103 protein-coding genes, 1 tRNA gene, 2 pseudogenes and 1 riboswitch (1 of these 107 running past the window's edge) are annotated in these 115,343 nt (G+C 60.7%); of the genes and pseudogenes, 41 read left to right on the top strand and 65 right to left on the bottom strand.

The genetic code is table 11. The features are described 5' to 3' along the window. Together FGE05_RS26310 and FGE05_RS26315 are read right to left on the bottom strand one after the other, a co-directional pair. Window positions 1-405, bottom strand: a 405-nt coding sequence (locus FGE05_RS26310; protein WP_139649557.1) for a POTRA domain-containing protein, incomplete at its 3' end; no start/stop codon positions are given. Between the two features lie 439 nt (window positions 406-844). Beyond that, window positions 845-3,358 carry a glycoside hydrolase gene (locus tag FGE05_RS26315; protein ID WP_257225723.1) on the bottom strand — a complete coding sequence of 838 codons (2,514 nt, stop codon included), beginning with the start codon at window positions 3,356-3,358 and terminating at the stop codon, window positions 845-847. Window positions 3,359-3,549: 191 nt separating this feature from the next. Between FGE05_RS26315 and FGE05_RS26320 the strand changes: the two genes are divergently transcribed. Then, entirely contained in the window at window positions 3,550-3,825 is a 276-nt protein-coding gene (locus FGE05_RS26320) for a hypothetical protein (RefSeq protein WP_139649559.1), read from the top strand. A gap of 235 nt (window positions 3,826-4,060) precedes the next feature. Here the strand turns inward: FGE05_RS26320 and FGE05_RS26325 are convergent, their stop codons facing one another. Then, window positions 4,061-5,407, bottom strand: a complete 1,347-nt coding sequence (locus FGE05_RS26325; protein WP_139649561.1) for a DEAD/DEAH box helicase — start codon at window positions 5,405-5,407, stop codon at window positions 4,061-4,063. Window positions 5,408-5,599: 192 nt separating this feature from the next. Here FGE05_RS26325 and FGE05_RS26330 point away from each other — a divergent pair, with 192 nt between their 5' ends. Further along, complete coding sequence (locus FGE05_RS26330; RefSeq protein ID WP_139649563.1) at window positions 5,600-6,898, top strand: mechanosensitive ion channel family protein; 1,299 nt, start codon at window positions 5,600-5,602, stop codon at window positions 6,896-6,898. 393 nt (window positions 6,899-7,291) lie between these two features. Here the strand turns inward: FGE05_RS26330 and FGE05_RS26335 are convergent, their stop codons facing one another. Further along, entirely contained in the window at window positions 7,292-7,936 is a 645-nt protein-coding gene (locus tag FGE05_RS26335; RefSeq protein WP_139649565.1) for a hydrolase, read from the bottom strand. 157 nt (window positions 7,937-8,093) lie between these two features. On the opposite strand from FGE05_RS26335, the gene FGE05_RS26340 reads away from it, so the two are divergent. Beyond that, the gene (locus FGE05_RS26340) at window positions 8,094-9,011 is read left to right on the top strand and encodes a LysR family transcriptional regulator (protein ID WP_139649567.1); all 918 of its coding nucleotides are present in this window, start codon (window positions 8,094-8,096) and stop codon (window positions 9,009-9,011) included. On the opposite strand, the gene FGE05_RS26345 is transcribed toward FGE05_RS26340, so the two are convergent. The 4 genes from FGE05_RS26345 to FGE05_RS26360 form a co-directional block, all read right to left on the bottom strand. Next, entirely contained in the window at window positions 8,974-9,837 is an 864-nt protein-coding gene (locus FGE05_RS26345) for a carboxylate/amino acid/amine transporter (RefSeq protein WP_139649568.1), read from the bottom strand. The two genes, FGE05_RS26340 and FGE05_RS26345, sit on opposite strands and share 38 nt — an antisense overlap. Before the next feature lie 76 nt (window positions 9,838-9,913). Continuing rightward, window positions 9,914-11,782 (bottom strand): ATP-binding protein, encoded by a 1,869-nt coding sequence (locus tag FGE05_RS26350; protein WP_139649570.1) that lies wholly within the window; start codon window positions 11,780-11,782, stop codon window positions 9,914-9,916. Window positions 11,783-11,989: 207 nt separating this feature from the next. After that, window positions 11,990-12,589 carry an FMN-dependent NADH-azoreductase gene (locus FGE05_RS26355; RefSeq protein WP_139649572.1) on the bottom strand — a complete coding sequence of 200 codons (600 nt, stop codon included), beginning with the start codon at window positions 12,587-12,589 and terminating at the stop codon, window positions 11,990-11,992. 140 nt (window positions 12,590-12,729) lie between these two features. Beyond that, entirely contained in the window at window positions 12,730-13,044 is a 315-nt protein-coding gene (locus FGE05_RS26360; protein ID WP_139649574.1) for a 3-phosphoglycerate kinase, read from the bottom strand. 50 nt (window positions 13,045-13,094) lie between these two features. On the opposite strand from FGE05_RS26360, the gene FGE05_RS26365 reads away from it, so the two are divergent. From FGE05_RS26365 to FGE05_RS26380, 4 genes are all read left to right on the top strand, one after another. Further along, window positions 13,095-14,018 carry a LysR family transcriptional regulator gene (locus FGE05_RS26365; protein WP_041020171.1) on the top strand — a complete coding sequence of 308 codons (924 nt, stop codon included), beginning with the start codon at window positions 13,095-13,097 and terminating at the stop codon, window positions 14,016-14,018. A 13-nt stretch (window positions 14,019-14,031) separates the two neighbouring features. Then, the gene (locus FGE05_RS26370) at window positions 14,032-14,835 is read left to right on the top strand and encodes an alpha/beta fold hydrolase (RefSeq protein ID WP_139649576.1); all 804 of its coding nucleotides are present in this window, start codon (window positions 14,032-14,034) and stop codon (window positions 14,833-14,835) included. A 4-nt stretch (window positions 14,836-14,839) separates the two neighbouring features. Beyond that, window positions 14,840-15,394: a peptidylprolyl isomerase gene (locus FGE05_RS26375; RefSeq protein ID WP_041020173.1), complete on the top strand. Its 555-nt coding sequence runs from the start codon at window positions 14,840-14,842 to the stop codon at window positions 15,392-15,394. A gap of 86 nt (window positions 15,395-15,480) precedes the next feature. Further along, complete coding sequence (locus FGE05_RS26380; protein WP_139649578.1) at window positions 15,481-17,313, top strand: ABC transporter ATP-binding protein; 1,833 nt, start codon at window positions 15,481-15,483, stop codon at window positions 17,311-17,313. Window positions 17,314-17,383: 70 nt separating this feature from the next. On the opposite strand, the gene FGE05_RS26385 is transcribed toward FGE05_RS26380, so the two are convergent. Further along, a complete protein-coding gene (locus FGE05_RS26385; protein WP_139649580.1) occupies window positions 17,384-18,508 on the bottom strand; it encodes a GNAT family N-acetyltransferase in 1,125 nt (374 codons plus the stop codon). A 282-nt stretch (window positions 18,509-18,790) separates the two neighbouring features. Here FGE05_RS26385 and FGE05_RS26390 point away from each other — a divergent pair, with 282 nt between their 5' ends. Continuing rightward, window positions 18,791-20,107: a putative porin gene (locus FGE05_RS26390; protein WP_041020176.1), complete on the top strand. Its 1,317-nt coding sequence runs from the start codon at window positions 18,791-18,793 to the stop codon at window positions 20,105-20,107. A 139-nt stretch (window positions 20,108-20,246) separates the two neighbouring features. Here the strand turns inward: FGE05_RS26390 and FGE05_RS26395 are convergent, their stop codons facing one another. The 5 genes from FGE05_RS26395 to aceK all read right to left on the bottom strand — a co-directional run bounded on the left by FGE05_RS26395 (window position 20,247) and on the right by aceK (window position 28,496). Continuing rightward, complete coding sequence (locus tag FGE05_RS26395; RefSeq protein ID WP_024780432.1) at window positions 20,247-20,483, bottom strand: anti-sigma factor; 237 nt, start codon at window positions 20,481-20,483, stop codon at window positions 20,247-20,249. Beyond that, window positions 20,477-21,088: an RNA polymerase sigma factor gene (locus tag FGE05_RS26400; protein ID WP_139649582.1), complete on the bottom strand. Its 612-nt coding sequence runs from the start codon at window positions 21,086-21,088 to the stop codon at window positions 20,477-20,479. Before FGE05_RS26400 ends, FGE05_RS26395 begins: the two co-directional genes overlap by 7 nt. Before the next feature lie 77 nt (window positions 21,089-21,165). Then, complete coding sequence (locus FGE05_RS26405; RefSeq protein ID WP_139649584.1) at window positions 21,166-22,287, bottom strand: beta-ketoacyl-ACP synthase III; 1,122 nt, start codon at window positions 22,285-22,287, stop codon at window positions 21,166-21,168. A gap of 364 nt (window positions 22,288-22,651) precedes the next feature. After that, complete coding sequence (hrpA, locus tag FGE05_RS26410) at window positions 22,652-26,563, bottom strand: ATP-dependent RNA helicase HrpA (RefSeq protein ID WP_139649586.1); 3,912 nt, start codon at window positions 26,561-26,563, stop codon at window positions 22,652-22,654. A 211-nt stretch (window positions 26,564-26,774) separates the two neighbouring features. Beyond that, window positions 26,775-28,496: a bifunctional isocitrate dehydrogenase kinase/phosphatase gene (aceK, locus tag FGE05_RS26420; RefSeq protein ID WP_139649589.1), complete on the bottom strand. Its 1,722-nt coding sequence runs from the start codon at window positions 28,494-28,496 to the stop codon at window positions 26,775-26,777. 128 nt (window positions 28,497-28,624) lie between these two features. Here aceK and FGE05_RS26425 point away from each other — a divergent pair, with 128 nt between their 5' ends. Then, window positions 28,625-29,533 carry a DMT family transporter gene (locus FGE05_RS26425; protein ID WP_139649591.1) on the top strand — a complete coding sequence of 303 codons (909 nt, stop codon included), beginning with the start codon at window positions 28,625-28,627 and terminating at the stop codon, window positions 29,531-29,533. A 119-nt stretch (window positions 29,534-29,652) separates the two neighbouring features. Here the strand turns inward: FGE05_RS26425 and FGE05_RS26430 are convergent, their stop codons facing one another. From FGE05_RS26430 to cysK, 3 genes are all read right to left on the bottom strand, one after another. After that, on the bottom strand, window positions 29,653-30,516 hold the full coding sequence (locus FGE05_RS26430; protein ID WP_139649593.1) for a DMT family transporter: 864 nt from the start codon (window positions 30,514-30,516) through the stop codon (window positions 29,653-29,655). Between the two features lie 340 nt (window positions 30,517-30,856). Next, window positions 30,857-31,795: an aspartyl/asparaginyl beta-hydroxylase domain-containing protein gene (locus FGE05_RS26435; RefSeq protein ID WP_139649595.1), complete on the bottom strand. Its 939-nt coding sequence runs from the start codon at window positions 31,793-31,795 to the stop codon at window positions 30,857-30,859. Between the two features lie 249 nt (window positions 31,796-32,044). Further along, window positions 32,045-33,019: a cysteine synthase A gene (gene cysK / locus FGE05_RS26440; RefSeq protein WP_139649597.1), complete on the bottom strand. Its 975-nt coding sequence runs from the start codon at window positions 33,017-33,019 to the stop codon at window positions 32,045-32,047. 131 nt (window positions 33,020-33,150) lie between these two features. On the opposite strand from cysK, the gene FGE05_RS26445 reads away from it, so the two are divergent. The 3 genes from FGE05_RS26445 (at window position 33,151) to FGE05_RS26455 (ending at window position 36,561) form a co-directional block, all read left to right on the top strand. Next, on the top strand, window positions 33,151-34,227 hold the full coding sequence (locus tag FGE05_RS26445) for a DUF748 domain-containing protein (protein WP_139649599.1): 1,077 nt from the start codon (window positions 33,151-33,153) through the stop codon (window positions 34,225-34,227). 275 nt (window positions 34,228-34,502) lie between these two features. After that, complete coding sequence (locus FGE05_RS26450) at window positions 34,503-35,348, top strand: MoxR family ATPase (RefSeq protein WP_003184225.1); 846 nt, start codon at window positions 34,503-34,505, stop codon at window positions 35,346-35,348. Between the two features lie 34 nt (window positions 35,349-35,382). Continuing rightward, window positions 35,383-36,561 carry a VWA domain-containing protein gene (locus FGE05_RS26455; RefSeq protein ID WP_003198888.1) on the top strand — a complete coding sequence of 393 codons (1,179 nt, stop codon included), beginning with the start codon at window positions 35,383-35,385 and terminating at the stop codon, window positions 36,559-36,561. 105 nt (window positions 36,562-36,666) lie between these two features. Here FGE05_RS26455 and FGE05_RS26460 read toward each other — a convergent pair whose 3' ends face one another. The 8 genes from FGE05_RS26460 to ltrA all read right to left on the bottom strand — a co-directional run bounded on the left by FGE05_RS26460 (window position 36,667) and on the right by ltrA (window position 44,365). Continuing rightward, entirely contained in the window at window positions 36,667-37,587 is a 921-nt protein-coding gene (locus FGE05_RS26460) for a biotin-dependent carboxyltransferase family protein (protein WP_139649601.1), read from the bottom strand. Next, on the bottom strand, window positions 37,584-38,288 hold the full coding sequence (gene pxpB / locus FGE05_RS26465; RefSeq protein ID WP_139649602.1) for a 5-oxoprolinase subunit PxpB: 705 nt from the start codon (window positions 38,286-38,288) through the stop codon (window positions 37,584-37,586). The genes FGE05_RS26460 and pxpB overlap by 4 nt, the downstream gene beginning before the upstream one ends. Next, on the bottom strand, window positions 38,285-39,037 hold the full coding sequence (locus tag FGE05_RS26470; protein ID WP_139649604.1) for a 5-oxoprolinase subunit PxpA: 753 nt from the start codon (window positions 39,035-39,037) through the stop codon (window positions 38,285-38,287). The genes pxpB and FGE05_RS26470 overlap by 4 nt, the downstream gene beginning before the upstream one ends. Before the next feature lie 63 nt (window positions 39,038-39,100). Further along, window positions 39,101-40,387, bottom strand: coding sequence for an MFS transporter (locus FGE05_RS26475; protein ID WP_139649606.1), 1,287 nt, complete (start codon window positions 40,385-40,387; stop codon window positions 39,101-39,103). A 320-nt stretch (window positions 40,388-40,707) separates the two neighbouring features. Further along, entirely contained in the window at window positions 40,708-41,250 is a 543-nt protein-coding gene (locus FGE05_RS26480; protein WP_041020191.1) for a DUF2937 family protein, read from the bottom strand. A 12-nt stretch (window positions 41,251-41,262) separates the two neighbouring features. Then, the gene (locus FGE05_RS26485) at window positions 41,263-42,039 is read right to left on the bottom strand and encodes a class II glutamine amidotransferase (protein WP_139649608.1); all 777 of its coding nucleotides are present in this window, start codon (window positions 42,037-42,039) and stop codon (window positions 41,263-41,265) included. A gap of 32 nt (window positions 42,040-42,071) precedes the next feature. Next, on the bottom strand, window positions 42,072-42,572 hold the full coding sequence (locus FGE05_RS26490; RefSeq protein WP_041020193.1) for a hypothetical protein: 501 nt from the start codon (window positions 42,570-42,572) through the stop codon (window positions 42,072-42,074). 95 nt (window positions 42,573-42,667) lie between these two features. Continuing rightward, window positions 42,668-44,365 (bottom strand): group II intron reverse transcriptase/maturase, encoded by a 1,698-nt coding sequence (gene ltrA, locus FGE05_RS26495; protein ID WP_139649610.1) that lies wholly within the window; start codon window positions 44,363-44,365, stop codon window positions 42,668-42,670. 1,143 nt (window positions 44,366-45,508) lie between these two features. Here ltrA and FGE05_RS26500 point away from each other — a divergent pair. Both FGE05_RS26500 and FGE05_RS26505 read left to right on the top strand, forming a co-directional pair. Then, window positions 45,509-47,563, top strand: a complete 2,055-nt coding sequence (locus tag FGE05_RS26500; protein WP_139649611.1) for a S9 family peptidase — start codon at window positions 45,509-45,511, stop codon at window positions 47,561-47,563. A gap of 201 nt (window positions 47,564-47,764) precedes the next feature. Then, window positions 47,765-48,238: a cyclic nucleotide-binding domain-containing protein gene (locus tag FGE05_RS26505; protein ID WP_041020195.1), complete on the top strand. Its 474-nt coding sequence runs from the start codon at window positions 47,765-47,767 to the stop codon at window positions 48,236-48,238. 123 nt (window positions 48,239-48,361) lie between these two features. Here FGE05_RS26505 and FGE05_RS26510 read toward each other — a convergent pair whose 3' ends face one another. Beyond that, window positions 48,362-48,649, bottom strand: coding sequence for a hypothetical protein (locus FGE05_RS26510; protein WP_139649613.1), 288 nt, complete (start codon window positions 48,647-48,649; stop codon window positions 48,362-48,364). A 75-nt stretch (window positions 48,650-48,724) separates the two neighbouring features. Here FGE05_RS26510 and FGE05_RS26515 point away from each other — a divergent pair, with 75 nt between their 5' ends. The 4 genes from FGE05_RS26515 to FGE05_RS26530 all read left to right on the top strand — a co-directional run bounded on the left by FGE05_RS26515 (window position 48,725) and on the right by FGE05_RS26530 (window position 50,945). Continuing rightward, window positions 48,725-49,411 carry a spermidine synthase gene (locus tag FGE05_RS26515; protein WP_139649615.1) on the top strand — a complete coding sequence of 229 codons (687 nt, stop codon included), beginning with the start codon at window positions 48,725-48,727 and terminating at the stop codon, window positions 49,409-49,411. A gap of 48 nt (window positions 49,412-49,459) precedes the next feature. Next, window positions 49,460-49,834 carry a YajD family HNH nuclease gene (locus tag FGE05_RS26520; RefSeq protein WP_003184246.1) on the top strand — a complete coding sequence of 125 codons (375 nt, stop codon included), beginning with the start codon at window positions 49,460-49,462 and terminating at the stop codon, window positions 49,832-49,834. Between the two features lie 185 nt (window positions 49,835-50,019). Next, window positions 50,020-50,490 carry an RNA methyltransferase gene (locus FGE05_RS26525; RefSeq protein WP_003198862.1) on the top strand — a complete coding sequence of 157 codons (471 nt, stop codon included), beginning with the start codon at window positions 50,020-50,022 and terminating at the stop codon, window positions 50,488-50,490. Window positions 50,491-50,567: 77 nt separating this feature from the next. Beyond that, window positions 50,568-50,945 (top strand): DUF2892 domain-containing protein, encoded by a 378-nt coding sequence (locus tag FGE05_RS26530; protein WP_139649617.1) that lies wholly within the window; start codon window positions 50,568-50,570, stop codon window positions 50,943-50,945. Between the two features lie 322 nt (window positions 50,946-51,267). On the opposite strand, the gene FGE05_RS26535 is transcribed toward FGE05_RS26530, so the two are convergent. The 8 genes from FGE05_RS26535 to FGE05_RS26570 all read right to left on the bottom strand — a co-directional run bounded on the left by FGE05_RS26535 (window position 51,268) and on the right by FGE05_RS26570 (window position 59,704). Then, window positions 51,268-52,500 carry a hypothetical protein gene (locus tag FGE05_RS26535; RefSeq protein WP_139649619.1) on the bottom strand — a complete coding sequence of 411 codons (1,233 nt, stop codon included), beginning with the start codon at window positions 52,498-52,500 and terminating at the stop codon, window positions 51,268-51,270. A gap of 32 nt (window positions 52,501-52,532) precedes the next feature. Continuing rightward, window positions 52,533-52,982, bottom strand: coding sequence for a YcgN family cysteine cluster protein (locus tag FGE05_RS26540; protein WP_024780408.1), 450 nt, complete (start codon window positions 52,980-52,982; stop codon window positions 52,533-52,535). A gap of 209 nt (window positions 52,983-53,191) precedes the next feature. Next, window positions 53,192-54,124, bottom strand: coding sequence for a D-2-hydroxyacid dehydrogenase (locus FGE05_RS26545; RefSeq protein WP_139649620.1), 933 nt, complete (start codon window positions 54,122-54,124; stop codon window positions 53,192-53,194). A gap of 125 nt (window positions 54,125-54,249) precedes the next feature. Further along, a complete protein-coding gene (locus FGE05_RS26550; protein WP_024780406.1) occupies window positions 54,250-54,543 on the bottom strand; it encodes a YcgL domain-containing protein in 294 nt (97 codons plus the stop codon). Further along, window positions 54,540-55,673: a ribonuclease D gene (gene rnd / locus FGE05_RS26555; protein ID WP_139649622.1), complete on the bottom strand. Its 1,134-nt coding sequence runs from the start codon at window positions 55,671-55,673 to the stop codon at window positions 54,540-54,542. The genes FGE05_RS26550 and rnd overlap by 4 nt, the downstream gene beginning before the upstream one ends. Before the next feature lie 121 nt (window positions 55,674-55,794). After that, window positions 55,795-56,436 (bottom strand): class I SAM-dependent methyltransferase, encoded by a 642-nt coding sequence (locus FGE05_RS26560; protein ID WP_139649625.1) that lies wholly within the window; start codon window positions 56,434-56,436, stop codon window positions 55,795-55,797. A gap of 69 nt (window positions 56,437-56,505) precedes the next feature. Further along, window positions 56,506-58,155 (bottom strand): phosphoethanolamine transferase, encoded by a 1,650-nt coding sequence (locus FGE05_RS26565; protein ID WP_139649627.1) that lies wholly within the window; start codon window positions 58,153-58,155, stop codon window positions 56,506-56,508. A 166-nt stretch (window positions 58,156-58,321) separates the two neighbouring features. Further along, the gene (locus FGE05_RS26570) at window positions 58,322-59,704 is read right to left on the bottom strand and encodes a glutamine synthetase family protein (protein ID WP_139649629.1); all 1,383 of its coding nucleotides are present in this window, start codon (window positions 59,702-59,704) and stop codon (window positions 58,322-58,324) included. 518 nt (window positions 59,705-60,222) lie between these two features. On the opposite strand from FGE05_RS26570, the pseudogene FGE05_RS26575 reads away from it, so the two are divergent. Next, a pseudogene (locus tag FGE05_RS26575) lies at window positions 60,223-60,495 on the top strand (LysR family transcriptional regulator); the annotation flags it as partial. Window positions 60,496-60,552: 57 nt separating this feature from the next. Here the strand turns inward: FGE05_RS26575 and FGE05_RS26580 are convergent. Beyond that, entirely contained in the window at window positions 60,553-60,915 is a 363-nt protein-coding gene (locus tag FGE05_RS26580; RefSeq protein WP_139649631.1) for a 5-carboxymethyl-2-hydroxymuconate Delta-isomerase, read from the bottom strand. Between the two features lie 304 nt (window positions 60,916-61,219). Continuing rightward, window positions 61,220-62,146 (bottom strand): LysR family transcriptional regulator, encoded by a 927-nt coding sequence (locus FGE05_RS26585; protein ID WP_139649633.1) that lies wholly within the window; start codon window positions 62,144-62,146, stop codon window positions 61,220-61,222. Between the two features lie 166 nt (window positions 62,147-62,312). On the opposite strand from FGE05_RS26585, the gene FGE05_RS26590 reads away from it, so the two are divergent. Both FGE05_RS26590 and FGE05_RS26595 read left to right on the top strand, forming a co-directional pair. After that, complete coding sequence (locus FGE05_RS26590) at window positions 62,313-62,504, top strand: DUF1508 domain-containing protein (RefSeq protein ID WP_041023896.1); 192 nt, start codon at window positions 62,313-62,315, stop codon at window positions 62,502-62,504. Window positions 62,505-62,603: 99 nt separating this feature from the next. Next, entirely contained in the window at window positions 62,604-62,972 is a 369-nt protein-coding gene (locus FGE05_RS26595; RefSeq protein WP_041023897.1) for a cupin domain-containing protein, read from the top strand. 32 nt (window positions 62,973-63,004) lie between these two features. Here the strand turns inward: FGE05_RS26595 and FGE05_RS26600 are convergent, their stop codons facing one another. After that, window positions 63,005-64,483, bottom strand: coding sequence for an amidase (locus FGE05_RS26600; RefSeq protein ID WP_139649635.1), 1,479 nt, complete (start codon window positions 64,481-64,483; stop codon window positions 63,005-63,007). A 120-nt stretch (window positions 64,484-64,603) separates the two neighbouring features. Here FGE05_RS26600 and FGE05_RS26605 point away from each other — a divergent pair, with 120 nt between their 5' ends. Next, on the top strand, window positions 64,604-65,209 hold the full coding sequence (locus FGE05_RS26605) for a TetR/AcrR family transcriptional regulator (protein WP_175386743.1): 606 nt from the start codon (window positions 64,604-64,606) through the stop codon (window positions 65,207-65,209). Here the strand turns inward: FGE05_RS26605 and FGE05_RS26610 are convergent. The 9 genes and pseudogenes from FGE05_RS26610 to FGE05_RS30170 form a co-directional block, all read right to left on the bottom strand. Continuing rightward, a complete protein-coding gene (locus FGE05_RS26610) occupies window positions 65,188-65,958 on the bottom strand; it encodes a phytanoyl-CoA dioxygenase family protein (RefSeq protein WP_139649639.1) in 771 nt (256 codons plus the stop codon). The two genes, FGE05_RS26605 and FGE05_RS26610, sit on opposite strands and share 22 nt — an antisense overlap. A 13-nt stretch (window positions 65,959-65,971) precedes the next feature. Then, entirely contained in the window at window positions 65,972-66,760 is a 789-nt protein-coding gene (locus tag FGE05_RS30520; protein ID WP_373682524.1) for a methyl-accepting chemotaxis protein, read from the bottom strand. A 69-nt stretch (window positions 66,761-66,829) separates the two neighbouring features. After that, window positions 66,830-67,606, bottom strand: a pseudogene (locus FGE05_RS30525) (MCP four helix bundle domain-containing protein); the annotation flags it as partial. A 119-nt stretch (window positions 67,607-67,725) separates the two neighbouring features. Next, a complete protein-coding gene (locus FGE05_RS26620) occupies window positions 67,726-69,348 on the bottom strand; it encodes a hypothetical protein (RefSeq protein WP_139649642.1) in 1,623 nt (540 codons plus the stop codon). An 85-nt stretch (window positions 69,349-69,433) separates the two neighbouring features. Next, the gene (locus FGE05_RS26625; protein ID WP_139649645.1) at window positions 69,434-71,059 is read right to left on the bottom strand and encodes a hypothetical protein; all 1,626 of its coding nucleotides are present in this window, start codon (window positions 71,057-71,059) and stop codon (window positions 69,434-69,436) included. A gap of 17 nt (window positions 71,060-71,076) precedes the next feature. After that, a complete protein-coding gene (locus FGE05_RS26630; RefSeq protein WP_139649647.1) occupies window positions 71,077-72,720 on the bottom strand; it encodes a hypothetical protein in 1,644 nt (547 codons plus the stop codon). Window positions 72,721-72,734: 14 nt separating this feature from the next. Next, on the bottom strand, window positions 72,735-74,828 hold the full coding sequence (locus FGE05_RS26635) for a hypothetical protein (protein ID WP_139649649.1): 2,094 nt from the start codon (window positions 74,826-74,828) through the stop codon (window positions 72,735-72,737). Window positions 74,829-74,855: 27 nt separating this feature from the next. Further along, window positions 74,856-75,776, bottom strand: a complete 921-nt coding sequence (locus tag FGE05_RS26640) for an Ig-like domain-containing protein (RefSeq protein ID WP_139649651.1) — start codon at window positions 75,774-75,776, stop codon at window positions 74,856-74,858. 71 nt (window positions 75,777-75,847) lie between these two features. Next, on the bottom strand, window positions 75,848-78,337 hold the full coding sequence (locus FGE05_RS30170; protein WP_257225725.1) for a hypothetical protein: 2,490 nt from the start codon (window positions 78,335-78,337) through the stop codon (window positions 75,848-75,850). A 297-nt stretch (window positions 78,338-78,634) separates the two neighbouring features. Between FGE05_RS30170 and FGE05_RS26650 the strand changes: the two genes are divergently transcribed. Both FGE05_RS26650 and FGE05_RS26655 read left to right on the top strand, forming a co-directional pair. Further along, window positions 78,635-79,075, top strand: coding sequence for a hypothetical protein (locus FGE05_RS26650; RefSeq protein ID WP_139649653.1), 441 nt, complete (start codon window positions 78,635-78,637; stop codon window positions 79,073-79,075). A 30-nt stretch (window positions 79,076-79,105) separates the two neighbouring features. Further along, a complete protein-coding gene (locus FGE05_RS26655) occupies window positions 79,106-82,036 on the top strand; it encodes a DUF4132 domain-containing protein (protein WP_139649655.1) in 2,931 nt (976 codons plus the stop codon). A 118-nt stretch (window positions 82,037-82,154) separates the two neighbouring features. Here FGE05_RS26655 and FGE05_RS26660 read toward each other — a convergent pair whose 3' ends face one another. The 7 genes from FGE05_RS26660 to dapA all read right to left on the bottom strand — a co-directional run bounded on the left by FGE05_RS26660 (window position 82,155) and on the right by dapA (window position 86,991). Next, entirely contained in the window at window positions 82,155-82,664 is a 510-nt protein-coding gene (locus FGE05_RS26660) for a type II toxin-antitoxin system YhaV family toxin (RefSeq protein WP_139649657.1), read from the bottom strand. Window positions 82,665-82,666: 2 nt separating this feature from the next. Continuing rightward, window positions 82,667-82,867 carry a hypothetical protein gene (locus FGE05_RS26665; RefSeq protein ID WP_139649659.1) on the bottom strand — a complete coding sequence of 67 codons (201 nt, stop codon included), beginning with the start codon at window positions 82,865-82,867 and terminating at the stop codon, window positions 82,667-82,669. 434 nt (window positions 82,868-83,301) lie between these two features. Continuing rightward, window positions 83,302-83,391 (bottom strand) — tRNA-Ser (locus FGE05_RS26670). Window positions 83,392-83,474: 83 nt separating this feature from the next. Continuing rightward, window positions 83,475-84,188 (bottom strand): phosphoribosylaminoimidazolesuccinocarboxamide synthase, encoded by a 714-nt coding sequence (gene purC / locus FGE05_RS26675; protein ID WP_016963914.1) that lies wholly within the window; start codon window positions 84,186-84,188, stop codon window positions 83,475-83,477. Window positions 84,189-84,216: 28 nt separating this feature from the next. After that, on the bottom strand, window positions 84,217-84,975 hold the full coding sequence (locus FGE05_RS26680; protein WP_139649661.1) for an MBL fold metallo-hydrolase: 759 nt from the start codon (window positions 84,973-84,975) through the stop codon (window positions 84,217-84,219). Between the two features lie 4 nt (window positions 84,976-84,979). Next, window positions 84,980-86,095, bottom strand: coding sequence for an outer membrane protein assembly factor BamC (gene bamC / locus FGE05_RS26685; RefSeq protein ID WP_139649663.1), 1,116 nt, complete (start codon window positions 86,093-86,095; stop codon window positions 84,980-84,982). A gap of 17 nt (window positions 86,096-86,112) precedes the next feature. Further along, complete coding sequence (dapA, locus tag FGE05_RS26690; protein ID WP_139649665.1) at window positions 86,113-86,991, bottom strand: 4-hydroxy-tetrahydrodipicolinate synthase; 879 nt, start codon at window positions 86,989-86,991, stop codon at window positions 86,113-86,115. 316 nt (window positions 86,992-87,307) lie between these two features. On the opposite strand from dapA, the gene FGE05_RS26695 reads away from it, so the two are divergent. Both FGE05_RS26695 and FGE05_RS26700 read left to right on the top strand, forming a co-directional pair. After that, on the top strand, window positions 87,308-87,868 hold the full coding sequence (locus FGE05_RS26695; RefSeq protein ID WP_041020812.1) for a glycine cleavage system protein R: 561 nt from the start codon (window positions 87,308-87,310) through the stop codon (window positions 87,866-87,868). Between the two features lie 10 nt (window positions 87,869-87,878). Next, entirely contained in the window at window positions 87,879-88,352 is a 474-nt protein-coding gene (locus FGE05_RS26700) for a peroxiredoxin (protein WP_139649667.1), read from the top strand. 119 nt (window positions 88,353-88,471) lie between these two features. On the opposite strand, the gene FGE05_RS26705 is transcribed toward FGE05_RS26700, so the two are convergent. Beyond that, window positions 88,472-89,542 carry an AI-2E family transporter gene (locus FGE05_RS26705; RefSeq protein WP_139649669.1) on the bottom strand — a complete coding sequence of 357 codons (1,071 nt, stop codon included), beginning with the start codon at window positions 89,540-89,542 and terminating at the stop codon, window positions 88,472-88,474. Window positions 89,543-89,572: 30 nt separating this feature from the next. Beyond that, complete coding sequence (locus FGE05_RS26710; RefSeq protein WP_139649671.1) at window positions 89,573-89,812, bottom strand: sulfurtransferase TusA family protein; 240 nt, start codon at window positions 89,810-89,812, stop codon at window positions 89,573-89,575. Window positions 89,813-89,910: 98 nt separating this feature from the next. Here FGE05_RS26710 and FGE05_RS26715 point away from each other — a divergent pair, with 98 nt between their 5' ends. Beyond that, complete coding sequence (locus tag FGE05_RS26715; protein ID WP_139649673.1) at window positions 89,911-91,344, top strand: M48 family metalloprotease; 1,434 nt, start codon at window positions 89,911-89,913, stop codon at window positions 91,342-91,344. Window positions 91,345-91,557: 213 nt separating this feature from the next. Here the strand turns inward: FGE05_RS26715 and FGE05_RS26725 are convergent, their stop codons facing one another. From FGE05_RS26725 to rpoE, 4 genes are all read right to left on the bottom strand, one after another. After that, entirely contained in the window at window positions 91,558-92,988 is a 1,431-nt protein-coding gene (locus FGE05_RS26725; RefSeq protein WP_139649674.1) for a DegQ family serine endoprotease, read from the bottom strand. 208 nt (window positions 92,989-93,196) lie between these two features. Continuing rightward, window positions 93,197-94,141: a MucB/RseB C-terminal domain-containing protein gene (locus tag FGE05_RS26730; RefSeq protein ID WP_139649676.1), complete on the bottom strand. Its 945-nt coding sequence runs from the start codon at window positions 94,139-94,141 to the stop codon at window positions 93,197-93,199. 9 nt (window positions 94,142-94,150) lie between these two features. Further along, window positions 94,151-94,738, bottom strand: coding sequence for a sigma-E factor negative regulatory protein (locus FGE05_RS26735; protein WP_139649678.1), 588 nt, complete (start codon window positions 94,736-94,738; stop codon window positions 94,151-94,153). A 31-nt stretch (window positions 94,739-94,769) separates the two neighbouring features. Beyond that, on the bottom strand, window positions 94,770-95,351 hold the full coding sequence (rpoE, locus tag FGE05_RS26740) for an RNA polymerase sigma factor RpoE (protein WP_003172477.1): 582 nt from the start codon (window positions 95,349-95,351) through the stop codon (window positions 94,770-94,772). 560 nt (window positions 95,352-95,911) lie between these two features. Here rpoE and nadB point away from each other — a divergent pair. Beyond that, window positions 95,912-97,528, top strand: coding sequence for an L-aspartate oxidase (nadB, locus tag FGE05_RS26745; protein ID WP_139649680.1), 1,617 nt, complete (start codon window positions 95,912-95,914; stop codon window positions 97,526-97,528). Here nadB and FGE05_RS26750 read toward each other — a convergent pair. Both FGE05_RS26750 and FGE05_RS26755 read right to left on the bottom strand, forming a co-directional pair. Further along, window positions 97,497-97,949 (bottom strand): protein YgfX, encoded by a 453-nt coding sequence (locus tag FGE05_RS26750; protein WP_139649682.1) that lies wholly within the window; start codon window positions 97,947-97,949, stop codon window positions 97,497-97,499. The two genes, nadB and FGE05_RS26750, sit on opposite strands and share 32 nt — an antisense overlap. Beyond that, complete coding sequence (locus FGE05_RS26755) at window positions 97,933-98,187, bottom strand: succinate dehydrogenase assembly factor 2 (protein ID WP_003184348.1); 255 nt, start codon at window positions 98,185-98,187, stop codon at window positions 97,933-97,935. The genes FGE05_RS26750 and FGE05_RS26755 overlap by 17 nt, the downstream gene beginning before the upstream one ends. Before the next feature lie 149 nt (window positions 98,188-98,336). On the opposite strand from FGE05_RS26755, the gene FGE05_RS26760 reads away from it, so the two are divergent. After that, window positions 98,337-99,278 (top strand): folate-binding protein YgfZ, encoded by a 942-nt coding sequence (locus FGE05_RS26760; RefSeq protein WP_139649684.1) that lies wholly within the window; start codon window positions 98,337-98,339, stop codon window positions 99,276-99,278. 34 nt (window positions 99,279-99,312) lie between these two features. Further along, window positions 99,313-100,134, top strand: coding sequence for an HDOD domain-containing protein (locus FGE05_RS26765; protein ID WP_139649686.1), 822 nt, complete (start codon window positions 99,313-99,315; stop codon window positions 100,132-100,134). Between the two features lie 174 nt (window positions 100,135-100,308). Here the strand turns inward: FGE05_RS26765 and FGE05_RS26770 are convergent, their stop codons facing one another. Together FGE05_RS26770 and FGE05_RS26775 are read right to left on the bottom strand one after the other, a co-directional pair. After that, window positions 100,309-101,700, bottom strand: coding sequence for a sensor histidine kinase (locus FGE05_RS26770; protein ID WP_139649688.1), 1,392 nt, complete (start codon window positions 101,698-101,700; stop codon window positions 100,309-100,311). Continuing rightward, on the bottom strand, window positions 101,693-102,364 hold the full coding sequence (locus FGE05_RS26775) for a response regulator (RefSeq protein WP_139649690.1): 672 nt from the start codon (window positions 102,362-102,364) through the stop codon (window positions 101,693-101,695). Before FGE05_RS26775 ends, FGE05_RS26770 begins: the two co-directional genes overlap by 8 nt. A 441-nt stretch (window positions 102,365-102,805) precedes the next feature. Here FGE05_RS26775 and FGE05_RS26780 point away from each other — a divergent pair, with 441 nt between their 5' ends. From FGE05_RS26780 to FGE05_RS26795, 4 genes are read left to right on the top strand one after another with little or no spacing between them, the layout of a single operon-like run. Then, window positions 102,806-103,783, top strand: coding sequence for a tripartite tricarboxylate transporter substrate binding protein (locus FGE05_RS26780; protein WP_041020824.1), 978 nt, complete (start codon window positions 102,806-102,808; stop codon window positions 103,781-103,783). 55 nt (window positions 103,784-103,838) lie between these two features. Continuing rightward, window positions 103,839-104,300, top strand: coding sequence for a tripartite tricarboxylate transporter TctB family protein (locus FGE05_RS26785; RefSeq protein ID WP_024781296.1), 462 nt, complete (start codon window positions 103,839-103,841; stop codon window positions 104,298-104,300). Between the two features lies 1 nt (window position 104,301). Continuing rightward, window positions 104,302-105,816 (top strand): tripartite tricarboxylate transporter permease, encoded by a 1,515-nt coding sequence (locus tag FGE05_RS26790; RefSeq protein ID WP_139649692.1) that lies wholly within the window; start codon window positions 104,302-104,304, stop codon window positions 105,814-105,816. Next, window positions 105,809-106,846: an AbrB family transcriptional regulator gene (locus tag FGE05_RS26795; RefSeq protein WP_139649694.1), complete on the top strand. Its 1,038-nt coding sequence runs from the start codon at window positions 105,809-105,811 to the stop codon at window positions 106,844-106,846. Before FGE05_RS26790 ends, FGE05_RS26795 begins: the two co-directional genes overlap by 8 nt. Window positions 106,847-106,960: 114 nt before the next feature. Here FGE05_RS26795 and ung read toward each other — a convergent pair whose 3' ends face one another. Next, the gene (gene ung / locus FGE05_RS26800; protein ID WP_175386948.1) at window positions 106,961-107,656 is read right to left on the bottom strand and encodes a uracil-DNA glycosylase; all 696 of its coding nucleotides are present in this window, start codon (window positions 107,654-107,656) and stop codon (window positions 106,961-106,963) included. A gap of 127 nt (window positions 107,657-107,783) precedes the next feature. Between ung and FGE05_RS26805 the strand changes: the two genes are divergently transcribed. Then, window positions 107,784-108,896, top strand: a complete 1,113-nt coding sequence (locus FGE05_RS26805; protein WP_139649698.1) for an enoyl-CoA hydratase/isomerase family protein — start codon at window positions 107,784-107,786, stop codon at window positions 108,894-108,896. A 167-nt stretch (window positions 108,897-109,063) separates the two neighbouring features. Here the strand turns inward: FGE05_RS26805 and FGE05_RS26810 are convergent, their stop codons facing one another. After that, on the bottom strand, window positions 109,064-109,447 hold the full coding sequence (locus tag FGE05_RS26810) for a hypothetical protein (protein ID WP_139649699.1): 384 nt from the start codon (window positions 109,445-109,447) through the stop codon (window positions 109,064-109,066). A 303-nt stretch (window positions 109,448-109,750) separates the two neighbouring features. Beyond that, window positions 109,751-109,852: riboswitch (guanidine-I (ykkC/yxkD leader) on the top strand. Window positions 109,853-109,912: 60 nt separating this feature from the next. On the opposite strand from FGE05_RS26810, the gene FGE05_RS26820 reads away from it, so the two are divergent. From FGE05_RS26820 to uca, 6 genes are all read left to right on the top strand, one after another. Beyond that, complete coding sequence (locus tag FGE05_RS26820) at window positions 109,913-110,980, top strand: putative urea ABC transporter substrate-binding protein (RefSeq protein WP_139649701.1); 1,068 nt, start codon at window positions 109,913-109,915, stop codon at window positions 110,978-110,980. Between the two features lie 15 nt (window positions 110,981-110,995). Continuing rightward, window positions 110,996-111,811, top strand: coding sequence for an ABC transporter permease (locus FGE05_RS26825; RefSeq protein WP_139649703.1), 816 nt, complete (start codon window positions 110,996-110,998; stop codon window positions 111,809-111,811). Beyond that, window positions 111,808-112,596 (top strand): ABC transporter ATP-binding protein, encoded by a 789-nt coding sequence (locus tag FGE05_RS26830; RefSeq protein ID WP_041021089.1) that lies wholly within the window; start codon window positions 111,808-111,810, stop codon window positions 112,594-112,596. The genes FGE05_RS26825 and FGE05_RS26830 overlap by 4 nt, the downstream gene beginning before the upstream one ends. Before the next feature lie 14 nt (window positions 112,597-112,610). After that, complete coding sequence (locus tag FGE05_RS26835; protein WP_139649705.1) at window positions 112,611-113,336, top strand: urea amidolyase associated protein UAAP1; 726 nt, start codon at window positions 112,611-112,613, stop codon at window positions 113,334-113,336. Between the two features lie 11 nt (window positions 113,337-113,347). Further along, on the top strand, window positions 113,348-113,989 hold the full coding sequence (locus FGE05_RS26840) for an urea amidolyase associated protein UAAP2 (RefSeq protein ID WP_139649707.1): 642 nt from the start codon (window positions 113,348-113,350) through the stop codon (window positions 113,987-113,989). 301 nt (window positions 113,990-114,290) lie between these two features. After that, window positions 114,291-115,343, top strand: partial view of an urea carboxylase gene (gene uca, locus FGE05_RS26850; RefSeq protein WP_139649711.1) — the beginning only. It continues 2,589 nt past the right edge of the window; the window shows 1,053 of its 3,642 coding nt (coding positions 1-1,053); the start codon lies at window positions 114,291-114,293; the stop codon falls past the right edge of the window.

A 115,343-nucleotide genomic window follows, 5' to 3' on the forward strand; every position in this document is an offset into this window, starting at 1 on the left:
CTGCGGCAAGTAGGCACGGCTGGTGACCAGGCCTTTCTCGATGTAGTGGTCGGTGATGACCTTGAGCAGTTCATTGAGCTGGGGCACGCCCAGGCATTGGCCGATGTAGGGCTTGAGCAGCCGCTCGCGTTCACGGGCCGAAAGGCTGTCGGCGCCCTTGAGCTCGATGGTCTTGATGGGGAAGCAACGGGTATCGGCCGGCGCGGTCGGCTGGGTCGGTTTCGCCTCCTGGCCGGGCAAGTCCTTGAGCTCTTCCAGACGCCGGCGCTGCTCTTCGAGCAAACGGTTCTGGCGCTCGCGGATCAGGTCGGTTTCACCGGGGGTGGGGGCGGCGTGAGCCAGAGTGAGCGGAGACAGGCACAGCAAAGCCAGGCACAACCTCGCCCAAAGGGCGGGTGAGAACATGTTCGATCCCTCGATATAAGCGACATCAAAATAGTGGCGCGATACTAGTTAGCCATCATATTGACGTCAATTAAATATTCGAGTTTTTAGGCTACTGGCTGGAACCATTGATCTGAAATCAGATGCCTCCTATTCAGTGGCCAATAGTCCCGACCGGACAGACACCGTGGCCACTGTCCCCATAAAAAACCGGACCCAGTGTCTAATACCAGTCAGTTAAGGATCAAACGGCGCAAAACCTGTGGGAGCAAAGCTTGCTCGCGATAACGACAGCCCCGTCAACATTGCTGCTGACTGACTTACCGCAATCGCGAGCAAGCTTTGCTCCCACAGGTTTGTGGCTTAACTGAGTGGCATTAGACCCAGCGTCCGGTTTTTTTCGAAGCGCGCGGTGCCCGCTTCAGCAGGCGGGGTTATCCGTGCTTGCGCGCTTCACCGCTCAAGGTGTTTGTCTGCTACTTGCCTCCTTCTCAATAGCCTCCCTATTCCGGGGACCGAAAGAGTATTTCAAGGCCCGTTCCTTCATCGTCCGCGGGTCCGGCAAGCCTACGGTCTCCGGGTTCGCAAAGCCGGTTTGTTTATTACCGAGCATAGGATTGATGGCATCGAACAGAAAACTGAAACCTTGTTTCAGTGAACTCTGGGCAATGCCGTGGCACCCCATGCAGCCGCCCATGGTCAGGCTTTGGGTACTGTGGTCATAATCCGGCACATTGATGTTCGGTTGGTTGCGGGCATTGGTCAGGGTGTTGTCATTCCGAATCGGGAATACGTTGCTGCCACGAAACAGCTGGATCCCCGGCTGGCTGCTTTCGACCATGATATTGGCCAGGTAGTAATCCGGGTCGGTTTGAGTGCTCGACGGGATGGCTTGCACACCTTTAAGCCGATAGTGCTTCCAGACCGAATTGTTGAACTCACTGCTGCCGTCCATGAGCTGTCTGACCCGGTTGTTCACCGCTTCAACTTCGGAATAAATGGTCGGCGGTTGCACTACACGGATCGGGCCGGCCTGTCCTTCGGGAATCCCGTTGCTGTTGGAGTAGACGCCAGGATTCTTCGAAGTGGCGACGAGACCCGCGTTCGGCAAAGAAACCGTATAGGTTTTGTTGCCGTCAGAGAAAGTGGCGGTCGGAGGATTGTTTGTAGTATCGAGACCGGGGTAGGCAATCTCGTTGTAGTTGGCGATGTAATAAAGGCCGCTCGGTGACTTGCCATCGGACAAGGTCAGGGCATCCTCGTGCTCGAACGTGGCGAATATGAAAGTCGGGTAGTTGGGCGTCTTGTGGATGATATGCAGGGCGACCAGCGCGTAGTCTTCATTGTGCGCCACCGGCGCATCGTCCTTGCCCTGATAGGTCACCACCGTCGCCGTGTGGTAGCGAGCGCGATTCTGTACCGGAATGTCTGCCAGTTTGCGCCATGCCGCCTTGACCTCCAGCGCGCCGTCGGGCAGCACAATATGGCCCGGAAAATCGCTCAAGGTTCGCGCATACTCGTAAACGACGGGGTTGGCCTTGGCCTCGAACAGGATCTGGCTGTCGTTCGAAGGGGCATAGTCGCTTCCTGTCTTCGCCGCATTCGGCGGGTTGACCGGGAAAAATATCGCGTTCTGCCCTATCTGGGTCGCCTCGTCCAGATTGTTGTAATGGGCATAGGTGGCGCCTGCCGCCAAGGGTGCTCCGTTGGGGAACTGGATGTAGCTGTATTGCGGAGCGGAACCAAATGGACGTATAGGACCGCCTGCAGAATTCTTTTGCTCCTTTGCCGCCGGAAACAGCTCGGTACGGTGAGCGAAGGTTTGCCACAACAAGGGGTTGGGGGATTGTGAGGCCTTGCCCGAATCGGCAAAGCTGCTGTCGGGATTGCCGACGCCACGGTTAGCCGGCAACGGAGTCTTGGCCGTATTGTTCAGGGCGAAAAAGCTCCGCCAGGCGAAGGTTGCATAGTCGGTATGGCTGAGCCCCGTCGCCAGGTCCGCAGGCAGCTGCGGGTTGTCCGTCGTCAGATCGCCCGTGGTAATGGCATAGGAAACACCCAGTCCCGGCGCGCCCGTCAAATCCCCGAGCGTCTTGGAAAAATAGGGACTCCAGTTGACCCCGTCGGTTGAAGCGAACGTATTAGTGCCACTGCTGATAAAAATGCGGTTGCCGATCATTGTTGCGCGGCTCAACAGAAGCTCATTGGCTATACCCGACAGCGTTTGCTCATCGCCCCAATGAGCACTGCGGTCGTAGGCACGTACGGCCAAATGGCCAATATCATAAGAGTAGTAGAGCAACAGCTCACCGTTATAAACCACCGGCACTATGCTCAGGATCCTGTAAGCGTTTTCCTTGAATCCGAGACTTGGCTGGCTCCACTGAAGACCGTCGTCCGAAGTCACGTAATAAACAGTGCTGTCGTCCTCCTCGCAGTAGAAGACAAACAATTGCCCGTTGTACACCACAGGACTGTTATAGGCGGCATCACTGGAGGCTGTGATAGGACTGACGTTGGACCAGTTCATGCCATCTTCCGAGCTGATGCTATTTACTTGAGCTTGGCCGGTAAAGGTCAGTATCAGCTTTTGCTTGAACACCGTTACTGAAACATTACCCAAGAGGTTGGGTACGGGGATGGTCTGTGGAGAAGACCAATTATTTCCTTCCACCGAAGTGGAAAAATAGATATGAGCGGTATCACTGTCACTGACCCAGAACATATACAGCTTGCCTTTGAACGACTGCACTGCGGGTGTAAACAACCCAACCGAAGTGGCTGGCACACTGCTGGTCGCAGACGGCTTTCCATTGATAGCATCAGGACTGTCGAATACATCCACTTCGATCCCCACACCTCGTTGCGGCGTGGCAATGATTACGCTTTCCGCATAAGTCGATGAGACCACGAACACGCTGCACAGGCACAACAACAGCCGACTGAATACCGCTCTAAGCGCCATAGCTTTCATTCCTTTGAATAATCCTTTTCCAAGGAGCGGCCCAGCGTTGCAGGCGCAACGCTAACGGTCGTTTTTTCCATGGTAGACGAGTGTTTAATAACGGCCAGGCTCATTCTGAAAAGAAGTGCGGTCAGTGAACTTTCCACCCGACATCGGCCTCAACCCCTTACCTGCCCAACAAGGAATACGAGGCCCACACCATGAAAAACCTCCTGAAATTCACCCTTGCTACCACGCTCATCTGCGCCTTGCCCGTCTGGGCCACCTGTACGCCCGAAGAAGCCACCGCCAAGCGTGAACAGCTCGCTCAGGAAGTGAGCAAGCTCACCCAACAGAACCCGGCCAAGGCCAAGGAAATGAATGATGAGCTGCAGGCCATGGATCTGGAAACCGCCAGCAAGGACGTGCCGGACAAGTGCCAGTTGATTGATAAGCGCCTGGAGGAATTGAAGGATGCGGGGAAGAAGGCAGGTTGATTGCTTGGCGAATACGCATAAAAAACCGGACCCAAGGTTCTAATGCCGATCAGTTACGCCACAAACCTGTGGGAGCAAAGCTTGCTCGCGCTTGCGGTAAGTCAGTCAGCAACAACGTTGACTGATCTGTCGCTATCGCGAGCAAGCTTTGCTCCCACAGGGGTTGTGCCATTTGATCCTTAACTGACTGGCATTAACCCAAGGTCCGGTTCTTTTATGCAGCCTTACGGCCGATTCACTCAGCCGCTGGCGCTTGCGGCTTGCGACGCTTGAGCGGGGCCATGCCGTCCTTGCTGACCAGCGCCGGAGCGTCGGTCTTCGGGCGGTTGGCGGTCTTGCGCTTGGTCGGGGCCTTGGCGGCGGTTTTCTTCTTGTCGCCCTTGGCGTCGACCTTTTTCTTCTTCACGCCCACGGCCTTGCCCGAGGCCTTGACCTTTTTCGGTCCGCCGTAGGTGCCTTTGACTTCCTTGATGGTGCGGCGCTCGAAGCTCTGCTTGAGGTAGCGCTCGATGCTCGACATCAGGTTCCAGTCGCCGTGGCAGATCAGCGAGATCGCCAGGCCATCGTTGCCGGCGCGACCGGTACGGCCGATGCGGTGCACGTATTCGTCGCCGCTGCGAGGCATGTCGAAGTTGATGACCATGTCCAGGCCATCCACGTCCAGGCCGCGCGCGGCGACGTCGGTGGCCACGAGGATCTTCACACCGCCCTGCTTGAGGCGATCGATCGCCAGCTTGCGGTCCTTCTGGTCCTTCTCGCCGTGCAGCACGAACGCCTTGTATTCCTGCGCCACCAGGCGACCATAGATGCGGTCAGCCATGGCGCGGGTGTTGGTGAACACGATGGCTTTTTCGTAGGTTTCGTTGGCCAGCAACCAGTTCACGATCTGTTCTTTGTGCTGGTTGTGATCCGCGGTGATGATCTGCTGGCGGGTGGTGGAGTTCAGTTGGCTGACCGCGTTGAGCTGCAAGTGCTCTGGGTTGTTCAGCACCTTGGCGACCATTTCCCGCAGGCCCGAACCGCCGGTGGTGGCGGAGAACAGCATGGTCTGCTGGCGGTTGGCGCATTCGTCCACCAGGCGCTGCACGTCTTCGGCAAAGCCCATGTCGAGCATGCGGTCGGCTTCGTCCAGCACCAGCACTTCGACTTCCTTCAGATCGAGGTTGCCGGCGTTCAGTTGTTCGATCATCCGCCCCGGCGTACCGATCAGGATGTCCGGCACCTTGCGCAGCATGGCGGCCTGGACCTTGAAATCTTCGCCGCCGGTGATCAGGCCGGACTTGATGAAGGTAAATTGCGAGAAACGCTCCACTTCCTTCAAGGTCTGCTGGGCCAGTTCACGGGTTGGCAGCAGGATCAGGGTCTTGATGCTGACACGGACCTTGGCCGGGCCGATCAGGCGGTTGAGGATCGGCAACACGAATGCGGCGGTCTTGCCGCTGCCGGTCTGCGCCGTCACCCGCAGGTCACGCCCCTGGAGCGCGAGCGGAATGGCCGCTGCCTGCACCGGCGTTGGCTCGACAAATTTAAGCTCGGCCACGGCTTTGAGCAGGCGTTCGTGCAGGGCGAATTCGGAAAACACGGGTGCTACCTCGAAGAAATGCAAAAAAACAGCTGCATAGGGTAACGGTTTCGAGCGCGAAGGCCGAGTTTCTTTATGCAAACGGCGACAATCAGTGGCTTTTTTCACGGCCGACTCGCCATCAACAGTCACTTCGGCAGGCTTAAATGCTCTAATCCCTCGTCGAATTCCAATAGAAGACCCGTTTCGCCCATGGACATCAAACAGCTCTGGTTCAACATCCAAGACCTCTGGGGAGCCCTCGACCAGCACCCGCTCCTGCATACCGGCCTCGCCCTGATGTTGCTGCTGACCATTGCCCTGGTGCTCGGACGCGTGGCACGTTACCTGATCCTGCACGGCGCCAAGCTGCTCGGTCGCCAGCCGGCCCTGCATTGGGTCAGCGACCTGCGCCACAACAAGGTCTTCCATCGCCTGGCACAGATGACGCCCTCGCTGCTCATCCAGTTCGGCCTGCCCCTGGTACCCGGGCTCAGCAAGACCAGCCTGGTGTTCCTCGGCAATGTCGCCACGGCCTTCACCGTTCTGTTCCTGATGCTGACCCTCAGCGCCCTGCTCAACGCCCTGCTGGATGTCTACGCCCGCACCGAACACGCCCGGACCCGCTCGATCAAGGGGTACGTGCAACTGACAAAAATGGTGCTGTACGTATTCAGCGCAATCATCATCGTCGCGACTCTGATCGACCGTTCGCCGTTATTGCTGCTGTCAGGCCTGGGTGCGATGTCGGCGGTGATCCTGTTGGTGTACAAGGACACCCTGTTGTCGTTCGTCGCCAGCGTGCAATTGACCAGCAACGATATGCTGCGAGTCGGCGACTGGATCGAAATGCCCCAGGTCGGCGCCGACGGTGATGTGGTGGACATCACGCTGCACACGGTCAAGGTGCAGAACTTCGACAAGACCATCGTCTCGATCCCGACCTGGCGGCTGATGTCCGAGTCGTTCAAGAACTGGCGCGGCATGCAGCAATCCGGCGGACGACGGATCAAGCGCAGCCTGTTCATCGACGCCAGCGGCGTGCGCTTCCTGCATGACGAGGAAGAACAGCGCCTGACCCATGTTCGTCTGCTGACCGACTACATCAGCCGCAAGCAAGCCGAGCTCAAGGCCTGGAACGAAGCCCAGGGCAACGTTGCGGCGATGTCGGCCAACCGTCGCCGGATGACCAACCTGGGCACCTTCCGGGCCTATGCCCTCGCTTACTTGAAGAGCCACCCCGAAATCCAGCCGAACATGACCTGCATGGTCCGCCAGATGCAAACCACGGCCCAGGGCATCCCGCTGGAAATCTACTGCTTTACCCGCACCACCGCATGGGCCGACTACGAACGCATCCAAGGGGATATTTTCGACTATTTGCTGGCGGTGATGCCGGAGTTCGGCTTGAACCTGTATCAGCAGCCGAGTGGCATGGATTTGCGTTCAGGGTTGCTGCCGGCGGTGTTGGGCGCAAGTCATATTCCGGAGGAGCAGAAGCAGGTGATCTGAATTCACCACCGATCCTTGTGGGAGCCTAGCTTGCTCGCGATGGCGGTGGGTCAGTCAACATCCACTTTGAATATGACGCCGTCATCGCGAGCAAGCTCGGCTCCCACAGGTCACGTGTCATATCCAAAAGTCATGAACACCACAAACCCATGTGGGAGCGCGCCTGCTCGCGAATGCAGTGGGTCAGTCAACATCCATTTTGAATGTGCCGCCGTCATCGCGAGCAAGCTCGGCTTCCACAGGTCACGTGTCATAGCCAAAAGTCATGAACACCACAAACCCATGTGGGAGCGAGCCTGCTCGCGATTGGCAATACCAGTCGACATCGATGTCGTCTGATTGATTGCTATCGCGAGCAGGCTCGCTCCCACAGGGGTTGTAGCTATCTGCTGGTTACTTGACCTGACGCTGCGGAGCCTTGTGCACCATGGTGTAGGCGTAGTCCACGCCCATGCCATAAGCGCCGCTGTGTTCCAGTACCAGCCCCATCACCGCTTCGTAAGTCTCTTTGTGTGCCCAGTCACGTTGGAATTCCAGCAGCACTTGTTGCCAGGTCACCGGCACCGCACCGGCTTGAATCATCCGCTGCACCGACATGTCGTGCGCTTCTTTGCTGGTGCCGCCCGAGGCGTCGGTGACGATGTAGACCTCGTAGCCTTCAGCCAGTGCTTCAAGTGCCGGGAAGGTCAGGCAGACCTCGGTCCACAGCGCCGCGATGATCAGTTTCTTGCGGCCGGTGGCTTTCACCGCGTCAACCAGCGCCTTGTCTTCCCAGGAGTTCATCGAAGTACGCTCGATAGGCTTCTGATCCGGGTGGACTGCCAACAACTCAGGCCAGATGTAGCCGCTGAAGCTTTCGGTTTCGACCGAGGTGTAGATCGTCGGTACGTTGAAGATCTTCGCTGCCTTGGCCAGGCCGACGGTGTTGTTCTTCAAGGTTTGACGGTCGATCGACTGTACGCCGAAGGCCATTTGTGGCTGGTGGTCGATCAGGATCAGGGCGGAGTTGGTTGGGTTCAGCAGTTCGCGGATAGACATGGTGTGTTCCTTTTTAATGTCGAAATTTCAATCGGTTAGGGTTTGTCGACGTTTGCTTCAGCGGTGATGTCGTCGGCATGGGTGTACTTTAGGGGCTAGCCAAAAAAGGGACAATTACCTAAAATCGAGAATCATTGATTCTAAAAAAGGAACAATCATGGATCGCATCGAATGCATGCGCGCGTTCGTCGTCACCGTGGGCGAGAACGGCTTCGCGGCAGCCGCCCGGGCCATGGACGTGCCGAGGTCGAAGGTCAGCAAGCAGATTCAAGCGCTGGAAGAAGCCATCGGTGTGCAACTGCTGCAACGCACCACGCGCAGCCTGCATCTCACCGAAGCGGGCGCCGAGTATTTCGAAGCGGCTCGGGAGGTCCTGGCGGCCCTGGATGAGGCCGAGCAGCGGGCACGGGATGGGATCGGTGAGTTACGCGGGGTGTTGCGGGTCAACGCGCCGATGTCGTTCGGCTTGCGACGGCTGGGCAAGCTGATACCGCTGTTCCATGAGCGGCATCCGAACATCGAGCTGCAAGTGGTACTCAGCGACCAGCAGGTCGATCCGGTGCGCGGCGGTTTCGACGTGACCATCCGCATCGCCAGCATGCCCGACTCGACCATGATCGCCCGGCAACTGGCGCCGGCGCCGCGCATCATGGTTGCCGCCCCGGCTTATCTCAGCCGTGCGGGCGTCCCGCAGACGCCCCAGGACCTGCGCACCCACCAGTGCCTCAACTACGGCTACCTGCAAAGTGGCGTGAGCCTGCAATTGAGCAATGGCAAGGAGACGCAACGGGTCAATGTCACCGGCCCCTTGCACGTCAACAACGGCGACTTGCTGGCGCAGGCCGCCGAGGCCGGCATGGGCATTGCGCTGTTGCCCGATTTCATTGTGGAAGACGCTCTGGCGGCCGGGCGGCTGGTGCCGGTGCTGTGCGAATGGCAAGCGCCGGCGATCAGCATCAACGCGGTGTATTCGTCAGCCCGGCGCCTGCCACAGAAAACCCGGGCCTTCATCGACTTCCTGGTCGAACAACTGGCGACTAGACAGGCTGCGGCTTGCGCAGGCTCAACCGACTGATCCACACCGCAAGCAGAATGACACCGCCGCCCAGGAACAACCGGCCCAATGCCTCGTGCTGGTTCCAGATCAGCAGGTTCAACAACAGCCCTACAGGCACGTGCAGATTGTTCATCACCGCCAAGGTTCCGCCCTGGACCAGGCAGGCGCCCTTGTTCCACCAGTACAGCCCCAGTGCAGTGGAGACGAGGCCAAGAAACACCAACACGCCCCATTGCAACGGCGCTTCAGGCCAGAAATTGGCCTTGCCGAACAGTAGAAACGCCGGCAACGCCACCGCCAGCGCACCGAGGTAGAAGTAGCCGAAACGCCGGTAGTGCGGCAGGTCGCTCGGGTGGCGGGCCACCAGATGCTTGTACAACACCTGCCCGGCCGCGTAGGTGAAGTTGGCCAGTTGCAGCAGCAAGAAGCCCATGAAGAAATCCGGATTGATCCGGTCATAGCGAATCACCGCCGCTCCGGCCACGGCCACCAGTGCAGCGACCAGTGCCCAAGGATTGAAACGACGGTTCAACGCGTCTTCGATCAAGGTGACGTGCAGCGGCGTGAGGATGGTGAAAAGCAGCACCTCGGGCACCGTCAACACCCGGAAACTCAGGTACAGGCAGACGTAAGTCACGCCGAACTGCAAGGCGCCAATCAACAGCATGCCGCGCATGAACGACGCTTCAACCTGGCGCCATCGGGTCAGTGGAATGAATACCAACCCGGCCAGCAGCACCCGGACCAGCACCGCGAAATAACTGTCCACGTGCCCGGCCAGGTATTCGCCGATCAGGCTGAAGGAAAATGCCTGGATCAATGTCACAAAAAGTAGATAGCCCATACGCCCCTCGTTTCGGAAGGCGGCGAAGATAGCGGTTTTTGCCGGATCAGTGAAAGGCGTTCACCCCAAACCCACTTCAACAGGACACTTCATCCACCGCCGGCGTGCGAACCTGGCGTTGCTGCCGATCATTGGCTGCACGCTGAAACACGCGGGTCACGGCCTGGAAATTTGCCGGCTTGGTTAGAATGTCATCGGCACCGGCGGCCCTGAAACGTTCGACCTCATAGGAAAAAACACTCGCGGTAAAAGCAACGATGTAACAAGCATCGCCCTGGGGCAGCGCACGGATCTTGCGGATCGCTTCCACCCCATCCATCACAGGCATGTTGATGTCCATGAGAATGACCTCTGGCATCGACGTCGCACAGCGACTGACCGCCTCCAGGCCATCGGAGGCAAGATCAGAGACATATCCCAGCGCTTCCAGCATCGCCATGGCCACTTTCTGATTCACTGGATGGTTCTCTACCAGCAGGATATCGAGCGGGTAACGCGTGGCGAAATATGAGTCGAAATCCACTGCAGCATGCTCGTCATCCAAGGGGATTTCCGAGCCTCGAAAAGGCTCCATAGGGAGCGAGAAAGAGAACGTCGAACCGACACCCGATTGGCTGGTAAAAGATAAAGTCCCCTGCTGGGCTTCGACCAGTTTCTTGCAGATTGAAAGACCGAGGCCACTCCCGGTAAAACGTTGACTGACGGTGCCTTTAAGCTGAACGAAGGGCTCGAACAGACTGCCTTGCCGCTCTTCGGGGATGCCTATGCCGGTATCGTGTATGGAAAAGTCGAGCCAGACTCCAGCGTCGTGTCCACTCGTCGTGACCGTGAGCGATACTTTTCCGCTTTCGGTGAACTTGATCGCGTTGCCCAGCAAATTGATCAATACCTGACGCAGACAATCGAGATCGGTTTTAACCCAATGAGGTACGCTCGCAGAAACCTGCGTCTCGATGACGATCGGCTTGTCCTTGATGCTCTGCTGGATGATTTCAACGCTGGATGAAACCAGGCTCCGCAATTCAAATACACGAGGTTTCAACTCAAGTTTACCCGCCTCGATTTTTGCCAGATCGAGCACGTTGTCGATCAGCGAAAGCAAGCTTCGTCCGCTGGTTTGAATCGTTTTCAGGAGGCTGTTCTGCTCGACAGTCAGGGATGAACGTGCCAGCAACTCGGTTGCACCGATAACACCGTACATGGGGGTACGGATCTCATGGCTCATGGTGGCGAGAAATCTGGTTTTTGAACGGTCCGCTTCCTCGGCGGCATTCTTTGCCTCATTCAATATCCGTTCGTTCGTTTGCAACTGCTGGAGATGCGCACGGGTGCGGAAAAGGCTGAAGGCGAGAAAAACCAGAATGGCAAGAATGATATGGTGCAGCGAATCCTGATTGAGTTGGTGGTAGTAATCCGCCAACGTCATCTCCGCCCCCGCCACATAAACCGTACCGTCCTTCGACTTCATCGGAACGAAGACCGCACGAAAGTCCCCCCAATGATCCGAGTAGTCGATCCAGGTGGGCTCGCTGCGCTCGAAGCTGTCGAGTAACGCCTGGCTGGCATCGGGATAAGGGTCGAAGAAACGCACGAAGTTCTTTTCCTCGATTTCTTTCTTCGATGCGCTGGAACTGATCAGATACGCCTTTCCATCGCGCTTGATCACGCTGTAGACAAAGGCGGTGCCCATTGACTCATTGAAACTGGAAAGCCGCTGAATGGCGTCCCAGTCTTGCGCCGGCGATTTGGATTGTTTGTCGATCAGGTTGTCATGATAGCCGTCACCGAGGATGGCCGAAGCGCCCAGCGCAGCATGCAGCAGTTTGCTATTGATATTGTCGGTCAGGATCCCCTGGGTCTCGACATAGAGGTAATAGATATAGCCACTGACCCCTAAGATGTAGGCCAGAAGTAACGCCCATGTTTTGCGCCTGAGTCTGAACATCGTCCACAGCCTCCATTCTGTCCGCCCAGCATAGAGTGAAGACTGGTTAAAAACCATTCTCAAAAAAAAGCCCGATCTCGCCAATGCGTTCAATCGGGCTACTGCACTCAGGAGCAATAAGTGCAAAGGGAGGTTCGATGCGCGAAACGGTTTGAAGGGAATCGCCAGGCCACTAGACCACCCGACGATTACCCGAGGATTAACAAGTCAGGCGACTTGGGACAGTTTGGCGTTGGCCTGATTCAAGCCCTTCTCCTGGAAGTCACCGCCCAGGTTCATGCCTTCGGCATGGATGAAGGTCACGTCGTGGATACCGATGAAGGCCATGACCTGGCGCAGGTAGGGTTCCTGGTGATCGGAGCTGCCACCGGCGTGGATGCCGCCGCGAGCGGTCAGGACGAAAGCCCGCTTGCCGGTCAGCAGACCCTGGGGACCGGTGGGGGTGTACTTGAAAGTCACCCCGGCACGCAGCACGTGGTCGAGCCAGGCTTTCAAAGTACTGGGGATGGCAAAGTTGTACATCGGCGCGGCCATCACCAGTACATCGGCGGCCAACAGCTCATCGGTCAGTTGGTTGGAGCGCTCCAGCGAAGCGTTCTCGATGTCGTTGCGCTGCTCGGCGGGCTTCATCCAGCCACCCAACAGGTTGGCGTCCAGATGAGGCACGGCATTGACGGCGAGGTCGCGGACATTGATTTCATCGGCCGGGTGAGCGGCTTTCCACTGCTTGATGAAAGTCTGGGTCAGTTGACGGGAAACCGAGTCTTGCTGGCGGGCACTGCTTTCAATGATCAGAACGCGGGACATGGGATGTAGGCTCCATCTGAATGTGTTGTCAGTCGATGGAGCAGAGATTAATAGGGACTATATCGATGAAAAAGCGCAAATATTTGCTGCAAAGCATCGATAAATTCGTTTATAAGCTGAACAGACGTCCCAGGTTCAGCTTACTTTGGCTTACAGGTCAGCTCGATGCGCAGCTTGATGATGTTGCGGTTGAACTTGGCGGTGGCGTTCTTGAACTTGCCGGCGGCCACCTCGATCTTGCGGGTACGAGGGGCTTCCGGACCGTTGCGAAACACCACGGTGCAGGCCGCGTCGGTGCTGCCGTAGTTGTTGACCTGGATGGAGCCGATGTCGGCGTCAGTGTCGTAGGCGGTGTAGTCGATGCTCAGGCCGTCGAGGTGTTTTTCCACATCGATCGGGTACGCGAACGCAGTCAGCGGCAACAGGGCCAGCACTGCACAACAGATTTTCTTCATTCGGCTGTCTCCACCAAGGGACCGCCAGCTTAGGACAAGAGGAGCTCAATATGAAAGCGCCCCGCGTGACCCTTGATCAATGGCGAACGTTGCAGGCCGTGGTGGACCACGGTGGTTTCGCCCAGGCCGCCGACGTGTTGCACCGCTCCCAATCGTCGGTGAGCTATACCGTGGCCCGCATGCAGGATCAGCTCGGCGTACCCTTGCTGCGCATCGATGGACGCAAAGCGGTGCTGACCGAGGCCGGCGGCGTGCTGTTGCGGCGCTCCCGGCAACTGGTGAAACAGGCCAGCCAATTGGAAGACCTGGCCCATCACATGGAACAAGGCTGGGAAGCGGAAGTACGCCTGGTGGTCGACGCCGCCTACCCCAGTGCCCGCCTCGTCCGGGCCCTGACGGCGTTCATGCCGCAAAGCCGCGGCTGCCGGGTACGCCTGCGTGAGGAAGTGCTGTCAGGCGTGGAAGAGGTGTTGCTCGAAGGCGTCGCTGACCTGGCCATCGTTGGCTTCAGCATCCCCGGCTACCTCGGGGCGGAGCTGAGCGACGTGGAGTTCGTCGCGGTGGCCCATCCCGAACACGCGTTGCATCGACTCAATCGCGAGCTGACGTTCCAGGACCTGGAAAGCCAGTTGCAAGTGGTGATCCGTGATTCCGGTCGCCAGCAACCCCGGGACGTGGGCTGGCTCGGTGCCGAGCAACGCTGGACGGTCGGCAGCCTCGCTACCGCCGCGACCTTCGTCGGCAGCGGCCTGGGCTTCGCCTGGCTGCCCCGGCACATGATCGAGCGGGAACTGCGGGAAGGCACGCTCAAGCGGCTACCCTTGGATCAGGGCGGCAGCCGCAACCCGAGTTTCTACCTGTATTCGAACAAGGAAAAACCCCTGGGCCCGGCCACGCAGATCCTCATCGAACTGCTGCGCACCTTCGATACCGCGCCGCTGGATGCGCCGTTCGCCGCCCCTGAACAAGCCTGACAAGGAGTTCGCCATGGCCTATTTCGCACACGAAGACTGCAATCTGCACTACGAGGAATACGGCCACGGCGCCCCCCTGCTGCTGGTCCATGGGCTGGGCTCCAGCACCCTGGATTGGGAAAAACAGATCCCGGTGTTGTCCGCCCATTACCGCCTGATCGTGGTGGATGTGCGCGGCCACGGACGCTCCGATAAACCCCGCGGTCCCTACAGCATTGAAGGTTTCAGCGCCGACCTGATTGCCCTGATCGAACACCTGCGCCTGGGCCCGGTGCACCTGGTGGGCTGGTCCATGGGCGGCATGATCGCCTTTCAGTTGGCGGTGGATGAGCCCGGGCGGGTCAAGAGCCTGTGCATCGTCAACAGCGCGCCGCAAGTCAAGATCCGCACCCTGGACGACTGCTGGCAGTGGTTCAAGCGCTGGAGCCTGATGCGTATCCTTAGCCTGGAGACCATCGGCAAGGCTCTGGGGGCCAAGCTGTTTCCCAAACCTGAACAGGCGGATTTACGCTTTGAAATGGCCCGGCGCTGGGCAAAAAACGACAAACATGCTTATCTCGCCAGCTTCGATGCCGTCGTGGGCTGGGGTGTCCAGGAACGACTTTCGCAGGTGGCCTGTCCAACCCTCGTCATCTGCGCCGACCACGACTACACGCCGGTGGCAGTGAAAGAAGCCTATGTAAAACTGCTGCCCGATGCACGGCTGGTGGTCTTCACCGATTCAAGGCACGCTACCCCGCTGGACCAACCTGAACGCTTCAATCAAACCCTGCTCGACTTTTTGACTGCAGTCGATTCCACCACCCAGGATCAATGACCCCATGCTGAAAAAAATCGCCCTCGCCGCCGGCTCCGTTCTGTTCGCCGCCAACCTGATGGCCGCGCCAGCGCCCCACGTGCTGCTGGACACCACCAACGGCCAGATCGAAATCGAACTGGACCCGGTCAAGGCCCCCATCAGTACCAAGAACTTCCTCGAGTACGTGGACAGCGGTTTCTACAACAACACGATTTTCCACCGCGTGATCCCGGGCTTCATGGCCCAGGGCGGCGGCTTCACCCAGCAGATGCAACAAAAAGACACCAAGGCGCCGATCAAGAACGAAGCCAGCAACGGCCTGCACAACGTTCGCGGCACCTTGTCGATGGCCCGCACTTCCGATCCGAACTCGGCCACCAGCCAGTTCTTCATCAACGTGGCTGACAACGCATTCCTCGACCCGGGCCGTGACGCCGGTTACGCCGTGTTCGCCAAAGTGGTCAAAGGCATGGACGTGGTGGACATCATCGTCAACTCCCAGACCACCACCAAACAAGGCATGCAAAATGTGCCGATCGACCCTGTGATCATCAAGTCGGCCAAGCGCATCGACTAACTGACGGTACAGGGCAAGCCTGAGCGGCGACGGCGATCCCGCGCCGCTCACAGCAAAAAAGGAGAGCCCCGCCCGGGCTGTTTACCATGGTTTATCGCCGTTTCGAAAAGCTGATCGACATCTTCCGCGACGCACCGAGCTCGGCCCCACCGAACCGCGTCCTGCCCTTCTACACGTATTACCTGAGACAAGTCTGGCCGAGCTTCGCTGTGCTGTTGGTGGTGGGCCTGATCGGCGCACTGATCGAGGTGGCGCTATTCAGCTACCTGAGTCGCATCATCGACCTGGCCCAAGGCACGCCCAACGTCGACTTCTTCAAGGTCCATGGCCTGGAACTGGCGTGGATGGCCGTGGTGGCACTGATCCTGCGGCCCATTTTCGTGGCCTTGCATGACCTGCTGGTGCACCAGACCCTGAGCCCCGGCATGACCAGCCTGATCCGCTGGCAGAACCACAGCTATGTGCTCAAGCAGAGCCTGAATTTTTTCCAGAACGACTTCGCCGGGCGCATTGCCCAGCGCATCATGCAGACCGGCAACTCCCTGCGGGATTCGGCGGTGCAGGCCGTGGACGCATTGTGGCACGTGCTGATCTATGCCATCAGCTCGCTGGTGCTGTTCGCCGAAGCCGACTGGCGCCTGATGATTCCCCTGCTGCTGTGGATCGCCGCCTACATCGGCTCGCTCTATTACTTCGTGCCACGAGTCAAAGAGCGCTCGGTGGTGTCGTCCGATGCCCGCTCCAAGCTCATGGGCCGGATCGTCGACGGCTACACCAACATCACCACGCTGAAGCTGTTCGCCCACACTAATTTCGAACAGCAATACGCTCGCGAAGCCATCCAGGAGCAGACCGAAAAAGCCCAGCTGGCCGGCCGCGTGGTGACCAGCATGGATGTGGTCATCACCAGCATGAACGGGCTGTTGATCGTCGGCACCACCGGCCTGGCGCTATGGTTGTGGACCCAGTCGCTGATCAGCGTCGGTGCCATTGCCCTGGCGACCGGACTGGTGATCCGTATCGTCAACATGTCCGGCTGGATCATGTGGGTGGTCAACGGCATCTTCGAAAACATCGGCATGGTCCAGGACGGCCTACAGACCATCGCCCAACCGGTCAGCGTCACCGACCGCGAGCACGCCAGGCCATTGGCCGTGGGCCGGGGTGAAGTGCGCTTCGAGCATGTGGATTTCCACTATGGCAAGAAGAGCGGTGTGATCGGCGACCTGAACCTGGTGATCAAGCCCGGGGAAAAGATCGGTCTTATCGGCCCGTCCGGCGCGGGAAAATCCACCCTGGTCAACCTGCTGCTGCGTCTTTATGACGTCGAGGGCGGGCGGATCCTCATCGACGGCCAGGACATCGCCGAGGTGAGCCAGGAGAGCCTGCGCGAACGGATCGGCATGATCACCCAGGACACCTCGCTGCTGCACCGCTCGATTCGCGACAACCTGCTTTACGGCAAGCCCGACGCCACCGACGCACAGCTCTGGGAAGCCGTGCGCAAGGCTCGTGCCGATGAGTTCATCCCGCTGCTGTCGGACGCCCAGGGCCGCACCGGCTTCGACGCCCATGTGGGGGAACGCGGCGTGAAACTCTCCGGCGGCCAGCGCCAGCGCATCGCCATTGCCCGGGTGCTGCTCAAGGATGCACCGATCCTGATCATGGACGAAGCGACGTCAGCACTCGACTCGGAAGTGGAAGCGGCGATCCAGGAAAGCCTCGAGACGCTGATGCAAGGCAAGACCGTGATCGCCATCGCCCACCGCCTCTCGACCATCGCCCGGATGGACCGGCTGGTGGTGCTGGAAAACGGCCGCATCGCCGAAACCGGCAGCCACGCCGAACTGCTGGCCCATGGCGGATTGTATGCGCGGTTGTGGCAGCATCAGACGGGCGGGTTTGTGGGGATTGACTGAAACCTGACTCAACCACCTGTGGCGAGGGAGCTTACTCCCTCGCCACAGGTGGGGGTATCAGCCAGAAACCTCAGCACTGCCGATACGGCAACGCCGTCCTCGCCTCCTCGGCATACGCCAACACCCCCTCGTGTTCCCGGTTGAGGAAATCCGCCACCGCCGCTTTCAACCCGGGATGGCGCAAGTAATGCCATGACCGGGTAATCACCGGTTCGAAACCGCGAATCAATTTGTGCTCGCCCTGGGCGCCGGCATCGAATCGCTGCAAGCCTTGGGCAATCGCGTAATCCATGCCTTGGTAGAAACAGGTTTCAAAGTGCAGGCGGTCGAATTCCGCCAGGCAGCCCCAGTAACGCCCGTAGAAACTGTCGCCCCCTACCAGACTGAACGCCATCGCCACCGGCCGCGATCCTTGCTTGGCCAGCACCACGCGAATGGCCTCGGGCATGCGTTCGGCCAGCAGGCTGAAAAATGTCCGGGTCAGGTACGGTGCCTGTCGACGCACCGCGTAGGTGTTGGCGTAGCAGGCGTAGACAAAATCCCACTGGGCCTCGTCCAGTTGATGCCCCTCGAACCATTCGAAATCGATGCCCAGCCCCGCCACCTGTTCGCGCTCCTTGCGCATCTGCTTGCGCTTGCGGGAACTGAGTGCGTCGAGAAAATCCTGGAAGTCCCGATAGTCGCGATTGTGCCAGTGGTACTGGCAGCCGACCCGCTGCAGCCAGCCCTCTTGCCCGGCCAGCGCCGTGTCGGTGAAGGAATCCGTGAAGTTGATGTGGGCACTGGAAAGCCCCTCGATTTCCAGGTAGCCCGGCAAACTCTTGAGCAACTCGAAACCGTCTTCGAGCGTTGCCGCCAGTAGACGCGGCCCGCTGACAGGACTGAACGGCACAGCGGTCAGCAGCTTCGGGTAATAGTCGATGCCGGCACGCTCGCAAGCGTCCGCCCAGCCATGATCGAACACGTATTCGCCGTAGGAATGCCACTTGCGATAACTGGGCAATGCGGCGATCAGCCGGTCACCGTCCGTATGCAACAAATGCTCGGGCTGCCATCCGGAGTGCGGGCCGACACTGCCACTGTCCTCCAACGCGCTGAGGAAGGCGTGGCGCAGAAACGGCTGGCTCTGCGGTACCAGGGCATCCCAGGTGTGTGGCGCTATTTCAGACAGTCTGTGCAGGCGCTGCAACGACATCGATTTTTCTCCACTTCGCGATTCAGAGCCTCGCAAGTATCGCTTATCGCCGTGAGTTCCACACCCCGCGACGTCGACAAGGCACGCTCAGAAAAGTTCAGAACGACACCGAAACGTCACCGATGCGCCATCACATTGCCACTGCCCTGTCATAAACCATCGCGATACTGGCGCCTGTTTTTAGAGCGCCGGGTTCTAACAGCCCGGTCACCGTTTCCGTCCTTCAACGGTCGGTTGTGTCTTGGATGATCCGTCATCCTCTCTCATCCTTCGGAGATTGATATGCGTCTTGCTTCCACAAAAACTGCGGCGGCCCTGTGCGGCGGTCTGTTGCTGGCCATGAGTGTACCGGCCAGCGCCGCAGTCGACGCCAAACTGCTCGACATGCTCAAGGCCAACGGTTCGATTACCACCGCGCAGTACACCGAACTGCAAGCCGAACTGGCCCGGGATCAAAAGGAGCAACAAATCGCTCGCCAGGCTCAGCAGGAGACCAACGAACAGATCGCCGCGACCGCGAAGAAGACCAACGAGCTGAGCTCCTTCGACCAGAAACTGGCTTGGGCCGCCAAGACCCAGTTCAAAGGTGACGTGCGCTTCCGTCAGGAAACCGTGAAGAACGACGGCGTCTCGAACACCGGTGACCAGGATCGCCAACGTATCCGTGTTCGCCTGGGTGCCTACAGCGAAATCAACCCGCAAGTGGACACCGGCATCCGCATCGCCACCGGCAGCGACAACGATTCGCGCTCCACCAACCAGAGCCTGGACAACAACTTCACCAAGAAAGACCTGTGGCTGGACCAGGGCTACGTCGACTACCACCCGGACGCCATCAAGAACCTGCACCTCGTTGGCGGCAAGATGCCACAACAGTGGGTGAGCATGGGCGACATCATCTGGGATAGCGACATCAGCCCGGAAGGTCTGTCGGCCTCCTATAAATACCCGTTGGGCGCCAGCACCGAGTTGTTCGGCAGCGCCGGCCACTACACCCTCAAAGACAACGTGGACGGCGAAGGCAAACAATTCCGTCACGACCTGCGCCTGTACGCAGGCCAGTTGGGCGCTCGCTTCGCGATCACTGACAACCTGAAAATGACCCTGGGTGGCAGTATCTACGCCTACGATAACGACAACGACATCAACAACACCTGCTCGGCCAACAACTGCCGCCTGGCCATCAACGGCAACAGCGCGAACGAGCAATTCAAGCTGTACGAAGGTTTTGGCCAGCTCGACATCGGCGGCCTGCCAATGCCACTGTCGCTGTACGGCCAAGTGGTCAACAACAAGGACGCCAGCAACGATCAGGACATGGGCTGGCTGGTGGGTGCCAAGACCAAAGTCTTCGGCTTCGGCCTGGACTACAACTATCGCGACGTACAGCGTAACGCCGTGGTCGGTGCCTTCACCGACTCCGACTTCGCCAACGGCTTCACCGGTTCGCGTGGCAGCAAGCTGAAAGCGAGCTACGAACTGGACAAGAACTTCTCGCTCGGCGCGACGTACTTCATGGCCGATTCCGACTACACCAACGCCACGCTGAAGGACTCGAAGATCAACACCCTGCAACTGGATGCTGAAGCGAAGTTCTGATCACTGCTCTACAGCTCGGGCAAGGAAGCCCGACGCGCATCTTACAGCCTGACGTTGCTGCATCGGTCCCATCATCCGTCCGATTCAGCAACGCCAGGCTTTTTTCGTTCAGCCGCCCCCTGTGGTGGTGACTCAAGGTTCAGCGCGAATGCCGGCGGCGCTCGGCGGCGAGTTTTTCGGCGAGGTGATCCAGGTCGGGGACGGGCGGCTCGGGGAGCTTTCTGAGGGTGGCCTGCATCAGCTTCATCTGGCGAATGAAACGTCGGCAGTTGGGACAGAACATCAGGTGATGACGCACCATCAGGCGTTCGCGAAAGCTCAATTGACCGTCGAGATAATCGCTGGAGCGTGCCACTTGTTCCTTGCAGGTCAGCATTCGCCGGTCTCCTCGAAATGTTCCACGGTCGCGAAGACCTTCAGCCGGGCACGATGCAACAGCACACGTACGTTAGAGAGCGAGATCCCCAGAAGATTACAAATTTCTTCCAGCTCCAGCCCCTGGCGTTCGCGCAAGTTCAGCACGCTGCCTTGCAGTTCCGACAGGCTGAGCAGCGTGTGCTCGAGGCAATCGCGCAATTCGCTCTCCGTCAGCAGCGCTTCCGGCGTGTCCTGGTGCCAGGCGAACGGCGCCAGCAACCAGTGGCCATCGGCGGCGAAGCGATCATCGCCGAGCGTGCCATGGGGCGATGGCAGGTCGTCGAGCAGCACCTCGCGACGGTTCTGCTTGTAGCGCCCCTTGGCAGCGTTGGCTGTGATGGTCAGCAACCAGGTCTTGAGGCTGGAGCGGCCCTGGAAACCACTGAGGTTGCGCACCACGGACAGCCAGGCGTCCTGCACCACTTCGTCGGCATGGCGACTGCCAACGATGGCATAGGCGACCGCGCGCATCGGGCTCTGGTAGGTGCTGACCAGTTCCTTGTAGGCGCGCTGCTCCCCCGCCAGCAAGCGTTGGAGCAGTTGGGTGTCGTTGGTGGTAGTCATTCAAGCTCTCATATGCCTGACACTATTGTGGCGAGGGGAATTATCCCCTCGCCACAATAAATCCGCTAACAACTGGATCAATGTTTGCGCAGGATCACGCTACCAATCGAATACCCCGCCCCAAACGAACTGAGTACCGCCACCGAGCCGCTGGGCAAGTCATCCTGGTTCAGGTGGAACGCAATCACCGAACCCGCCGAGCTGGTGTTGGCATAGCGGTCGAGGATCACCGGGGCTTCCTCTTCAGTGGCTTCGCGTCCTAGCAGCTTGCGCACGATCAGGTGGTTCATGCTCAGGTTGGCCTGGTGCAGCCAGAAGCGCTTCACTTGCTCGACGTTCAACTGGTTTTCTTCCAGATGAGCGCCAATCAGCTCGGCCACCATCGGGCAGACATCGCGGAACACCTTGCGGCCTTCCTGGACGAACAGCTTGTCACGGGTGCCGATGCCCTCTTCCGCGGCGCGGTTGAGGAAGCCGAAGTTGTTGCGGATGTTGTTGGAGAACTTGGTGAGCAGCTTGGTGCTGACCACATCGAACTGATGCGGCGAGGTCGCCAGGTCCGCCCGCTCGATGATCACGGCGGTGGCCGCGTCGCCGAAGATGAAGTGGCTGTCGCGGTCACGGAAGTTCAGGTGGCCGGTGCACACTTCGGGGTTGACCATCAGGACCGCCCGAGCCTGGCCCAGTTGCACGCTGTTGGCCGCGGCCTGGATGCCGAACGTCGCCGAGGAGCAGGCCACGTTCATGTCGAAACCGAAACCTTCGATGCCCAGGGCTTCCTGGACTTCGATGGCGATGGCCGGGTACGCGCGTTGCAAGTTGGAACAGGCGACGATCACCCCATCGATGTCGGCGACGGTACGGCCGGCGCGCTCCAGCGCCTGTTTCGCGGCGCCGATGGCCATTTCGCAGAGCACCGACCATTGCTCATTGGAGCGCTCGGGCAGGCGTGGGGTCATGCGTTGCGGGTCGAGGATACCGTCCTTGTCCATGACAAAGCGGCTCTTGATACCGGAAGCTTTCTCGATAAACGCCGCGCTGGATTCGGTCAACGCCTCGATTTCACCGCGCTCGATGGCTTCGGCGTTGTCGGCATTGAACTGCGCGACGTAGGCGTTGAAGGATTGCACCAGCTCTTCATTGGAAATGCTGTTGGCCGGGGTATACAGGCCGGTGCCACTGATGACGACGTTATGCATGGTCGTGTCTCTGATCTGTTCAGGCAGAAAGCATTGGCACCAACGTACCAATACGCAAAGGGTCTTTTCCCATCCTGGGAAGCAGACCTGGCATCGCTTTATTCCGATCCGCCCGGGGAATTGAAGCTCAAAACCACGGGACCGGCATTTATAGCCGCGAAGTTTGCCATAAACGCTGGCGTTTGGCCCATTCTCCCTCAATCAAGACACAAAACCCTTGTGGGAGCGGCAAAAGCCAGGGCAAGACACAAGACCCTGTGGGAGCGAGCCTGCTCGCGATAGCGGTCTGTCAGTTGATAGGGATGTCGACTGACACTGCCTCATCGCGAGCAGGCTCGCTCCCACAGGCATCAATGGTGTTGCCTCAGGGCTCCACCTGCCCCCACTGCTTGCCCAGGCGCTTGTCCGAAATAGGCACCTTGGTCCCCAACTGCTGGGCGAACAGCGACACTCGGTATTCCTCCAGCCACCAGCGGTAAAGCTCCAGTTGCGGATCGCGCTTGCCTTCCTGGGCGTGTTTGCCGGCGCGGGTCTGGTACTGGGCCCAGAGGTTCGACAGTTCGCCGCTCCAGACCCGGTCTTTCTGCACCTGGCTGCCCAACTTCTCGAAACGCTGCTCGATGGCCTTGAGGTAACGCGGCAGTTCCTTGAGCCATTGATGCGGAGTTTCGCGCACGAAGCCCGGGTACACCAGATGACTGAGCTGTTGCTTGATGTCGTTCAGCGCCACGGCCTGGGCCAGATCGATCTTGCCTTTGAAGCGCTTTTGCAGACCATGCCAGAGCTTGAGGATATCCAGGGTCAGCTTCGCCAGGCGTTCGGCGTGTTCGGTCCAGCCGCCGCGCTTGCGCTCGGCCAGGGACGCCAGCGCGGCGCCGTCACGGGGCAGGTTCGCTTCGCCTTCCAGAACGCAGCTGTCGAGACTGGCCAGCAGGATGTCTTCCACCAGGTTGTCGATGCGTCCCAGTTCGCGGTAGAGCAAGCCCAGTTCCGTCAGCCCCGGCAATTTGCTCCGCAGGAACTTGGCCGACTCCGCCAACTGCTGCATCAACAACCGTTGCAAGGCCCGGCGATGCTGGTACTCGGCTTCGGCCGGGGTAGGGAAACGCCCTTCCTTGACCACACCGCCCTCCTCCACCAACGCCGGATACACCGTCATCGACAACCCGGCGATCTTCTGCTGGGTCTTTTCCGCCACCGGAGCGAAGACTTTGGCTTCCACCGGCGCCTGGCTTTTCGCGGTTTGCGGCACGGCCAAGGCAGCCTGGCTGGCTTCGGCAAAACGCGCTGTCAGCTCGGCCAGGTCGCGACCCTCGCCGAGGAACTTACCCTGGCCGTCGACGATTTCCAGGTTCATGCGCAGGTGGCCTTCCACTTGCTGCGCCGCTTCGGCCCAGGCTTCGTCGCTGACCCGCGCGCCGGTCATGCGCAGCAGCTCGCGGCCCAGGGATTGCGGCAACGAACCTTCGGCGAAGGTAATGCGTTGCAGCGCCGCCTTGACGAAGTCCGGCACCGGCACGAAGTTCTTGCGCAGGGCCTTGGGCAGGTTGCGCACCAGGGCAATGCACTTGGCCTCGATCATGCCGGGCACCAGCCACTCCAGGCGCTCCGGCGGCAGCATCGGCAACAGCGGCGCCGGCACCCGCAATGTCACCCCGTCGCGGGGATGGTTGGGTTCGAAGTGGTAGCCGAGGGGCAACGTCAGGTCGCCGACGCGCAAGGTGTCGGGGAAGTGCGCGGCGGTCACTTCGCTGGCCTCGCGAGCCAACACGTCCTCTTCGCGCATGATCAACAACTGCGGGTCTTTCTGGCTGTTGATCCGGTACCAACTGTCGAACGTCGCGGTCTGGTGGATCTCGGCCGGCAAGCGTGCGTCATAGAAAGCGAACAGGGTTTCTTCGTCCGCCAGGATGTCGCGGCGACGGGCCTTGGCTTCCAGTTCGTCGAGTTGCTCCAGCAATCGGGTATTGGCCGCCAGGCACTTGGCCTTGGACTGGATCTCGCCACGCACCAGGGCTTCGCGGATGAACAGCTCCCGCGACACCACCGGGTCCACCGGCCCGTAATGCACCGGCCGACGGCCGACCACGATCAGCCCGAACAGGGTGATCTGTTCATACGCCACCACCTGTCCGCGCTTCTTCTCCCAATGGGGTTCGAAGTGGTTTTTCTTGATCAGGTGCCCGGCCAGCGGTTCGATCCAGTCCGGTTCGATCTTGGCGACCATGCGCGCATACAGCTTGGTGGTTTCCACCAGTTCGGCGGTCATCAGCCACTGCGGACGCTTCTTGCCCAGCCCCGACGAAGGGTGGACCCAGAAGCGCCGTTGGCGGGCGCCCAGGTAGTCGCCGTCTTCGGTTTTCTGGCCGATCTGGCTCAACAGGCCCGAGAGCACCGCTTTGTGCAGTTTCGGGTAGTCGGCCGGGTCCTTGTTGAGGCTCAACTGCATGTCGCGGCAGATCAGGCTCAACTGGCGATGAGCGTCGCGCCACTCGCGCAGGCGCAGGTAGTTGAGGAAGTTCTTGCGACACCAGTTGCGCAACGGGCTGGCCGTCAGGGCCTGGCGTTGTTCTTCAAAACCGCGCCACAGGTTGACCAGCCCGGCGAAGTCCGAGTCAGAGTCCTTCCACTGGGCGTGGGCCTGGTCGGCGGCCTGCTGACGTTCGGGCGGACGCTCTCGCGGATCCTGGATCGACATGGCGCTGGCGACAATCAGCACTTCCTGCAGGCTGCCCAGCTTCGCCGCTTCCAGCAACATGCGGCCCATGCGCGGGTCCACCGGCAAGCGCGCCAACTGACGGCCCAAAGGGGTCAGTTGGCTGTTGCGGTCCACTGCCGACAACTCTTGCAGCAGGTTGAAACCGTCGCTGATGGCCTTGCCATCCGGCGGCTCGATGAACGGGAAATCAGTGATCTCGCCCAGGCGCAGATGGAGCATCTGCAGGATCACCGCCGCCAGGTTGGTGCGCAGGATCTCGGGGTCGGTAAATTCCGGCCGGCCGAGGAAATCTTCTTCGCTGTACAGCCGTACGCAAATCCCCGGCTCGACCCGCCCGCAACGCCCCTTGCGCTGGTTGGCGCTGGCCTGGGAAATGGCTTCGATGGGCAGGCGCTGGACCTTGGCGCGATAGCTGTAGCGGCTGATCCGCGCGGTGCCGCTGTCGATCACGTAGCGGATGCCCGGCACGGTGAGCGAGGTTTCGGCGACGTTGGTCGCCAGCACCACACGACGGCCCGGGTGGGACTGGAAGATCCGCTGTTGTTCGGCCGGGGACAAGCGCGCATACAACGGCAAGATCTCGGTGTGCTTGAGCTGGACCTTGCGCAGCATTTCCGCCGCGTCACGAATCTCCCGCTCCCCCGGCAGGAACACCAGCACATCGCCAGGGCTGCGGCGCTCGCTGCGCTCATGGGCGGCGATTTCATCGAGGGTGGCGAGAATCGCCTGGTCGACGGTCAGGTCGTCCTCGACGCGGTTGCCCTCTTCGTCCTGCTCCAGGGTCAGCGGGCGGTACCAGGTTTCCACCGGGAAGGTGCGGCCCGAGACTTCCACGATCGGCGCGTCGTCGAAGTGCTTGGAGAAACGCTCCAGGTCGATGGTCGCCGAGGTGATAATGACCTTAAGGTCCGGGCGGCGCGGCAGCAGGGTCTTGAGATACCCCAGCAGGAAGTCGATGTTCAGGCTGCGCTCGTGGGCTTCGTCGACGATGATCGTGTCGTAGCGCTCGAGGTAGCGGTCGTTCTGCGTCTCGGCCAGCAGGATGCCGTCGGTCATCAACTTGATCAGGGTGTTGGCGTCGCTCTGGTCCTCGAACCGCACCTGGTAGCCCACCAGCGCGCCCAATGGCGTGGCCAGTTCTTCGGCGACCCGGCTCGCCACGCTGCGGGCGGCGATCCGGCGCGGTTGGGTGTGGCCGATCAAGCCATACTGGCCGCGCCCGATTTCCAGGCAGATCTTCGGCAATTGCGTGGTTTTGCCCGAGCCGGTTTCGCCGGCGATGATCAACACCTGGTGCTTGAGCAGCGCGTCCTTGATTTCGTCACGCTTGGCGGCAATCGGCAGATTGTCGTCGTAGCGAATCAGCGGCAGGCTGGCCTTGCGCGCCAGCACCTGGTCGCACGACGCCTGCATGCGCGCCACCCACTGGGCCAGCTTGGCCTCATCGGGTTTCTTGCGCAGCTCGAGCAACTGCCGCCGCAACCGGTGACGGTCGGCGAGCATGGCGTGGTCGAGGTTCTTCAGCAGCTTGTCGATAGCGGGGGCTTGGTCAGTCATCGGGTACGCAAGGGTCGTCGGTTTTATGCAGGGGGCGATTGTCGCAGATTTGCGCCCGCTGCGCCGAACACATGCCCTCTTTGCCTGCCACCCTCCCCTGTGGGAGCGAGCCTGCTCGCGATGGCGGTGGGGCAGTCGACATGGATATTGATCGGACAATCGCCATCGCGAGCAGGCTCGCTCCCACAAGGGATCTGCGTGAATTCGAACGTTATTCGTTATCCAGGTCCTTGCGCCGATACGGGAACACATCAATCACCTTCCCCGCTCGAATGGCCTCTTGCAGGCCTTTCCAGTAGTCGGCGTTGTACAGCTCGCCGTGCATCTGGTCGAACAACTTGCGCTGCCCGGCGTCGGCGAACAGGAAGGGTGGGAACTCCTCGGGAAAGACGTCCAGCGGACCGATGGAGTACCACGGTTCGGAGGCCATTTCGTCTTCCGGGGTGCGCGGCTGGGGGATGTGTCGGAAGTTGGCTTCGGTGAGGAAGCAGATCTCGTCGTAGTCGTAGAACACCACCCGGCCATGGCGGGTCACGCCGAAGTTCTTGAGCAACATGTCGCCGGGGAAGATATTCGCCGCCGCCAACTGCTTGATGGCCAGGCCATAGTCCTCCAGCGCCTCGCGCACCTGGGCCTCGCTGGCGTTTTCCAGGTAGAGGTTCAGCGGTGTCATGCGCCGCTCGGTCCAGCAGTGACGAATCAGCACCGTATCGCCTTCCACCGACACCGTGGAGGGCGCCACTTCCAGCAACTCTTCCAGGCACGCCGGTTCGAACTTGCCCAGGGGAAAGCGGAAATCGGCGAACTCCTGGGTATCGGCCATGCGTCCGACCCGGTCGACACTTTTCACTAGCCGGTACTTCTCGATCACCGTGGCGCGGTCGACGTTTTTCGACGGCGAGAAGCGGTCCTTGATGATCTTGAACACCGTGTTGAAGCCCGGCAACGTGAACACGCTCATGACCATGCCGCGCACACCCGGCGCCATGATGAACTGGTCGTCGGTGTTCGCCAGGTGATTGATCAGGGCCCGATAGAATTCGGACTTGCCGTGCTTGTAGAAACCGATGGAGGTGTACAGCTCGGCGACGTGTTTGCCTGGCAGGATCCGCTTGAGGAAGCCGATGAATTCCGCCGGCACCGGCACGTCCACCATGAAATACGAACGGGTGAACGAGAAGATGATCGAGACCTGGGCCTCGTCGGTGATCAGCGCGTCGATCTGGATGCCCCGACCCTCGCGGTGCAACAGCGGAATCACCAGCGGCCACTGATCATCGCGGGTGTAGATCCGCCCCACCAGGTAGGCGCCCTTGTTGCGATAAAGCACTGATGAAAACAGCTCCACGGTCAATTCCGGGTCCTTGCAGACCCAATCCGGCAGGTTTTCTCGCAGCTGGGCTTCGAGGCGCTGCAGGTCGCTCGCCAGGTCGGCGTAGTCTTCGCTGAACCGGTAATCGGCGAAAATGTCCGCAAGCATCCGGTCCAGTTGGCCCTGGGGCTTGTAGGTACGGGTCTGCGCGGAGCGGGCCCGACGCAGGCTCGGCCGGGTGGTGTGGATAAACATGGTGCCGTCGCTGATCAGGTCATGGCTGAACAGGCCGCAGAAAATCGAGTTGTACCAGGTCTCGGACAGCTCATCGTCGAAACGCAGGTCGATCAGGCTGATGTAAGCACTTTTCACCAGCGGCCAGCAGCTCACATCCATCAGCGCCTCGGCATCGAAGGCCTTGCGCAGCCGGGCCACGGTTTCGAAGACTTTTTCTTCGTACAGATTGATCCGCGCCGCCGACGCCGCTTGCGCTTCCTGCCATCGGGCCTGCTCGAACCGGGCACGGGCACCGTCGGTAATCTGCCGGAAATGCTCGCGATAATCGTCGAAGCCGTCGAGAATCGATCGGGCGATATCGCTGGCGGGCCATGGCTGCGGCATAGGGAAACCTCGACGGGGGGTCTTGTCATGAGCGGCTGAGCTTAGAGGCCAATCACGCGGCAACGCAACCATTGCCATTGGTCCCAGGGAGGGCGACACTTGCCGGCCAACCATGGAAGGACTCCCTCGTGAACCTCGTCGATCTCCTGCGTCTGCTGTCATTGGCCGCCATCTGGGGGGCGAGCTTCCTGTTCATGCGCATTATCGCGCCCGTCATCGGCACGATCCCCACGGCCTTTTTTCGTGTCTCCATCGCCTTCGTCGGGTTGGTGGTGATCCTGGCACTGATGCGGGTCGACTGGAATTTCCGTGGCAAGCTGAAAGTCGCGATGGGGCTGGGCCTGATCAACTCGGGCATTCCCGCGACGTTCTATTCCCTGGCGGCCCAAACCCTTCCGGCCGGTTACTCGGCGATCTTCAACGCCACGACGCCTCTGATGGGGGTGTTGATCGGTGGGCTGTTCTTCAGCGAGCAACTCACGGTCGCCAAGGTCAGCGGCGTGTTCCTCGGGCTGCTCGGCGTCGGCATCCTGACCCGCGCCGGCCCGGTGGCCTTCGACCTGCAACTGCTGATGGGCGCCCTCGCCTGCCTGATGGCCACCACCTGTTATGGCTTCGCCGGATTCCTCACCCGGCGCTGGCTCGATCATCAAGGCGGGTTGGACAGCCGTCTTTCCGCCCTGGGGAGCATGTTCGGCGCCACGGTGTTCCTGCTGCCACTGTTCGGTTACAGCGTCATCAGCCAACCCCCGGCCAGCTGGGGTGGCTGGAGCGTCTGGCTGTCATTGCTGGGGTTGGGGCTGGTGTGCACCGCGCTGGCGTACATCCTTTATTTCCGGTTGCTCAGCGCCATCGGGCCGGTCAAATCCATGACCGTTACCTTCCTGATCCCGCCATTCGGCGTGCTGTGGGGGGCGTTGTTGCTGGATGAGCCGTTGGGGATGGCGCATCTGTATGGCGGGGTGCTGATTGCGGCAGCATTGTGGCTGGTGTTGAAGCCGGCGGCGCAGAAGCCGGTCGAGGTGTCTGCCCGCTAGCGCATCGGCGCATTCGAGCATGTCATCGCGGGCAAGCCTTGCTCCCACAGGATGTCGCAAACCTGTGTGAGCAAGGCTTGCCCGCGATGGAGGTACTGCAGTCACTGGCCCGCTAACGGCTAGCGGCGTTTACGAAACACAAACACCAGCCCGACGATGATCAGCGCCATCCCCAGCAAGCTCAACAGCGCCAGCCGGTTGCCGAACACCAGGTAGTCCATGACCGCCGTCACCGCCGGCACCAGGTAGAACAGGCTGGTGACATTCACCAGATTACCCCGTGCAATCAGCCGGTACAGCAGCAAGGTCGCCAGCACCGAGACCACCAAACCCATCCACAACACCGGCACGATGAAGCCCGCACGGGTCTCGAAATGGAATGGCTGGAACGGCACGAACACCGCACACAATAAAAGTCCGGCCAGGTACTGCACCGGCAGCGTGCCGAGGGGATTATCGGTAATGCGTTTCTGCATGATCGACCCGGCGGTCATGGACACCAGCGCCAGCAACCCGCACAGCATTCCGGTCAAGGACATCCCCGCCAATCCGATGCCCTGGTACACCACCATGACCAACCCGACCAACCCGAGCGCCAGGCCGAACAGACGCGACCAGGAACGCTGACGTTCCACGAGCACCACCGTGAGGATGGGTTGTACGCCCATCAGGGTGGCCATCACGCCGGGTGTCACGTTCATTTGCAGGGCCAGCAGATAGAAAATCTGATAGGCCCCCAGCAGCACCAATCCTGTGGTCGCGGCATAGATCAACGGCTTGCCGACCGTGGGCAGCTTGAACCTGAACACCGGGATCAACAACACCAACGCACACAGTGCAATGGCAAAACGGATCAGCAGAAAAGCGAAAGGTGAAGCGTGGGCCAGGCCCAGTTTGGAAAAGATTGCGCCGCTGCTCCACAGCAGGACGAACAGGCTCGTGGAAGCCGCCGCCAATAACGCGTTCTTGGATAGGGAAAACATGGATACCACCTGTAGTCAGGCAAAAGCCAACTCAGCCGAGGCTGAAGTCCAGTAGTTTTTTTCAGGCAGGCACAGGGGACGGCAACCGTTGCCGATCAGCCCTGAACGCCAACACCCGGCGGTGATACGACGGCGTACACCGATGAGCTACTGACAGGTGGAGGGTATTGACCGATCTGCACAGGCTGCTGATTCCCGCACGGCACGACGCCAGCGTTGAACGCTGGAACCACAACCGCGATGACAGGGGATACAGGCATGAGCCGATCTCTTTGGGGAAGTGGGTTCGAAAACCCGACGAGCGCTGACTATAACCAGCGCTCGAAGTATTGCGCAATGGTTAACCGAACAACCAATAGCCGAGTGCCGTGAGTACCACCACCGCCAGCACCGGCCGCATCACCCGATACACCTTGGGGTACTTGCGTTTCCACTGCTTGACCCGGCCGCTGATACCATCGCTGAACGACTTGCTCCAGGCGTAGACCTGGTTGATACCGCCGACGCGTTCGTCGTCCAGATTCTGCGGCGCGGTGGCGCGGCCGAGGAAGCCGCTGACAGCGCGATTGAGACGGGTCATCAACCGGCTGCTCAAGGGGCGCTCGACATCGCAGAACAGGATCACGCGGGTCTGGGGTGTTTCATTCTTGACCCAGTGCACGTAGGTTTCATCGAACATCACATCTTCGCCGTCGCGCCACGCATAGATCTGGCCGTCGACGAAGATCCGGCAATCGTCGGAGTTGGGCGTGGAAAGCCCCAGGTGATAGCGCAACGAGCCGGCGAACGGATCGCGATGGGGGTTCAAATGGCTGTCACCCGGCAGCAGTGCGAACATCGCGCCGCGGACGTTGGGAATCCGGTTGACCAGCTCGACGGTCCTGGGGCACAGCACTTCGGCCGACGGCAGCGGTTTGTCGTACCACTTGAGGTAGAAGCGCTTCCAGCCTTTCTTGAAGAACGAGCCGAAGCCGGCATCGTTGTTCTTTTCCGCGGCCCGGATGTAACCCTCGTCGAACAGGTGCATCGCCTCATCACGGATGACCTGCCAGTTGTCCTTGAGCACATCCAGTTCGGGGAACTTGCTGCGGTCCAGGTAAGGCCTGGACGGTACGCCGGAGAACAGGTACATCAGGGTGTTATAGGGTGCGAACAGCGCCGAGTGGTTGACGAACTGGCGCAACACCGGCAAACGCGCCTTGCCGCGCAGGTGCACATAAAGCGTACTGCCCAGAAACAGCAGCAGTACCGACGCCTTGGCGACAAACGAAACGGTCATTCATAACTCCTTGTCAAAAAAGCAACTGATGCGACGTCAACTGCCCGACGTGGCCGGGGGCCATGCTAAATGCTCATGGCCCGGGTAGAAACCGTCTAACGCAATATTCACTATTGTGCAGGACGCAATAAACCTAACAGGCGTCACCTGAACCCTGGCTGACGCCAGTCAAAACACCTTCAATCCTGCTGAAGGCTTCTGTGGCGAGGGGATTTATCCCCTCGCCACAGAAGCTGTCCTGCCACCGTATTACTGCTGGTTTTCCTGTTCGGTAAACAGATCACTGAACAGCATGCTCGACAAGTACCGCTCGCCCGAATCCGGCAGGATCACCACGATCGTCTTGCCCTGCATCTCGGGTTTTTCCGCCAGGCGTGCGGCCACGGCCATCGCCGCGCCACAGGAAATGCCACACAGAATGCCTTCTTCCTGCATCAAGCGCAGGGCCATGGCCTTGGATTCGTCGTCCGTCACCCGCTCAACCTGATCGACCATCGACAGATCCAGGTTCTTCGGCACGAATCCGGCACCAATCCCCTGGATCTTGTGGGGGCTGGGCTTGATTTCCTGGCCCGCCAGCGCCTGGGTAATCACCGGCGAGCTCTCGGGCTCCACCGCCACCGACAGGATCGGCTTGCCGCAGGTGTTCTTGATATAGCGGGAGACCCCGCTAATGGTTCCGCCGGTGCCCACGCCCGCCACCAGCACGTCCACCGCGCCGTCGGTGTCGTTCCAGATTTCCGGGCCGGTGGTTTTTTCGTGGATCGCCGGGTTCGCCGGGTTATCGAACTGCTGCGGCATGAAATAACTGGACGGATCGCTGGCGACGATCTCGGCGGCCTTCTCGATGGCGCCCTTCATGCCCTTGGCCGGTTCGGTCAGCACCAGCTCGGCGCCAAGGGCCTTGAGCACCTTGCGCCGTTCGATGCTCATGGAGGCCGGCATGGTCAGCATCAGCTTGTAGCCACGAGCAGCGGCGACGAACGCCAGGCCGATCCCGGTGTTGCCCGAGGTCGGCTCGACGATGGTCATGCCTGGCTTGAGCTTGCCGGTGCTTTCAGCGTCCCAGATCATGTTCGCGCCAATCCGGCACTTGACCGAATACCCCGGGTTACGCCCTTCGATCTTGGCCAGGATGGTGACACCCCGCGGGGCAATGCGATTGATCTGCACCAGTGGCGTATTGCCGATGGAATGGGCGTTGTCAGCGTAGATACGGCTCATGACTAGGTCCTTAGTGATGCGTGAATTCAAGCGCCTAAAGGTATGCCTGTTGCCCGAGGGCGTCCAGTTGCAGCGAACGTTCGCAGGGCTGCAACGGTCAATGGTTTTAATATTGCCTGAGACCGAACGACATGAAGCGTCGATACAGCTGGCCACTGTGGACTCTCACAGCCATCGTTGCGGTGTTGGTGGCCCTGCATTTCACGTTGCCTTACCTCGTGCGCAACTACCTGAACGACAAACTGGCCGACATGGGCGACTACCGCGGCCAGGTCACTGATGTGGACCTGGCGCTCTGGCGCGGAGCCTACCGGATCAACGGCCTGAAAATCGTCAAGGTCGACGGCAAGGTCCCGGTACCGTTCGTCGATGCACCGCTGGTCGACCTGTCTGTCAGCTGGCACTCGCTGTGGTACGACCACGCAGTGGTGGCCGAGGCGGAGTTCGCCCGGCCCGAAGTGAACTTCGTCGATGGCGGCGGCAACCGGCAGAACTCCCAGACCGGCCAGGGCACCAACTGGCGCGAGCAGCTAAGCAAACTGCTGCCCATCACCTTCAACGAGGTGCGGATCAGGGACGGCAAAGTGGCCTTTCGCAATTTCAACTCCAAGCCCCCGGTCAACCTGCGGGCCACCGACGTCAACGCCAGCTTCTATAACCTGACCAACGTGGTCGATACCGAAGGCAAGCGTGACGCCCGTTTCGAGGGCAAAGCCCTGGTGGCCGAACATGCGCCGCTGGAGGTGCAAGCCACCTTCGACCCGCTGAGCAAGTTCGAGGATTTCGACTTCCGCCTGCGGGCCAGGAACATCGAACTCAAGCGCCTGAACGATTTTGCCGCGGCCTACGGCAAGTTCGACTTCAATGCCGGCCATGGCGACCTGGTGATCGAGGCTGAGGCGAACAACGCCAAACTCAGCGGCTACATCAAACCGCTGCTGCGGGATGTGGACGTATTCGATTGGCAACAAGACGTGGAAAACGAGAAAAAGAACATTTTCCGTTCGGTCTGGGAGGCGCTGGTCGGCGCCGGCGAAACGGCCCTGAAGAATCAGCGCAAGAACCAGTTCGCCACCCGGGTCGAGCTCAACGGCAATGTCCATCAACAGGACATCAGCGCCTTCGAAGCCTTCCTGCAGATCCTGCGCAACGGTTTCGTCGAGGCCTTCAACGCGCGCTACGAGCAGCCGCCGCCCTCTAAGGACTAGCCTGTGGCGAGGGAGCTTGCTCCCGCTGGGCTGCGTAGCGGCCCTAAAAAGCCGGCGAGCGCTGCGCACTCGAGCGGGAGCAAGCTCCCTCGCCACAATCGCCCTCCTTTGTCCGGCCATCCGCCAAGACCGGGTCAACATGTGACGCCCCATTCAGAGACTGAATACAGCGTCTGCGTTCACAGTCGGCGGGACGTCGCGTTATAGTCGAGCACGACATTTTACTTCGCGCGCCCCGCCTCGCCGGGCCAGCGACACGTTCGAGGAAATTGCAGATGAAGTTCGAAGGCACCAGCGCCTACGTGGCCACCGATGACCTGAAGCTGGCCGTGAACGCCGCCATCACCCTGGAGCGGCCGTTGCTGGTCAAGGGCGAACCGGGCACCGGCAAGACCATGCTCGCCGAGCAGCTGGCGGAGTCCTTCGGCGCGCGCCTGATCACCTGGCACATCAAATCCACCACCAAGGCTCATCAGGGCTTGTACGAGTACGACGCGGTCAGCCGCCTGCGCGACTCGCAACTGGGGGTGGACAAGGTCCATGACGTGCGCAACTACCTGAAGAAGGGCAAGCTCTGGGAGGCTTTCGAGTCCGAAGAACGGGTCATCCTGCTGATCGACGAGATCGACAAGGCCGACATCGAGTTCCCCAACGACCTGCTGCAGGAACTCGACAAGATGGAGTTCTACGTCTACGAGACCGACGAAACCATCAAGGCCAAGCAGCGCCCGATCATCATCATTACCTCCAACAACGAAAAAGAGCTGCCGGATGCGTTCCTGCGTCGCTGCTTTTTCCACTACATCGCCTTCCCGGACCGCGTCACCCTGCAGAAAATCGTCGATGTGCACTACCCGGACATCAAGAAAGACCTGGTCAGCGAAGCGCTGGACGTGTTCTTCGACGTGCGCAAAGTGCCGGGCCTGAAAAAGAAGCCCTCCACCTCCGAGCTGGTGGACTGGCTCAAGCTACTGATGGCCGACAACATTGGCGAAGCGGTGCTGCGTGAACGCGATCCGACCAAGGCCATCCCACCGCTGGCCGGTGCCCTGGTCAAGAACGAACAGGACGTGCAATTGCTTGAGCGCCTGGCGTTCATGAGCCGTCGCGGCACGCGTTAAGCCCTCTTCGTCAACAAGCGCGAGGGCCACTGCCATGCTGCTGAACCTGTTCAATGAAATGCGCGCCGCCAAGGTGCCCGTGTCGGTGCGCGAGTTGCTGGACCTGATCAACGCGCTGAAACAGCGGGTGATCTTTGCCGACATGGACGAATTCTATTACTTGTCCCGGGCGATCCTGGTGAAGGACGAGCGCCATTTCGACAAGTTCGACCGGGCGTTCGCCGCTTACTTCAACGGCCTGGAAAAACTCGACGACCATCTCCAGGCACTGATTCCCGAAGACTGGTTGCGCAAGGAATTCGAGCGTTCGCTGACCGATGAGGAGCGGGCGCAGATCCAGTCCCTGGGCGGCCTGGACAAGCTGATCGAGGAATTCAAGAAGCGCCTGGAAGAACAGAAGGAACGCCATGCCGGCGGCAACAAGTGGATCGGCACCGGCGGTACCAGCCCGTTCGGCTCCGGCGGTTTCAACCCCGAAGGCATCCGCGTCGGCGACGCCGGCAAGCGCCAGGGCAAGGCCGTGAAGGTCTGGGACCAGCGCGAATACAAGAACCTCGACGATCAGGTGGAGCTGGGTACCCGCAACATCAAGATCGCCCTGCGCCGCCTGCGCAAGTTCGCCCGCCAGGGGGCGGCCGAAGAGCTGGACATCGATGGCACCATCGACCACACCGCCCGGGACGCCGGCCTGCTGAACATCCAGATGCGCCCCGAGCGGCGCAATACCGTCAAGCTGTTGCTGCTGTTCGACATCGGCGGCTCGATGGATGCCCACGTGAAAATATGCGAAGAACTGTTCTCGGCCTGCAAGACCGAGTTCAAGCACCTGGAGTACTTCTACTTCCACAATTTCGTGTACGAGTCGGTGTGGAAGAACAACCTGCGCCGCACCTCGGAACGCACCTCGACCCAGGACCTGCTGCACAAGTACGGCGCGGACTACAAAGTGATCTTCATCGGCGACGCCGCCATGGCGCCCTATGAAATCACCCAGGCCGGCGGCAGCGTCGAACATTGGAACGAGGAAGCGGGCTATGTGTGGATGCAGCGCTTCATGGAGAAGTACAAGAAACTCATCTGGATCAACCCCTATCCGAAGGACACCTGGGGCTACACCGCCTCGACCAACATCGTGCGGGAATTGGTGGAGGACCGAATGTATCCGCTGACCCTGCGGGGGTTGGAGGAAGGGATGCGGTTTCTTTCCAAGTAAGGATTGTTGTCGAGCATTCGGGCCTCATCGCGAGCAGGCTCGCTCCCCCACTGGATCTGCGTCACACATGAGATCCCTGTGGGAGCGAGCCTGCTCGCGATGCTTCTAGCGGTCTAAAAACCCCCGCAAGCACTCCACCTGCTGCCGATGCGCAACCTCCTGCACCACCGGACGCAACCGCACCTGCGTGCCTGGCAGGCATTGCGCCAGCCGCGCCAGGGCCAATGGCGTCAAGGCGCCCAGGCGTGGGTAACCGCCAATGGTCTGCCGGTCGTTGAGCAGCACGATCGGCTGGCCGTCCGGCGGTACCTGCACGGCTCCCAGGGGAATGCCCTCGGAAATCATCGCAGGCCCCTGATATTTCAGCTCAGCCCCCAGCAAGCGGATGCCCATGCGGTCGGCGCGGCTGTCCAGCGTCCAAGGACTGTTGAACGCATCGAACAGGCTCTGTCCGCCGAACGCGCCATTCTGCGCCCCCAGGATCAGGTCCAGCGGCTGGGTCTGCTGGAAATCCGGGATCAGCCTGCCCGGCATCGGCCGAGGTGTGACCGGGCCTGAATAGCTCAAATGCTCGCCACGGCCCAGCGCGCGCCCCAGTCCATCCAGGCCGCCGAGCTCTTCACGCACGACCGTCGCCCGGCTGCCCAGTACCGCCGGCGCATCGAACCCACCGGGGGCCGCGAGGTACGCCCGGGCACCGAGCACCGGTTGGGTCAAGGCCAGGGTCTGACCCTTGCGCAAACTGAAATAACGCCACGATGCCACGGCCTGACCGTCTACCCGCGCCCCGAGGTCCGCCCCGGCCAACGCCAGTACGCAATCCTCTTCGGCCTCCACCGTGAAACCGCCGAGGGTGATTTCCACCGCCGTCGCGTCCAGGGCATTGCCCAGCATCCAGTTGGCCCAGGCCATCGACAGCCAGTCCGCCGCGCCGCCCTGGGTCACGCCCAGATGCCTGACGCCGAAACGGCCACCGTCCTGCAGCAGGCACAGCGGTGTGCTGGCCTTGATCGACAAACGGCTCATGCCAGGGCCTCCTGCGGTGTGTCGTCACCGCCCAAGGCGATGAATTCGGCGTGGTCCACGGCGACAAAGCGTACCGTGTCGCCGGGCTGCATCAGGCTGTAGCCGTCACGCTCGCGATCGAACAGTTTGGCCGGGGTACGACCGATCAGGTTCCAGCCGCCGGGTGATACCAGCGGATACGCCGCGGTCTGGCGCTCGGCAATGCCGACGCTGCCCGCTGCCACCCGCTTGCGAGGCGTGTCGAGGCGCGGCGCGGCCAGCACTTCGTCCACCAGCCCCATGAAGGCAAAACCGGGCGCAAACCCCAGGGCAAACACCTGGTATACGTGCTCGCTGTGACGACGGATCACCTGCTCCACCGTCAACCCGCTGCGACTCGACAACAGGCTCAGTTCAGGCCCGACGCTGAGGTCGTACCACACCGGCAGCACATGGTTCTGGCCGACCGAGCGGGCGTCAGGGGAAAGATTGTTCAACGCCTCGTTGACCAGATCCCGCGCCTGAGCCGGGTTCAACGCCAGCATGTCGTAATGCACCATCAGCGTGGTGTAGGACGGCACCAGGTCGATCAGGTCCCCGGCGAACACCTCGCGCAGACGCTCACTGGCAGCGAGCATCCACGGCATGTGGGTCTCGGCGATCTCATCGAACAGGCGCACCATCAGGCAGTCCACCGCGACCACTTCCACCCGTGGTCTCATGATGCACACTGCCGGTCCAGTGCTTCGCAGATGCGTTGCACCGCCGCCACGGAGCTGGCGTTGTCACCGTGCACGCACAAGGTATTGGCATGCAGGACCAACGCGCTGCCATCGCTTGCGGTCAGCGAGTCGCCACGGGCGATGGTCAGGGCCTGCCCGATGATGACCTCGGCATCGTGATGCACTGAGCCCGGCAACTGGCGCGAAACCAGGTGACCGGCGCTGTCGTAAGCACGGTCGGCGAAGGCTTCGAACCACAACGTCAGACCATATTCATCACCCAGGGCCTGGGCGGCGCTGTTGTCCCGGGTCGCCATCAGCATCAGCGGCAACTGCGGGTCGTAGGCCGCGACGGCCTGGATCACGGCACGCAGTTGCGCCGGGTTGGCCATCATGTCGTTGTACATCGCACCATGGGGTTTGACGTAGCTGACCCGCCCGCCCTGGGCCCGGCAGATGCCGTCGAGGGCGCCGATCTGGTAATGCAGCAGGTCTTGCAGCTCCTGGGCGGTGTAAGCCATGGAGCGGCGGCCGAAACCCACCAGGTCCTGATAGGCCGGGTGTGCGCCGATTTGTACGCCATGGCTCAAGGCCAGGCTGACGGTCTTGCGCATGATGCTCGGGTCACCGGCGTGAAAACCGCAGGCGATGTTGGCGCAATCGATGAAGGGCATCACCTCGGCGTCCAGACCCATGGTCCAGTTACCGAAGCTTTCGCCGATATCGCAGTTCAAAAGCAGGCGGTTCACAGTGAACGCTCCTGTAGGTTGTTTCTTTTCTGGCCGTGGGGCATGCACCCCACAGGTTATCAATTACTCGGCATCCAACTGCTTGCCTTGGGTTTCCGGCAGGCTGAGGGCTGCCAGGATCACCACGCCGTAGGACACGGCTGCGAACGCGCCGATGCCGACACTCAGGGGCACCTTCTGGCTCAGCAGACCGATCAGCAGCGGGAACAGCGCCGCCAGCGCCCGACCGATGTTGTAGCAGAAACCCTGGCCCGAACCGCGGATACGGGTCGGAAACAGTTCGGTAAGGAACGAGCCCATGCCGCTGAACATTCCCGACGCGAAGAAGCCCAAGGGGAAGCCCAGCCAGAGCATCACGTTATTGCTCACCGGCATCTGGGTGTACAGCAGCACGATAACGAACGAACCGACGGCGAACAGGATAAAGTTCTTCTTGCGGCCCAGGATGTCGGTCAGATAGGCGCTGATGACGTAACCCACATAGGAACCGACGATCACCATCGCCAGGTAGCCACCGGTACTCAGCACACTCAAGCCACGTTCATTCTTCAGGAAGGTCGGCAACCACGAGGTGATGGCGTAGTAGCCACCCAGCGCACCGGTGGTCAGCAACGAGGCGCGAATCGTGGTGAAGAGGATGCCGGGGGCAAAAATCTCATAGAACTTCGCCGGATTGCTCGGTTCCTGACGGGCCTTGGTCTGGTTATAGATCTCCGGGTCCTTGACCAGTCGCCGGACGAAAATCACGAACACCGCCGGGACCAGGCCGAGCATAAACAGGGCGCGCCAGGCGTCTTCCGGTGCCAGCACCGAGAACAGCAGCGCATACAGAATCGCCGTCATGCCCCACCCCAGCGCCCAACCCGCCTGCACCATGCCAACCGCCTTGCCGCGATCCTTGGCGCGGATCACTTCGCCCATCAGCACCGCGCCGGCGGTCCATTCGCCACCGAAGCCAAAGCCCATCAGGGTACGGGCGATCAGCAGTTGTTCATAACTCTGGGCCAGGCCACACAGGAAGGTGAAGAAGGCGAACCACAGCACTGTCAGTTGCAAGGTACGGACCCGACCGATACGGTCCGAGAGGATACCGGCTATCCAGCCGCCAAGGGCCGAGGCAATCAGGGTGCTGGTGTGAATCAGCCCCGCCTGCCCGGTGGTGATGCCCCACATCGCGATCAGGGTCGGTACCACGAAACTGAGCATCTGCGTGTCCATGCCGTCCAGGGCATAACCGATCTTGCAGCTCCAGAAGGTGCGGCGCTCCTGCTGATTGATGTTGCGATACCAGTCGAACGGGCCGGAACGGGCCTGGGTTTGGGGGACGCCGAGTGTGTCAGGGGCACTCATGGTGGTTCTCCACGGTTTTATTGTTATAAGCCTCGACGACGGGAGCGTAGAGACCGGTTGCCCCGATTCTTGGGCCCACGGCGCGGCGCGTCCAACGAATAAAATTGCGGACGGGTCATAAGAAAAAGTTGATTGGGTGGGAAACGGTGGAGTGTCTGGTTGGAATGCTGTTGTGGCGAGGGGATTTATCCCCGCTGGGCTGCGCAGCAGCCCCCTTGGATCTGTCTGACACACCACTGGGGCTGATGTTTTTTTGGGGCTGCTTTGCAGCCCAGCGGGGATAAATCCCCTCGCCACAGAAAAGCTCTATCTGGGTGGGGTCAAAGCCCGCGCAAATCCCGCTCTTCAATCGGTCGGCTCTGGCGCAGGCGCTTGCCGCCCAGCACTACCCAGTCGATCAGGCGGAACAGGCACTCCAGGCCGAACGACAGCAGCATGGCACCGCTGATGCCCCAGATCATCGCTTCGGGGGTCAGCAGGATCTGGTAGCTGTAGCCATTCCAGGTTTCCTTGCGGATGTCCGGATCGGCGGCCAGCGCCACTTGCAGCAACCGGATATACCACGGGCCTTGCATCGCCTGGTATTGCTTGTCCAATGCCTGCTGACGCACCAGCAGGGTGTTCAGGCTGTCGGCATCGCTGCGAAAGATCGGGTCCTCGCTGGCGCGGTAATGAGCCACCAGGGCCTGCATGTCACCTTTGAAGAACTGGTTGGCGGTGCCCTGGAAGCCTTGCAGGCCGTTCTGGGCTTCGATCAGATGCGCCTCGACCCGCTTGGCGTAATCGCTGATGAAACCCGGCACCTGGACCCCCACCAGCAGGCCCACTGCAAACAACACCAGCCGTAGATAACTGAGCAACATAACGTAACGTCCTTATTCGGTGCGGCCGTGGCTGACGCATTCGCCGCGTCGCCACAGGCTCCATTGGCCCGGTTCGTAGCGGGTCCAGGTTTCGTTTTCGGTCAAGGGTTCGGTGGCGATCACCGTGACCACGTCGTTGGGCGTGGTTTCGGCCTGGAAATCCACAATCACATCCACGTCCTTGAGCCGCGCCGGGCCAAACGGCGCGCGACGGGTGATCTGGGCCAGTTTGGTCGAGCAATAGCAGAACAGCCAGTCGCCATCGCTGAGCAGGCAGTTGAACACACCCTTGCTGCGGTATTCGGAACAGGCCTGAATCAGCGAGGGCAGCAATTGCTCCACCTCCACCGGTTCCGGGAAAGCCTGGCGCACACGGTTGAGCAGGTCGCAGAACGCCGCTTCGCTGTCAGTATCGCCCACCGGGCGGTAGAAACTCACCTCCGGCTGGAAACCGGCGAGCTGGCCGTTATGGGCAAAACACCAGTTGCGCCCCCACAACTCGCGCACGAACGGGTGGGTGTTGGACAGGCAGACCTTGCCGACATTGGCCTGGCGGATATGCCCGATCACCACTTCGCTCTTGATCGGATAGCGCTGCACCAGGTTCGCCACTTCCGATTCACTGCTGGCGGCCGGGTCCTGGAACAGGCGCAGGCCGCGGCCTTCATAAAACGCGATGCCCCAACCGTCCCGGTGCGGCCCGGTCTTGCCACCACGCTGCATCAGCCCGGTGAAGCTGAACACGATGTCGGTCGGCACATTGGCACTCATGCCCAGTAACTCACACATGCTCGGACTCTCGCTTGAAGGGGCAGGCCGGGTTACAGACGCGGCTCGATGCGCGAACGCTGGGGATTGCTCGGCACCGGCGGGCGACCGTAACGGTCATCGCCGGCCACGCCGAACGGCGGCTCGTCATCCTCCGCATCAGCTGCGGCGGCAGCGGCTTTCGCGGCGGCGGCCCTTTCCTTGCGGGCGTTGGAAGCACGCTCGATGGGGAAGCGGATCAACGCGAAGATCAGGTAGACGCCGAAGGCGATCATGCCGTACATGAGCAGGTCGGACGCTGCGCGCCAGACGTTGTTGCCCACCTTGAACAGAATGTCCAGGGCAACAATGGCCAGGGCCGGGGCAAACTTGTCCTTCACCGGGTCGACAATGGTGGGGCAGAACAGCAACACCGCCACCAGCAACCGCAGCGGCTCGCGCAACCAGCGCCACATCCAGCGAGTGAGGCGCATCCATACGAGCAGGCAGCCCAGTGCGGCGAAGGCGTAAAGGCCCCAGGCGATCAGATAGTCGTTCTCGGTCATGGTGTCCATGGCAAGGCAGGCAAGTCGGGTAGGAACAGACCATTACTGGCCTGTCCCCCCCTAAGAACCGTACGTGCGCCTTTCAACGCATACGGCTCAAGTCTTTAGAAAGCCCCTTGCGGAGCCGGCTTGTTCACTGTCAATCCACGGCTATGGAGCTGCTGATGACATACTGGGTGCAATAGTACCCGGTTATCCAAGGTGTCTCCACCGCCCTGGGAGCGATGGATAATATGGTGGTCATGCCAACCACTGACCTTGGTGATCGGTTGTTTGCACAACGGGCAAAGACCACGTTGGCCTTGGAAGAGCCTGACGATTTGCTTCCGGTACTTCAGCTTCTTTAGCATCCGTTCCATCCGTAATTTTTCGCCCATTTCTTCCATGGAAGGATCGAAGGGATTGAACACCCCACTCACCTTCCTATGCCGCTCAATCGGTGTACTCGCTAACAGATACATAGGAGCTAGCGTTTTTGTCCCATCCTTCTTCAACACCGAGGTGGCGAATATCCAATTTCTCCCTTCATAAGCCCGAAAATAATTTCTTCTGACCCAATCCAACGATTTGTTGGGATGTCGCCGTTTCGCCCAATGCCATAGGGCAGAGAAAATCGTACTGTCCATCCGGCTGTACGCCTTCTTGGCAACCACTGGCTGGTGATACTGCGCCCAGCCTCTGAGCAACGGATTTAGCAGTCGGATCAGATCCGCCTGTGTCGCCGTTTTGTGGGTGCTGATGACCTCCTTGACCTTGCTATAGAACGCTTTCACGTTTTTCTTGCTCGGCTTGATCAGGAGCTTCCCATCGTACTTGCGGAAATTCCATCCAAGAAAGTCAAAGCCTTGATCAATGTGGACGACATGGGTTTTTTCAGGCGACAGCTGCAGCCCTCTTACAGCGAGAAACCGCTCAACCCAAGGTTTAATCTCGTTTTCCAGCACCTCTTTCGAGCCTCCTGTAATCACAAAATCGTCCGCATAACGCACCACATTGATCTTCAGCTTTTTGGCCTTTGTCACGCCCAGATGTTGCTTGAGCTGTGCCTCCAGTCCGTCCAGCACCATGTTTGCCAAGGTGGGCGAAATAATCCCGCCCTGTGGTGTACCGGCTTCCGTTGCCTGTAGCTGGCCTTTATGAATCACACCAGCTTTCAACCATTTCTGAAGCACCGCCTTGTCCATTGGAACGTTGGCAATGAGCCAGTCGTGGTTGATGTTGTCAAAGCAGCCCTTGATGTCCGCTTCCAAAACCCATTGGGCCGAGACCTTTTTGGATAGGCACACGAACAGCTGTCCCATCGCATCCGCCGTGCAACGTTCGATCCTAAAGCCGTAACTATTTGGATCACCGGTGGTTTCTGCGATAGGCGCCAGGGCAAGCAGATATAGCGCCTGCATTGCCCTGTCTGTCATGGTTGGGATGCCCAGAGGGCGTTCCTTTCCATTTGACTTCGGAATAAACACACGCCGTAAAGGCCGTGGCTTATATCCGTGCCGCTTCAACCCATTCGCCGCTTTCCATTTGGCATCGGGTGTATCCCAGAGCACGCGGTCGACTCCCGCCGTGCGCTTGCCCTGGTTTTCAGTAACTCGTCGTACGGCCAGGTACCTAGCCGAACGAGAGCGGGTCAACATTCGTTGCAAGGCTTTCACTCTGCGCCAATTGTTTTCCCGACAAGCCTTCGCAATCCGCACCTGCATCACCCGGACATTCCGCTGAACGCGACACCAGTCGATGTCGTGCCATTGCTGCGGAGCACCGGAAGGCGCAGGCACGGCCGTATGGCTGTGTACTAGCATGCTGCCTTCCTCTCAAATTGCCTGAGCTGAAGACGTACGCATCCCCTGACGGGAATGGACGCTCCCGTCAGAGCTGGATAAATGTGAAATCCAAACCTCGGATTTCTAAGATTGTTGAGACAGGTTCACTCAGAGTTCATGCGACGAAAGACCACGCAGAAGTCTGCCCGGTTTCCCGTGAGGTAATGTTCCAACCCCTATCCGGTCCATTACAGTCCGGCTTTCGCTTTCTCTGCGATCCCATACCCGCACAGCCAACAGTTCACCTTACGGATCCCCTGCCCTAAGGCAGCTGTACGGGCTTACCACGTTCCCCAACTGTCACACGATTGGTTTAGGGCCTACCTTTTCGCCGGTGACCTTGATGACGACGTACCCCCAGCCTCTACAGAGGTATCCGATCACTTTGCCTTTTGGCTCAAGCCTGGTAGCAGTTTCGGCTTGTTTATAATTACGACGTTTATCAGCAGTTCACATATGTTGCCCATGCCAACCAGCCTGGCGCCTCAACCCGGTACTGCTCCGAGCATCTCTGCATTGCCTCGCAGCAAGTGCAGACCCGTTTGGGGGCTACGTTGTTGGAAAAGCTTCACACCTCATCGTTGCCAATGACGCATGTTTTCCTAGGCTATCGTTGGTCGCACAACGAGTCCGCTGCTAACTTGGAGTCAAGCTAGATGGACAATGACAGGCAGAGCTTTCGCTCGAGTCTTCAGATAGATGGGAGCAAGAACTGACATCGCAGCATGCCCTGAGAAGTGTTTCCTCCTGTTTCAAAAGGAGGAGAAAACCCCTGCGGGAATTTTCTCCCGCGCGGGTTGGGTCCTAAAAGGACCGAGGATTTAGTGGGCACTCCAGAGCCAGGTGAACTGGTTCTGTGGTCGAACTTCCGAGCGCTGATCGACCTTGGGCTACCACCGCCGCAGCGGCAAGTCCTTGAAGGTAATGGACTTCTGGGCCGGTTTTGTTTCTCGAGACTGGGTACCCGAGCTTTTTGGTTTTCTTATGAAAACCCTTCAAGATGACCAATACACCTTGAAGCTGAAGACACGCTACGCGTGTCGCACAGAGGCGCTTATAGTAACGGCTTTTCGCCCGTCAGGCTGCCCAGACGTGCACCATGAATATGTTCGAGAGCCTTTCATGTCCTTATCCGCCCATGTTTCCAACGCCCCGGTAGCCCGCAAGGACCCCGGTGTCGACCCGTATGCCTGGCTGCAGGAACGCGACACCGACGCCGTACTCGACTACCTCAAGGCTGAAAATCGCTTCCAGGAAGACCAACTCGCCGACCAGGCCGAACTGCGCGAAACCCTGTTCCAGGAAATCAAGGGCCGGATCCTCGAGACCGATCTGTCCCTGCCCTCGCCCTGGGGTCCTTACCTGTACTACACCCGCACCACCGCCGGTGACGAATACCCGCGCCACTACCGCTGCCCGCGCCCGGCGGATGACAGCCTGACCGTGGACGAACACCACGAGCAGTTGCTGCTGGACCCGAACGCGCTGGCCAATGGCGGTTTCTTTTCCCTGGGTGCCTTCAGCATCAGCCCCGACCACCAGCGTCTGGCCTACAGCCTGGACACCACGGGCGAAGAGATCTACACGCTGTTCGTGAAAGAACTGTCCAACGACAAGGTCAGCGAACTGTCCTTCGAAAACTGCGACGGCAGCATGACGTGGGCCAACGACAGCCTGACGTTGTTTTTTGGCGAACTGGACGACACCCACCGTCCCCACAAGCTCTGGCGCTATCGCCTTGATGGCACCGCCGCCGAAGAAGTGTTCCATGAACCGGACGGACGTTTCTTCCTGCATTGCTACCGTTCGAGCTCCGAACGGCAGTTGATCCTGTCCCTGGGCAGCAAGACCACCAGCGAAGTCTGGGTACTGGATGCCGCCCAACCCCAGCTGCCCTTCACTTGCCTGGCACCCCGGGTGGAACATCATGAATACGACGTCGACCACGGCTTGCTCGACGGCCAATGGACCTGGCTGATCCGTACCAATCGCGACGGGATCAATTTCGCGCTGTACCAGGCCCCCGACACGGGCGTGGCGCCGACCGAGGCCGACTGGCGGAACCTGATCCCCCACAGCGACACGGTGATGATCGATGGCCTGAGCCTGAACGCCGGCGCCATGACGTTGAGCCTGCGGGAGGGTGGCCTGCCGATCATCGAGGTGCATCCACAGGATTTGCCGGCTTATCGCGTACAACTGCCGGACGCTGCCTACAGCCTGCATGTGCAGAACAGCCTGGAGTTCGCCAGCGAACGCATCCGCCTGCGCTATGAAGCCCTGAACCGCCCGGCGCAGATCCGCCAGTTGGACCTTGCCAGTGGCGAACAGGTGGTTCTCAAGCAAACCCCGGTGCTGGGTCCGTTCGACGCCGATGCCTACGTCAGTCAACGGCTTTGGGCTACCGCACCGGACGGCACCCAGGTGCCCATCAGCCTGGTGGTCAAACGCGAGGCCCTCGGTCAACCGGTGCCGCTGTATCTGTACGGCTACGGCGCCTATGGCGAAAGCCTCGACCCCTGGTTTTCCCACGCCCGGCTGAGTCTGCTCGACCGCGGCGTCGCCTTCGCCATTGCCCATGTGCGCGGCGGCGGCGAACTCGGAGAAGCCTGGTATCGCGCCGGCAAGCAGGAGCACAAGCACAACACTTTCAGCGACTTCATCGCGTGCGCCGAGCATCTGATCGGCAACGGGTTCACCACCGCCGATCAACTGGCGATCAGTGGCGGCAGCGCAGGCGGCCTGCTGATCGGCGCGGTGCTCAATCAACGCCCGGAGCTGTTCAAGGTCGCGATTGCCGAAGTACCGTTCGTCGATGTACTCAACACCATGCTCGACCCGGACCTGCCATTGACCGTCACCGAATACGACGAATGGGGCAATCCGCAGGAGCCAGATGTTTATGATCGGATCAGGGCCTACGCGCCATATGAAAACGTCCGCGCCCAGGCGTACCCGGCGCTGCTGGTCATCGCCGGGTACAACGACAGCCGCGTGCAGTATTGGGAAGCGGCCAAGTGGGTGGCTAAATTGCGCGCCACCAAGACCGATGACAACCCGTTGCTGCTCAAGACCGAATTGGGCGCCGGCCACGGTGGAATGAGCGGACGCTACCAGGGGTTGCGTGACGTAGCGCTCGAATATGCATTTGTGTTGAAGATTTTGGGCAAGGCTTGAGGAACTCTGGTTGAGGGCCGGGTCTTAGCTCCATGAGCAGGGCCCAGCCTTGGCACCATTCAGAACTGTGGGAGCGAGCCTGCTCGCGATAGCGGTCTACTTTTCAACGTTGAAGTCGACTGACACTGCGCTATCGCGAGCAGGCTCGCTCCCACGGGGATCATCCCACTCTTGCAAAGAACACAAAAAAGACCGTAAGCCATGCCAGAACCGACCTTACTGAACAACGAAATCCGCGACTGGCTGATGGACTGCGGCCTGTTCGATCAGTTTCTACCTGTGGACTTCGCCGCCGCGTCGGGCTATTTCAGCATCAGCGCCATCGCCCAGGGCGAAGCGATTTTTCGTGAGGGCGATGCCGGCAGCTTCATGTGCATCATCCACACCGGCCAAGTGGCCGTGCAGAAGACCGGTCCCGACGGGCAAGCGGTGACTATCGCCACCCTGCGCAGTGGCCGGGCATTTGGTGAAATGGCGGTACTGGATGGCGAACGGCGTTCGGCCAGTTGCATCGCCGCCAGTGATTGCCAGCTGCTGAACCTGGGCAAGGACTCCCTGGAAAAAATGCTCAACGACGCCCCCAAGGTCGCCGCAAAAATCATCCGCGCCCTCGCCGTCTCCCTGTCCAAGCGTCTGCGCATGGCTGATGGGCAGTTGCTGTCGCAGCAGGTCTAGCACTCTGTGGGAGCGAGCCTGCTCGCGATAGCGTCAGGTCAATCAACATGCAGGTGACTGACCCACCGCCATCGCGAGCAGGCTCGCTCCCACAGGGGGCCCCGTCATTCACACAGAACGGGGTCAGCCCCCTGGCGACTTGGCCTTGGGCGGCTTCACCTCCATCCCCGGTAGCGGTTGGTCCGGCGGCGGCCTGGGTATCTCGATCGGTGGCAGCAAGGGTGGCCCGTCATTGCCGGAACCAGCCTTGGGCACGCTGCTGGGTGCGACCGGTGGGTAGGGCATCGGTGTGGCGGTACCAGGCGCACCAGGGACGCTGGGTGGGCTTACCGGAATCGTCGGCTGCTGGGCCTGTGCACAACTTATTGAGAGCGCCGCCAGGGCAATGGCCGTTAGAATGATGCACTTCATCACTGGCTCCGTGGCTACTGTCACCTTCAGGCTAGACCCTACCGCACCGGTCCGCCCCTCCCTCATGAGATTTCCATGAAACGTTTCGTTCTGCTCGACACCACCCCCATCCCCGACAATGGCGGAGCCCTGTGCCTGTTCGAGTACGGCGAAGACTTCGTTATCAAGATCCAGGGCGGTGACGGCGGGCAGTTGATGAACACCCGCATGCACGGCTCCGAAGATGCCCTGGCGGAGATTCCCTGCCGCAAGGTCGCCGGCCGGCCGGGTTCGCGGGTGCTGATCGGCGGCCTCGGCATGGGATTCACCCTCGCCTCGGCCCTCAAGCACCTGGGCAAGAACGCCGAAGTGGTGGTGGCCGAGTTGGTGCCCGGCGTGGTGGAGTGGAATCATGGCCCCTTGGGCGAAAAGGCCGGGCGACCGCTGGAGGACCCGCGCACGGTGATCCGCCTGGAAGATGTGGCCAAGGTGCTGCAAGCCGAGCCCCAGGGTTTCGACGCGATCATGCTGGATGTCGACAACGGCCCCGAAGGCCTGACCCAGAAAGCCAACAGTTGGCTTTATTCGGCCGGCGGCCTCGCCGCCTGCGCTAAGGCTCTGCGGCCCAAGGGGGTGCTGGCGGTCTGGTCGGCCAGCGCTGACCGGCAGTTTTCCGACAAACTGAAAAAGGCCGGCTTCAAGGCGGAAGAGGTGCAGGTGTTCGCCCATGGCAACAAAGGCACCCGCCACACCATCTGGATTGCCGAGAAGCTCAAGGCCTGAGCTAAACTTCGTTCAACCGTCATCAGTCTTATCTACAAAGGTGAACCCATGAGTTCGTCAACGCCTCCTTCCAATACCGCGAAGCTGGACCGCATCCTCGCTGACGCCCAGCGCGACCGGGAAATGGGTTACCGCGACAAAGCCCTGAAAATGTACCCTCACGTCTGTGGCCGCTGCGCCCGTGAGTTCTCCGGCAAGCGCCTGAGCGAACTGACCGTTCACCACCGCGACCACAACCACGACAACAACCCCCAGGACGGTTCCAACTGGGAGCTGCTGTGCCTGTACTGCCATGACAACGAGCACTCGCGCTACACCGATCAGCAGTACTTTGGCGATGGCTCCCTGAGCACTCCGAAAATCGCCAAGGCGACGCACAACCCGTTTGCCGCGCTGGCTGGGTTGATGAAGAAAGACGAGTAACCGACAAGGTACCGAGCGCCTGTCAGGCCCTCATCGCGAGCAGGCTCGCTCCCACATTGGAATGCGGTTTCCTGTGGGAGCGAGCCTGCTCGCGATGGCGATGCAACCTTCACCGCCAATCTTGAAACTGACCACCCTCCCCCATTCCCCGTATAATCGCGCCTTTTCCCAAAGGCACCCCGCCCGTGGCCAACAAACGCTACAGCTGCATCGGTCTGTTCAACCCAAAATCACCGGAAAACGTCGGTTCGGTCATGCGCGCCGCCGGTTGCTACGGCGTGGCGTCGGTGTTCTATACCGGCAAGCGCTATGAACGGGCCGCCGATTTCGTCACCGACACCAAGAAAGTCCACTACGACATTCCGTTGATCGGCATCGACGACTTGAAGAAGATCCTGCCCCTGGGCTGTGTGCCGGTGGCCGTGGAGCTGGTGGAGGGTGCCCGCCCGCTCCCCGAATACACCCACCCGGACCGGGCGCTGTATATCTTCGGCCCCGAAGACGGCTCGCTGGACAAGGACATCCGCGACTGGTGCGAAGATGTGGTGTACATCCCCACCACCGGCTGCATGAACCTGGCAGCCACGGTCAACGTCGTGCTGTACGACCGCATGGCCAAAGGCAACAACACCCGCTCGGGACCGCAATTCCGCTGACCGGTGGGAAATTCCATGGAACGACGGATTCGCTCCGGCAGTCAGTTTTATACCCATTCCCACACTGGAGACAGACCATGAGCGATAACAATCCGTTCGAGCCGATCGAGAGCACGCCGTTCCAATCCCGCCCAGCACAAAACGTACATGGCTGGGAACGCGCGGGTTCCCTGGCTGGCGGCGTACTGATGATGGGCAAGGGCTTGCGTCGTGGCGGCATCATCGGTCTGGCTCAACTGGCCATCGGCGGCATGGCGCTGGCGCGGGGCATCACCGGGCATTGCTCGGCCAAGTCCCTGCTGGAAAAGAGCCGTCAGAACCTGAGCAACGCCCGCGCCCGGATCGAGCAGGCCGGCGATGAACTGAGCCGCATGAAGGCGAACGCCGAGGCGGCAACCGGCACGGCTACGGTGACCGGGAATGATTCGTTGGATTCACCGAAGGCCGGGCTTTGAGCTTGTAGCGCAGCTAAAGGCCAATCGCGGGCAAGCCTTGCTCCCACAGGAACCCCGGTGCCTGTGGGAGCAAAGCTTGCCCTGATGACAGTCAGATAAGGACCAGACGGTGCAAAACCTGTGGGAGCAAAGCTTGCCCTGATGCCAGTCAGGTAAGGATCAGACGGTGCAAAACCTGTGGGAGCAAAGCTTGCCCTGATGCCAGTCAGGTAAGGATCAGACGGTGCAAAACCTGTGGGAGCAAAGCTTGCCCTGATGCCAGTCAGGTAAGGATCAGACGGTGCAAAACCTGTGGGAGCAAAGCTTGCTCGCGATGGCGGTATTACTGGAGTAACCGGTTATCCAGCACCGTAGACGCACCACCCAGAATGCTCTCGCTGAGTTGCACGAATTCCCGGGTGTCGACCGTTTCCAGGCGCATCGCGGCCTGCAGCACATCATCGAGCGAACGTTTGTTACGGGTTTTCAAACGAATCTCTCGATCCAGCTCCTGCAGCAACAGCACCGCCTTGGCAATCATCGCCGGACTGACCTGCTCGCCGCGCAGGGTCGTCACGCCCTGGCTGTCGCGGACAAGGCGCTCGTTCAAGGTCTGGTAACGCTCGTCGCTCATGCCGCCGGCGCGGCGCAGCAGCTCGATGGCGTAGTACTCGGCCAGGCCTTCGCCGATCCAGTCACTGCGTTCACGGTCATGGACACGGGCGAGGGTCTGCACCAGTTCCCGTAGCAACGGGCTGGTGCCCCGCTCGCTGACCAGCGGCGAACGGCTGTGCAGGTAAATCGACTCACGGCCGGCCTGGGCACCACGCCACAACGGGTCCTGGGCTCCGATAATCAGCAGTTTCGTGGGGTGGCGCGGTATCAGCGCCTGCACCTGCGGCCAGACGAAAGTCAGCAGTGTCAGCACGTCCATCCGGCGCATGCCCTGGCCCTGAGGCGAGGCCACGGTGACTTCGGTTTCACCCAGGCGCGTTCGGCGGCTGCCCAGTTTGCCGGCGAGCATCCAGCCCGTGGGACGGTCGAACAGGCGCGCGGGGTTGTCGATGCGAAAGCGCTGCTTGCCGATGCGTGGCCAGGGCGTTTCGATGCTTTTCCAACCGGCGGGCAATTCAACGTCCAGGCGCGCCACCAGTTCGACGCCGTCCTGCTGGTCGAGCCGGGCCGACGGCACCAGGTCGTCGCCACGCAGCAAGGCCCAGGCGGGCGTCATGCGGGTTTCGAAGGTGCCATTCTTGCGCCCATGGCTGATGCGCACCCGGTAGGTCAGGCTGGCCTTGTCGGCGCTCGGGTGCCAGAGGCCTCGCGCGGCTTTACCCGGCGTCAGTTGCCATTGACCGTCCGCCTTGAAATCGCTGTAGCGGCTGCCGTCGCCAAGATCGAAATCCAGGCTGCGCACCGCCGAGCCACGGGCCAGGGTCAAGCGCACTTCGGCCTGATCGCTCTGGGGTAGCAGGTGCACGTGGTAATCCAGATCGACTTTCTGCGCCGCCCATAGCGGGCCGCACATCGCCAGCAGTCCGCCGGCCGCCAGCATCCGTTTCAGTCCTGCGCCCATGGGCTCTCCCCGGTGATGCAACGCCCGACGATTCAGCCGGCGCGAAAAATCAGATGATCTTCCCAATCGTCCTCGGGCACGCTGCCTTCGGCCAGCATGCGCCCGGATTGGGAAATGCGTTCGTGGTGCACGGCATCGCGGTCGCCACAGACCAGATGGTGCCACAGTGGCAGGTCCTTGCCCTCGCTGACCAGCCGGTAAGCGCAGGTCGGCGGCAACCATTTGAACTCATCGGCCTTGCCCGGCGTGAGCTGGATGCAATCGGGAACGGACTCGCGGCGTCGCGGATAATCGGTGCACTGGCAGGTTTTCAGGTCCAGCAGCTTGCAAGCGATGCGGGTGTAGTAAACGCTGTTGTCGTCTTCGTCTTCGAGCTTTTGCAGGCAGCACAAGCCACAGCCGTCGCACAACGATTCCCACTCCTGCGCATCGAGCTGATCGAGGGTCTTGCGTATCCAGAAAGGTTCGACTTTGGCGGCCATGGCTCGAGCATCAACATCAGGTGGTGAAAAGGCCGACAGTCTAGTGCCGGGGCCTCTTCAGGCCAAGCGTCGGCGACTGTCGGTAAGACAGCAATGCCACCGCCCGGTGGGAGCGAGCCTGCTCGCGATGACGGTGGTTCATCCAGTGTCAATGTTGACTGACACACCGCTATCGCGACCAGGCTCGCTCCCACAAGGCTGATTGGGGGTCAGTAGCCCCGGGTGAAATCCACTTCGCCGCGCAAGGCTTCGCCGGCCTGGTAGGCGCGCAGGTTCTCCAGGAACAGCTGGGTCATCAGCGGCGGCGATGTCGGTGCCGAGCTGTGACCGGTCAACAGCAAGCCCCAGGCCGTCCAGAATGGATGACGCTGTGGCAGCGGCTCCTGGCGGCAGACGTCGATCACTGCGCCGGCCAGGTGCCCGTCTTTCAAGGCTTGCACCAGGTCCGCATCCACCACGGCTACGCCGCGTCCGGCATTGATGAACAGTCCGGTGGGCTTGAATTGCTTGAACAGCGCCGCGTCGTACACGTCATGGGTATGGGGGGTGTTGGGCAGCAGGTTGATGACGTAATCCACTTCGCCGACCAGACGCGGCAGATCCTTCATCGCCCCAACCTCGACGAAAGGAGCCAGGTCCCGCGCTTCGCTGGCAATGCCATAGAGCTGCACACCAAACGGCACGAGGAACTGCGCCACCCGTTGACCGATATCACCCGTCCCGACGATCAGTGCCTTGCGCCCCGCCAGGCCCTGCCCCTGGCGGTTGTCCCACTTGCGCTCGACCTGGCTGACCAGGCGTGCCAGCACCTCGCGTTCATGACCAAGCATGTAGGTGAGCACGTACTCAGCCATCAACTGGCCGAAAATACCTACCGCACGGGTCAGCCGGTAGTCGCGTGTCAACCCCTCGGCCAACAGCGGCGTGATGCCCGCCCAGGTCGATTGCAACCACTGGGGGCGATGACCCTGGCGCAACAGGGTAGCCAGCAGATCGGGCTGGCCAAGCCAGACCTTGCACTCAGCGGCCAGTCGGGATAATTCGGCGGAGTCACCGCTGGTCAGCACTTCGATATCGGGCGCAGCCTGGCGCAACAGTTGGGCATATACCGCATGGTCGTGTTCGGCAATCAGAACGCGCATGAATCAAACCTTTCAAAAACAGTGCAGACGAACGCCGACAGAGTGTCGCTCCATCCATGCGGCGATCGTCAAAAAAAATTCCAATGTGTCTCAAGAAGTCCCAGGACGGGTACCTCAGTACCGCGTCAGACCGGGTCGTTGCGTCGCAGCAACTCTTCAGGCAAATGCTCGATATACTCTTCTTCGGCCGGCGGCATCTGCAGGTGATAACCCTGGGTGTCGAGGTTTTCCAGTACCTTGTTGATGTCCTCGCGGGACAACTGCCGCTCAGGGCTCAGGACCAGGTCGAAGGCATGGGTCGCCTTGCCAAAGGCCGCCATCAATGGCTCAGGCACACGCGCCAATGCGTCGCTCTTGAGCACATACAGGTACATCTCGTTTTTCTTCGAGCTGCGGTAAATGGAGCAAATACGTTTCAAGGCTGTTCTCCGGCAGTGGCCAGGCTGTCGAGCAACGCCTGGCCCATCAGTTCGCGACGCCAGCCACGCAGCGAATCAGGCAATTGATAAGGGCCCTCGGGGAAGCCGCTCTTGATCAGCGCTTCGAGGGTTTTCTTGCGTAGCATCAGTTCCGGGGCAATGCCCAGGCGTTCGGCCTCAGCCTGCCCCAGGGCCCGCAGACGCTTGACCAGTGCCGAGGCCTCGATGGGCAACGGCTCGGCTACGGCCGGCGGCCATTGCTCGGGCGGCACGCTGGCAGCGCGCTTGATCAGATCCAGCAGAAACTCGCCGTCCTGACGCACGGTACGCGGGTGCATGTCTTCGATTTTCGCCAACGCACCGAGGTTATCCGGCTGGGTCCGGGCCAGAGGCCACAGCGAATGCTCGCGAATGATGCGATTACGCGGCAAGTCACGGGCCCGAGCCTCCCGCTCGCGCCAGGCGCAGAGCTCACGCAGCACGGCCAGTTGCGCGCGGGACAGCTTCCAGGCCAGCTTGGCTTCGCGGTACACCTCATCGGGATCGACTTCGCGGCGCAGGTTGGCGACCAGCTCAGCGCCATCTTCCAGGACCCAGGCGTACTTCTCATCGGAAAGCTTGGGACGAAGTTGCACGAAAACTTCAGCCAGGTGCACCGCATCCTCTGCGGCATAGCTGATCTGCGTTTCGGACAACGGCCGCTGCAACCAGTCGGAGCGGGTCTCGCCCTTGGGCAACTCGATGCCCAGAACTTCCTGCACCAGCCGCGAGTAGCCCATGGAGAAACCCAGGTTCAGGTACGCGGCAGCCAATTGGGTATCGAACAGCGGCGCGGGCAGACTGCGGGTCAGGCGCAGCAGGACTTCAAGGTCTTCGCTGCAGGCGTGCAGCACCTTGAGCACGGCCGGGTTTTCCAGCAATGCCGCCAGGGGCTGCCAGTTATCGATGGTCAAGGGGTCGATCAGGTAGGCACGCTTGCCGTCGCCGATCTGCAGCAAACCGGCGATGGGGTAAAAGGTGTCGACCCGCATGAATTCGGTGTCGAGGGCGACGAAGGGCAACTGCTGCCATTCGGTGCAAAACCGACCGAGGCTATCGTTGTCGCGAATCCAGTGAATATCGATGGCCACACGGCTCTCCCTTGAAGAATGGCGCGCAGTATATATCGCCGTCAGCGATTGCGAGCATCCATAGAGCAAGAGCCTGAGAGAAATCGCCTGCGCATCGGCAAGAATAGTCCTACATTAGAAGCTAACTGGTCTTACGCAACACATAAACCCGCGTCAGCGCAAAACCGGGCAGGAAGTCTTGGTGCCACAGCACGTTGAAACCAGCCTGGAGGAACTCGGCCTCGACATCGGCCTTGTCTGCCAGGTTCCGTTGCGGTGGATGGCCAAGTTTGAAACGCCCATCGACTTGAACCGACACGATGACCGTGTCGCGACTGACCCGATGAAATTCGCGCAGCAGCGCCAGGCGATGCTCGCTGGCACTCACGTGGCGAAACAATTGCAGGCAACAAATGCAATCCACCGCGTTTTCCGACAGTCCGATGGTAAACGCCGAACTCGGAAAGGTCCTGACTCGCTTGAGCAACGCGCCACCATGATGGGTGAGCGCGTGTTCGAGCATATCCGGCGATGGGTCGGCTGCCAGGATCACCCGGTTGGCATGTTCGGCCAGCACCGGCCAAAACCGCCCTGCCCCACACGCCACGTCCAATACCAGCCCGGGCTCACCGGCCACTTTCAGGGCGTTGCGCACCATATGCTCATCACGCCAGAACGCCAGGCGCAGCCGTCGCGGCGCCGGCTGGCAGCAGACTTGCGCATGCTCCTGGTCGTGATGCCTGGCGAACTCGAGTTCGACGTTGGATGGGGATAGCCCGGACATACGAACGGCTCTTGGTAAATGGACAGATGACAGATTAAACGGCGCGGCGTGAAAAAAAAGTGTAGGCGATCACTCCCGCGCCAACACACCGTCAATCACTGCACCGCGACAACCAGCGAACAGATCCAGGTCCCGGTTATAAACTTTGCTGTTGACCTCCAGCAAGCCAAGCATCGAGTGAAACAGGTTGTCTTGGCTCAAGGGCTTTTCCCGACTCATCTGCAGGCAATGGGTGTCCACGGCGAAGGACTTCTGATAGCTGTCGGAAAACCAGGCGAGCATCGCCACATGCTTCTGCTGTTCCGGGGCAAGCATGTAGGGCGTGCCGTGGAGAAACAGGTTGTATTCGCCCAGGGACTCACCGTGGTCCGACAGGTACAGCATGGCCGTATCGACCTTGTCCTGGTTGGCCCGCAGTAAGTCGATCAGGGTCGAAAGCACATGGTCGGTGTACACCAGCGTATTGTCGTAGCCGTTGACGATGCTCTCGCGGCTGCAATTGTTCAGCGCGTTGCTTTCGCACACCGGCGTGAAGTGTTCGTACTCCTTGGGATAACGCTTGAAGTACTCAGGCCCGTGACTGCCCATCTGGTGCAGCACCAGCACCGTGTCCTTGTCCAGGGTGTCGATGAAATGCTGCAGCCCCTGGAGCAGGATCTCATCCCGGCACTCGCTGTTGGCGCACAGGGCCGGGTCCTTGAGATTGCTCACATCCTGCAGGGTAACCCGGTCGCACGTCCCCTTGCAGCCGGACTGGTTGTCCCGCCAGATCACCTCCAGGCCGGCGCGTTGGAGTACATCCAGTAGGCCCTCTTCATGCTTGGCCTTGCTGGCATCGTAGTTCTTGCGGCCCATGTTGGAAAACATGCAGGGCACCGACACGGCGGTTTCGGTACCGCAGGAATGCACGTCGGTGAAAGCGATCAGACCGGCCTCGTGATCCAACGTCGGCGTGGTGTCGCGGTTATAGCCGAGGATGCCGAAGTTCTCGGCACGAGCACTTTCCCCGACCACCAATACGGTCAGGGATTTGCGGGCGTGGGTCTGCCAGGCCAGATTGCGACTGGCATCCTCGCCCAGCTTGACGAACGGTTGCTTGGCCGACACGACTTGCTCACGCAGGTAGCCGACCGAAGCCCCAATGTAGTTGCTTGGCACGATCATCAGGCGCAATTCATGGTGGTTGCGAAACAGGGAAGACAGCCCCTGGTAATTCGCCAGGGCGACCACGCCAATCATCGCCGCCGACGCCACACCGACCATCAACTTGCTTAACAACTCTTTAGGCCAGCTACGGTACTTGATCGGTGTTTTGAATAGTAACCAGGAAGGTAAGACGCCAAGTAATCCAAGATAGGCAAATAACTTCAGCGACAATAGGTCACGGACTTCGGTGGCATTGGTTTCGGCAAAGTTGCGCAACATGCCGACGTCGATCAAGACACCGTATTGGGCCATGAAATACGCCACGCCGGCGCTGATCAGGAAGATCAACATCAGCACGGGTTTGAGCACCGGGCGAAATGCCACGAGCGTCAACACCAGGTTGAATGCGCAGAAAATCATCACGCCAAAGGCCGCGCACATCAGCAGGCCGCGACCGTCAGCCGTCGTGATCGTCAGCAAGTGCTGCCAGAGAATGACGTTGAAGCCGACTAATAAAAAGGCACTGGCAATCAGCGTCACCCACTCGGGGCGCACGGCTTTAATGGTCAGCATGATGGTGGGCGTTTTCCTGAAAGTTGCTCTTTGGAGAAGAAGGGCCGAAGAAAAGTGTGAAAAATTCGTTTCCTACGGCAGCACAAACTTTAGGTAGCCCACCATCAATTTTTCGTGAAAAAGTTGCTATTAAATTATTATTTAAGCGACAAACCTGACGCAGCCGTCAGGCTTGATTCAGGTACCAACGCCAGTCCTGCTCCCCCACCTCGCCCATGAACTGACGGTATTCGGCGCGTTTGACCGCCAGGTAGACACCAAGGAACTCGCCACCGAAAGCTTCTTGCGCCCAGGTCGAAGCCTCGAGCGCACGCAGGGCGGTAAGCCAGTCGGTGGGCAATAAACGGTTCGCTTGTGCGTAACCATTGCCTTCAACGGGCGCGGCGGGATCGCATTGTTCCCGTATGCCACGATGAATGCCGGCCAGTATCGCCGCGGCCGCGAGGTACGGGTTGGCGTCGGCGCCACAAATGCGATGCTCGATGTGCCGGGAAAAGGCCGGACCGCCTGGCACCCTCAGGCTCACGGTGCGGTTGTCCACCCCCCAGGTCGCCGTCAGGGGCGCGTAACTATTGCTCTGGAATCGCCGGTAGGAGTTGGCGTTCGGGCAGAACATCAGCAATGAATCGAGCAACGTGTCGAGCATTCCACCGATGGCCCAGCGCAACAGCGGTGTGCCATCGGCGGCCTCGCTGGCAAACAGATTATTGCCTTTGCTATCCGCCAGGCTGACGTGCATGTGCATGCCGGAACCCGCCAGATGGTCGAATGGCTTGGCCATGAAACACGCCACCATGCCATGTTTATGCGCCACGCCTTTGACCAGTCGCTTGTAGCGCACCGCTTCGTCCATGGCTTGCAATGCATCGGTGCGGTGTTCGAGGGTGATTTCCACTTGGCCCGGGGCGTATTCGGAAATCGCCGTGCGAGCCGGTATGCCCTGGAGTCTGCAGGCGGCATAAAGGTCCGCCAGGAACGGCTCGATCTGCTCCAGCTCGCGCAAACCGTAGACCTGGGTAGCGCGCGGCCGACCACCGTCGGCATCCCGCGCCGGTTGCGGCCGGCCCTGGCTGTCGCGTTGCGCGTCCAGCAGATAGAACTCCAGTTCCGCCGCCATCACCGGGTAATAGCCGTCGGCCTGTAAACCCTCGATCACCCGGCTGAGCAGATAACGCGGATCGGCGATGGCCGCCGGCAGGCCCTCCCGGGGATGCATAGCGACCTGCACGGCCGCAGTGGGAATCAACCGCCACGGCATGCGCTGCAAACTGCCGCTGATGGGGTAGGCCCGGCAGTCGATGTCACCGACCTCCCATACCAGCCCCGAGTTTTCCACGTCGTCGCCATTGAGGGTCAGTCCAAGGATCGTGCTCGGCAGCGGACGGCCGCTTTCATAAACAGCCAGCAGCTCATCACGATGCAACAACTTGCCCCTGGGCACGCCGTTGTTGTCGAGGATAAACAGTTCGAACAGTTCGATGTCCGGGTGCTGGGCCAGGAATGCCCGGGCTTGTTCAACGGGCGCGAAAGCAGGATTGGCAATGCTCATGAGAATGCTCGTATTTTCTTGTCGGACGGGCGTCAAGGCGCCGTCAGTCTGTGCCCGTCAGTGACGGTCACCGTGAGTTATCAACAGGAAATACGGACATCCGGAGGACGGGCATGGCGACAATGCCAGAGGGCCCAAAAAGCCAGCTCGGAGGGCAGCGCAGACAGTGATGGGGCAAGGACAAGCGTGAGTCGACCGACCGGACCGACCGCGGCAGATGCTGGGTAAAGGAGTGCTGCGGGCCGACCGTCCATAAGCGCATCACAGTAAACACACCCCGCGAGCGTCCCACGCCGACCCGCGTCGTTAAACCTGGATTTGCTGGAGCGTGGGTGCGAACGCGCTAAACAATCTTCCTGGTAGCGAAAGACGATCTGTTCGTCGTATTCCCTACATTATCTGTCCCGTTCCCGACAGCGAAACAGCCCCCACGGCATTCACTTGGGACCATCGTTCCGTTAGGATCACGGATCTTGTTTGCGCAAGATCCGCGCAAGGAGCACAGCGAGAAGCAACGGATGCTAAACAGTAACTCCCTCAGAAAGCTCGATATGCAGGACCTCATGGTGTTCAGCGCCGTGTACGAAAAAAGCAGCGTCAGCGGCGTGTCCGAGGCATTGTGTGTCAGCCAGTCAACGGTGAGTTACTGCCTGAAGAAACTGCGGACCTGCTTCAAGGACGAGCTGTTCATCAATACCCGCACCGGCATGCGCCCCACGTTCAAAGCCGAGGGCATGTACGATCATGTGCGCACCATCTTGCAGAGCATCAACCAGTGTCACGCCGGTGCCGGCTCACCCATGTCACGAACGGGCGATCGAAGCCTGCACCCGGCTGACGCCTGAGCCTCAGTTGTCGAGGATAGCCTTCGCGTAGCAGCCGCGATCCATATCGACGGTCTCCACGCTGAACTGCACGCTGAGACCAGCCGGCCAAGGGCCCAACTCCTGGATCACGGTCAACAGGCTTTCCCCCAGTTGCTTCTTGATTTCCGGCGAACGACCGCTCAACAACGCCAACTGCACGTGCACGAAACCACGCTCGCCCAAACCGGTGCCCACCCGGAAGTGTTCGACCTTCACGGCCCGGCTCTTGATGTCCGTCTCCGCGAACTGACCGGACGCCACCAGCGCGTTATTCAAGCGCAGCAAGGCGACGTCAGCGTTCAGCTCGGGCAGGTTGGCGGTGTACTCGAGATGCAGGTGGGGCATGTGTTCGACTCCGATTCGAAATGTGACGACGTGAATTCAGCCGACGCAACCATACGCCTACTTGGCTTCCAAGCACAGAATCCTGTGGAGCAGAGCTTTTTGGTTAAACCAGATTCCAGGGATAAACACAGAACTTTGTGGCGAGGGGATTTATCGAAACGTCGCACCGCCCCGCTGGGCTGCGAAGCAGACCCAAAAATCCAACTGTCGCTGCGGTGTGTCAGGTCCGACGCAGAGGGCCGCTTCGCGCCCCAGCGGGGCGGTGCGACGTTTCGCTAAATCCCCTCGCCACAGGAAAGTGCTGTTAGCCAACTGGTATAGGGGCCCCGCGTTCACTCATGAACGCCTCCAGCCGGGACCGCAACCAGCGTTCCGCCGGGTCAGTGTCGACATGGCTCAGCCAGACCATGGACAGGTCCAGGGTCGGAGTCTTGAACGGAAAGGGTTCGCTGAACAACTGGCCCGAAGCAGCCATGGCGACGGCGGTATAGTCCGGCAGGCTGGCGATCATATCGGTGCCGGCCAGCAACGCCGGCAACGCGCTGTACTGCGGCACGGACAACACCACCTGACGCTTGCGACCGATCTCGGCCAGCCACTCGTCAGCGAATCCGGCCACGTTCGCGGTATGGGACACCAACACGTGGGGCCGCGAACAATAGTCGTCCAGCGTCAGCGGTGTCTGCGAGGCATCAGCCCGCAACACGCAAGGCTGGATGTGTCGCAACAGTTTACGCTTGGCATTGGCCGGCAACCCGCGGGTCTGACTGATCCCCACGGTGATGTCGCCGGACGCCAGCAAATCGGGAATCCGCCAGTAATCGACGTGCTGCACCACGAACACCACTTGTGGCGCTTCCTGGCGCAGGCTGCGCAACAGCGGTGGCAACAGGCCGAACTCGACATCGTCCGACAGGCCGATACGAAACGTCATGGTGCTGCTGGCCGGGTCAAAGTCATGGGTCAGACTCAAGGCCGCCGACAGCGAGTCCAATGCCGGCGACAAGTGCTGGATGATCTCCTCCGCCCGCGCCGTGGGTTCCATGCGATGGCCGACGCGGATGAACAGCGGATCGTTGAACCGCGCGCGCAATCGGTTGAGGGCCGAACTGATAGCGGGTTGGCCCAGGAACAGTTTTTCCGCCGCCCGTGTCACATTGCGCTCAAGCATCAGCGTTTCGAAAACCACCATCAGGTTGATGTCAGCCTTGCGCAATTCGTTGCGGTTCATCCTTTGCTCCCGGTTCGAGTCAGTTCGAGCGAACGCTGTCATTATCGGCAATATCTCATAACCATTGGAAACGTATTTCCGATAGCGAAAACTTTCAGCTTGGCTAGGCTTTCGACGACATGTTCAAAAACATGTCTTGAATGAGTCAATCGCAGGGAGCGAACCGATGTACTTTGAAATCTACAGACAGACCCGAGGCACCCAGAGCAGCGGAAAAGGCCAATGGCGCTGGCGCTTGCGCGCAGGTAACCACGAAACGATCGCCAGCGGCGAATCCTATGTGAACAAGGCGGACTGCCTGCACGTCATCGGGTTGATCAAGAACGTCCAGGGCGAGACGCCAGTGAAGGAAATCTGACACAGCGTCACACCATAACGCCCATCAGCTGCTCCGCCAGGCCTGCCTGTCGAGCAGCTTGTTGCGGCCTCATCCAAGTACAACAGCGAGCATTGCGCGATGGCTACCCATGATTCCCCTGTCAACTTTGCCCAGAAATACGCCCTGTTCCAGGATCAGTGGGCCCCTAAGGTCGTGGCTGAAATGAACGACTACCAGTTCAAGGTCGCCCGGCTCGAAGGCGATTTCGTCTGGCATTCCCACGCCGACACCGATGAAACCTTCATCGTGCTGGAAGGCGAGCTTCGTATCGATTTTCGCGACGGTGCGGTGACCATCGGCCCTGGCGAGATGTACGTCGTCAAGAAAGGCATCGAACACAAGCCCTGGGCCGCACAGGAAGTGAAAGTGCTGTTGATCGAACCGCGTGGGGTCATCAACACGGGGGAAACCCATGAGCGAACGGCGGACAACGATGTCTGGATCTGAGATCGATCTCCGCACGCTCATCGGAGGGCGAATCAACCTTTCGGTGCGTGCTCCGTAGGGGACGTTGCTTGGGTATCCCGATCTCCCGCCCACACGGTCGGTCGTCGGCCGCGCCAGGGCATCGCACGTTCCAGCTGTGCGGCCAGTTGCAGCAGCAGGTCTTCACGACCGTAACCCGTTCCGAATTGCAGCCCGATAGGCAGGCCGCTCCGCGTGTCATGGACCAGGGGCACGGACATGGCCGGACAACCGCTGACGTTGAATACCGCGGTGAACGGCGAGTAGTTGAATACCCGGGCCATCCACTCGCGCCCGCTGAGTAACTCCTGTCCGGCGTTGTACTCCCCGATCAACGGGGCGACGTCTGGCAGCGTGGGCGTCAGCAACACGTCGTACTCGGTGAGCACCTGCCCCATGTGCCGGGTCACCAGATTCCTATTGTGCATCGCACCCAGCAACTGCATGGCGCTCAAGTCTTGGCCCATGCGGTACAAGGCCAGGGTAGCCGGCTCCAGGGTGCTGGCATCGATCGGGCGTCCGGTCGCGCTTGCGAGGGCGTCGATCCAGGCTGCGGTATTGCTGGACCAGAAGCAGGCATTGAGGTCGACGAATGCTTCCCAGCTCAGTCCGATGTCCGCAGGTACGGGAATGACCCGATGTCCGAGGGTTTCAAGCAACTTGCACACCCGGTCGAGGGCTTCATCCACTGCGGGTGCGTTCAACTGGCCGTTCAAGGCCCGATGCTGCACGGCAATGCGCAGGGGGCCGGGGTCGCGATTCAACAAGGCGGCATAGGGTCCGGCAGGGGGCGCTACGTGGAACGGGTCGCCCACGGCGGGACCGTGCAGACAGTCCAGCAAGGCCGCGGTGTCCCGCACCGTCCGGCTCAACACACCGTGCACCGCCAACCCGGACCACACTTCGTCAACATAGGGGCCCATGGGCAGACGGCCACGACCTGGCTTGAGACCGAACAGGCCAGTGGACGCGGCGGGCACGCGAATGGAGCCGCCGCCATCGGTGGCATGGGCGACGGGAACCGCTCCAGCCGCCACCGCAGCGGCCGAGCCGCCACTTGAACCACCCGCGCTGCGCGCCAGATCCCAGGGATTACGAGTCGGTCCATCTACACGATTCTCGGTGGTGGTACTGGCAGCGAGTTCCGGCGTGGTGGTGCGCCCCAGGGGCAACAGGCCTGCCCGACGCAACCGCAGCATCAATTCGGAATCCTCAGGGGCAACGCACCCCGCAGCCAGACGGCTGCCCAATTCATTACGACGATTGCGCACGGTCAACCCCAGGTCCTTGACTAGCAAGGGCACGCCAAAAAAAGGCCCCGACTGAGGTTCTGGCTCATCCTCCCAAACCTCGATGACCGCGTTGATACGGGGATTGACGGCATCGATGGCCGCTAACGCGGCGCTGCGCACCTGCTCCTGGCTGACCTGGCGATCCCTGATCAACTGCGCCAGACCTACAGCGTCCTGTTCGACGTATTCAAAGCGATTCATATGACCTCCTACCCAGACATATACCACATAGTATCGAGCGATACTGTTTGGTATCATGCAATACCGTGTAGTATTCATGTCAAGCGAAAATCTCAATCCTCGGAGAACACGTTGAAGCTCATTCACCCCGAACGCATCGCGCAATTGCCGCCGCGTGAACGCATCATTGATGCCGCGCATGCGCTGTTTGTCGAACAAGGCATTACCCGGGTGACCGTGGATGCCATCGCCGCCCTCGCCGGCTCGACCAAAATGACCCTGTACAGGCATTTCGAAACCAAGGATGTGCTGGTGCTGGAATGGCTGCGTCTGCTCACCGCCCAGTACAGCCGGGTGCTCGATGACCTCGCGACGCAATGGCCAGGCCAGCCGATCCAGCAACTGCTGGGTTTCAGCCAATTTATCGCGCAGGATCTGGCTCGCGCCGGCTACCGCGGCTGCTCCTTCACCAATTGCCTGGCCGAACTGGCCGACCCCCAGCATCCGGCGCGGCAACTGATCGAGGCGCACAAGCAACGTCAGTACCAGCGGCTGGTCGCTCTGTGCCAGGAGGCGAAGTTGCCCGACGCCCAAGCCATCGCCTGCGAGCTGACATTCCTGCTTGAAGGGGCCCAGGTTGTCGCCCAGAACAAGGGGGTGAGCAACGTGGCGGAACACCTGTTGCAGATGGTCGAAAAACGCCTTGGGATTGGGGCGCCGGACAGTCAGTCGTACTCGGCTTCCTGATGTTCGCCCAACAGGCGCCGCTGACGAGGTGACGCGGCCGCCAGCACGGCCGGGTTGAATTGCCAGTGCAGGTAAGGCGAAAACTTCTGCGCCACCATGCGTCGGCCATAGTGCACTTGCAGCAGGTAACGCGTGCGGTCGGCAGTCCGGTTGTCGCTGCCTGCATGCCATAACTCGCTGCGCAGCACCAGCACATCGCCAGCCCGACACAACATCGGCTGCGCGGCATGCCCCAACCACTGGCTTTCACCCGCCACAGGCGCCCGCCCCGCCCGGTGGCTGCCGGGAATCACCCGGGTTGGGCTCAAGTCGGCATCGATGTCATCGAGATAGAACTGCGCGGTACAGATCTGCATGGGCAACTCGAAGGCGGGGTCGGCCAAGAGACTCGCTGGCAGGGCCATCGGCAGGTAATCCAGGTGCAGCGGCGCCCCGATAAAACCGGGATGACACCGCCAGGCCGTCTGGCCGATGACATGACAATCATCCCCCAAGGCCGCCTCGGCCAGTTCGATCACCCCGTCCACCTCCAGAAATGGCAGCCAGAACGGGTCGCGGTTGAAAACGCATTTGTAATGATCGATGACACCGCTGTAATCCCAGTGCTGGGGTCTGAGCTGGTCGATTGCCTGGCGCAGTGCCCCGACTTGCGCAGCATTCAATACTGCCGGCAGCAGCACGAAACCGTCCTGATGCAGGGCCCGCAGGCGGTCGCGGGTGAGCGCCGCCTGGGACTTGCGGGTAGACACGGCCGTGCCCGACTCAGGTGCGGAAGCGGCCGGTGAGTTCCGCCAGGCTCTTCGACAGATTGGATAGCTGCCGGCTGGCCTGCATGCTCTGGGCGGAGTTCTCTGCCGCTTCGTTGGACAGGTCGCGGATGTCGGAGATGTTGCGGGCAATCTCCTCGGTGACGCTGCTCTGCTCTTCACAGGCGTTGGCAATCTGCGCGGCCATGTCGTTGATCCGCTGTATCGAGCCACTGGTGCCGCTGAGCACCTGATCGACGCCCGCGGCGCGCTCGACGCTGTCGCGAGCCTTGTCGCTGCCGGCCTGCATGGCTTGCACGGCCTTCGCCACGCCGCTCTGCAACCGCTCGATACGCACCTGGATGTCCTTGGTCGAGTCCTGGGTACGTGCCGCCAGGGCCCTGACTTCGTCGGCTACGACGGCAAAACCGCGGCCCTGCTCGCCAGCCCGCGCGGCCTCAATGGCAGCGTTCAGTGCCAGCAGGTTGGTCTGTTCGGCAATGCCTCGAATCACCTCGAGGACGGCACCGATGCTGGACGTTTCCTGGGCCAATGCGCCGATGGTGCCCGAGGCGCTCTCCACTTCCTGGGCCAGTTGGCGGATCGAATCCACGGTGCTGCTGACCACCTCGGCGCCGTCGCGGGACTGGCTGCTGGCTTGTTTGGCGGCGTCCGAGGCATTCACGGCGCTGTGCGCCACCTCATGCACGGCCGCGCTCATCTGGGTGGCGGCGGTACTGACCTGATCGAGCGCTGCATGTTCGCTGCTGATCAGTTGATCATTGGTCGCGGCCATACTGGCCATGGTGCGGGCCGCAGCATCGACCTCCCCGGTCACCCGGCCCACCTCGGCAATCAGCGGCTGGAGCTTGTCGAGGAAACGGTTGAAAGCACTGCCAAGCTGCCCCAACTCGTCAGCCGAACGCACTTCAAGGCGCCCCTTCAAATCACCGCCGCCCTCGGCAATCTGCTCGACGCGGTGAAGCAATCGACGCATCGGGCGCAACACCACCAGCGGCAGGGCAAAAACCAGCAGGATGCACCCGAGCAGGCCGATCAGCAAAATGCCGCCCTGTTGCCGCCCCACCGCTTCGCCATGGTCGATCGCCGCCTGCCCCTCGTTAAGCGACGCCTGGTCTTCCAGCTCGCCCAGCTTGTCGATGGCATCGCGCATGGTGTCGAACCGCTTTTCGCCGTCGCCGAAACTCAGGGCGCTGGCCGCCTGCGGATTGGTCGCGGCCTGCTCGACCACTTGTCGCGACAGCTGTGCCCACTGGGCAAAACTGTCATCGAACTGTTTGACCAGCGCCAGTGCATCGGCCCCCGGCTGCATCGCTGCGTACTTGTGCACGCGATCATAGGCCTGCTTCAGATTCTCGGCATGGCTGGTGCGCAGTGCTTGCACATGATCGCCCGCATTGCCGACAAGCAGGCTGCGCTCGGCCACAAACGCCTGGTAGAGATCCCGGTCGGCATTGAGCAGCAGGCTGATGGCCGGCAGATAACGCTTGGTCAATTCCGTACTGGAGTCAGTCACCTGATCGATGCCACGCACGCCCGACCAGCCCATCAACACCAACAGCAACGCCAGAAAAGCGATTGGCAAGGTGATTTTCCAGCGAAAGCCCAGGTCGGCAAAGAACCGCAGCATGGGAACTACTCCTTTTACGGGGTTTGATTTGCCTATCGGCAGGCATACCTTGAGATATAGACCATTGGTCTAATTGTCACAAAGAAGTGACATGCCCGTTGCGGATTAAACGCAAGCGTCTACTGCCCATGTTCCTCGAACCAGGCCTTCGTGGATTCGGCGCTCATGAGCGACACCGGTGGGGGACAACTGTCATCCAGGCACTGGTCATCGGGTATGAAGGTAAATATCTGACCGTCGGTGGCGTCCAATCGCAGGTGCACGATCGGCCAGAAACGCCCCGTTGTCTTGAAATAGTCATCCTGGATATAACGGGCTCCCGCGCGCCCATCCCCCGGGTTGTATGCCACCCCATAGAACAAGGCATCGATCGGCAGGCGCTCGGGAATGCGCTGCTCCCATGGGACCAGAACGAACTCGTTCCAATGGTAAGGCGGATGGGCATATGTATTGCGAAGGTCGAGCAGCACCTGAACCATATGCACCGAAGGGAGGAAACTGCAGGAGTTATACGGCGTCGTGGAATACCAGTACAGCCAGCTTTCCACGCTGTCGACTCCCAGGGTCGTGCATTCCATGCGCCCGGTACAGGCCTCGTTCAGCGCGCCCGTGTAACCATCGAATGGATAGAGGCAGCGCACCGTCAGTGGATTAGACGTCGGCGCGTCCAGCGCCTTGAACAATAAACCTTGAGGCCAAGCCGGCAACGACATCGCGGCGTCGGCCCGGACATAACTGGCGGAGACACCATTGATGCTTTCCGATCGGGGACTGGGGTTCCATGATTGAAACGCGGAGGTCGACTCAGTCCCTCTCAATACCACCCCATTGCAATAGAACGGCGCGCGCCCATCCGGACAGGTGGTGGCCGTATCGAAATAACGCGCATTCAACCGCTGGGCCACTTCATAACCGACATACAACTGATCCTGCAAATTGAAACCGAACACGATCCCCTCGGCGCCCGCCAGATCCAATCGCAGAATCGGCAGCCATTGACCCGTAGCCGCGTGATAGTCGCGCTGGTTGCGTTGGGCCACCCGCAGTCCGCCGGACCGGGATGTGTCGTAGAACAATGCTTGCACGGGCACCTGCCCCGGCACCTCGGCGTTCCAGTTACGGATCTGCAATTGGTTGGGCTGGGTCACCCAACTGCCGCCCAATTGCTCATGGGCCAACAGGCTGGCACGAAACTGCGCCGCGATCCGGCTGCTCAGCGAGCATTGCAAAGCCGGTTGCTGGCCTTGCTGCTGGAAGTGCGTCAACCAGCCCGCCGCATCACTCACGCCCAATGCCGCGCAGGACCCCGGATCATCCGCCGTACCTCCGGTTCCGCATCCATAATTGCCTTGAATCGACGCCACCAGCGGATAGGCGCAGAGCACGTCCACCGATTTGCCCTGGCTGATGGCCGTGAACGGATCACTGAAGACCATGCCGCTGTCCTGGGTCAGGCTACGGATGCCCTGGTCGCTGCGAAGATAGGAGAAACTGCGGGCGCCCAGGGCGATGGCGCTGTCTGTATGTTCCCAGAACCGGATCGGCAATCCACTCATCAGGCCACTGACCAGCACGCCGCTACAGAAATACGCGGCCTGGTTGCCGGGGCACGCCTGAGGGGTGCTGCTATAGCGGGTATTGAGCAACTGAGCGACTTCCGGTCCGGTTGCTGCGTGGGCCGTTACTCCCAACAGGATCAAGACCAGATACAGGAACTTGCCAAACAGAAGACGCCGTTTCATGAAACCTCCTTGGCACAGGATTCATCAAGTCATGCAAAGCCCTGAACAGGGACAGGTGGGATCGCGACTGAATGAAGCGACGTTGTTATGGGTCTAGATACCGTTCCAGTTTCGGACCAAAGCGCTGTCTACCCATGACCGCTACCCGAGGTGCCGGGCAACTGCTCTCCAGGCATTGATCTTCGGGAGTGAACCTGAATACCTGGCCATCCGGTGCGTCCAGGCGCAATTCGACGATGGGTAAGAATCGCCCCGTTGCCTTGAAATAATCATCCTGCAGGTAACGAGAACCCACGGGACCGTCGCCAGGAAAAAGCGCCTCGCCATAGAACACGGCATCGATCGGTAATTGCTCGGGAATGTCTTGCGGCCAGGTCCTGACCATGAATTCGTTCCAATCCCAGTCTCCCAGACGTACACGAATGTCGAGCGTCAGCTGGATCTGCTCCGGGGTCGTTGAAAAACTGCAGGATACGTAGGGATTGCCGGCATAACGGGCCATCCAGATATCTACATTGTCGATACCCATTTGCAGACAGACGCCATGGGATGAACACGCCTCCGCCAGGTTGGAGGTTCCGGCATCGACAGGGTAAGCGCAGCCCATGGTCAATGGATAAGCGGCGGGGGCCGACCATTCCTTGAAGATAAATCCCTGACGCCAGACCGGTTTCAGGACTTGTGAATCGACCCTGATAAAGGTTGTGGATACCCCATTGTTGCCCTGGGAGATGGGACTGGGATTCCAGGATCGGTAGGCCTCGGTTGCATCAGTCCCTCTCAATACCACTCCATTGCAATAAAACGAAGCTCTATTCCCCGGACAGACAGTTGCCGTATCGAAATAACGGGCATTCAACCGCTGGGCCACTTCGTAACCGACATACAACTGATCCTGCAAATTGAAACCGAACACGGCCCCCTCGGCGCCCGCCAGATCCAATCGCAGAATCGGCAGCCATTGACCCGTAGCCGCGTGATAGTCGCGCTGGTTGCGTTGGGCCACCCGCAGTCCGCCGGACCGGGATGTGTCGTAGAACAATGCTTGCACGGGCACCTGCCCCGGCACCTCGGCGTTCCAGTTACGGATCTGCAATTGGTTGGGCTGGGTCACCCAACTGCCGCCCAATTGCTCATGGGCCAACAGGCTGGCACGAAACTGCGCCGCGATCCGGCTGCTCAGCGAGCATTGCAAAGCCGGTTGCTGGCCTTGCTGCTGGAAGTGCGTCAACCAGCCCGCCGCATCACTCACGCCCAATGCCGCGCAGGACCCCGGATCATCCGCCGTACCTCCGGTTCCGCATCCATAATTGCCTTGAATCGACGCCACCAGCGGATAGGCGCAGAGCACGTCCACCGATTTGCCCTGGCTGATGGCCGTGAACGGATCACTGAAGACCATGCCGCTGTCCTGGGTCAGGCTACGGATGCCCTGGTCGCTGCGAAGATAGGAGAAACTGCGGGCGCCCAGGGCGATGGCGCTGTCTGTATGTTCCCAGAACCGGATCGGCAATCCACTCATCAGGCCACTGACCAGCACGCCGCTACAGAAATACGCGGCCTGGTTGCCGGGGCACGCCTGAGGGGTGCTGCTATAGCGGGTATTGAGCAGTTGAGCGACTTCCGGTCCCGTGACGGCCTGGGCCGTCAATACAAACAGGAACGCTATCAGAGTCAGGATCTTGCCAAGCCAGAATGAAGGCGTTTGCATCGCGGCCGTCCGTGTAGTCATTGTCCGTGCTCGCGAAACCAGGACTCCATACTCTGGACTCCCGCAGCTTGTGGGGGAGGTGGACAACTGTCAGCCAGGCACTGGTCATCCGGTGTAAAACTGAATACCAAGTCATCCGTTGCCCTCAGGTCCAATTGCACAATGGGCCAGAAGCGCCCCGTCATCTTGAAATAGTCATCCTGGAGATACCGCGCACCGGCCAAACTATCATTGGGGTAATAGGCCTCGTGGCTGTAAAAAACCGCATCGATCGGTAACTGCTCGGGAATATCCTGCGGCCAGGTCAACAAGATGAATTCGTTCCAATCGTAAGGTGGCATCGCGGCTGTCTTGCGCACCTCCATCAGCAATTGAAGGCCATCGGCCGTGGGGGCAAAACTGCAGGATTCGTAGGGTCGCGTTTGATATAGCTGCATCCAGGTTTCTAGGCTGTTGACCCCCAAGTCGGCACAGCGGCCATAACCCGCGCAGGGATCAGGCATCAGCCCTGTGTGGCCATCGTACGGATAACCACAACGCAAGGTCGTAGGATGGATCGCCGGAGCGGCGACTTCCTTGAAGAGAAAACCTTGGGGCCAGACAGGCCGTGGCACCCGGGAATCCGCGCGTAAGAACGTGGTGGAAACACCACCGTTGGCGATGGAGTAATGGCTGGGGTTCCATGAGTGATAAAGCGCGGTGGCATCGGTTCCTCTCAATAGGACGCCATTGCAATAGAATGAGGGCCGGCCATCCGCACACGTGATCGCCGTATCGAAGTAACGGGCGCTGAGTCGCCGGGCGACTTCATAACCGAGGTACAACTGATCCTGCAAATTGAAGCCGAACACGGCGCCATCGACGCCCGCCAGGTCCAGTCGCAGAATCGGCAGCCATTGGCCTGTAGCCGCGTGATAGTCGCGCTGGTTATGCTGGGCCACGCGCAATCCACCAGGCCGGGTCGTGTCGTAGAACAACGCCTGCACAGGTACCTGTGCCGGAGCCTGGGCATCCCAGTTGCGGATCTGCACCTGATTGGGCTGGGTCACCCAACTGCCGCCCAATTGCTCATGGGCCAACAGGCTGGCACGAAACTGCGTCGCGATCCGGCTGCTCAACGAGCATTGCAAAGCCGGTTGCTGGCCTTGCTGCTGGAAGTGCGTCAACCAGCCCGCCGCATCGCTCACGCCCAACGCCGCGCAAGAACCGGGGTCGTCCAGAGAGCCTCCAGTTCCACATCCATAATTGCCGTGAATCGAAGTCACCAGCGGATAGGCACACAACACATCCAGCGATTTTCCCTGGCTGATGGCCGTGAACGGATCGCTGAACACCATGCCGCCGTCCTGCGTCAGGCTGCGGATGCCCTGGTCGCGGCGCAGGTAGGAAAAACTGCGGGCACCCAGGGCAATGGCGTTGTCGGTATGCTCCCAGAACCTGATCGGCAATCCACCCATCAGGCCACTGACCAGCACTCCGCTGCAGAAATAGGCCGCATGGTTGCCGGGGCACGCCTGCGGGATGCTGCTATAGCGGGTATTGAGCAACTGAGCGACTTCCGGCCCGGTTACGGCCTGGACCATCGAGCACTGCAGTAGCAATAACAACAGCAGGGGCTTGACCACCCGACGGACTATTCCAAAGCGCAAGCAAGCGTTCATGATCGGGCCTCCTGTCACACGGATTCCGACCTGGACCGATAGTAGGAAACCCGACCCTGGAGCAAGGACTGAACGGCTTCACTGTCACCGCCACCCGCGGCATGCCCCCACGTCACCATTCGGCCATCGGCGGTCAAGGCAGTAAACCCATGGGAGTTGCCATAGATTGCCCGGACATTGACCAGCACTCCGGCCACCGGTCCCACATCCCCACCGACGGTGACGTCCCCCCAAGCCACGACGCTGCCATCGTTACGCAGAGCGGCGAAAGCTTTGGAGGATCCTGTGACCTGGACGATGTCATTCATCCGGGCAATCTCATCGCTGACCTCTCCTCCGGTCTCCACGGTTCCCCAGGCCACCACATGACCATTTTTCCGACGTGCGACAAAAGACTGCCAATTGGAGGTCACTTCGATGATATCGTCCAGATCCTGAATCAGCTCCGGCAGCACGCCACCGTGTGTCGCGGCCCCCCAGGCGATGACATGTCCGCTGGCACACCGAGCGACGAAGGCTTGTGCAGTGGCGCAACTGAGTTCAATGACATCATCGCGATAGGCAATTTCTTGCGGTAGCGTTCCGCCTTGCTCAGCGCCACCCCAGGCAACCAGCCGATGATTGCCACGCAAGGCAGCGAACGCCGCATAATTTCCGATCACCTCTTCGACGTCGTCCAGTTGCCCGATGTCTTCGCCCAGCTCGCCGCCATTGGCCACGGCTCCCCAGGCCAGCACTTGCCCCGTGCTGCGCAGGGCCGCAAAAGCCAACGAGCCGCCACACACCTTGACGATATCGCTGCATTCCTCGACAGGCTCTGGCAGCAGACCACCGCTGGCCGCATCGCCCCAGGCCGCCAACTGCCCGCCGTCCCTTATGCCGGCAAAGGCTGCGCCATTACCCACTACCTGGGTGAATCCGGTTCTCGGCACACCGCCCATAGTCGCCCCATGGGTCGTCATCCCCCAGGTCACTACATTGCCATTGACGCGGCGCGCGGCGTAAGCGCCCATCGTGGCACTCACCTCGGCGATATCATCCATGCTGATAATGGTCGCCGGGATCTTCGCACCCTCGGCGTCATTGCCCCAGCCCACCAGATCGCCAATGTCCCGACGGGCAATAAAGGCCGCATCGCCGGTGAGCACGCCATCGAGGCCACTACCGAAGATATTTCCCGGGTTCAAAGTGACCTGATAATCGGTGGAACGTACATGCAAGGGCCTGGAAGAGTCGCGGTCCTGAAAAGTCGTGCCGGCCACCCAACCATCGTCGCCCTCGTATTGCCACTGCACCAGGACGGGCCGTCCGGTCGACGTCTGGAACGCACTCAACCGCCGCGAACATCCCGAACATCGATACAGGCCACGGTTATAACGTGCCCCCATGACCCGTATCTCACCGGAGCCGATATCGCGCTTGACCTCGTACCGGGCCTCGGGGCCCGGCTCGCCTCCGTTGACGGTATAGGTCAGCACGATGGAGCGGCCTTCGTTGGCACTGATCACCGTGTAGGGAATATCGATGTACAGTGCGCCTCCCGCCTCGCTCGGCAACACTGAATGCGTTAATACAGTGCTGCCCGTGCCCGCCGCTCCCGCCAGGGTTACCTGAACCACATCAGCGGATTTCAACCAGGCTTCGGGAGCGATCCGCAGCGTCGCACCGCTGGACAGATCCTCCGGATTCAACTGATCGCCCTTGGCCTGAACGATGATGGGCATCGGCAACGGCAGTTTGGCGATTCGCAAGCCGAAGTCCTCGGAGTGCTCATTATCGCCTCCGGCGAGGTGTTCCACTTCGTAAGTCAGTGTCACGGCCAGTTCCAGAAACCGCCGGACCTGCGCCTGGGGCACGATGAAAAACAAAGGTTTGCCTATATCGTTACGCGAATAAGGCTTCTCATCGGTGTATGCCGTCACCCCCCCCGCCGTATCTGCCCAGGTAAGCCACACAATGTCGCCTTCGATCAGGCCATCCCGGGGTACAGTCACCTGGGCGCCCTGCGGAACCGACTCGGGATCGAGCACAGCGTTCTGCTCCATCCCCATCACAGAAGGGGGCGGCAGCAAAGCGCCTTGCCTGGCGTCGGCATGGATATCGTTCATGGCAAAAAACTCCTCTGAGGCGAGTCTTCAAGACGTACCGCGCGAAGCGCCCAGAACGGGCAGGAAGGTATCGGTGGTCAATGCCGTGGCATTGGCGTTGACATCCCCGCCATTCAGGTCATAGGCCCAGGCAGTACCGGCGCCCAATGTGTCGCCGGTCCAGAATGGATAATTCAGCCAGCCCAGGTACTGCGCCACGGGGCCGTTACCGGCGGAATACAAGGACCAAAGTCGCTTGATGTCCACCAGGGTGACCGGGTCCAGGCTGGCGCTGGCGCAGACCCGGACCATCCCCTGCCAGTCAGCACCAGAACTCAAGTAATACAGTTGCCGGATACCCGAGATCGTCAGCGAATAGGCACGCGGTTGATTCAGGCTGTCGGTGGCCGTGATCGTGCATTGGCCATTGCCCCTGGCGGTCACTTCACCTGTCTGGGGATCGACATCGGCCACATAGTCGTCGCTGCTGGCATAGCGATAAGGCGGGCTGCCCCAGGTTGCTTCCCGTGTCATCCGGGCATAGGCCGGTACCGTCAATGGGGCTTTGTCGGCGACGGCGACATAGTGATGCTCGCTGAGATCGAGTTCCGCCGCGTCCCCGAACCCCACCGCGATTTGCAGCGGCAACTCATCCGAGGGCTGCGTGCTGCCATCGAGCATCAACACCTCATAACGGATGGGCACGACCCCCTCGGCGTCGGCAACGAAATATTCAGCGTCGACGTAGAACACCACGTCCTTGATGTTCGTTCCGACCGGCAGCTCGTTCTCATAGTCGGGCCCGACAAACACGAACACTCTCTGCCAGTTGACGTCGGCGGCATCACGCCTGATCCGGACACGAGCCCCGTCCGGTGGGATATCGACAGGATCCAGGACGCCGTCGGGCGCTTCATCCACGGAGGGAGGCGGTAGGTTTACCACACGCTGGCCAGGGGTATCGGACATGGTGACACCTCGCAAAGACAGGAAGCCAGGCGCCCAGAGACGCCTGCTCGGATAAGCACGGAATATTCGGTTTACGAACCTACAGACGCATGCTCGGCCTGCGCCGCCAGCACCCTCGGTGCCGGTGGCGAGCGATAGTAGGACACGTTGCCCCGCAACTGTCCGTACACCGAATCGTTGTTGCCACCGCCAGTCGCATGTCCCCAGGCAACCACATCGCCACTGGCCGTCAACGCGACAAAGCCATGGGAATTGGCATAAAGGGCCTGAACATTGACCAGTCGTTGGGACGTGGCGCCGGGAATCGTTCCACCCACCACCGGATTACCCCAGGCAACGACGGTGCCGTCACTGCGCAACGCCGCAAACGCCTCGGAACTGCCGGCGATCTGTACGACCCCCGTCAACCCCGCCGGAGCGACGCCCCCCTCGTTGGGTCGTCCCCATGCGTCTACGGAACCATCACCACGACGCGCGGCAAACGCCCGCCATGTGCTGACCACTTCGACAACACCGCTATTGGGCTGCGGCGCGCCGCCTCCGCCATATTCCACCGAGCCCCAGCTCACCACCTGCTGGTTGGTATTCAGAACACAGAACGCCTGGGCATTGGCGCAAGCAAGCTGGGCGACTCCGGACAGCCCGCCAGGTAAGCTACCGCCGTAGGCGGGATTGCCCCAGGCCTCCACTCTGCCGCCGGTACGCAGGGCTGCGAAGGCCGCGAAAGAGCCTATGATGTCCACCACGTCATTAAGCCCTGGAGGAGCCGTTTCACCGTAACCGGCAATCCCCCAGGCCGCGACCGGATTGTTCAGACGACGGACCGCGAAAGCCTGGGAAGTGGCATAGACATTAGAGATATCGAGGTAGCTATTGATCGGGGCCGGCACCAGATCGTTGTCCCGGTTCGCCCCCCAGGCCACGACGCTGCCGTTGGTCTTGCGACCGCCGAAGGCGTTGCCATTGCCGACGATCTCGGCAAAGCCTGCAGCCGATACGCTTCCCATCCGACCACCTGCGGTCGGATCGCCCCAGACCCGCACCGTGCCCGAGCGGTCAACGGCCGCATAGGCGCTCTGGGTACAGCTCACATCGACGATATTGTTCAAAAGCGGAGCCGCGCCACCAAACGCCGGGTTTCCCCAACTCACCACATCGCCCCGATCGAGCAGGGCAGCAAAAGCCGCGCCGCCCTCGGTCAAGGTATCGACCCCATTGCCGAAGATATTCGCCGGGTTCAGCATCGCTTCCTGACTGCTCGAACGGACCTGCAACACCTTGGACGGCTGGATGTCGCGCCAAGTGGTAGCCGGCGCGCTCCAGGTGGGCTCATCCGCATACTTCCATTCAACCGCCAGCGGCTGCTGCGTGTTGGCATGCAAAGCACTTAACAACCTGGAGCATCCTGAAGCCCGGTAGGTTGTGCGGTTGAAACGGGCACCCATGATCTTGAAGGGCTCCAGAACCACCGGTACGCCAACATGCATATTGAACGGCAGGGATGGCCCGGTGAGGGTTCCATTGCGATTGCGGGTATAGGTGACGGTCACGTCCGTGTTGATAAATCGCTGGACGTCAGTCGATGGAATCAAGAAGCGCAGGTAATTATTAGGCAGGTCATTCCCTGTGTAGGGTTTTTCTACAGAATCATATCGGGCGACCACACCGTTTTTATCCGTCCAGGTCACCACGATCCCATCGCCGACCAGCAATGCGTCCCCCGGGACCCGAGTCCAGACCTGCACGATCAGCGAGGGATCCAGCGTACCGCCTTCAGCCACACCCTCCACGAGGGGAGCGGGCAGGTTCTGATCGGGTAGGCCGAGATGAATGTCCAGGCGCTTGACCGACGACCGGCTGAAGTTACCCAATTGATCGAACACCAGGAACTCCACCAGCGTGTTGGGATTGTCGCCCGCCTGTTGGAATGTGTCGGTGAACAGGGTGTTCACTTCTGGTACCGAGGCGTCGGCAATCTCCCACTCAACGGTGGCATTGCCCAGCAGGAAACGAATTCGATCGTAATCACGGCGGTTGCTGTAGTTGAAACCGAATGCCACCCCTTGGGCCGCTCGCTCGGCGTTGACGCCATTGCTGACGACATCGGGAGGAATCACCAGGTCCAGCCCATCGGGCGCCGGCTCACCGGGAGCCCGCAGGTGATAAAGCACGTTCAAATCCCTGGAGTTATCGAAGTCCCCACTCGGGCGGGTCGCTATGTAGTACAGCCGGTTGACGCCATTGAGCAACCGTCCCTGGGGCACATACAAACGCATGCGCAGTTGTTCCTCTCCCGGATTGACGGTGCCGCCTGCCACCGGAGTGGGATCGGCATTGACATACAAGTCGACACGATCGCCTTCCGCCATTGTCCAGCCACGACGCTGAAGCTCGTTCCACGGATCGATCAGGCACTCAAGGCCCCGGGGTTGGTCGTCGTAGAGACTTTTCGGAATGCCGCCATGAGCGAGATCGGGCGGTTTGATTGGAGACACCCAACCCGGAACGATCACAGGGTATAGTTCGAACAAATCGTTCAATGTGCTGGATTGGATATCCATCATGATCTCCTGGTGAGTGGCAGGCCGTTATCCTCTCGGGACGCCGTTATCACACTCCAGACCGGGGAGACTGGCTACTGTCAGAACTAACAGGTGTGGGGATATTCAGGACAAATGGTCGGTTGAATGGCTCATGGCTGTCATCGAGTTGAGCAAATCGTTGGCGAATCGGGCGCTGGATAACGTTGATCCGCGCTAGGGTTCGCTCCCTCACCACGGACCCACTCCAACTTTAGGCACACTGACCGCAAGATGCTAAGCTGCTGCCCGGCTGGCCTGGCTTGCGAGAGGTACCTCATGGAATTGGTGGTTCATAGCTATTGCCTGAAAGGCGCACGTCAGGAGCCTCTGCTTTCCCCCGTCACCCTGACACCGACCTCGTCGACCCTGACGGTCGCCGAGCTCATTCGCCTCACCGTTGCCGAACAGATCGCCGCGCTGTCGGTCCAGCACTGGCTGGAACAGGCGGCCGTGCGCGAGGTGCTTGATCGCCAGTACCTGAGCGAGCGGGACATCCGCCGGCAAGCCGGTGAAGGCGCAATCGTCATGCCGCAAGCCAAGGCATCCCCCCAACTGGACCTCGACGTCGAGATCGAGCGCGCCTTGAAGGGCTTTGAAAGCCTCGCATTCCGCGTCCTGCACAATGGCGTCATGCTGCAGAACCTGGATGACCTCATCGATGTGAGCCCCCCTTCCACGATTGCGTTTATCCGTCTGATGCCGCTGGTTGGCGGATGATTCCTGTCGTTCATTTCTTCGGAACCCCTCATGCAATCACGTCGTCCTGTGCCCGACCAAGCCATACGCCTCGCTGCACTGGGAGCCTTCTGTGACAGCGCATTGGATACCTATCCCGAACTCAATCGCCATGACGAATGCGAGCTCGATTTCTGGGATGGCATCGACTTCCTGCGCATTGCCAACGACTGGGTCAGGCAGCAGCCAGAGGAAGGCGCCAGGGCACTGGCCGACGGTTTTGTGTTCCCGACCGTCTGGGATGACTTGAAAGACCGCCGCGACCAACAGCGCTACGGCCTGCAATATCGCATCTGCGATGCGTGGATCACTGCTTACCCCGATGCTTACGCACTGGAGCAGATCGGTGCACGGCTGCAACACATGCTGCAATTTGCTTTCGAGGACAGCGACTATCCACTGCCCACCGGTGACGACGATCCTGCCTATTACCGAAGACGTCCGGAACACGCCTGGGCCTTTCCCGATGTGTCGGACTGCATCAACCGCCTGAGCAACTACCCGCCCACTCCGGCCTGGCAGACGTTCGCCGAATGGTTGCTGGACGGCAGTTGGAACCGTGTGCAGCCACCTTCCCCGCCTGATGAAGAGCAAAGGAGAGTCGCCGACGCGTATACCTACGTGCACAAGGACATCGAGCGCATTGCTTTGGGCCTGATGGAAGCTGGCCAGTTCGATTACCCACGCTTCGTCCGGGCAGCCAACACCTGGGGGCGCGCCATGATGTTCTATACAGACGACACGGGGCTCGACAGCGATGACCTGGAACTGAATCGGTACGCTGGTGAAACGTTCGACGAGGACGCCCCAGATGACGGGCCCCCTGAGGACGAGGGATTCGAGGCGGAACAATCTCTAAGTGAACATCCTCTGATTGAAGGGTCGGCCGACGTGCCACCCGAACTGGCGAACTTCACCGTTCGTTATGTCGAGGACGCCCTGGCCGGATTACCCGATAATGCCGAGAAGCTGGCCGACACCTTCCGTTCGGTGGAGGTCTATCAGACCCGCTGGGTGCTGCTGGCCCTGGCGGTCATCGAACGGCTGGGCATGACACCTGACACCTTTCATGACAGCTTCGGCAATACGGCCGCGGTGCTCGAACGTTTCCTGTCGCTCCAGGCATTGCCCAGAGAGCAATCGGCAGAGCTGCTCGCGTCGCTGGCCGGTTTTTCAAGAAATACCCTGCTGACCGCCCTGCCCTACGCCGGGCACGCCAGCCGAGTGGTACTCGACGCGCTCGGCTGGGGTGATCTGCAAGCCTTCCAGCGTGAATACCTGAACATCGCCCTCGCACCTCAATCCGGCTGGGGCAGCGACCTGCCCAATACGTTGGATGCAACCGTGGGTGTGGTGGACCGCTACCTGCTGGACAAGGCGCTGACGGAAGCCGACCCGGAGCACTTGCGCGAATACCTCGCCGTACTCGCCCCCTCGCACTGGGCGTTTCCCGAAACCCGCGTGCTGTTCGACGCCTATCAAGGTATCGGACGACCCGCACTGGAAAAGAAGTTGACCCGCCACGCTCAGCCGGCAATGCGCATCTATGGGTTATTCCCTGTCACGCATTCGGACGACGTACGCCAGCGCTACCTGACGCTCAAGAAATTGCACAAGGAGGTGCGTAAATACGGCCCCCAACGACAGGCAAACTCCCACGCGGCGATTCAGGCGGGGCTGGAAAACCTGGCGCGTGTGGCCAGTTATCCCTCGGCGATTCGCCTGGAATGGGCCATGGAATCGGAGATCGCCGAATCCGCCCTGACAGCCGCCACCGTCGAGGGCTATGACGTCACGCTGGTGATCGACGGCTTGTCGCCCACGTTGCGCATCTGCAAAGCCGGAAAGACGCTCAAGAGCGCACCGCCGGCGATTCGCAAAAACGCTGACTTCGTCGCCCTCAAAGCCCAGCAGACCCAACTCCAGGAACAGATCGCACGCTTCTGCCGCACCCTGGAAACGATGATGAGCAGCGGCGAAACCCTGACCCTGGATGTCCTGAAAACCCTGCTGAGGATGCCCGCCGTTCGCCTGCTGCTGGAACAGCTGATCGTGCAAGCCGATGACGCGGTGCTGGGCTGGCTCGACAGCGCAACACTGACGGTGACCGACCTTGAGGGCCGTCAATACGCCATTGAACAGAACCTGCGCATTGCTCACCCTTTTCATCTGTTCACCGCAGGACAACTGTCGGCCTGGCAGAAAGAAGTCGTCAGCCGTCGCCGCGTACAGCCGTTCAAGCAGGCCTTTCGCGAGCTGTATCTGCTGACCCCCGCCGAGCGCAGTACGCGCTTGTGGTCCAATCGATTTGTCGGCCACCGCCTGAGAGGCAAAGTAGCCGCGCGGTTGCTGCAGGTCCGCAACTGGTCGACCTCAAGCGTCGACGACATCTATTACGAGAGCAAGGAACACGGCATCCACGCCACGTTCAACTTTCTGGATACCGGCCATTACCTGTCAGAAACGGAACACTTCACTTTCGACACGATTGCGTTCTATCGCGACCAGAAAGCGCTGCCGCTTGAACAGGTACCGCCCCTGCTGTTTTCGGAAGTCATGCGTGATGCCGACCTGCTGGTTTCCGTGGCCCACGCCGCGGACGGCTACAGCACCAGTCACGAAACCCTGCAGCGACGCGCCGAACTGATCGGCGAACTGATTCAGGGGCTGGGACTGCAAAACGTCAAATGTGAGGGTCATTTCCTGCACATTACCGGCCAGCGCGCGAACTACCGCATTCATCTGGGCAGCGCAGCCATCCATATCGAACCCGGTAACTACCTGTGCATCGTCCCTGCTGGCGCCAGCGCTCCCGAGCTCTACCTGCCGTTCGCCGACACCGACCGGAAAATGACCGAAGTGCTGAGCAAGATGTTTTTGCTGCAAGACGACATGAACATCACTGACAGCCAGATATTGGAGCAGATACAGCGGGGGAGCTGATGGCGGGCTTTGTTCGGTAAATGCCCCGGCATCGGTTGCCGACTGAGCAGCTCTGAACCAAACGCCTGAAACGAAAAAGCCCAGCGGGGTAGCTGGGCCTTATAAGCAGCGAACGGCTTTATTCTTCTTCCGTCCCCGTCGTAGAACTTCCGTATTCCAAGACTTCGCAAGCAGCTATCAGGTCTGTGTAGGAGTTCGGCATTTTCCCGTTTAGGAGCATTGCGGTAAAAACTGCATACACATCATTTTTGTCGCCATCCTTCCTCAGCGTTCTCTCATCATTGAGCCATGCGTAAATAATAGTCTTCGGGGCCTCGGTTCTGAACTGAAAAAACAAGCGATACCGTGGAGGCAGCCCTTGCTTCTTTACTCGAAACCAGTGCTTGAAATCCCGCCCCAGCGTTTTACCTTGGCGATAGCAGGTATGGGTTGGATCAGACGGAACATTTATGAGGATATTCGCGCTCACTGCATCGAACAACTTATAAACCGGATGATGGTGAAAGCCTTCCGGGTCATTAGCTATAACCCGCTCGACGGAGACGGTGATCTCCTCGAGACGCGCAATGAATAATGGGTGAGCATAGAGTGCCCACCCATTTTCGATATGAATCGTGCTTTCGGTCACGCTTAGCCTTCTTGCAGCTCGCGACGACGATTATCATCTGCCTGATTGCGAATAGCTTGGATTCGCTGCAACAGGCCGCGAGGGATAGGCTGGATATCCTCAGGATTTTCCTTGATATCCCTATCAAGCAGATCAAGAAATTCGATACCTGCTTGGATCTCCGCCTTTCTTTCGGTAAACGAGACGACATTGCCTTTAGACATGACTTCTCTCCATCGCAAAATTTTTCCTGCAGTGTTAGCAGGACGTAGCCTGTACCCATCATAGTGAGCACAGCCCTATAGGGCTTCTCCGTGCCCTCTGTAGGATCACTGTAGATCACTATGGTTCAGGAGGAATGCATTTAACACTATCAAAGCCGAATAAAGGAAGCATGATGATGTAACAAAAAGGCGAGACTGATGGATGACCAGACAAAAGGAAAACTCATATCAGACTTAAGCCAGCCCGCGCCCTGTGTCGTCATGAGATCCCCTACGATGGATCTGGGCTCCCCAGACCTCGTCGCGCTATTCGTAGTAGCCGATGCGTCGATAATGACGTGAGCATGGGGGAATGACATCAGCATCCATTCCCCCAAAATCCCCCCAACACAAAAAACCCCGAGGCGGCTAAGCACTCGGGGCTTTTCTATATATGGCGGAGAGATAGGGATTTGAACCCTAGGTACTGTCGCCAGTACAACGGATTTCGAATCCGTCCCGTTCGGCCACTCCGGCATCTCTCCAGTGGCGCGCATCATACCAGCACATTCGCCGGAAGCGAACCCCCGAGCGAATTTTTTTCCGTGCTATCAGATGCTTGCGTCGATTACAGCGGCACACCCAGGCGTTGGGCGACTTCTTCGTAGGCTTCGATGACGTCACCGAGGCCCTGGCGGAAGCGGTCCTTGTCCATCTTCTTCTTGGTGGCCTTGTCCCAGAGACGGCAGCCGTCCGGGCTGAATTCGTCGCCCAGGACAATGGAGCCATCGCTGAACACGCCGAACTCAAGCTTGAAGTCCACCAGCAGCAGGCCGGCGTCGTCGAACAGCTTGCTCAGCACTTCGTTGACCTTGAGGGACAGCTCCTTCATGCGCGCCAGTTGCTCGGCGGTGCCCCAGCCGAATGCCACGACGTGGGATTCGTTGATGAACGGGTCGCCCTTGGCATCGTCCTTCAGGAACAGCTCGAAGGTGTAAGGATTGAGCTTCATGCCCTCTTCCACACCCAGGCGCTTGACCAGGCTGCCGGCGGCGTAGTTACGCACGACGCATTCCACCGGGATCATGTCCAGTTTCTTGACCAGGCATTCGTTGTCGCCCAGCAGCTTGTCGAACTGGGTCGGCACGCCGGCGGCTTCGAGTTTCTGCATGATGAAGGCGTTGAACTTGTTGTTCACCATGCCCTTGCGGTCCAGCTGTTCGATGCGCTTGCCGTCGAACGCCGAGGTGTCGTTGCGAAACAGCAGGATCAAGCGGTCAGCGTCGTCGGTCTTGTAAACCGATTTGGCTTTGCCGCGGTAGAGTTCTTCACGTTTTTCCATGATGGGCTCCGCTTGCTAAGTAGATGGGCTAGGCGATATGTCGCCAGTCGAGCCCTGAATCTTGATCGGCCAGTTGCAGCCAGTCCGGGTCGCACCCAAGGGTGTCGACAAAACATTGCCGGGCCAGCTGCGGCAGGTTGTTCTTGCTGCTCAGATGGGCCAGGACCAGGTGTTGCAAGCCCTGCCAGCCCAACTCGGCCACCAGGTACGCCGCCTGGTGGTTGTTCAAATGTCCGCGTTCCCCGCCTACCCGTTGCTTGAGAAAGTACGGGTAATAACCACGAGCCAACATGTCGCGACAGTGGTTGGATTCGATCATCAAGGCATCGAGATCCCGATAACTGTCCATGACCCTGTCGCAATACGACCCCAGGTCAGTCAACAAGCCGAAACGCCGCTCGCCGTCGCTGAACACATACTGCGTCGGCTCCCGGGCATCGTGGGCCACGCTGACCACGTCGATGTCCAGGGCGCCGATGCGCAGTTGCTCGCCACCGGCCACGAAACCGGCTGGCTCGATGGGCTTGCGCAGGCCCTCCGACGTTCCACGACTGAGGTAGACCGGCAGATTGTAGCGCCGGGACAGCAAACCCACGCCATGCACGTGGTCGGCATGTTCGTGGGTCACGAGTATCGCGCTCAGTTGCGCCGGATGCACACCCAGGCGCAGCAGGCGTTTCTCGGTTTCCCGCAAGGAGAAACCACAGTCGACCAGCACATACGTACCGGCGCTGGCTACCAGCGTGCCGTTCCCTTGGCTACCGCTGCCGAGAACGGCAAAACGCATCGGATCAGCCCAGGTTGTCCTGAATCACACCCAGCACCTTGCGGGCCACTTCGGCCGGCGCCACGGTGTTGATATTTTTCTCGACGGTCACCTGGACGTTGTCGCCCACTTTGCTCAGACGAACCTGATAGCGCTCGGCACGGGCCTCGATTTCTTCCTTGTTCGGCTTGCCGCCGAACAGACCACTGAAGAAGCCGGGCTTCTCGTCTTTCTTCTCGGCTTTTTCGGCGAGGTTGATGTAGTACAGGCCCAGGCTGCGGTTGATATCTTCAACCCGCCATTCGCCCTGCTCCAGCGCACGGCCAACGCTCGACCACGCACGGTCCAGGTCGGAGCCGACGTTGAGCACCGGGTTGCCGCTGCCGTCTTCGGTCAGGCTGACACGGCTCGGCGTGTCGAAATCCCGGGAAGCCAGCATCGAAACCGAACCGCCCTGCTCTGCGGAACGGCTCATGCTGGCAAGCATGTCGTCCACCAGCGCAGCGTCGAGGCCGGTATTGACCGAACGGTTGGTGAACGCCACGTCGGCGGTGCTGCCGGCAGGACGTTCGGCACTGACCACATAGATTTCACTGGTATTGCGCTGCACGCCCGGCTCGATACGTACCCGCACGCGGGATTCACTGTCGCTGGCGACACCGGCGGCACTCAGACGCTTGCCCATGGCGGCGGACAGTTCATCGGCGTGTTGCCAGGTGGTGGTGAACTCGCCGGTCTGCGGACGCTGTTCATCGATGCGGAAACCGTTGTCCTGGAAGAACTGGATCGCCACTGGCCAGACTTCGGCCGGAGGGTGCTGGGCCATGACCCAACGTGAATCGCCACTCTTCTGCAGGGTGTAGTCGCTGGCATCGGCGATAGCCGACAGCGGCTGCGGACGAGGAACCTCATATTCGCCCTTGGTGGTGTCGTCGGCCACGTTGCGCGGGATCGGCAGCAGCGGATCCAGACGCTTGGCGACATGGACATCCGGCGGCAGTTGCATCGGTGCAGTCTGTTGCGCGTTCAGGTAATCGCTACCACGATCGCGGAAGTAACCTTCCGGGCCCCAGATCCACCCACAGCCACTGGTGCTGGAGATAATCAAGGCAAGTGCGGAAAGTCCGGCAATTCGCTTCATGCGGTGTACTTCCTCAATTAAACCAGGACGCCGGACTGGCGCATGGCCTGCCGCAGCGGTTCGTGACAGGCGTTGCTCAGCCAGGTAAGCGGCAGGCGGATGCCTTCGTGCATCAGGCCCATTTCCACCAGCGCCCACTTCACCGGGATCGGGTTGGCTTCGATGAACAGGTCCTTGTGCAGCGGCATCAGTTTTTCGTTGATGGCCCGTGCGGTCTCTGCGTCGCCCTTGAGCGCGGCTTCACACAGGTCGGCCATTTCACGCGGCGCGACGTTGGCGGTGACGGAAATGTTGCCCTTGCCGCCCATCAGGATCAGCTCGACCGCCGTCGGATCGTCACCGGACAGCACGATGAAGTCCTTGCCCACGCCATCAAGGATGGCCTTGGCGCGCTTCAGGTCGCCGGTGGCTTCCTTGATGCCGATGATATTCGGGACGGTCGACAGGCGGATCACGGTCTCGGCCTGCATGTCGCAGGAGGTGCGGCCGGGAACGTTATAGAGGATCTGCGGGATGTCGACCGCTTCGGCGATATGCTTGAAGTGCTGGTACAGGCCTTCCTGGGTAGGCCGGTTGTAGTACGGAACGACGAGCAGGCAGGCGTCGGCACCGGCTTCCTTGGCGTTGCGGGTCAGCTCGACAGCTTCGCGGGTCGAGTTGGCGCCAGTACCGGCGATGACCGGAATGCGACCGTTGACCTGCTTGACCACGGCACGGATGACTTCGATGTGCTCGTTGACATCGAGGGTCGCAGACTCGCCGGTGGTACCGACGGCGACAATGGCATGGGTGCCGTTTTCAAGGTGGAAGTCCACGAGTTTGCTGAGGCTGGCCCAGTCAAGACGCCCTTGTGCATCCATGGGTGTGACCAGTGCCACCATACTGCCCGCAATCATGAAACCGCTCCTGCCGGAAAAAGAGAGCCGTAATGGTACTGGCGCCAAGATGCTTGTACAAGCGAACTCCCATTCCCCTTGGCGATGGTTTTCGCTACCCTTCAGACTTTGATCGGTACCGACACGCTCACAGGCCGGTTCCCAGCCTCCGTTTTCGTCGCCACAAGCCCCGATCCTGCGTTTGCCCTGGCGTATTTCCCCTCTGTTGCGGAATGCCGCGCAACCCCAGGCACCGGGCTTGAGTCGTTCGCTTTCGCAGGCCGGCGCCGTGCAGGGTGGTGTAGGTATCGACCGCTCATCGCTTTAGGAATGCTGCATGTCCACCCCCACAGTCCGCGAACAATTCCTTGTCATCAGTGCCCTTGGCGCCAACCCCATGGAGCTGACCAACGTCCTGTGCCGCGCCAGCCATGAAAACCGCTGCGCCGTCGTGACCTCACGCCTGACTCGCCACGGCGAATGCAGTGCGCTCGTGCTTGAGGTTTCCGGCAGTTGGGACGCCCTGGCCCGCCTGGAAGGCAGCCTGCCGGTATTGGCCAAGAAGCACACCTTCACCGTCAACGTGGTGCGCAGCGCAGCGCTGGAAAACCGTCCACAGGCCCTGCCCTACGTGGCCTATGTGAGCTCGGCCTACCGGCCGGACATCATCAACGAGCTGTGCCAGTTCTTCATGGACCACCATGTCGAGCTGGAGAACCTCACCTGCGACACCTACCAGGCTCCACAGACCGGCGGCACCATGCTCAACGCCACGTTCACCGTGACCCTGCCGGCCGGCACCCAGATCAGTTGGCTGCGCGATCAGTTCCTGGACTTCGCCGATGCGATGAACCTGGACGCCCTGATCGAACCGTGGCGCCCACAAAACCCAATGTAAGGAAGCGCTCATGGCCGTTGCCATCGACCAGCCGGTTACCGATTTCCAGGCGCCCGCCACCAGCGGGCAGACCGTCAGCCTCGCTGCCCTGAAAGGCAAGCAGGTGGTGATCTACTTCTACCCGAAGGACAGCACCCCAGGCTGCACCACCGAAGGCCAGGACTTTCGTGACCAATACCCACAGTTCAAGGCGGCCAACACCGAAGTGTTCGGCGTCTCCCGGGACAGCCTCAAGTCCCACGAGAACTTCAAGTGCAAGCAGGAGTTTCCGTTCGAGCTGATCAGCGACAAGGACGAAGCCATCTGCCAATTGTTCGATGTGATCAAGCTGAAAAAGCTCTATGGCAAGGAATACCTGGGCGTGGATCGCAGCACATTCCTGATCGACAAGAACGGCGTGCTGCGCCAGGAATGGCGCGGTGTGAAAGTGCCTGGGCATGTGGATGCCGTGCTGGCGGCGGCTCAGGCGCTCGATAAGGCCTGAGGCTTTTTATTGCCTGTCGGGCCCCATCGCGAGCAGGCTCGCTCCCACAGGGTTCTACACAATCCATGTGGGAGCGAGCCTGCTCGCGATGAGGCCATCAGCCTCACCTGATCAGTCAGCTAGAGCAACGGCGCCACAATCGGTTCCTTGCTCGGCCACGCATCCAGCACAGCCTTGAACAGCGTCGCCAGGGGAATCGCAAAGAATACCCCCCAGAACCCCCACAGCCCACCAAACAGCAGCACCGCGCAAATGATCGCCACCGGATGCAGGTTCACCGCTTCGGAGAACAGCAACGGCACCAGCACGTTGCCGTCCAGCGTCTGGATGATGCCGTAGACCGCCATCAGGTAAATGAACTGATCGCTCCAGCCCCACTGGAACAGCGCAATCAAGGCCACCGGTACGGTCACCACCACCGTGCCGACATAAGGCACCACCACCGAAATCCCCACCAGCAGCGCCAGCAATGCGGCGTAATTGAGCCCGAGGGCCACGAAGCCGATGTAGGTCACGCCACCGCAGATGAACACCTCGATGACCTTTCCGCGAATGTAGTTGGCGATCTGGCGATTCATCTCCTGGGCCACCCGGGTAATCAGCGCCCGCTCACGCGGCAGGTAGCCACGAACCCAGCGCCCGATCATTTCCCGGTCCTTGAGAAAGAAAAACACCAGGATCGGGACCAGCACCAGGTAAATCATGATGTTCACCAGCAGCGGCAGGCTGGACAACGAAAACGTCAGTGCCCACTGGCCGAACTTGCCGATCTGGCCGCGCACCACTTCGATGGTCTGGAGTACCTGCTCGTCCGATACCAAATGCGGATAGCGCTCGGGCAGCAGCAATAACAGGGACTGCCATTTGGCGAGCATGCCCGGCAACTCGTTGAACAGCGTCACCAACTGGTGCCAGAGCAGTGGCACGATCATCACGATGAACACCACCAACAGCCCCATGAACAGCGCAAATACCAGGCCCACCGCCACGGTGCCGGGCAGCCGCAGGCGTTCCAGCGTCGTCACCAGTCCTTGCATCAGGTACGCCAGCACCATCCCCGCCAGCACTGGCGCCAGCATGCCACCCAAGGTGAGGACCGCGGCGAACCCCAGGAATAGCAGCACTGCCAGCACCACCGCCTCTTCGTCGGAGAAGTAGCGCTGAATCCAGTCGCGTAACACTTTGAACATTAAAATTCCTTAAGCAACGCCATCGATTATTCAGGCTTTCTTCAGCCAGTAACGGTAGACACCGTCATCGTCTTCTTCATGCAGCAGCGTATGACCGGCCAGCCGGGCGAAGGTGCGGAAATCACGCTGGGAGCCCGCGTCCGTGGCGATGACCTTGAGCACGGCGCCACTGGCCAGGCGGTTGAGCTCCAGCTTGGCCTTGAGCAATGGCAACGGACAATTCAGGCCGCTGGCATCCAGTTCGGCATCGTGGGCTACAGCATCGGTCATGGGTTCACTCCGCAGCAGGTCGTAGAGCCGTCTAGAATATCTGGTCCCGGGCCCGGTGTCCGGCTACAGTAGGGTCTTTGTCGACTAAGGCCCCGTGCATGACATTTCTGCGCCCCACCCTGCTGACGCTCGCTTGCCTGCTCGCCTCACCAGGCTTCGCCGACGACCTGCCGTCACTTGGCGATGCCAGTTCTGCCGTTGTCTCGCCGGAGCAGGAACACCAGTTGGGTCGCGCCTGGCTCGCCCTGCTGCGCAGCCAGGTCGCACAACTCAACGATCCACAGCTCAAGGATTACGTCGAGACCAGCGTGTACAAGCTGGTGGAAACCAGCCAGGTCAACGACCGCCGCCTGGAATTCATTTTGATCAACAGCCCGCAGCTCAACGCCTTCGCCGCACCCGGCGGGATCGTCGGGGTCAACGGCGGCCTGTTTCTCAACGCCCAGACCGAAGGCGAATACGCCTCGGTGATGGCCCACGAACTGGCTCACCTGTCACAACGCCACTTCGCCCGTGGCGTCGAAGCCCAACAGCGCATGCAGGTTCCGATGATGGCCGCGCTGCTGACCGGTATCGTGATCGCCGCTGCCGGCGGTGGCGATGCGGGGATCGCAGCCATTGCCGGGACCCAGGCGGCCGCCATCCAGGAACAACGGCGTTTCTCGCGCCAGAATGAGCAGGAAGCCGACCGCATCGGTATCCAGAACCTGGAAAAGGCCGGCTACGATCCACGCTCCATGCCGACCATGTTCGAACGCCTGATGCGCCAGTACCGCTTCGACGCGAGACCTCCTGAATTCTTGCTGACTCACCCGGTCACCGAGTCGCGGATCGCCGACACCCGCAACCGTGCCGAACAGGCCAAGCCGGGCGGCACGGAAGACAGCATGCGCTATCAACTGATCCGCGCACGCGTCCAGTTGATCTATGAGGAAACCCCTGGCTTGGGCGCCAAGCGTTTCCGAGCGCAACTGGATGAAAACCCCAAGAATGACGTGGCCCGCTATGGCCTGGCGATTGCGCAGATCAAGGGCGGCCAGTTGAACGAAGCCCGGGAGAACCTCGCGCCACTGCTGGCCAAGTCACCCAACGAAATCATCTACAACCTGGCCCAGGTCGATCTGGACATCACCAGCAACAAGCTGACCGACGCTCAATCTCGCGTTGACCGGATGCTGACCCAATACCCGGGCAACTACCCACTCAATCAGGTGCGGGTCGACCTGCTACTCAAGCAGAACCGCCCCGCCGACGCCGAGAAGGCTTTGGAAAACCTGCTCAAGACCCGTCCGGACGATCCGGATGTCTGGTACATGGTGGCCGAGACCCGCGGCCTGTCGGGGAACATCATCGGTTTGCACCAGGCCCGCGCCGAGTACTTCGCCCTGGTGGGCGACTACCGCCAGGCCATCCAACAACTGGACTTCGCCAAGCGGCGCGCCGGCACCAACTTCCCGCTGTCGTCACGCATCGATGCGCGCCAACGGGAGCTCATGGAACAGGAGCGCATGGTCAAGGACATGATGGGTTAAGAAGACCGGTATCCACGGCCAGGCACTGTCCTCCTGTGGGAGCGAGCCTGCTCGCGAAAGCGGTGGGTCAGCTTGCAATGTTGTTGGATGTGCCAGCCCCTTCGCGAGTAGGCTCGCTCCCACAGGGGCCACATATTCGCCAATGGGTGCCCATTCACCGGGCACAAAAAAACCGCCTCTCTCGAGGCGGTTTTTCATTGAGCCGCTAACCGATCATTCGGCCAGCTTGAAGGTGATGAAGCTCGCACGCCCTTGGCGCAGAACCCGCATAGAGACCGAGCGATTCTTCGGCAAGGCCTTGGCGATCTCGGTGAACTCCTTGGTGGAACCAATCGCCTGGTTGTTCAGGTGCGTGATGATGTCACCGGGTTGCAGGCCGATGAGGGCGGCAGGACCGTCCTGCACTTCCTTGATCACCACCCCACCCTGCAATTCCAGGGCTTTCTTCTGCTCGGCCGTCAGCTCGACCACCGCCACACCCAGGCGATTGCTGCTGCGCTCGACGCCGGACTTGGGTTGCGATTCCAGCTCCGCGCCCTCTTCAGGAATGGCACCGACCGTCAGCTCGACGTTCTTGCGCTTGCCCTCGCGAATCACTTCCAGGTTGGCCTTGGCACCGGCCTTGAGCGCACCCACCAGGTGCGGCAGGTCCGCGGACATGATGATCGGCTGATCATTGAGCTTCAGGATCACATCACCAACCTGCAGGCCACCCTTGGCAGCCGGACCACCTTCCTGGATCTGCGCCACCAGCGCACCGGCTGGTTTTTCCAGCCCGAACGACTCGGCCAGATCCTTGTTCACCTCTTGGATGACCACGCCCAACCAGCCGCGACTGACCTTGCCTTCGCTTTTCAACTGGTTCGATACGTCCATGGCCACATCGATTGGAATCGCGAAGGACACGCCCATGAAACCGCCCGAACGGGTGTAGATCTGGGAGTTGATGCCCACCACTTCGCCGGACAGATTGAACAACGGACCACCGGAGTTGCCCGGGTTGATCGGCACGTCGGTCTGGATGAACGGAACGTAGTTTTCGTTCGGCAGGCTGCGACCGATCGCACTGACGATGCCCTGGGTCACGGTGTGGTCGAAGCCGAACGGCGAGCCAATGGCCACGACCCACTGACCGGCCTTGAGGTCCTGGGACTTGCCGAGCTTGAGGACCGGCAGGTCCTTGCCGTCGATTTTCAGCAGCGCCACGTCGGAACGCGGGTCGGTACCGATCAGCTTGGCCTTGAGCTCACTGCGATCGGCCAGGCGCACCAGGATTTCGTCGGCATCGGCGATCACATGGTTATTGGTCAGGATGTAGCCATCGGGCGAGATAATGAAACCCGAGCCCAGGGACTGCGCTTCACGCTGACGGCCACCGCCTGGCGAACGCGGCTGCTGCGGCATTCCGCGCTCCAGGAACTCGCGCAACATCGGGGGTAACCCTTCGAGATCGGGCATCTGCTGGTCCGAGACACGGCGATCCGGCAGCTTCTGGGTGGTACTGATGTTCACCACCGCAGGCGAGGCGTTTTCGACCAGCTGAGTAAAGTCAGGCAAGCTGTCCGCCACGGCCGGAACGGCCTGGCCGAGCACCAGCACGGTGGCAAGGATGGAGAAATAGGTTTTCAAGCTTGGTATCGACATACGGCTCCCGTTACGACGAGCAGGGTTAAGCGATATGGAACAAGAAATACCGGTGGAATGACACGCCGGTATCAACGTCCCGGAAAAACAGGCAAGGCCAGAGCCGAGCGGCTCTGACCTAATAGAAAAAAAACAGAAGTTTTGCAAATGAAAATGCTGACAGGAAGTTTCGGCATTTCGATCAAGACCGAACCACCGCGCCAGCACGTTACTGAGTCGCCGTGGCATCGGAACGCATCGAAAGCGCGATCCGTTCCGCCGTACCGATAGGGATCTCGCCGACCACGGTCACCATCATTTCGCCCTGCGGCGTCGTGAGGCGACGAGAGACGGCCGCCGTCGGGCCAAGCTGGGTACGCGTGTCGGTGACGTTTGCGCCATTCAGCGGTTCCAGGAATACCGAGAAACGGGCCAGACCATCGTCGTACATCAGGCTGCTGACCTGAACGTTGGTCTCCGGGTCTTTGCGCACAGCGCTGTTGGTCAACTCGAAGCCGGGGGGAAGCCAATCAGAATGCCATGTAGCCTTCGCCACAGCAGCCTTACCGACTTCCTGGACGACTGCCTTGCACTCGGCGCTGGCTTGCAAGTCGCTGTCCGCCGGCTCCGCAGTATTCAGTCGCGTAAACTGGAAGCGCTCGAGCAACTGACCCTTGTCGTTAAGCAGCAAGGACTTGAGCGGCAAGCCGGTCTCTTTGTCCAGGTGCAACTCGAAGCCGTAGCGATGCTGGTCCTTGGGCGTCAGGGAAACGATAACAGTCGGTCGCCCGGCCACGCGCGACTTGCCGATAACGGCAAGGTCGTACCAATTCTTGAGTTTTTGCGGATCGAGCGCACGGGCAGTGCCCTCGGTATTCCCAATCCCTGGGATCAGGGCACCGCTCACGCATTGAGTATGTCCATCAATGCGCAGGACTTCCTGTGCCGAGCCGTCCTGCTGGAGCAACCGCTCGCGTACTTTGCCATCCTGGGCGCGATGCCAGATGTTATGGGTAGAAAAACTACCGTTGCGCTCGTAGACGAAGGTGCCTTGAAAGCTTTGCTGTTGCTCGGCCTGGCCCATACGATTCAGCCAGTCCTGAGCCTCATCGGCGTACGCTGGGCCAGCACACCAGCCACCCAGCAGCAGCGTGAATAGAGGTATGGCGCGCAAGGGTTATCCTTAACGGTTTTCCAGACTGGCGGCACGGGCGTAAGGCAATGCGCTTTCAGTTCCCTTCAGGGCAGCCTGTTGGGCATGCTGACGCAGGTAGTTGGGCAGACGCTGATCATGCCAACCTGGCTGACCTTGCAGAACACCATTGACCATGGGGCCAGCAGCTTCCGAGCTTTCGCTGTAACCGGCCAGTACCGCCGGGCCCTTGACCTGTGGAGCGACCAGGCCTGGCTGGCTGGACTGCTGCGCCATCTGTACACCGGCGATCTCATCCTGGTTATACAGACGTACACCGGCCAGAACGGCGACGGTCACCGAAGCGGCCACTGCCAGACGACCCAGGTTGCGCCATGGGCTGCGGGATACTTTTGCCGGTACGGCTTCGTCAGCCAATGCAGCAGAAACGGCCGCAGCGATGTCCAGGCGCGGAAGCAGCAGGTCCTTGTGCATGACAGCCCGGGCGATCTGGTAACGCGCCCAGGTCTCACGGGTTTCAACATCGTCAAAGGCATTCAATACCCGACGCAATTCCAGTTCGTCCGCTTCGTTATCCATCACTGCGGACAGCGATTCCTGCAGGGCTTCACGACTCATGGCGTTCCTCTCTTGGCTGTCGCCGCTGTCTCTAGTTTTCCTGCAACAACGGCTGCAGGGCTTTATCGATGGCCTCCCGGGCGCGGAAGATCCGGGAGCGCACGGTGCCTACCGGACATTGCATCACGCTCGCAATGTCCTCGTAACTCAGACCGTCGAATTCACGTAAAGTTAACGCCGTACGCAAATCTTCAGGCAGTTGCTGGATGGTCCGATGGACGGTGCCCTCGATCTCATCCCGCAGCAATGCTCGCTCCGGGGATTCGAGATCCTTGAGGCCATGATCGCCGTCGTAGAACTCTGCATCTTCGGAACTCACATCGCTATCCGGCGGCCGGCGGCCGCGTGAAACCAGATAGTTTTTCGCCGTGTTAATGGCGATGCGGTAAAGCCACGTATAAAACGCGCTGTCCCCGCGAAAATTACCAAGTGCGCGATAGGCCTTGATGAAGGCTTCTTGAGCGACATCCTGGGCTTCATGGGTGTCGTGCACAAACCGCACGATCAACCCGAGAATTTTGTGCTGGTATTTCAGCACTAGCAGATCGAAAGCTCGCTTGTCGCCGCGCTGAACACGTTCGACCAGCTGCTGATCCTCTTCCTGGGTTAGCATGAACACTCCTCGATAAGCTCGAAGGAGGCTTGCATGACTAATTGACCGGACTTGCAAACATAGACTCGGGCTTTTCGCAAAAGTTCTCCCCCTTTCAAGCAAGTTTCCGGCGTGCTCTGATCCCGGCACGCACGAAAAACGCAGCACGAGATTCCCCGGCTGCGCGAATAATCTGTCACCGGGCCTGCTGGCAAGGACTCTCAATCGAAGTCTTGCACCAACCCGACGCTGTTCCCTTTTGCAGACAACCGTCTATTGAACGTAGGCGCTTGGCAAAAGTTCCCGCCATTTATAGCCATTCAAGGCAGACATTGGTCAACCGTGACGAGATCAACCGCGTTTGTCCTCGAAAAGGCGCTTTTGTCATCCATCGGCGAAAAAACCGATCCGACGAAACGCGGTGCTTTTCTGTCACGTTGGTTTCACATTGCCATGAATGCCCGACTATTGTGCCGTTCCACCCCTCTATATACTAGTGGGCTGCGTGGCTGCCTGACTCCGCTGAAGCGGATCTCTCGCGCCAACCCCGACCCGGGTCGCCTTGAGCGGAAACCTATCGAATGAGCCAACAGTTTCAACACGATGTTCTGGTAATCGGCAGCGGTGCCGCCGGATTGAGCCTTGCACTGACGTTGCCGGAGCACTTGCGCATCGCAGTGCTGAGCAAAGGCGACCTGGCCAATGGCTCGACATTCTGGGCACAGGGCGGCGTTGCAGCCGTGCTCGATGACACCGACACCATCGAGTCCCATGTCGACGACACCCTTAACGCCGGCGGCGGCCTGTGCAACCCTGAAGCGGTGCGCTTCACTGTCGAGCACAGCCGCGAGGCCATCCAGTGGCTGATCGACCAGGGCGTGCCCTTTACTCGCGACGAGCAATCCGGCACGGAAGACGGCGGGTTCGAATTCCACCTGACCCGTGAGGGCGGCCACAGCCATCGGCGCATCATCCATGCCGCCGATGCCACCGGTGCGGCGATTTTCAAGACGCTGCTGGCCCAGGCACAGCGGCGACCGAATATCGAGCTGCTGGAGCAGCGAGTCGCCGTCGACCTGATCACCGAAAAGCGCCTGGGCCTGGCCGGCGACCGCTGCCTCGGCGCCTACGTGCTCAACCGGGGCACCGGCGAAGTCGACACCTATGGCGCACGCTTCGTGATCCTGGCGTCCGGTGGCGCAGCCAAGGTCTATCTATATACCAGCAATCCCGACGGCGCCTGCGGCGACGGTATCGCCATGGCATGGCGCTCGGGTTGCCGGGTCGCGAACCTGGAGTTCAATCAGTTCCACCCCACCTGCCTCTATCACCCACTGGCGAAGAGCTTCCTGGTCACCGAGGCCCTGCGTGGCGAAGGCGCGCACTTGAAGCTGCCCAATGGCGAGCGCTTCATGCAGCGCTTCGACTCGCGCGCCGAGCTGGCACCGCGAGACATCGTCGCCCGGGCCATCGACCATGAAATGAAACGCCTGGGTATCGACTGCGTTTACCTGGATATCAGCCATAAACCCGAGGCGTTCATCAAAAGCCATTTCCCGACGGTGTACGAGCGCTGCCTGGAATTTTCCATCGACATCACCAAACAGCCGATCCCGGTGGTGCCGGCGGCGCATTACACGTGCGGCGGCGTGATGGTCGACCAGCAGGGCCGCACCGACGTACCGGGCCTGTACGCCATTGGCGAAACCAGCTTCACAGGCCTTCATGGCGCCAACCGCATGGCCAGCAACTCGCTGCTGGAGTGTTTCGTCTATGCCCGTTCAGCCGCGGCGGACATCCTCGAACAGTTGCCGCAGATTGCCATTCCCGCCGCCCTGCCCTCCTGGGACGCCAGCCAGGTTACCGACTCGGACGAAGACGTGATCATTGCCCACAACTGGGATGAACTGCGACGGTTCATGTGGGACTACGTGGGTATCGTGCGCACCAACAAGCGCCTGCAACGGGCCCAGCATCGGGTGCGCCTGCTGCTGGACGAGATCGACGAGTTCTACAGCAACTACAAAGTCAGCCGTGACCTGATCGAACTGCGTAACCTGGCCCAGGTTGCCGAGCTGATGATTCGCTCGGCCATGGAACGCAAGGAAAGCCGAGGGCTGCATTACACCCTCGACTATCCGAACCTGCTGCCCGAGGCATTGGACACTATCCTGGTGCCGCCCACCTACGCCGACTGAACCTGAGCCGCACCCGCAGGCGCCGATGAAGATCGGCTGCCAGCGCGTCGCGGGGCACGCACAGCGAGCGGATCCGCCGCTCACCCTTCAAGCGAAAGCGCAGTATCACGATCAATGGCAGTGCCAGGCTGTCGGGGCGCAACTGCACCGCCTGCCAGCCATCGGCCTTGTTCCAGAGCTGCCAGCCATCAACGTCCCGACGCAAGCCGCGGAATGCCTGGCGATGAGTCAGCAACACGTGTCGCGGTATCGTCCAGGCAGCATGGACCAGGCACAGCACAACACCAAGCCCTGCAAACCCTGGAGGGACAGCCATCAGGAACAACGAGCCCAGCGCGAAGAGCTGGGCCAGGAGATAGGCCGCCAGCAGTTGCCCGGAGGCCTGCCAGCGGCATTCGAAGCGATTACTTCGGTTGGACACGGTCCAGGATCATCCGGACCATGCGTTGCAGTTCCGGATCTTCGGATTCGCTGCGCTCCATGAACCAGCCGAACATGTCCTGGTCTTCACATTCGAGCAGGCGGACATAGCAGGCACGGTCCACTTCATTAAGATGGGGGTAGACCTCTTTCACGAATGGCACCAGCAAGACATCAAGCTCAAGCATGCCGCGGCGGCTGTGCCAGTAGAGGCGATTCAGTTCTACATCTTCGACCATGGAGCGCTCCTCAAATAGAGCGCAAGTATACAGGCACCGCCGCGGTGAAACAGACAGCTTTGGTCGGTCGCCACCGATCCTTTGTGAACTACCCATTTCAAGGGCGCGCCCTTATGATGTCCACCAGACTTTTTACCCTGCGATGACTCATGGCTGATTCCGCTTTTTTCTGCACCCTGTCCCACGAAGGCGTTCTTGCGGTCCGCGGCGTGGACGCCGGCAAATTCCTGCAGGGCCAATTGACCTGCAACCTCAACTACCTGAGCGACAGCCGGGCCAGCCTCGGTGCCCGTTGCACCCAGAAGGGCCGGATGCAATCGAGCTTTCGGATCCTGCTCGAAGGCGACGGTGTGCTGATGGCAATGGCCACCGAATTGCTCGAGCCGCAATTGGCGGACCTGAAGAAATACGCGGTATTTTCCAAATCCAAGCTCACTGACGAAAGTGCAGCCTGGGTTCGCTTCGGTCTGGAGAATGCCGACACGGCGCTGACTCAACTGGGCCTGGCGCTGCCGGCCGACATCGACAGCGTGGCGCGCCACGAGTCCTTGATCGCCCTGCGCGTGTCCCCCGGTCGAGTCGAGCTGTGGGCGCCTGCCGAACAGGCCGACATGCTCAAAACCCGTCTGCGCGCAACCTTGGCCGAGACGGACCTGAACCCGTGGCTGCTGGGCCAGATCCGCGCAGGCATCGGCCAGGTCATGCCTGCCACCCGCGAGCTGTTCATTCCGCAGATGCTCAACCTGCAAGCCGTCGGCGGCGTGAGTTTCAAGAAAGGCTGCTACACCGGCCAGGAAATCGTTGCCCGCATGCAGTACCTGGGCAAGCTCAAGCGACGCTTGTATCGGCTGCAGCTGGATGCCAGCGAACTGCCGGAACCCGGCACGGCATTGTTCTCTCCCGCTCACGGCAGCGCCATCGGTGAGGTGGTGATCGCAGCGCAAGCCGAGCGAAACATTGAACTGCTGGCGGTGTTGCAGGCCGAAGCAGCAGAAGAGGGCAATGTACATCTCGGTAGCCTGGAAGGCCCGATACTGAAATTGCTGGACCTGCCTTACGAACTGGATCGCGACCGCGAAATCCAGCGCTGATCGCAGCATTTGTCGCAATACCTAGAGAATCGAAATGAGCGATTTGGCGGATAAGGTCCAACGGGACTTGGTAGAGGCCATCGATAACGATGACCTGGTTCTGCCGACATTGCCGGAAGTGGCCCTGCAGATTCGCCGGGCCGCCGAGGACCCGGAAATCAGCGTCAGTGACCTGAGCAAGGTGATCGGTCGCGACACGGCACTTTCGGCGCGCCTGATAAAAGTGGTCAACAGCCCTTTGCTGCGCGCCACCCAGGAAGTTACCGACCTGCACACGGCCATTACCCGGCTGGGCGTCAATTACAGCAGCAACCTGGCCATCGGTCTGGTCATGGAGCAGATCTTCCATGCCCGCTCCGAGGTGGTGGAGCAGAAGATGCGCGATGTCTGGCGTAGAAGCCTGGAGATCGCCGGAGTCAGCTATGCGTTGTGCCGCACTTATACACAGCTCAAGCCCGATCAGGCCGCGCTGGGAGGGTTGGTGCACCAGATCGGCGTACTGCCGATCCTGACCTACGCCGAAGACCATAACGAACTGCTGTCAGACCCGGTCAGCCTCAACCATGTCATCGAAACGATTCACCCCGTGCTGGGAGACAAGCTGCTCAGCGTCTGGGAGTTTCCGGAGAGGCTGGTGAAACTGCCAGGCCTGTACCTGGATTTCGCCCGGGAATCCCGGCAACTCGACTACGTCGACCTGGTGCAGGTCGCTGCGCTGTACTGCTACAAGGACACTAATCATCCCCTCGGCAGGATTGACGCCTTCAAGGTGCCATCATTCCAGAAGCTGGGTATCGACCCGGACGACAAGGAACGATGCGCTCATCTCGAAGAAGCGCGATCGATGTTTTACTAGACCAGGCTGCTCACCTGTGGCGAGGGGATGTAGCGAAACTTCGCACCGCCCCGTTGGCGAAGCGGCCCTCCGCGTTCTGTCTGATACAACGTAGGGGGCCGCTTCGCAGCCCAGTGGGGATGAATCCCCTCGCCACAGATAAATCCCCTCGCCACAACCGGGTTAGCTTCAGGATCAGTCTGAGCCTGGGATAAAACTCACCCGCACCTTCAACCCACCCTCTTGCCCGTCATGCAGGCTGATCTGGGCCAGGTGGGCGCGGCAGATTTCTCCGACGATGGCCAGCCCAAGGCCAGAGCCGGCGACCTGCTGGTTGCGTCGGTAGAAGCGCTCGAAGACACGGTCGCGCTCGTGCAATGGAATGCCGGGACCATCGTCCTCGACCTCCAGCACCGCCGGCGCGGCGACCCGCAGAATCACGTTACCGCCCGAAGGTGTATGGGCCAGGGCATTGTCCACCAGATTGCTCAACAGCTCGTTCAACAAGGTCGGTTCACCGCGCAGCCACACCGGCTCGTCGGCTTCCAGGGCCAATGCCACACCCCGCGCATGAGCCAGCGGCGCCATGGCCATGCCCAGCTCACGGGCCAACTGGCTGAGATCCAGCAACTGCGCGCCCCCTTCGGCGATGGCCCGCGCACCGTTTTCCACCCGCGCCATGGACAGCAGCTGGTTGGCCAGATGCGTCAGCCGATCAGTGCCCTGGGCCGCGGTTTCCAGGGTTTCCCGCCAGGTTGCCGGTTCACTGGCGCGCAATCCCAGTTCAAGCCGCGCCTTGAGCGCAGCCAGGGGCGTGCGCAGTTCATGGGCGGCGTCAGCGATGAATTGCGCCTGGCGTTCGAACTGCCCGCGCAAACGCTCGGTAAAGTGGTTGAGGGCCCGCACCAGAGGCCATAACTCGTGCTGCACCTCCACCAGTGGCAACGGCCGCAGATCGTCCGATTGGCGTTCCTCCACCGCCGTACGCAAGCGCTCCAATGGGCGCAATGCCGCGCTGACCGCGAACCACACCAACAACAGGGCGCCCACGGCCAGCATGCCAAGGCGCAACAGCGTGTCGGCCATCAGGCCGCGGGCCATGCTGACACGTGCCTCTTCGGTTTCCGCCACACGGATTTCCGCCATGCCGTTCATGTTCGGCTCGCTCACGGCCTTGAGCAGGCTCACCACGCGCACGTCCTGGCCCTGATAGCGGGCGTTGTAGAAGCGCGCCAGGGCCGGATAATCGTCCGTGCGCGGCGTGCCGGGTGGCGGGCCGGGGAGGTTCTCGTAACCGGAGATCAGTTTCTTGTTGATGTCGTTGACCTGGTAGTAAATGCGCCCGGCGCTGTCGTAGGCGAAGGTGTCCAGGGCCACGTAGGGCACATCCGCGCTGAGGCTGCCGTCGCGTTGCGACAGACCGGCGGCGATGGTCCTGGCCGAGGCCAGCAAGGTCCGGTCATAGGCCGTGTCCGCGGCCTCACGACCGTTCCAGTAGGCGCTCAGGCCGCTGGCCAGCATCAACACCACCAGCAACAGCGCCAGGTTGCGCAGCAGTCGCCAGCGCAGGCTGTCAGGTTTATGCATCGCGGGTTTCCAGCAGATAACCCAAGCCCCTGAACGTCACGATCGCCACGGCATGCCCGTCGAGTTTCTTGCGCAGCCGGTGAACGTAGATTTCAATCGCATCGGGACTGGCTTCTTCGTCCAGGCCGAACACCTGGGCAGCCAGTTGCTCCTTGCTCATCACCCGCCCCGGCCGCGCGATCAAGGCCTCCAGTACGGCTTGCTCGCGGGACGTCAGGCTCAACAATTCGTCGTCGAGGGTAAAGCGGCGGGTGTCCAGGTCATAGATCAGCCCGCCACAGCGCTGCTGGCGCTCGCCGCCCAGTACGCTGCGCCGCAACAGTGCCTTGACCCGCGCCTCAAGCTCGGTGAGTTCGAAGGGCTTGGCCAGGTAATCGTCGGCACCGAGGTTGAGGCCATGCACCCGGTCCTTGACGTCGCTGCGAGCCGTCAGCATCAACACCGGCAAGGTCTTGCCTCGGGCTCGCAGACGGGCCAGCACTTCAAAGCCGTCCATGCGCGGCAGCCCGACATCGAGCACTGCCACGGCGTATTCCTCGCTGCTCAGCGCCAGGTCGGCCGCCACCCCGTCGTGCAACACATCCACAGTCAAACCGGTGCTCTTGAGCGCTTGGGCGACGCTTTCGGCGAGCTGCAAATGGTCTTCGACGAGCAGAACACGCATGTTTTTTCCTCAATTCAGGAACAGTCGGCACCATTCACTGGCGCGGAGTTTACAGCCGCATCCGCTGCTGTGAAGCCTAAAAACATCCTGAAAGCTTTTGAAAGGTTAGCGAAAGGTTGGGCTATTAGAGTCCTCTCACGGACAGTTTCGACTGCCGATCGCCAAACACAATCGCGAACGAGAAACGCCCCGATGCGTTTTCACATAAGAACAATAAAGCGGAGTATCCCCATGCTGTCCATGCAGCCCCAGGCGCCCATGCCTGCTCGCTTTTCCCGCCCCAACCCGCCCCCCCGTGGCCAGTGCCGCCAGCGAATACCCGGACATGTGCCGGTGGGTCAGCTATAGATTCAAGTTCCTGCGTTGGACCTGTTGCCCGATCCAAAGGGTTCGGCAGCGCAACGACTGCAATACACAACAACAACTCCTGTGGAGACGAGAATGAACCTATCAATGCGTAAAGTAGCCCTGGCCGTCGGATGCCTGATGTTCACCGGACAATTGCTCGCCGAGCCGAAACGCCCGGAGTGCATCGCCCCCGCAGCGCCCGGCGGTGGTTTTGACCTGACCTGCAAACTGGCGCAAAGCGCGCTGGTGAACCAGAAGCTGTTGACCAAACCGATGCGTGTCACCTACATGCCCGGCGGTGTCGGTGCGGTGGCCTACAACGCAGTGGTCGCGCAACGTCCGGCGGACGCCGGCACATTGGTGGCCTGGTCCAGTGGTTCATTGCTGAACCTGGCACAAGGCAAGTTCGGTCGTTTCGACGAAACCAATGTGCGCTGGCTGGCAGCCGTGGGCACCAGCTACGGCGCCATCGCGGTGAAGAGCGATTCGCCCTACAAGAACCTCGATGATCTGGTGCAGGCCCTGAAGAAGGATCCTGGATCCGTCGTCATCGGTTCCGGCGGTACCGTCGGCAGCCAGGACTGGATGCAAACCGCACTGATCGCCAAGGCTGCGGGTATCGATCCACGCAAATTGCGCTACGTGGCACTTGAAGGCGGCGGTGAGATCGCCACTGCCCTGCTGGGCGGTCACATCCAGGTGGGCAGCACCGACATTTCCGACTCCATGCCCCACATCCTGAGCGGTGACATGCGCCTGCTGGCCGTGTTCGCTGAGAAGCGCCTGGACGAGCCGGAAATGAAGGACATCCCCACCGCTCGCGAGCAAGGCTACGACATCCTGTGGCCGGTGGTGCGCGGCTTCTACCTCGGGCCGAAGGTGAGTGATGAAGACTACGCCTGGTGGAAAGACGCGTTCGACAAGCTGCTGGCTTCCGAAGAGTTTGCCAAGCTGCGTGACCAGCGCGAACTGTTCCCGTTCGCCATGACTGGCCCGGAACTGGACACCTACGTGAAGAAGCAAGTGGCCGATTACAAGGTGCTGGCCAAAGAGTTCGGCCTGATCCAGTAACCGTCTCTGTTCTCGCGGTGGCGTCGGTTCCCCCGGCGCTGCCCAGGAGTTAGTCATGCTCACCCTCCAACGTATTTTTGCCGCGGTGCTGTTGCTGGTCTGTATTGGCCTCGCGCTGATGGCTTGGCCGTACCAGGCCGCCTTTTCCTACGAACCAGTGGGCCCCCGTGCCTTTCCCTTGCTGATGCTGGGACTGATGGGCCTGGCACTGCTGTACATGGTGTTCCGCCCTGTTCCCATCGTGCACAGCGAAGACGAACCGCAACTGGACCGTGAAACCCTGCAAAAGATCGGCATCTGCGTGGTGCTGCTACTGGTATTCGCCGGAACCTTCGAGCCCTTGGGCTTCATCCTCTCCAGCATCCTGATCGGGGTGCCGATGGCTCGCCTGTATGGCGGCCGCTGGGTGCCGAGCGTGGTGATCATCAGCCTGATGGCCATCGGTCTTTATCTGTTGTTCGACAAGCTGATGGACGTGCCGCTGCCCCTGGGCCTGCTCGACGTCCTGGAGAATTGATATGGATACCCTGAATTATCTCGGCCAGGGTTTCGGTGTCGCACTGACGCCTTATAACCTCGTCACAGCGCTGACCGGCACCCTGATCGGCACCGTGGTCGGCCTGCTGCCCGGCCTGGGGCCGATCAACGGCGTGGCCCTGCTGATCCCGATTGCGTTTGCCCTGGGCTTGCCGCCGGAATCGGCGTTGATCCTGCTGGCAGCGGTGTACCTGGGTTGCGAATACGGCGGGCGCATCAGCTCGATCCTGCTCAACATCCCGGGGGAAGCTTCCACTGTGATGACCACCCTCGACGGCTACCCGATGGCCCGCCAGGGCCTGGCTGGCGTGGCGTTGTCGCTGTCGGCGTGGAGTTCGTTCATCGGTGCGTTCATCGCCACCTGTGGCATGGTGCTGTTCGCTCCGCTGCTGGCCAAATGGGCGATTGCCTTCGGACCGGCGGAATATTTCGTCCTGATGGTGTTCGCCATCGTCTGCCTCGGCGGCATGGCCGGCGACCGCCCGCTCAAGACGTTTATCGCGGCGTTGATCGGTCTGTTCCTGTCTTCTGTCGGGATCGATGCCAACAGCGGCGTGTACCGCTTCACCGGTGACAGCGTCCACCTGGCCGACGGCATCCAGTTCGTCGTGCTGGTACTGGGTCTGTTCTCCGTCAGCGAAATCCTGTTGATGCTGGAAAAAACCCATCGCGGCCAGGAAGCGGTGCAAGCCACCGGACGGATGATGTTCAACTTCAAGGAAGCCGCCTCGGTGTTCGTCGTGAACCTGCGATGCGGCGTGCTTGGTTTCATCATGGGTGTGCTGCCGGGTGCCGGCGCGACCCTGGCCAGTGCCGTGGCCTACATGACCGAGAAGCGCATCGCCGGTGCCAGCGGTACCTTCGGCCAGGGCGACAAGCGTGGCCTCGCCGCGCCGGAAACCGCCATCGGTGGCGCGGCCTGCGGCGCGCTGGTACCGATGCTGACCCTAGGCGTTCCCGGTTCGGGCACCACGGCGGTCATGATCGGCGCGCTGTCGCTGTACAACATCACCCCCGGCCCACTGCTGTTCCAACAACAACCGGACATCGTCTGGGGCCTGATCGCATCGTTGTTCGTGGCCAACATCATGCTGGTGATCCTCAACATCCCGATGATCCGCGTGTTCACCCGTATCCTGGCGGTGCCGAACTGGGCACTGGTGCCGGTCATCGCCATCATCACCGGCATCGGTGTCTACGCGGTGCACGCCACCACGTTCGACCTGTTCCTGATGACTGGTATCGGCATCTTCGGCTACATCCTGCGCAAGCTGGACTTCCCACTGTCGCCGGTCCTGCTGGGGTTCATCCTTGGCGGTCTGATGGAACAGAACCTGCGGCGCGCGCTGTCGATTTCCAACGGTGCATTGGAAATCCTCTGGTCGAGTCCGATCACCTTCGGCTGCTGGATCCTGACGGCGATCATGCTGTTCATGCCACTGCTGCGGATCTGGCGTCGCCGCGCCGCCCAACGACGTGCAGTGGCCAATGTCTGAAACAACCTTCAGACAATGGTGGGGAACACCGCTGGTCGGTCTGGCCGGCGGTTATCTGGCCAGCCTGATCGGCTGGCCTTTGCCCTGGATGGTCGGCTCGTTGCTGGCGATCATCCTGGTGCGTTGCCTGACGCCGTGGCAATTGAAGGAAATCCCCGGCGGCCGTAAATGCGGCCAATGGGTCGTGGGCATCGGTATTGGCCTTCACTTCACCCCGCTGGTGATGGAGCAGGTCCTGGGCCACTTCGGCCTGATCTTTTTCGGCGCGCTGATCACCAGCGTGTCCAGCGTGGTGAGTGTGTGGCTGATGCGCCGCACCGGCGAGGACCGCGCCACCGCTTTTTTCTCCAGCATGCCGGGCGGCTCCGGCGAAATGGTCAACCTTGGCTCGCGCAATGGCGCAGACCTGAGCCGCGTCGCCGCGGGCCAGAGCTTGCGAGTCCTGGTGGTGGTGCTGTGCGTGCCTGCTGCCTTCAAATACCTGTTGGGTGAAGGCGCACCGGTGCAGCACGCCACCACGGTGGATTGGCTGTGGCTGGTGCTGTTGTTCCCGGCGGGCGCCCTGCTCGCCTGGATCTGGGAACGCCTGCGTCAACCCAACCCGTGGCTGTTCGGACCGCTGTTGGTAAGTGCGGCGGTCAGTATCGGTTGGGACCTGCACATCGGCTTGCCCCATGGCGGCAGCCAGATTGGCCAGTGGCTGATCGGCAGCGGTCTGGGTTGTCATTTCAACCGGCAGTTCTTTCGACGAGCTCCGTCGTTCATGGGGCGTACCCTGATCGGCACCGTGTTGACGATGCTGATCGCCACCCTCGCGGCACTGGGCCTGAGCACCCTGACCCGCCTGGACCTGCGCTCACTGACCCTCGGCATGATGCCCGGCGGCATCGCGGAAATGAGCCTGACGGCAGAGACGCTGCAATTGTCGGTGCCGTTGGTGACGGCATTGCAGGTGATGCGGCTGTTGTTCGTGCTGTTTCTGGCAGAGCCGTTGTTCAGGTATTGGATGCGCCGACCGGGTCCCGACTGATCATTCGTGTCGCCCTTTTCGCGAGCAGGCTCGCTCCCACATTGATCTGTGCCAGCGCCGCACATCCTCTGTGGGAGCGAGCCTGCTCGCGATGAGGCCCGCACTGTCGAACACTTAAACCGGCGGCAATCGCCAATCGATCGGCGCCTCGCCGTGTTGTTCGAGAAACTTGTTGGTCCGGCTGAAATGCCCGCACCCCAGGAAGCCACGATAAGCCGACAGCGGCGATGGGTGGACCGAGGTCAACACCAGGTGCTTGGTGGCGTCGATCAGCTTCTGCTTGCTCTGGGCATGGGCGCCCCATAGCAGGAACACCAGATGCGGCTGATGCGCGCTGACCACTTCGATGACCCGGTCGGTAAAATGCTGCCAGCCCTTGCCCGCATGGGCGTTGGCATTGGCGCGTTCCACGGTCATGGTGGTATTGAGCAGCAACACGCCCTGGTCGGCCCAGCTTTGCAGGTAGCCGTGGCTGGGGATGTCGATGTTCAAGTCGCGCTTCAATTCCTTGAAGATATTCACCAGCGACGGCGGCGCAGGGACGCCCGGCTGCACCGAAAAGCACAGGCCATGGGCCTGGCCCGGGCCGTGGTACGGGTCTTGCCCGAGGATCACAACCTTGACCTTGTCCAGTGGCGTGGAATTGAGGGCATTGAAAATCAACGAGGCCGGTGGGTAGATCTCTTTGCCGGCGGCGTACTCCTGGCGCAGGAATTCGCGCAACTCTGCCATGTAGGGCTGGTCGAACTCGGCACGCAGCGCCTGCTTCCAGCTCGGTTCGAGTTTGATACGGTCGTCAGCAGTCATGATTGCACCCAGTAAAAACAATGGGCGCACCCTAGGAAAGCCTACATGGCTTGTCAATTGATCTGACGCAGAACCGGCACTTTCCCACACAGCGTTCATACTGAACATTCAATTTCTGATCGAGGTCACGATGAATCTGCACTTCGAAGAACTCACGGGCATCACGGGGGCCCGTATTGGCATCGCGACCCTGGATGCCGAAAAATCCTTGAACGCCCTGTCCTTGCCGATGATCAACGCGCTGCGCGATCGTCTCGATGCCTGGGCCCGGGAACCGCAAATCGTTTGTGTATTACTGCGTGGCAACGGCGCCAAGGCCTTCTGCGCCGGTGGCGAAGTACGCAGCCTGGTGGAGGCTTGCCGCGCCCATCCCGGTGAAGTGCCGCCGTTGGCGGCGCAATTCTTCGCGGCGGAATATCGCCTGGACTTCAACTTGCACACCTACCCCAAGCCCTTGGTGTGCTGGGGCCACGGCTATGTGCTCGGCGGCGGCATGGGCCTGTTGCAGGGCGCAAGCACCCGGATCGTCACACCGAGCAGTCGCCTGGCGATGCCGGAGATCAGCATCGGCCTGTACCCGGATGTCGGCGCCAGTTGGTTCCTGTCGCGCCTGCCAGGCAAGCTCGGGCTGTTTCTCGGCCTGACCGGCGCCCACATGAACGCCCGGGATGCCATCGACCTGGACCTGGCCGACCGTTTTTTGCTGGATGAACAACAGGACGACCTGATCGAAGGCCTGCTGCAGCTCAACTGGCAGGAACAGACCGATATGCAACTCAACAGCCTGCTCAAGGCCTTGCAGCGCGAAGCCCTCGATCGGTTACCCGAAGCCCAATGGTTGCCACGTCGACAGCAAATCGACGAATGGCTGGATGTCAGCGACGTGCGCTGCGCCTGGAAGGCCCTCAGCCTGCTGGTGGATCATCCGGATCCGCTGATCGCCCGGGCCGCCAGGACCATGACCGAAGGCTCACCGCTGACCGCTCATCTGGTCTGGGAGCAGATCGCCCGAGCCCGGCACTTGTCCTTGGCCAGCGTGTTTCGCATGGAATACACACTGAGTCTCAATTGCTGCCGACATCCTGAATTCAGCGAAGGCGTGCGGGCCCGGTTGATCGACAAGGACCAGAAACCCCACTGGCACTGGCCGGACATCAACCATGTGCCTGAAGCGGCGGTGGAGGCGCATTTCCACAAAGCCTGGGAGGGGCGGCATCCGCTGGCGGATCTGGCCAATGAGTAGAAGTCCCGAGCGAAACCGGGTGGGAGCGAACCTGCTCGCGATAGCGGCGTATCAGCCAACTTTAGTGTCACTGACCCGACGCTTTCGCGAGCAGGCTCGCTCCCACAGGTTTTGTTGCCGGCAAAAAAAAAGCGGCGCTCGATGCGCCGCTTTCAATTATCTGGAGATCAGCGATGGCTGCCCCGTCCATCGTGGTCGCCCCGTCCTCGATGATCACGCCCGCCACGCCGATTATCATCCCAACCACCCCGGTCACGGCCGTCCCAGCCGCCCCGACTCGGATAAGACCGATAGGCCGCCCGCGGCGGTGAATAGTAGCGAGGGCCGGGTTGATAGTAGCGCGGTGCCGAATAGTAGCGTGGCGCCGGTTGGTAATACCTTGGTGCCGAATAGTAGCGCGGCGCCGAGTAGTAGCTCCCACCGCCGTAATAGACCGGCGCTGGTGAGGTATAGACCTCGGAACGGTAATAGCTCGAGTCTCCGTCGTAGTAAGGCACGCAGGCCGAAAGAGTCAAACCGAGAAACGCAATGAGCAGCAGTCGTCGATACATGGCGGCCTCCTGGACCGCGGATGGGCCACATCAGCGACGCTGATGGGCGGCAGTCAACGTTGTGTGACTGACGCATATTCAGACAGCAAAATCGGAATCTGGTGCGATGTGGCAACAACTGGAAACATGTCGCTCGTCGCCCTCTTCCGGTGCGCGACGGCACCACAAGCACGCACAAATCCGCCCTCAAGCATCCCTTCTCAACACCCGCTCTCTCTAGTCCGGGCCTTTGCCCGAATTGGCACGGCTCTCGCTTTAATAATTCCGTGCAGGAGTCATCACAGGTTCGCGGCACCACAATTTGCAATGGCTGACTAGGGTTCCGGCTCGCTTCTGGCGAGTGGCTGGTCCGAGAGTTGGCGACCTCCAGTTGAGGTTACACGGCGGGACAAAAGCCCGGGAGACAAGCCACCGTTCGCGGTGCCGCGTTGCTCCTGTCCGCCCTTGATCAACTGGAGAACCACCATGCTCAAGCTTCGTCTGTCCGCCCTGCTCCTCGCCGCCCTTTCGGCCCTCGCGAGCCTCTCGTCCATCGCCGCCCAGAAAGACCACTTCAGCGTCTGCTGGACCATTTACGCCGGCTGGATGCCCTGGGAATACGCCGGTAGCCAAGGCATCGTCGATAAATGGGCAAAAAAATACGGCATCAAGATCGATGTCGTGCAGCTCAACGATTACGTCGAATCCATCAACCAGTACACCGCCGGTCAGTTCGACGGCTGCACCATGACCAATATGGACGCTCTGACCATTCCCGCAGCCGGTGGCGTGGACAGCACGGCGCTGATCGTCAGTGATTTCTCCAACGGCAACGACGGCATCGTCCTCAAGGGCGAAGGCAAGAAAGTCGCCGACCTCAAGGGCATGGACGTCAATCTGGTGGAACTGTCGGTGTCCCATTACCTACTGGCCCGCGCCCTGGATTCCGTTGGCCTCGCCGAGAAAGACCTGAAAGTCGTCAACACCTCCGACGCCGATATCTCCGCCGCCTTCAACACCGACCAGGTCAAGGCCGTCACCACCTGGAACCCGATGCTCTCGGACATCAAAGCCCAGCCAGGCGTGAGCGAAGTGTTCAATTCCAGTCAGGTTCCCGGCGAAATCATGGACATGATGGTGGTCAACACCCAGACCCTCCAGGACAACCCAGCCCTGGGCAAAGCGTTGACCGGCGCCTGGTTTGAAGTGGTCGCCCTGATGAACGCGAAAAACGCCGGCAGCAAGGCAGCGCTGGAGCACATGGCCAAAGCCTCGGGCACTGACCTGGCCGGCTTCCAGGCGCAACTGGACACCACCAAGCTGTTCGCCACGCCCAAGGAAGCCCTGAGCTTCGCCACCAGCGAGCAACTGCCCGCCACCATGGGCAAAGTGGCCAAGTTCTCGTTCCAGCACGGCTTGTTGGGCGAAGGCGCCAAGAGCACCGACGCGGTTGGCATGACGTTCGCCAATGGCGTGACCCGCGGCGACAAGGCCAACCTCAAGCTGCGCTTCGACCCGACCTACGTACAGCTGGCCGCCGACGCCAAGCTGTAAACCGGAGGACCTGGCATGCGCCTGATCAACCGCTACCCGGATCGTCCCAGCCGCTTGTTGCTGGTGATCCTGCCATTCGCGCTGGTGTTGTTCGCCTACTTCATGGGCTCGGCCGAACGGTTGACGGACAACCCCAACGACAAGCTGCTGCCCAGTGCCGTGCAAATGGCCGATGCGGTCGAACGCCTGGCCTTCACACCAGATGCCCGCAGTGGCGAATACCTGCTCTGGCAAGACACCGCGTCGAGCCTGCGCCGGTTGGCCATCGGCCTGAGCATCAGCGCCCTGGCCGGGTTATGCCTGGGCATGGCTGCCGGGACGCTGCCACTGTTTGGCGCACCGTTATCGCCGTTGCTCACGGTGCTGTCGATGGTGCCGCCGCTGGCCATCCTGCCGATCCTGTTCATCGTCTTCGGCCTGGGGGAACTGTCGAAAGTGATGCTGATCGTGATTGGTATCACACCGTGCCTGGCCCGCGACCTGGAACAACGCGCCCGGGAAATTCCATCCGAGCTGCTGATCAAGGCCCAGACCCTCGGCGCGTCGACCTGGACGCTGATGCTGCGGGTGGTGCTGCCGCAACTGCTGCCGCGCCTGTTGATTTCCCTGCGGCTGATGCTGGGTTCGGCCTGGCTGTTTCTGATCGCCGCCGAAGCCATTGCCTCCACGGATGGACTGGGCTATCGGATTTTCCTGGTGCGTCGTTACCTGGCGATGGACGTGATCCTGCCGTACGTGGTGTGGATCACCCTGCTCGCCTGGCTGATGGACTGGGGCCTCAAGCGCCTGACCCGGCAAGCGTTCCCCTGGTACGAGGGGGCGAAGGCATGAGCTTCATTACGGTGAACAATGTCTGGCAACAGTACGCCGATCAGGTGGTACTGGAGCGTTTGAACCTGAAGGTCGCCGAGGGTGAGTTCTGCACCCTGGTGGGCGCTTCGGGTTGCGGCAAGTCGACCTTCCTGCGTCTGCTGCTGGGCCAGGAACGCGCCAGCCGCGGACAGATTCTACTGGACGGCGAGCCCTTGGCCGGCGAACCGGATGCCAGCCGGGGCGTGGTGTTCCAGCGTTATTCGGTGTTCCCGCACCTGAGCGTGCTGGACAACGTGACCCTGGGCCTGGAGTTGCCGCGCTCGCCGCTGCTGGGCCGCCTGTTCGGCAGCGCCAAGCGCCAGGCCCGCGAAGACGCCGCGCAACTGCTGGACAAGGTCGGCCTGGGCCATGCGCTGGATAAATACCCGGCGCAACTGTCCGGGGGCATGCAACAGCGACTGGCGATCGCCCAGGCACTGATCATGAAGCCGCGTGTCCTGCTGCTGGACGAGCCCTTCGGCGCCCTCGACCCGGGCATTCGCAAAGACATGCACAGCCTGTTGCTGGAGCTGTGGCGCGAAACCCGGCTGACGGTGTTCATGGTCACCCACGACCTGAGCGAAGGTTTCAGCCTCGGCACGCGCCTGCTGGTGTTCGACAAGGTCCGTGTCGACCCGCACGCCCCCGGCGCCTATGGCGCACGTATTACCTACGACATTCCATTGAACAGCGACCGCCGCACCGCCCGTGCCGCCGTCGACGCCCTGCCCGCCGAACTGGCCGGCACGTTGCGTATCGCTTGAAAGGAGTTTTTGCCATGACCGATTCGACCCAATTGTTTACACCTTTCGCCGAAGAACTGCTGCCCGGCGGCGGCCACCGTTCCTTTGTGCTCAAGCGCGGCCAACTGCTGCGCCTGACCGATCTGCGCGGCGGGGCCAACGTGAGCCTGACACTCCTCAATGCCAACGAAAAAACCGAACGCCTGAACCTGCCCGACAGCCTCAAATGCCAACACACCGCCAAGCTCACCGCCGGCCATTGCCTCTACTCCGACATGGGCCGGGTGCTGGCGGCCATCACCGCCGACACCTGCGGCTGGAGCGATAGCCTGGGCGGCGTGCTCTGCGCCGAGGAAGTCGCTGAAAAATACGGTCAGGGCCGCTATCAGGAACTGCGCAACGGGTTCTTTCGCAACGGCACCGACAACCTGCTGGTGGAACTGGGCAAATGGGGGTTGGGCCTGTCCGACCTGTTGATGACCCTCAACCTGTTCAGCCGGGTCAACGTCGATGAGGCCGGCCGCTTTCACTTCGTCGAAGGCCATTCCAAGGCCGGTGATTACATCGAGCTGTACGCCCCGATGGACACCCTGGTGGTACTGACCGCGTTGCAACACCCGATGGACCCGAACCCGCAATACGCGCCACAACCGCTCAAGCTCAGCTGGATGAACGCCGACGCCAGCGTCGCCGAGCACTGCCGTCATTCGCGCCCGGAAAACCAGCGCGGCTTCATCAACACCGACCGCCTGTTCGCCTGAGGATCGCCGCCATGTCACTCGCCATCGCCACCGTACAAAAGCAGCCTGACGCCGCCATCTATCGCGCCACCATCCCCGCCGGGGAACCCTGGCTGGTGGAGGTCAAGAAGGGCCAGACCCTGCGCATCCTCGACCTGGAAGGCAACCAGGCGGTCGATACGCTGTTCTACAGCCTGGCCAACTCCAAGGAACGCTACGACGTGCAGCGCACCCTGCGCCGGCAGAACTGCGTTTACCTGAGCACCGGCAGCGTGCTGTATTCCAACCTCGGCCACCCGATGCTGACCATCGTCGAAGACACGTGCGGGCGCCACGACACCCTCGGCGGCGCCTGCGCCCAGGAAAGCAACACCGTGCGCTATGCCCTGGAAAAACGCTACATGCACAGCTGCCGCGACAACTACCTGCGGGCCTGCGCCCACGACGGTCGGCTGGGCAAGGGCGACATCGGGCCGAACATCAACTTCTTCATGAACGTGCCGGTCACCGCCGATGGCGGCCTGACCTTCGAAGACGGGATCTCGGCGCCGGGCAAATATGTCGACTTGCGGGCCGAGATGGACGTGATCGTCCTGATCTCCAACTGCCCGCAACTGAACAACCCGTGCAACGCCTACAACCCCACGCCAGCGGAGCTTTTGATATGGAACTGAAACTCACCCGCCTTCGCCGCTGGCTGTTCGCGTTGTGCCAGAGCCGGTCGGGGCAGTGCATCAAGTAAACACAGATTCATGCACACCACCTCCCCCCTGTGGGAGCGAGCCTGCTCGCGATAGCGGTCTGTCAGTCACAACGATGTTGGATGTACCACCGCTTTCGCGAGCAGGCTCGCTCCCACAAGGGCCGCAGTGATGCTTGGAGGTTTGCCACCTGGGACGACCCCGGCGGCCATCGAAAACTGCGGGACGGCCCGCATCCCAGTTCAGGCAGCACGCATGCCTGAGGGGTAATGCCATGTTCGAAAAAATCCTGATCGCCAACCGTGGCGCTATCGCCTGCCGCATCCTGCGGACCTTGCGTGAGCTGAAGGTCAAGGGCGTGGCGGTGTATTCCCAGGCCGACGCCGCCAGCTTGCATATCCTCCAGGCCGATGAAGCCCACTGCCTGGGCGAAGGCGCGGCGGCCGGTACTTACCTGGCGGTGGATAAGCTCCTGGCGGTTGCTAGAAGCAGCGGCGCGACCGCGATCCACCCCGGCTACGGCTTTCTCTCGGAAAACGCCGCCTTCGCTGAAGCTTGCGAGGCTGCCGGGATTGCCTTCATCGGTCCGACGCCAGAGCAACTGCGTGTGTTCGGTCTCAAGCACACCGCCCGCGACCTGGCGCGCCGGCACGGTGTGCCACTGCTCGAAGGCACCGAACTGCTCGACAGCCTCGACGCCGCGCTCTTGGCGGGTACAAAGCTCGGCTATCCGGTGATGCTCAAAAGTACCGCGGGCGGCGGCGGCATCGGCATGCGCGTGTGTCGCAGCGCCGCCGACCTGAGCGAATCCTTCGAAGCGGTCAAGCGCCTGGGCCAGAACAACTTCAGCGACGCCGGGGTGTTCATCGAAAAGTACATCGAACGCGCGCGGCATCTTGAAGTGCAGGTATTCGGCGATGGTCTGGGCCAGGTGATCGCCCTGGGTGTGCGCGACTGCTCGGTGCAACGGCGCAACCAGAAAGTCCTCGAGGAAACCCCGGCGCCGAACCTGCCCGAGGGCATGGCCGACGAACTCTGTGCAGCGGCGATCCAACTGGCCCAGGCCGTGAACTACCGCAGTGCCGGCACCGTGGAGTTCGTGTTCGACAGCGACGCAGGGCGCTTCTATTTCCTGGAAGTGAACACCCGCCTGCAAGTGGAGCACGGCGTCACCGAGCAGGTGTGGGGCGTGGACCTGGTGCGCTGGATGGTGCAACTGGCGGCCGGTGACTTGCCGCCACTGAGCGAGCTGGGCCGAGGTTTGAAAGCCGAGGGCCACGCGATCCAGGCGCGCCTGTATGCCGAGGACCCCGGTCGGGATTTCCAG

The sequence above is a fragment of the Pseudomonas sp. ICMP22404 genome, assembly GCF_006227205.1.
Lineage (GTDB): Bacteria > Pseudomonadota > Gammaproteobacteria > Pseudomonadales > Pseudomonadaceae > Aquipseudomonas.

Bases quoted from the DNA above. Each gene is read 5' to 3' on its own strand.
- pxpB (WP_139649602.1), bottom strand. From the start codon at position 38,288: ATGAGACCACGGGTGGAAGTGGTCGCGGTGGACTGCCTGATGGTGCGC.
- FGE05_RS26540 (WP_024780408.1), bottom strand. From the start codon at position 52,982: ATGGCCGCCAAAGTCGAACCTTTCTGGATACGCAAGACCCTCGATCAG.
- FGE05_RS26360 (WP_139649574.1), bottom strand. From the start codon at position 13,044: ATGAAGAAAATCTGTTGTGCAGTGCTGGCCCTGTTGCCGCTGACTGCG.
- FGE05_RS26570 (WP_139649629.1), bottom strand. From the start codon at position 59,704: ATGAGCATTGCCAATCCTGCTTTCGCGCCCGTTGAACAAGCCCGGGCA.
- FGE05_RS26795 (WP_139649694.1), top strand. From the start codon at position 105,809: ATGTCTGAAACAACCTTCAGACAATGGTGGGGAACACCGCTGGTCGGT.
- FGE05_RS26640 (WP_139649651.1), bottom strand. From the start codon at position 75,776: ATGTCCGATACCCCTGGCCAGCGTGTGGTAAACCTACCGCCTCCCTCC.
- FGE05_RS26520 (WP_003184246.1), top strand. From the start codon at position 49,460: ATGAGTTCGTCAACGCCTCCTTCCAATACCGCGAAGCTGGACCGCATC.
- FGE05_RS26655 (WP_139649655.1), top strand. From the start codon at position 79,106: ATGCAATCACGTCGTCCTGTGCCCGACCAAGCCATACGCCTCGCTGCA.
- FGE05_RS26455 (WP_003198888.1), top strand. From the start codon at position 35,383: ATGCTGCTGAACCTGTTCAATGAAATGCGCGCCGCCAAGGTGCCCGTG.
- FGE05_RS26600 (WP_139649635.1), bottom strand. From the start codon at position 64,483: ATGAATCGCTTTGAATACGTCGAACAGGACGCTGTAGGTCTGGCGCAG.
- FGE05_RS26535 (WP_139649619.1), bottom strand. From the start codon at position 52,500: ATGGGCGCAGGACTGAAACGGATGCTGGCGGCCGGCGGACTGCTGGCG.
- FGE05_RS26665 (WP_139649659.1), bottom strand. From the start codon at position 82,867: ATGTCTAAAGGCAATGTCGTCTCGTTTACCGAAAGAAAGGCGGAGATC.
- aceK (WP_139649589.1), bottom strand. From the start codon at position 28,496: ATGCCGCAGCCATGGCCCGCCAGCGATATCGCCCGATCGATTCTCGAC.
- FGE05_RS26635 (WP_139649649.1), bottom strand. From the start codon at position 74,828: ATGAACGATATCCATGCCGACGCCAGGCAAGGCGCTTTGCTGCCGCCC.
- FGE05_RS26385 (WP_139649580.1), bottom strand. From the start codon at position 18,508: ATGTCGTTGCAGCGCCTGCACAGACTGTCTGAAATAGCGCCACACACC.
- FGE05_RS26340 (WP_139649567.1), top strand. From the start codon at position 8,094: ATGGATCGCATCGAATGCATGCGCGCGTTCGTCGTCACCGTGGGCGAG.
- FGE05_RS26770 (WP_139649688.1), bottom strand. From the start codon at position 101,700: ATGCATAAACCTGACAGCCTGCGCTGGCGACTGCTGCGCAACCTGGCG.
- FGE05_RS26320 (WP_139649559.1), top strand. From the start codon at position 3,550: ATGAAAAACCTCCTGAAATTCACCCTTGCTACCACGCTCATCTGCGCC.
- FGE05_RS26515 (WP_139649615.1), top strand. From the start codon at position 48,725: ATGAAACGTTTCGTTCTGCTCGACACCACCCCCATCCCCGACAATGGC.
- FGE05_RS26710 (WP_139649671.1), bottom strand. From the start codon at position 89,812: ATGACCGATGCTGTAGCCCACGATGCCGAACTGGATGCCAGCGGCCTG.
- FGE05_RS26840 (WP_139649707.1), top strand. From the start codon at position 113,348: ATGTCACTCGCCATCGCCACCGTACAAAAGCAGCCTGACGCCGCCATC.
- FGE05_RS26335 (WP_139649565.1), bottom strand. From the start codon at position 7,936: ATGTCTATCCGCGAACTGCTGAACCCAACCAACTCCGCCCTGATCCTG.
- FGE05_RS26490 (WP_041020193.1), bottom strand. From the start codon at position 42,572: ATGGACACCATGACCGAGAACGACTATCTGATCGCCTGGGGCCTTTAC.
- FGE05_RS26755 (WP_003184348.1), bottom strand. From the start codon at position 98,187: ATGGTCGAAGATGTAGAACTGAATCGCCTCTACTGGCACAGCCGCCGC.
- FGE05_RS26370 (WP_139649576.1), top strand. From the start codon at position 14,032: ATGGCCTATTTCGCACACGAAGACTGCAATCTGCACTACGAGGAATAC.
- FGE05_RS26650 (WP_139649653.1), top strand. From the start codon at position 78,635: ATGGAATTGGTGGTTCATAGCTATTGCCTGAAAGGCGCACGTCAGGAG.
- ltrA (WP_139649610.1), bottom strand. From the start codon at position 44,365: ATGCTAGTACACAGCCATACGGCCGTGCCTGCGCCTTCCGGTGCTCCG.
- rpoE (WP_003172477.1), bottom strand. From the start codon at position 95,351: ATGCTAACCCAGGAAGAGGATCAGCAGCTGGTCGAACGTGTTCAGCGC.
- FGE05_RS26595 (WP_041023897.1), top strand. From the start codon at position 62,604: ATGGCTACCCATGATTCCCCTGTCAACTTTGCCCAGAAATACGCCCTG.
- FGE05_RS26450 (WP_003184225.1), top strand. From the start codon at position 34,503: ATGAAGTTCGAAGGCACCAGCGCCTACGTGGCCACCGATGACCTGAAG.
- FGE05_RS26620 (WP_139649642.1), bottom strand. From the start codon at position 69,348: ATGAAACGGCGTCTTCTGTTTGGCAAGTTCCTGTATCTGGTCTTGATC.
- FGE05_RS26510 (WP_139649613.1), bottom strand. From the start codon at position 48,649: ATGAAGTGCATCATTCTAACGGCCATTGCCCTGGCGGCGCTCTCAATA.
- FGE05_RS26485 (WP_139649608.1), bottom strand. From the start codon at position 42,039: ATGTGTGAGTTACTGGGCATGAGTGCCAATGTGCCGACCGACATCGTG.
- FGE05_RS26700 (WP_139649667.1), top strand. From the start codon at position 87,879: ATGGCCGTTGCCATCGACCAGCCGGTTACCGATTTCCAGGCGCCCGCC.
- FGE05_RS26775 (WP_139649690.1), bottom strand. From the start codon at position 102,364: ATGCGTGTTCTGCTCGTCGAAGACCATTTGCAGCTCGCCGAAAGCGTC.
- FGE05_RS26585 (WP_139649633.1), bottom strand. From the start codon at position 62,146: ATGAACCGCAACGAATTGCGCAAGGCTGACATCAACCTGATGGTGGTT.
- FGE05_RS26350 (WP_139649570.1), bottom strand. From the start codon at position 11,782: ATGTTCAGACTCAGGCGCAAAACATGGGCGTTACTTCTGGCCTACATC.
- FGE05_RS26785 (WP_024781296.1), top strand. From the start codon at position 103,839: ATGCTCACCCTCCAACGTATTTTTGCCGCGGTGCTGTTGCTGGTCTGT.
- FGE05_RS26460 (WP_139649601.1), bottom strand. From the start codon at position 37,587: ATGAGCCGTTTGTCGATCAAGGCCAGCACACCGCTGTGCCTGCTGCAG.
- FGE05_RS26790 (WP_139649692.1), top strand. From the start codon at position 104,302: ATGGATACCCTGAATTATCTCGGCCAGGGTTTCGGTGTCGCACTGACG.
- FGE05_RS26405 (WP_139649584.1), bottom strand. From the start codon at position 22,287: ATGCATAACGTCGTCATCAGTGGCACCGGCCTGTATACCCCGGCCAAC.
- FGE05_RS26475 (WP_139649606.1), bottom strand. From the start codon at position 40,387: ATGAGTGCCCCTGACACACTCGGCGTCCCCCAAACCCAGGCCCGTTCC.
- dapA (WP_139649665.1), bottom strand. From the start codon at position 86,991: ATGATTGCGGGCAGTATGGTGGCACTGGTCACACCCATGGATGCACAA.
- bamC (WP_139649663.1), bottom strand. From the start codon at position 86,095: ATGAAGCGAATTGCCGGACTTTCCGCACTTGCCTTGATTATCTCCAGC.
- FGE05_RS26805 (WP_139649698.1), top strand. From the start codon at position 107,784: ATGAATCTGCACTTCGAAGAACTCACGGGCATCACGGGGGCCCGTATT.
- FGE05_RS26395 (WP_024780432.1), bottom strand. From the start codon at position 20,483: ATGCTGACCTGCAAGGAACAAGTGGCACGCTCCAGCGATTATCTCGAC.
- FGE05_RS26505 (WP_041020195.1), top strand. From the start codon at position 47,765: ATGCCAGAACCGACCTTACTGAACAACGAAATCCGCGACTGGCTGATG.
- FGE05_RS26820 (WP_139649701.1), top strand. From the start codon at position 109,913: ATGCTCAAGCTTCGTCTGTCCGCCCTGCTCCTCGCCGCCCTTTCGGCC.
- FGE05_RS26810 (WP_139649699.1), bottom strand. From the start codon at position 109,447: ATGTATCGACGACTGCTGCTCATTGCGTTTCTCGGTTTGACTCTTTCG.
- FGE05_RS30520 (WP_373682524.1), bottom strand. From the start codon at position 66,760: ATGGCCAGTATGGCCGCGACCAATGATCAACTGATCAGCAGCGAACAT.
- FGE05_RS26545 (WP_139649620.1), bottom strand. From the start codon at position 54,124: ATGCGCGTTCTGATTGCCGAACACGACCATGCGGTATATGCCCAACTG.
- hrpA (WP_139649586.1), bottom strand. From the start codon at position 26,563: ATGACTGACCAAGCCCCCGCTATCGACAAGCTGCTGAAGAACCTCGAC.
- FGE05_RS26315 (WP_257225723.1), bottom strand. From the start codon at position 3,358: ATGAAAGCTATGGCGCTTAGAGCGGTATTCAGTCGGCTGTTGTTGTGC.
- FGE05_RS26625 (WP_139649645.1), bottom strand. From the start codon at position 71,059: ATGCAAACGCCTTCATTCTGGCTTGGCAAGATCCTGACTCTGATAGCG.
- FGE05_RS26590 (WP_041023896.1), top strand. From the start codon at position 62,313: ATGTACTTTGAAATCTACAGACAGACCCGAGGCACCCAGAGCAGCGGA.
- FGE05_RS26380 (WP_139649578.1), top strand. From the start codon at position 15,481: ATGGTTTATCGCCGTTTCGAAAAGCTGATCGACATCTTCCGCGACGCA.
- nadB (WP_139649680.1), top strand. From the start codon at position 95,912: ATGAGCCAACAGTTTCAACACGATGTTCTGGTAATCGGCAGCGGTGCC.
- FGE05_RS26680 (WP_139649661.1), bottom strand. From the start codon at position 84,975: ATGCGTTTTGCCGTTCTCGGCAGCGGTAGCCAAGGGAACGGCACGCTG.
- FGE05_RS26725 (WP_139649674.1), bottom strand. From the start codon at position 92,988: ATGTCGATACCAAGCTTGAAAACCTATTTCTCCATCCTTGCCACCGTG.
- FGE05_RS26390 (WP_041020176.1), top strand. From the start codon at position 18,791: ATGCGTCTTGCTTCCACAAAAACTGCGGCGGCCCTGTGCGGCGGTCTG.
- FGE05_RS26445 (WP_139649599.1), top strand. From the start codon at position 33,151: ATGAAGCGTCGATACAGCTGGCCACTGTGGACTCTCACAGCCATCGTT.
- cysK (WP_139649597.1), bottom strand. From the start codon at position 33,019: ATGAGCCGTATCTACGCTGACAACGCCCATTCCATCGGCAATACGCCA.
- FGE05_RS26630 (WP_139649647.1), bottom strand. From the start codon at position 72,720: ATGAACGCTTGCTTGCGCTTTGGAATAGTCCGTCGGGTGGTCAAGCCC.
- FGE05_RS26765 (WP_139649686.1), top strand. From the start codon at position 99,313: ATGAGCGATTTGGCGGATAAGGTCCAACGGGACTTGGTAGAGGCCATC.
- FGE05_RS26530 (WP_139649617.1), top strand. From the start codon at position 50,568: ATGAGCGATAACAATCCGTTCGAGCCGATCGAGAGCACGCCGTTCCAA.
- purC (WP_016963914.1), bottom strand. From the start codon at position 84,188: ATGGAAAAACGTGAAGAACTCTACCGCGGCAAAGCCAAATCGGTTTAC.
- FGE05_RS26430 (WP_139649593.1), bottom strand. From the start codon at position 30,516: ATGTTTTCCCTATCCAAGAACGCGTTATTGGCGGCGGCTTCCACGAGC.
- FGE05_RS26715 (WP_139649673.1), top strand. From the start codon at position 89,911: ATGACATTTCTGCGCCCCACCCTGCTGACGCTCGCTTGCCTGCTCGCC.
- FGE05_RS26365 (WP_041020171.1), top strand. From the start codon at position 13,095: ATGAAAGCGCCCCGCGTGACCCTTGATCAATGGCGAACGTTGCAGGCC.
- FGE05_RS26760 (WP_139649684.1), top strand. From the start codon at position 98,337: ATGGCTGATTCCGCTTTTTTCTGCACCCTGTCCCACGAAGGCGTTCTT.
- FGE05_RS26835 (WP_139649705.1), top strand. From the start codon at position 112,611: ATGACCGATTCGACCCAATTGTTTACACCTTTCGCCGAAGAACTGCTG.
- FGE05_RS26560 (WP_139649625.1), bottom strand. From the start codon at position 56,436: ATGTCCGGGCTATCCCCATCCAACGTCGAACTCGAGTTCGCCAGGCAT.
- FGE05_RS30170 (WP_257225725.1), bottom strand. From the start codon at position 78,337: ATGGATATCCAATCCAGCACATTGAACGATTTGTTCGAACTATACCCT.
- FGE05_RS26345 (WP_139649568.1), bottom strand. From the start codon at position 9,837: ATGGGCTATCTACTTTTTGTGACATTGATCCAGGCATTTTCCTTCAGC.
- FGE05_RS26355 (WP_139649572.1), bottom strand. From the start codon at position 12,589: ATGTCCCGCGTTCTGATCATTGAAAGCAGTGCCCGCCAGCAAGACTCG.
- FGE05_RS26705 (WP_139649669.1), bottom strand. From the start codon at position 89,542: ATGTTCAAAGTGTTACGCGACTGGATTCAGCGCTACTTCTCCGACGAA.
- FGE05_RS26780 (WP_041020824.1), top strand. From the start codon at position 102,806: ATGAACCTATCAATGCGTAAAGTAGCCCTGGCCGTCGGATGCCTGATG.
- FGE05_RS26735 (WP_139649678.1), bottom strand. From the start codon at position 94,738: ATGAGTCGTGAAGCCCTGCAGGAATCGCTGTCCGCAGTGATGGATAAC.
- FGE05_RS26830 (WP_041021089.1), top strand. From the start codon at position 111,808: ATGAGCTTCATTACGGTGAACAATGTCTGGCAACAGTACGCCGATCAG.
- FGE05_RS26480 (WP_041020191.1), bottom strand. From the start codon at position 41,250: ATGTTGCTCAGTTATCTACGGCTGGTGTTGTTTGCAGTGGGCCTGCTG.
- FGE05_RS26330 (WP_139649563.1), top strand. From the start codon at position 5,600: ATGGACATCAAACAGCTCTGGTTCAACATCCAAGACCTCTGGGGAGCC.
- FGE05_RS26375 (WP_041020173.1), top strand. From the start codon at position 14,840: ATGCTGAAAAAAATCGCCCTCGCCGCCGGCTCCGTTCTGTTCGCCGCC.
- FGE05_RS26500 (WP_139649611.1), top strand. From the start codon at position 45,509: ATGTCCTTATCCGCCCATGTTTCCAACGCCCCGGTAGCCCGCAAGGAC.
- FGE05_RS26695 (WP_041020812.1), top strand. From the start codon at position 87,308: ATGTCCACCCCCACAGTCCGCGAACAATTCCTTGTCATCAGTGCCCTT.
- FGE05_RS26435 (WP_139649595.1), bottom strand. From the start codon at position 31,795: ATGACCGTTTCGTTTGTCGCCAAGGCGTCGGTACTGCTGCTGTTTCTG.
- FGE05_RS26400 (WP_139649582.1), bottom strand. From the start codon at position 21,088: ATGACTACCACCAACGACACCCAACTGCTCCAACGCTTGCTGGCGGGG.
- FGE05_RS26580 (WP_139649631.1), bottom strand. From the start codon at position 60,915: ATGCCCCACCTGCATCTCGAGTACACCGCCAACCTGCCCGAGCTGAAC.
- FGE05_RS26825 (WP_139649703.1), top strand. From the start codon at position 110,996: ATGCGCCTGATCAACCGCTACCCGGATCGTCCCAGCCGCTTGTTGCTG.
- FGE05_RS26565 (WP_139649627.1), bottom strand. From the start codon at position 58,155: ATGCTGACCATTAAAGCCGTGCGCCCCGAGTGGGTGACGCTGATTGCC.